General features: G+C 36.7%; 112 protein-coding genes (2 of these 112 only partly in view). 61 read left to right on the forward strand and 51 right to left on the reverse strand.

Annotated features, from left to right (window positions below):
- The 5 genes from AC3EA5_RS05275 to AC3EA5_RS05295 all read left to right on the forward strand — a co-directional run.
- Window positions 1-1474, forward strand: the 3' portion of a protein-coding gene (locus tag AC3EA5_RS05275) for a methylmalonyl-CoA mutase family protein (protein ID WP_488607361.1). It extends 167 nt beyond the left edge of the window; only the last 1474 of its 1641 coding nucleotides appear in the window; its start codon lies off the left edge, out of view; its stop codon occupies window positions 1472-1474.
- Window positions 1464-3617 carry a methylmalonyl-CoA mutase gene (gene scpA / locus AC3EA5_RS05280; protein ID WP_488607362.1) on the forward strand — a complete coding sequence of 718 codons (2154 nt, stop codon included), beginning with the start codon at window positions 1464-1466 and terminating at the stop codon, window positions 3615-3617. The genes AC3EA5_RS05275 and scpA overlap by 11 nt, the downstream gene beginning before the upstream one ends.
- Window positions 3617-4708, forward strand: coding sequence for a methylmalonyl Co-A mutase-associated GTPase MeaB (meaB, locus tag AC3EA5_RS05285; protein ID WP_488607363.1), 1092 nt, complete (start codon window positions 3617-3619; stop codon window positions 4706-4708). Before scpA ends, meaB begins: the two co-directional genes overlap by 1 nt.
- Before the next feature lie 62 nt (window positions 4709-4770).
- Window positions 4771-5211: a BrxA/BrxB family bacilliredoxin gene (locus AC3EA5_RS05290; RefSeq protein ID WP_488607364.1), complete on the forward strand. Its 441-nt coding sequence runs from the start codon at window positions 4771-4773 to the stop codon at window positions 5209-5211.
- A gap of 71 nt (window positions 5212-5282) precedes the next feature.
- Complete coding sequence (locus tag AC3EA5_RS05295) at window positions 5283-6272, forward strand: aromatic acid exporter family protein (RefSeq protein WP_488607365.1); 990 nt, start codon at window positions 5283-5285, stop codon at window positions 6270-6272.
- A 24-nt stretch (window positions 6273-6296) separates the two neighbouring features.
- Here the strand turns inward: AC3EA5_RS05295 and prli42 are convergent, their stop codons facing one another.
- Entirely contained in the window at window positions 6297-6392 is a 96-nt protein-coding gene (gene prli42 / locus AC3EA5_RS05300; protein ID WP_488607366.1) for a stressosome-associated protein Prli42, read from the reverse strand.
- A 127-nt stretch (window positions 6393-6519) separates the two neighbouring features.
- Here prli42 and mce point away from each other — a divergent pair, with 127 nt between their 5' ends.
- The 6 genes from mce (at window position 6520) to rnz (ending at window position 12412) form a co-directional block, all read left to right on the forward strand.
- Window positions 6520-6930, forward strand: coding sequence for a methylmalonyl-CoA epimerase (mce, locus tag AC3EA5_RS05305; protein WP_488607367.1), 411 nt, complete (start codon window positions 6520-6522; stop codon window positions 6928-6930).
- 4 nt (window positions 6931-6934) lie between these two features.
- Complete coding sequence (locus AC3EA5_RS05310; protein ID WP_488607368.1) at window positions 6935-8482, forward strand: acyl-CoA carboxylase subunit beta; 1548 nt, start codon at window positions 6935-6937, stop codon at window positions 8480-8482.
- Window positions 8483-8495: 13 nt separating this feature from the next.
- A complete protein-coding gene (locus AC3EA5_RS05315) occupies window positions 8496-9620 on the forward strand; it encodes a M20/M25/M40 family metallo-hydrolase (protein WP_488607369.1) in 1125 nt (374 codons plus the stop codon).
- A 20-nt stretch (window positions 9621-9640) separates the two neighbouring features.
- Window positions 9641-10111: a chemotaxis protein CheW gene (locus AC3EA5_RS05320; protein WP_488607370.1), complete on the forward strand. Its 471-nt coding sequence runs from the start codon at window positions 9641-9643 to the stop codon at window positions 10109-10111.
- An 89-nt stretch (window positions 10112-10200) separates the two neighbouring features.
- Window positions 10201-11466: a DNA polymerase IV gene (locus tag AC3EA5_RS05325; RefSeq protein ID WP_488607371.1), complete on the forward strand. Its 1266-nt coding sequence runs from the start codon at window positions 10201-10203 to the stop codon at window positions 11464-11466.
- Between the two features lies 1 nt (window position 11467).
- Window positions 11468-12412 carry a ribonuclease Z gene (rnz, locus tag AC3EA5_RS05330; RefSeq protein WP_488607372.1) on the forward strand — a complete coding sequence of 315 codons (945 nt, stop codon included), beginning with the start codon at window positions 11468-11470 and terminating at the stop codon, window positions 12410-12412.
- A gap of 36 nt (window positions 12413-12448) precedes the next feature.
- Here rnz and AC3EA5_RS05335 read toward each other — a convergent pair whose 3' ends face one another.
- The gene (locus tag AC3EA5_RS05335) at window positions 12449-13126 is read right to left on the reverse strand and encodes a YdeI/OmpD-associated family protein (RefSeq protein WP_488607373.1); all 678 of its coding nucleotides are present in this window, start codon (window positions 13124-13126) and stop codon (window positions 12449-12451) included.
- A gap of 304 nt (window positions 13127-13430) precedes the next feature.
- On the opposite strand from AC3EA5_RS05335, the gene AC3EA5_RS05340 reads away from it, so the two are divergent.
- A complete protein-coding gene (locus tag AC3EA5_RS05340) occupies window positions 13431-13865 on the forward strand; it encodes a YhfM domain-containing protein (RefSeq protein WP_488607374.1) in 435 nt (144 codons plus the stop codon).
- A 21-nt stretch (window positions 13866-13886) separates the two neighbouring features.
- The gene (locus AC3EA5_RS05345) at window positions 13887-14330 is read left to right on the forward strand and encodes a GNAT family N-acetyltransferase (RefSeq protein WP_488607375.1); all 444 of its coding nucleotides are present in this window, start codon (window positions 13887-13889) and stop codon (window positions 14328-14330) included.
- Window positions 14331-14817: 487 nt separating this feature from the next.
- On the opposite strand, the gene namA is transcribed toward AC3EA5_RS05345, so the two are convergent.
- On the reverse strand, window positions 14818-15834 hold the full coding sequence (namA, locus tag AC3EA5_RS05350; protein ID WP_488607376.1) for an NADPH dehydrogenase NamA: 1017 nt from the start codon (window positions 15832-15834) through the stop codon (window positions 14818-14820).
- A gap of 245 nt (window positions 15835-16079) precedes the next feature.
- Here namA and speD point away from each other — a divergent pair, with 245 nt between their 5' ends.
- The gene (speD, locus tag AC3EA5_RS05355) at window positions 16080-16886 is read left to right on the forward strand and encodes an adenosylmethionine decarboxylase (protein WP_394188092.1); all 807 of its coding nucleotides are present in this window, start codon (window positions 16080-16082) and stop codon (window positions 16884-16886) included.
- A 52-nt stretch (window positions 16887-16938) separates the two neighbouring features.
- On the opposite strand, the gene proC is transcribed toward speD, so the two are convergent.
- Window positions 16939-17751 carry a pyrroline-5-carboxylate reductase gene (gene proC / locus AC3EA5_RS05360; RefSeq protein WP_488607377.1) on the reverse strand — a complete coding sequence of 271 codons (813 nt, stop codon included), beginning with the start codon at window positions 17749-17751 and terminating at the stop codon, window positions 16939-16941.
- A gap of 382 nt (window positions 17752-18133) precedes the next feature.
- On the opposite strand from proC, the gene AC3EA5_RS05365 reads away from it, so the two are divergent.
- The 4 genes from AC3EA5_RS05365 to argH all read left to right on the forward strand — a co-directional run bounded on the left by AC3EA5_RS05365 (window position 18134) and on the right by argH (window position 23074).
- Window positions 18134-19078, forward strand: coding sequence for an MBL fold metallo-hydrolase (locus AC3EA5_RS05365; protein ID WP_488607378.1), 945 nt, complete (start codon window positions 18134-18136; stop codon window positions 19076-19078).
- Window positions 19065-19817 (forward strand): SDR family NAD(P)-dependent oxidoreductase, encoded by a 753-nt coding sequence (locus AC3EA5_RS05370; protein WP_488607379.1) that lies wholly within the window; start codon window positions 19065-19067, stop codon window positions 19815-19817. Before AC3EA5_RS05365 ends, AC3EA5_RS05370 begins: the two co-directional genes overlap by 14 nt.
- A gap of 681 nt (window positions 19818-20498) precedes the next feature.
- Window positions 20499-21707: an argininosuccinate synthase gene (locus AC3EA5_RS05375; protein WP_488607380.1), complete on the forward strand. Its 1209-nt coding sequence runs from the start codon at window positions 20499-20501 to the stop codon at window positions 21705-21707.
- A complete protein-coding gene (gene argH, locus AC3EA5_RS05380) occupies window positions 21704-23074 on the forward strand; it encodes an argininosuccinate lyase (RefSeq protein WP_488607381.1) in 1371 nt (456 codons plus the stop codon). Before AC3EA5_RS05375 ends, argH begins: the two co-directional genes overlap by 4 nt.
- A gap of 132 nt (window positions 23075-23206) precedes the next feature.
- On the opposite strand, the gene AC3EA5_RS05385 is transcribed toward argH, so the two are convergent.
- Together AC3EA5_RS05385 and AC3EA5_RS05390 are read right to left on the reverse strand one after the other, a co-directional pair.
- Window positions 23207-23311: a YjcZ family sporulation protein gene (locus AC3EA5_RS05385; RefSeq protein WP_488607382.1), complete on the reverse strand. Its 105-nt coding sequence runs from the start codon at window positions 23309-23311 to the stop codon at window positions 23207-23209.
- 317 nt (window positions 23312-23628) lie between these two features.
- Window positions 23629-24675 carry a TolB family protein gene (locus tag AC3EA5_RS05390; RefSeq protein WP_488607383.1) on the reverse strand — a complete coding sequence of 349 codons (1047 nt, stop codon included), beginning with the start codon at window positions 24673-24675 and terminating at the stop codon, window positions 23629-23631.
- A 201-nt stretch (window positions 24676-24876) separates the two neighbouring features.
- Here AC3EA5_RS05390 and AC3EA5_RS05395 point away from each other — a divergent pair, with 201 nt between their 5' ends.
- The 6 genes from AC3EA5_RS05395 (at window position 24877) to AC3EA5_RS05420 (ending at window position 31585) form a co-directional block, all read left to right on the forward strand.
- A complete protein-coding gene (locus AC3EA5_RS05395) occupies window positions 24877-26133 on the forward strand; it encodes a Y-family DNA polymerase (RefSeq protein ID WP_488607384.1) in 1257 nt (418 codons plus the stop codon).
- 127 nt (window positions 26134-26260) lie between these two features.
- Window positions 26261-28015, forward strand: a complete 1755-nt coding sequence (locus AC3EA5_RS05400) for an ABC transporter transmembrane domain-containing protein (protein WP_488607385.1) — start codon at window positions 26261-26263, stop codon at window positions 28013-28015.
- A complete protein-coding gene (locus AC3EA5_RS05405; protein WP_488607386.1) occupies window positions 28015-29793 on the forward strand; it encodes an ABC transporter ATP-binding protein in 1779 nt (592 codons plus the stop codon). The genes AC3EA5_RS05400 and AC3EA5_RS05405 overlap by 1 nt, the downstream gene beginning before the upstream one ends.
- A gap of 122 nt (window positions 29794-29915) precedes the next feature.
- Window positions 29916-30626 carry a cytochrome c biogenesis CcdA family protein gene (locus AC3EA5_RS05410; protein ID WP_394188081.1) on the forward strand — a complete coding sequence of 237 codons (711 nt, stop codon included), beginning with the start codon at window positions 29916-29918 and terminating at the stop codon, window positions 30624-30626.
- A 37-nt stretch (window positions 30627-30663) separates the two neighbouring features.
- Window positions 30664-31038: a response regulator gene (locus tag AC3EA5_RS05415; RefSeq protein WP_488607387.1), complete on the forward strand. Its 375-nt coding sequence runs from the start codon at window positions 30664-30666 to the stop codon at window positions 31036-31038.
- Between the two features lie 46 nt (window positions 31039-31084).
- The gene (locus tag AC3EA5_RS05420) at window positions 31085-31585 is read left to right on the forward strand and encodes a CcdC family protein (RefSeq protein WP_488607388.1); all 501 of its coding nucleotides are present in this window, start codon (window positions 31085-31087) and stop codon (window positions 31583-31585) included.
- Between the two features lie 38 nt (window positions 31586-31623).
- Here the strand turns inward: AC3EA5_RS05420 and AC3EA5_RS05425 are convergent, their stop codons facing one another.
- Window positions 31624-32055: a DUF2621 domain-containing protein gene (locus tag AC3EA5_RS05425; RefSeq protein WP_488607389.1), complete on the reverse strand. Its 432-nt coding sequence runs from the start codon at window positions 32053-32055 to the stop codon at window positions 31624-31626.
- 189 nt (window positions 32056-32244) lie between these two features.
- Here AC3EA5_RS05425 and AC3EA5_RS05430 point away from each other — a divergent pair, with 189 nt between their 5' ends.
- Window positions 32245-32841: an SCO family protein gene (locus AC3EA5_RS05430; protein WP_488607390.1), complete on the forward strand. Its 597-nt coding sequence runs from the start codon at window positions 32245-32247 to the stop codon at window positions 32839-32841.
- 32 nt (window positions 32842-32873) lie between these two features.
- Here AC3EA5_RS05430 and mscL read toward each other — a convergent pair whose 3' ends face one another.
- Window positions 32874-33251, reverse strand: coding sequence for a large conductance mechanosensitive channel protein MscL (gene mscL, locus AC3EA5_RS05435; protein ID WP_488607391.1), 378 nt, complete (start codon window positions 33249-33251; stop codon window positions 32874-32876).
- Between the two features lie 101 nt (window positions 33252-33352).
- On the opposite strand from mscL, the gene AC3EA5_RS05440 reads away from it, so the two are divergent.
- Window positions 33353-34855: a putative bifunctional diguanylate cyclase/phosphodiesterase gene (locus tag AC3EA5_RS05440; protein ID WP_488607392.1), complete on the forward strand. Its 1503-nt coding sequence runs from the start codon at window positions 33353-33355 to the stop codon at window positions 34853-34855.
- 30 nt (window positions 34856-34885) lie between these two features.
- Window positions 34886-35563: a lytic transglycosylase domain-containing protein gene (locus AC3EA5_RS05445; protein ID WP_488607393.1), complete on the forward strand. Its 678-nt coding sequence runs from the start codon at window positions 34886-34888 to the stop codon at window positions 35561-35563.
- 40 nt (window positions 35564-35603) lie between these two features.
- Here AC3EA5_RS05445 and AC3EA5_RS05450 read toward each other — a convergent pair whose 3' ends face one another.
- Window positions 35604-35852 carry a GlsB/YeaQ/YmgE family stress response membrane protein gene (locus AC3EA5_RS05450; protein WP_394188073.1) on the reverse strand — a complete coding sequence of 83 codons (249 nt, stop codon included), beginning with the start codon at window positions 35850-35852 and terminating at the stop codon, window positions 35604-35606.
- Window positions 35853-36302: 450 nt separating this feature from the next.
- On the opposite strand from AC3EA5_RS05450, the gene AC3EA5_RS05455 reads away from it, so the two are divergent.
- Entirely contained in the window at window positions 36303-36974 is a 672-nt protein-coding gene (locus AC3EA5_RS05455) for a DNA alkylation repair protein (RefSeq protein ID WP_488607394.1), read from the forward strand.
- Between the two features lie 31 nt (window positions 36975-37005).
- On the opposite strand, the gene yfkAB is transcribed toward AC3EA5_RS05455, so the two are convergent.
- On the reverse strand, window positions 37006-38121 hold the full coding sequence (gene yfkAB / locus AC3EA5_RS05460; RefSeq protein WP_488607395.1) for a radical SAM/CxCxxxxC motif protein YfkAB: 1116 nt from the start codon (window positions 38119-38121) through the stop codon (window positions 37006-37008).
- Window positions 38122-38243: 122 nt separating this feature from the next.
- On the opposite strand from yfkAB, the gene AC3EA5_RS05465 reads away from it, so the two are divergent.
- The 17 genes from AC3EA5_RS05465 to AC3EA5_RS05545 all read left to right on the forward strand — a co-directional run bounded on the left by AC3EA5_RS05465 (window position 38244) and on the right by AC3EA5_RS05545 (window position 57428).
- Window positions 38244-38645 (forward strand): thiol-disulfide oxidoreductase DCC family protein, encoded by a 402-nt coding sequence (locus AC3EA5_RS05465; protein ID WP_488607396.1) that lies wholly within the window; start codon window positions 38244-38246, stop codon window positions 38643-38645.
- 15 nt (window positions 38646-38660) lie between these two features.
- Window positions 38661-38909 carry a DinB family protein gene (locus AC3EA5_RS05470; protein WP_488607397.1) on the forward strand — a complete coding sequence of 83 codons (249 nt, stop codon included), beginning with the start codon at window positions 38661-38663 and terminating at the stop codon, window positions 38907-38909.
- 351 nt (window positions 38910-39260) lie between these two features.
- A complete protein-coding gene (acnA, locus tag AC3EA5_RS05475) occupies window positions 39261-41972 on the forward strand; it encodes an aconitate hydratase AcnA (RefSeq protein ID WP_488607398.1) in 2712 nt (903 codons plus the stop codon).
- A gap of 366 nt (window positions 41973-42338) precedes the next feature.
- Window positions 42339-45548 (forward strand): AfsR/SARP family transcriptional regulator, encoded by a 3210-nt coding sequence (locus AC3EA5_RS05480; protein ID WP_488607399.1) that lies wholly within the window; start codon window positions 42339-42341, stop codon window positions 45546-45548.
- A gap of 349 nt (window positions 45549-45897) precedes the next feature.
- Window positions 45898-47121, forward strand: coding sequence for a substrate-binding domain-containing protein (locus AC3EA5_RS05485; RefSeq protein WP_488607400.1), 1224 nt, complete (start codon window positions 45898-45900; stop codon window positions 47119-47121).
- Between the two features lie 96 nt (window positions 47122-47217).
- The gene (locus AC3EA5_RS05490; RefSeq protein WP_488607401.1) at window positions 47218-47991 is read left to right on the forward strand and encodes an ABC transporter ATP-binding protein; all 774 of its coding nucleotides are present in this window, start codon (window positions 47218-47220) and stop codon (window positions 47989-47991) included.
- Window positions 47969-48676: an ABC transporter ATP-binding protein gene (locus AC3EA5_RS05495; RefSeq protein ID WP_394188064.1), complete on the forward strand. Its 708-nt coding sequence runs from the start codon at window positions 47969-47971 to the stop codon at window positions 48674-48676. Before AC3EA5_RS05490 ends, AC3EA5_RS05495 begins: the two co-directional genes overlap by 23 nt.
- Before the next feature lie 12 nt (window positions 48677-48688).
- Window positions 48689-49549, forward strand: a complete 861-nt coding sequence (locus tag AC3EA5_RS05500; RefSeq protein ID WP_488607402.1) for a branched-chain amino acid ABC transporter permease — start codon at window positions 48689-48691, stop codon at window positions 49547-49549.
- A 4-nt stretch (window positions 49550-49553) separates the two neighbouring features.
- Window positions 49554-50552, forward strand: coding sequence for a branched-chain amino acid ABC transporter permease (locus AC3EA5_RS05505; RefSeq protein ID WP_488607403.1), 999 nt, complete (start codon window positions 49554-49556; stop codon window positions 50550-50552).
- A complete protein-coding gene (locus tag AC3EA5_RS05510) occupies window positions 50552-51562 on the forward strand; it encodes a 3-oxoacyl-ACP synthase (RefSeq protein ID WP_488607404.1) in 1011 nt (336 codons plus the stop codon). The genes AC3EA5_RS05505 and AC3EA5_RS05510 overlap by 1 nt, the downstream gene beginning before the upstream one ends.
- A gap of 15 nt (window positions 51563-51577) precedes the next feature.
- The gene (gene phaZ / locus AC3EA5_RS05515; protein ID WP_488607405.1) at window positions 51578-52456 is read left to right on the forward strand and encodes an intracellular short-chain-length polyhydroxyalkanoate depolymerase; all 879 of its coding nucleotides are present in this window, start codon (window positions 51578-51580) and stop codon (window positions 52454-52456) included.
- A gap of 11 nt (window positions 52457-52467) precedes the next feature.
- Window positions 52468-53208, forward strand: a complete 741-nt coding sequence (fabG, locus tag AC3EA5_RS05520; RefSeq protein WP_488607406.1) for a 3-oxoacyl-ACP reductase FabG — start codon at window positions 52468-52470, stop codon at window positions 53206-53208.
- A gap of 16 nt (window positions 53209-53224) precedes the next feature.
- The gene (locus AC3EA5_RS05525; RefSeq protein ID WP_488607407.1) at window positions 53225-54706 is read left to right on the forward strand and encodes a class I adenylate-forming enzyme family protein; all 1482 of its coding nucleotides are present in this window, start codon (window positions 53225-53227) and stop codon (window positions 54704-54706) included.
- A 204-nt stretch (window positions 54707-54910) separates the two neighbouring features.
- Complete coding sequence (locus AC3EA5_RS05530) at window positions 54911-55759, forward strand: methyl-accepting chemotaxis protein (RefSeq protein ID WP_488607408.1); 849 nt, start codon at window positions 54911-54913, stop codon at window positions 55757-55759.
- 146 nt (window positions 55760-55905) lie between these two features.
- On the forward strand, window positions 55906-56646 hold the full coding sequence (gene fabG / locus AC3EA5_RS05535; RefSeq protein WP_488607409.1) for a 3-oxoacyl-ACP reductase FabG: 741 nt from the start codon (window positions 55906-55908) through the stop codon (window positions 56644-56646).
- Window positions 56647-56706: 60 nt separating this feature from the next.
- Window positions 56707-57132 carry an acyl-CoA thioesterase gene (locus AC3EA5_RS05540; protein ID WP_488607410.1) on the forward strand — a complete coding sequence of 142 codons (426 nt, stop codon included), beginning with the start codon at window positions 56707-56709 and terminating at the stop codon, window positions 57130-57132.
- Window positions 57132-57428 carry a hypothetical protein gene (locus AC3EA5_RS05545; RefSeq protein ID WP_488607411.1) on the forward strand — a complete coding sequence of 99 codons (297 nt, stop codon included), beginning with the start codon at window positions 57132-57134 and terminating at the stop codon, window positions 57426-57428. Before AC3EA5_RS05540 ends, AC3EA5_RS05545 begins: the two co-directional genes overlap by 1 nt.
- Window positions 57429-57470: 42 nt before the next feature.
- Here the strand turns inward: AC3EA5_RS05545 and AC3EA5_RS05550 are convergent, their stop codons facing one another.
- On the reverse strand, window positions 57471-57761 hold the full coding sequence (locus AC3EA5_RS05550; protein WP_488607412.1) for a HesB/YadR/YfhF family protein: 291 nt from the start codon (window positions 57759-57761) through the stop codon (window positions 57471-57473).
- Window positions 57762-57791: 30 nt separating this feature from the next.
- A complete protein-coding gene (gene plsY, locus AC3EA5_RS05555) occupies window positions 57792-58397 on the reverse strand; it encodes a glycerol-3-phosphate 1-O-acyltransferase PlsY (protein ID WP_488607413.1) in 606 nt (201 codons plus the stop codon).
- A 204-nt stretch (window positions 58398-58601) separates the two neighbouring features.
- On the opposite strand from plsY, the gene parE reads away from it, so the two are divergent.
- The 13 genes from parE to AC3EA5_RS05620 all read left to right on the forward strand — a co-directional run bounded on the left by parE (window position 58602) and on the right by AC3EA5_RS05620 (window position 75239).
- Entirely contained in the window at window positions 58602-60575 is a 1974-nt protein-coding gene (gene parE / locus AC3EA5_RS05560) for a DNA topoisomerase IV subunit B (protein ID WP_488607414.1), read from the forward strand.
- Window positions 60572-63001 (forward strand): DNA topoisomerase IV subunit A, encoded by a 2430-nt coding sequence (gene parC / locus AC3EA5_RS05565; protein ID WP_488607415.1) that lies wholly within the window; start codon window positions 60572-60574, stop codon window positions 62999-63001. The genes parE and parC overlap by 4 nt, the downstream gene beginning before the upstream one ends.
- A 54-nt stretch (window positions 63002-63055) precedes the next feature.
- Window positions 63056-64273, forward strand: coding sequence for an MFS transporter (locus AC3EA5_RS05570; protein ID WP_488607416.1), 1218 nt, complete (start codon window positions 63056-63058; stop codon window positions 64271-64273).
- A 328-nt stretch (window positions 64274-64601) separates the two neighbouring features.
- Window positions 64602-65231: a sugar transferase gene (locus AC3EA5_RS05575; RefSeq protein WP_488607417.1), complete on the forward strand. Its 630-nt coding sequence runs from the start codon at window positions 64602-64604 to the stop codon at window positions 65229-65231.
- A gap of 5 nt (window positions 65232-65236) precedes the next feature.
- On the forward strand, window positions 65237-66547 hold the full coding sequence (locus AC3EA5_RS05580) for a tyrosine-protein kinase domain-containing protein (protein WP_488607418.1): 1311 nt from the start codon (window positions 65237-65239) through the stop codon (window positions 66545-66547).
- Between the two features lie 12 nt (window positions 66548-66559).
- A complete protein-coding gene (locus tag AC3EA5_RS05585) occupies window positions 66560-67315 on the forward strand; it encodes a tyrosine-protein phosphatase (RefSeq protein ID WP_488607419.1) in 756 nt (251 codons plus the stop codon).
- Window positions 67316-67360: 45 nt separating this feature from the next.
- Window positions 67361-68659: a lipopolysaccharide biosynthesis protein gene (locus AC3EA5_RS05590; protein WP_488607420.1), complete on the forward strand. Its 1299-nt coding sequence runs from the start codon at window positions 67361-67363 to the stop codon at window positions 68657-68659.
- Window positions 68652-69815: an O-antigen ligase family protein gene (locus AC3EA5_RS05595; RefSeq protein ID WP_488607421.1), complete on the forward strand. Its 1164-nt coding sequence runs from the start codon at window positions 68652-68654 to the stop codon at window positions 69813-69815. The genes AC3EA5_RS05590 and AC3EA5_RS05595 overlap by 8 nt, the downstream gene beginning before the upstream one ends.
- Window positions 69812-70930: a glycosyltransferase family 4 protein gene (locus AC3EA5_RS05600; RefSeq protein WP_488607422.1), complete on the forward strand. Its 1119-nt coding sequence runs from the start codon at window positions 69812-69814 to the stop codon at window positions 70928-70930. Before AC3EA5_RS05595 ends, AC3EA5_RS05600 begins: the two co-directional genes overlap by 4 nt.
- Entirely contained in the window at window positions 70927-71841 is a 915-nt protein-coding gene (locus AC3EA5_RS05605) for an NAD-dependent epimerase/dehydratase family protein (protein WP_488607423.1), read from the forward strand. The genes AC3EA5_RS05600 and AC3EA5_RS05605 overlap by 4 nt, the downstream gene beginning before the upstream one ends.
- Before the next feature lie 15 nt (window positions 71842-71856).
- Window positions 71857-73482 (forward strand): GNAT family N-acetyltransferase, encoded by a 1626-nt coding sequence (locus AC3EA5_RS05610; protein WP_488607424.1) that lies wholly within the window; start codon window positions 71857-71859, stop codon window positions 73480-73482.
- Window positions 73483-73524: 42 nt separating this feature from the next.
- Window positions 73525-74256, forward strand: a complete 732-nt coding sequence (locus tag AC3EA5_RS05615) for a hypothetical protein (RefSeq protein WP_488607425.1) — start codon at window positions 73525-73527, stop codon at window positions 74254-74256.
- Window positions 74211-75239, forward strand: a complete 1029-nt coding sequence (locus AC3EA5_RS05620; RefSeq protein WP_488607426.1) for a polysaccharide deacetylase family protein — start codon at window positions 74211-74213, stop codon at window positions 75237-75239. The genes AC3EA5_RS05615 and AC3EA5_RS05620 overlap by 46 nt, the downstream gene beginning before the upstream one ends.
- Before the next feature lie 323 nt (window positions 75240-75562).
- Here the strand turns inward: AC3EA5_RS05620 and AC3EA5_RS05625 are convergent, their stop codons facing one another.
- Together AC3EA5_RS05625 and AC3EA5_RS05630 are read right to left on the reverse strand one after the other, a co-directional pair.
- Window positions 75563-75940 carry an rRNA methyltransferase gene (locus tag AC3EA5_RS05625; protein WP_488607427.1) on the reverse strand — a complete coding sequence of 126 codons (378 nt, stop codon included), beginning with the start codon at window positions 75938-75940 and terminating at the stop codon, window positions 75563-75565.
- A complete protein-coding gene (locus AC3EA5_RS05630) occupies window positions 75918-76613 on the reverse strand; it encodes an LAGLIDADG family homing endonuclease (protein WP_488607428.1) in 696 nt (231 codons plus the stop codon). Before AC3EA5_RS05630 ends, AC3EA5_RS05625 begins: the two co-directional genes overlap by 23 nt.
- 477 nt (window positions 76614-77090) lie before the next feature.
- Here AC3EA5_RS05630 and AC3EA5_RS05635 point away from each other — a divergent pair, with 477 nt between their 5' ends.
- The gene (locus AC3EA5_RS05635; protein WP_488607429.1) at window positions 77091-77756 is read left to right on the forward strand and encodes an HAD family hydrolase; all 666 of its coding nucleotides are present in this window, start codon (window positions 77091-77093) and stop codon (window positions 77754-77756) included.
- A gap of 96 nt (window positions 77757-77852) precedes the next feature.
- Here AC3EA5_RS05635 and AC3EA5_RS05640 read toward each other — a convergent pair whose 3' ends face one another.
- From AC3EA5_RS05640 to AC3EA5_RS05735, 20 genes are all read right to left on the reverse strand, one after another.
- The gene (locus AC3EA5_RS05640) at window positions 77853-79988 is read right to left on the reverse strand and encodes a YhgE/Pip family protein (RefSeq protein WP_488607430.1); all 2136 of its coding nucleotides are present in this window, start codon (window positions 79986-79988) and stop codon (window positions 77853-77855) included.
- A 224-nt stretch (window positions 79989-80212) separates the two neighbouring features.
- Complete coding sequence (gene hpaD / locus AC3EA5_RS05645) at window positions 80213-81196, reverse strand: 3,4-dihydroxyphenylacetate 2,3-dioxygenase (RefSeq protein WP_488607431.1); 984 nt, start codon at window positions 81194-81196, stop codon at window positions 80213-80215.
- Window positions 81197-81217: 21 nt separating this feature from the next.
- The gene (gene hpaE / locus AC3EA5_RS05650; RefSeq protein ID WP_488607533.1) at window positions 81218-82726 is read right to left on the reverse strand and encodes a 5-carboxymethyl-2-hydroxymuconate semialdehyde dehydrogenase; all 1509 of its coding nucleotides are present in this window, start codon (window positions 82724-82726) and stop codon (window positions 81218-81220) included.
- Window positions 82727-82780: 54 nt separating this feature from the next.
- The gene (hpaI, locus tag AC3EA5_RS05655; protein ID WP_488607432.1) at window positions 82781-83704 is read right to left on the reverse strand and encodes a 2,4-dihydroxyhept-2-ene-1,7-dioic acid aldolase; all 924 of its coding nucleotides are present in this window, start codon (window positions 83702-83704) and stop codon (window positions 82781-82783) included.
- A 36-nt stretch (window positions 83705-83740) separates the two neighbouring features.
- The gene (locus AC3EA5_RS05660; RefSeq protein ID WP_488607433.1) at window positions 83741-84232 is read right to left on the reverse strand and encodes a flavin reductase family protein; all 492 of its coding nucleotides are present in this window, start codon (window positions 84230-84232) and stop codon (window positions 83741-83743) included.
- Between the two features lie 40 nt (window positions 84233-84272).
- Entirely contained in the window at window positions 84273-85757 is a 1485-nt protein-coding gene (gene hpaB, locus AC3EA5_RS05665; RefSeq protein WP_488607434.1) for a 4-hydroxyphenylacetate 3-monooxygenase, oxygenase component, read from the reverse strand.
- A 78-nt stretch (window positions 85758-85835) separates the two neighbouring features.
- A complete protein-coding gene (locus AC3EA5_RS05670; RefSeq protein WP_488607435.1) occupies window positions 85836-86225 on the reverse strand; it encodes a 5-carboxymethyl-2-hydroxymuconate Delta-isomerase in 390 nt (129 codons plus the stop codon).
- 20 nt (window positions 86226-86245) lie between these two features.
- Window positions 86246-87004: a fumarylacetoacetate hydrolase family protein gene (locus AC3EA5_RS05675; RefSeq protein WP_488607436.1), complete on the reverse strand. Its 759-nt coding sequence runs from the start codon at window positions 87002-87004 to the stop codon at window positions 86246-86248.
- Entirely contained in the window at window positions 87001-87792 is a 792-nt protein-coding gene (locus AC3EA5_RS05680) for a fumarylacetoacetate hydrolase family protein (RefSeq protein ID WP_488607437.1), read from the reverse strand. Before AC3EA5_RS05680 ends, AC3EA5_RS05675 begins: the two co-directional genes overlap by 4 nt.
- Window positions 87793-87962: 170 nt before the next feature.
- Window positions 87963-88760, reverse strand: a complete 798-nt coding sequence (locus AC3EA5_RS05685; RefSeq protein ID WP_488607438.1) for an ABC transporter ATP-binding protein — start codon at window positions 88758-88760, stop codon at window positions 87963-87965.
- Window positions 88738-89787 (reverse strand): ABC transporter permease, encoded by a 1050-nt coding sequence (locus AC3EA5_RS05690; RefSeq protein ID WP_488607439.1) that lies wholly within the window; start codon window positions 89785-89787, stop codon window positions 88738-88740. Before AC3EA5_RS05690 ends, AC3EA5_RS05685 begins: the two co-directional genes overlap by 23 nt.
- An 18-nt stretch (window positions 89788-89805) precedes the next feature.
- Window positions 89806-90786: an ABC transporter substrate-binding protein gene (locus AC3EA5_RS05695; protein ID WP_488607440.1), complete on the reverse strand. Its 981-nt coding sequence runs from the start codon at window positions 90784-90786 to the stop codon at window positions 89806-89808.
- Between the two features lie 125 nt (window positions 90787-90911).
- Window positions 90912-92351, reverse strand: coding sequence for a dihydrolipoyl dehydrogenase family protein (locus AC3EA5_RS05700; protein ID WP_488607441.1), 1440 nt, complete (start codon window positions 92349-92351; stop codon window positions 90912-90914).
- Window positions 92351-93586 carry a dihydrolipoamide acetyltransferase family protein gene (locus AC3EA5_RS05705; protein ID WP_488607442.1) on the reverse strand — a complete coding sequence of 412 codons (1236 nt, stop codon included), beginning with the start codon at window positions 93584-93586 and terminating at the stop codon, window positions 92351-92353. The genes AC3EA5_RS05700 and AC3EA5_RS05705 overlap by 1 nt, the downstream gene beginning before the upstream one ends.
- A gap of 12 nt (window positions 93587-93598) precedes the next feature.
- Entirely contained in the window at window positions 93599-94615 is a 1017-nt protein-coding gene (locus tag AC3EA5_RS05710) for an alpha-ketoacid dehydrogenase subunit beta (protein ID WP_488607443.1), read from the reverse strand.
- A gap of 4 nt (window positions 94616-94619) precedes the next feature.
- The gene (pdhA, locus tag AC3EA5_RS05715; RefSeq protein WP_488607444.1) at window positions 94620-95675 is read right to left on the reverse strand and encodes a pyruvate dehydrogenase (acetyl-transferring) E1 component subunit alpha; all 1056 of its coding nucleotides are present in this window, start codon (window positions 95673-95675) and stop codon (window positions 94620-94622) included.
- Between the two features lie 15 nt (window positions 95676-95690).
- Window positions 95691-96839 (reverse strand): Leu/Phe/Val dehydrogenase, encoded by a 1149-nt coding sequence (locus AC3EA5_RS05720; protein ID WP_488607445.1) that lies wholly within the window; start codon window positions 96837-96839, stop codon window positions 95691-95693.
- A gap of 41 nt (window positions 96840-96880) precedes the next feature.
- Window positions 96881-97276: a thioesterase family protein gene (locus AC3EA5_RS05725; protein ID WP_488607446.1), complete on the reverse strand. Its 396-nt coding sequence runs from the start codon at window positions 97274-97276 to the stop codon at window positions 96881-96883.
- 105 nt (window positions 97277-97381) lie between these two features.
- Window positions 97382-98524 carry a Glu/Leu/Phe/Val dehydrogenase dimerization domain-containing protein gene (locus AC3EA5_RS05730; RefSeq protein ID WP_488607447.1) on the reverse strand — a complete coding sequence of 381 codons (1143 nt, stop codon included), beginning with the start codon at window positions 98522-98524 and terminating at the stop codon, window positions 97382-97384.
- A 375-nt stretch (window positions 98525-98899) separates the two neighbouring features.
- The gene (locus AC3EA5_RS05735; protein ID WP_488607448.1) at window positions 98900-99871 is read right to left on the reverse strand and encodes an NAD(P)H-dependent flavin oxidoreductase; all 972 of its coding nucleotides are present in this window, start codon (window positions 99869-99871) and stop codon (window positions 98900-98902) included.
- 85 nt (window positions 99872-99956) lie between these two features.
- Between AC3EA5_RS05735 and AC3EA5_RS05740 the strand changes: the two genes are divergently transcribed.
- Window positions 99957-100487: a gamma carbonic anhydrase family protein gene (locus AC3EA5_RS05740; RefSeq protein ID WP_488607449.1), complete on the forward strand. Its 531-nt coding sequence runs from the start codon at window positions 99957-99959 to the stop codon at window positions 100485-100487.
- 426 nt (window positions 100488-100913) lie between these two features.
- On the opposite strand, the gene paaX is transcribed toward AC3EA5_RS05740, so the two are convergent.
- From paaX to AC3EA5_RS05810, 14 genes are all read right to left on the reverse strand, one after another.
- On the reverse strand, window positions 100914-101774 hold the full coding sequence (paaX, locus tag AC3EA5_RS05745) for a phenylacetic acid degradation operon negative regulatory protein PaaX (RefSeq protein WP_488607534.1): 861 nt from the start codon (window positions 101772-101774) through the stop codon (window positions 100914-100916).
- 107 nt (window positions 101775-101881) lie between these two features.
- Window positions 101882-102658 (reverse strand): enoyl-CoA hydratase-related protein, encoded by a 777-nt coding sequence (locus tag AC3EA5_RS05750; protein ID WP_488607450.1) that lies wholly within the window; start codon window positions 102656-102658, stop codon window positions 101882-101884.
- A gap of 155 nt (window positions 102659-102813) precedes the next feature.
- Window positions 102814-104019, reverse strand: a complete 1206-nt coding sequence (locus tag AC3EA5_RS05755; protein WP_488607451.1) for an acetyl-CoA C-acyltransferase — start codon at window positions 104017-104019, stop codon at window positions 102814-102816.
- On the reverse strand, window positions 104016-104888 hold the full coding sequence (locus AC3EA5_RS05760) for a 3-hydroxyacyl-CoA dehydrogenase (RefSeq protein ID WP_488607452.1): 873 nt from the start codon (window positions 104886-104888) through the stop codon (window positions 104016-104018). The genes AC3EA5_RS05755 and AC3EA5_RS05760 overlap by 4 nt, the downstream gene beginning before the upstream one ends.
- A 73-nt stretch (window positions 104889-104961) precedes the next feature.
- Complete coding sequence (locus tag AC3EA5_RS05765; RefSeq protein WP_488607453.1) at window positions 104962-106479, reverse strand: aldehyde dehydrogenase family protein; 1518 nt, start codon at window positions 106477-106479, stop codon at window positions 104962-104964.
- 14 nt (window positions 106480-106493) lie between these two features.
- Entirely contained in the window at window positions 106494-107267 is a 774-nt protein-coding gene (locus AC3EA5_RS05770; protein ID WP_488607454.1) for an enoyl-CoA hydratase-related protein, read from the reverse strand.
- 12 nt (window positions 107268-107279) lie between these two features.
- The gene (locus AC3EA5_RS05775; protein WP_488607455.1) at window positions 107280-108056 is read right to left on the reverse strand and encodes an enoyl-CoA hydratase/isomerase family protein; all 777 of its coding nucleotides are present in this window, start codon (window positions 108054-108056) and stop codon (window positions 107280-107282) included.
- The gene (locus tag AC3EA5_RS05780; RefSeq protein ID WP_394187984.1) at window positions 108056-108358 is read right to left on the reverse strand and encodes an EthD family reductase; all 303 of its coding nucleotides are present in this window, start codon (window positions 108356-108358) and stop codon (window positions 108056-108058) included. Before AC3EA5_RS05780 ends, AC3EA5_RS05775 begins: the two co-directional genes overlap by 1 nt.
- Before the next feature lie 18 nt (window positions 108359-108376).
- Window positions 108377-108877 carry a 1,2-phenylacetyl-CoA epoxidase subunit PaaD gene (gene paaD, locus AC3EA5_RS05785; RefSeq protein WP_488607456.1) on the reverse strand — a complete coding sequence of 167 codons (501 nt, stop codon included), beginning with the start codon at window positions 108875-108877 and terminating at the stop codon, window positions 108377-108379.
- 26 nt (window positions 108878-108903) lie between these two features.
- A complete protein-coding gene (gene paaC / locus AC3EA5_RS05790) occupies window positions 108904-109716 on the reverse strand; it encodes a 1,2-phenylacetyl-CoA epoxidase subunit PaaC (protein WP_488607457.1) in 813 nt (270 codons plus the stop codon).
- Entirely contained in the window at window positions 109713-110057 is a 345-nt protein-coding gene (gene paaB / locus AC3EA5_RS05795) for a 1,2-phenylacetyl-CoA epoxidase subunit PaaB (RefSeq protein WP_394187980.1), read from the reverse strand. The genes paaC and paaB overlap by 4 nt, the downstream gene beginning before the upstream one ends.
- Before the next feature lie 18 nt (window positions 110058-110075).
- A complete protein-coding gene (gene paaA / locus AC3EA5_RS05800; RefSeq protein WP_488607535.1) occupies window positions 110076-111020 on the reverse strand; it encodes a 1,2-phenylacetyl-CoA epoxidase subunit PaaA in 945 nt (314 codons plus the stop codon).
- Between the two features lie 464 nt (window positions 111021-111484).
- On the reverse strand, window positions 111485-112027 hold the full coding sequence (locus AC3EA5_RS05805) for an MFS transporter (protein ID WP_488607458.1): 543 nt from the start codon (window positions 112025-112027) through the stop codon (window positions 111485-111487).
- Complete coding sequence (locus AC3EA5_RS05810; RefSeq protein WP_488607459.1) at window positions 112027-113460, reverse strand: FAD-binding protein; 1434 nt, start codon at window positions 113458-113460, stop codon at window positions 112027-112029. The genes AC3EA5_RS05805 and AC3EA5_RS05810 overlap by 1 nt, the downstream gene beginning before the upstream one ends.
- A gap of 189 nt (window positions 113461-113649) precedes the next feature.
- Between AC3EA5_RS05810 and AC3EA5_RS05815 the strand changes: the two genes are divergently transcribed.
- Window positions 113650-113835: a Spo0E family sporulation regulatory protein-aspartic acid phosphatase gene (locus AC3EA5_RS05815; RefSeq protein ID WP_488607460.1), complete on the forward strand. Its 186-nt coding sequence runs from the start codon at window positions 113650-113652 to the stop codon at window positions 113833-113835.
- A gap of 18 nt (window positions 113836-113853) precedes the next feature.
- Here AC3EA5_RS05815 and AC3EA5_RS05820 read toward each other — a convergent pair whose 3' ends face one another.
- The 3 genes from AC3EA5_RS05820 to AC3EA5_RS05830 form a co-directional block, all read right to left on the reverse strand.
- A complete protein-coding gene (locus AC3EA5_RS05820) occupies window positions 113854-114414 on the reverse strand; it encodes an SLOG family protein (RefSeq protein WP_488607461.1) in 561 nt (186 codons plus the stop codon).
- Window positions 114415-114656: 242 nt separating this feature from the next.
- Window positions 114657-115061, reverse strand: a complete 405-nt coding sequence (locus AC3EA5_RS05825) for a sporulation protein (RefSeq protein WP_394187972.1) — start codon at window positions 115059-115061, stop codon at window positions 114657-114659.
- A 50-nt stretch (window positions 115062-115111) separates the two neighbouring features.
- Window positions 115112-115343 carry the end of an AI-2E family transporter gene (locus AC3EA5_RS05830; RefSeq protein WP_488607462.1) on the reverse strand. It continues 953 nt past the right edge of the window, so the window shows 232 of its 1185 coding nt (coding positions 954-1185); its start codon lies beyond the right edge, outside the window; its stop codon occupies window positions 115112-115114.

The following is a 115343-nucleotide window of genomic DNA, read 5'->3' on the forward strand; positions in this document are numbered from 1 at the left end:
TGAAATGATTTCTTCAGTAAAACAAGATTCGAAATGGATGATTGCACAACCGGCCGTTGCAACGTCAGCACATGAATTCTTACAAAAAACTGTCGATCAACTAAGCCGTGGCAATGATATGATTGTTTATTTGGCTTCAACATCATCCTTTGAATGGAGTTCTGAAGAACTAAATCAATTAAAGGACTTAATCAAAAAAAATCCGTTTTATTTTTCCGTTGAAAATGAAAATGATTCAATTTTAGGGGTCTTCTCACTTCTATCCAAGGAAGAGTTACAAGGAGTAACAGGTTATGTAAAAGGGATTTCCATTCCATCCGTAAATATGCTCGTTTCTACGAGTAAAATTCATTATGCGGGTGGGACAGCAATACATGAGTTAACAGGTGCCTTGCTTTCATTTGCAAAAATAGCTGAAAATACACCAGACTTTTCATCTTCTCTGGCTGTTCAATTTTCAGTAGATACGAATTTCTTTATGGAAATTGCAAAATTGAGAGCGTTCCGTGTGTTATGGAAAGCGTTTATCTCCGCATACGGAGTGGATGAGACAAATATTCCATTATTCGCTGATACTTCTTTGCGTTCCTATTCGAAACTCGATGATACGGTGAATTTACTGCGAGCTGGCAATGCTGCTTTTTCAGCAGTGCTTGGCGGTGCAGATGCTTTAATGGTTTATCCTCATGATGTATTAACAGGCAGCACGTTAACATCTGAGCGAATTGCTCGTAATGTTCAATTAGTTATTCGAGAAGAAACGATGATAAGCAAATTCATTGATCCATCTTCGGGATCTTACTATATCGAGTCACTAACGTCTGATTTAGTGCGTGAATCATGGGGGTTGTTTATTAAAATCCAGTCAATGGAAGAAACTTCGCGTGAAAATTATTTAATGGATCTTGTACATGAAGTTCATTCAAAGAGAAAAACGGCTCTTTCAACTCGCAAAGCATCGTTAATCGGGACAAATATGTATGCTAATCCAAGTGATATCGTAAGTCCATCAGTCATGAATGAAGACGTTGATCGACTAGCAGTGCCTTTTGAAAACCTTAGAGAAAAATTCCAAACTAACTCTTTGAAATCCGCGGTTGTCTCATTTGGTTTGTTAAAAGAAGTGAAACCAAGAGCTGATTTCGTTCAAGGATTTTTACAAGCAGGAGGATTGGATCCTTTAATGAGTCCAGTTTTTGAAAAGGTAGAAGATGCATGGCACTGGTTGAAAAAGAATGAGATTGCTTATGCAGTTGTTGCTGCTAAGGATGGTTTAACGAAGGAAATTATGCCATCTTTGCTAGAACTGAAATCTAATGAGATGTTCTTGGATGTTGCAGGTAAATTTGAAGAAGAAACAACTTGGAAAGACCTTGGACTAAATGGCAGTATTTATGCGGGACAAGACATAATTGCTAAAATGCAAGAACTTGTTCATTGGAATGAAGCAGGAGGTCACACAGATGAAACCTGATTTTAAATCGATTCAAATCGAAACTATTCTCTCTAATAACCAATTAAACAAAAATATTGCGGATCCATTTTTAACGAATGAAGGCATTCAAATACAACAAAGATATTCAAAGAATGATATCTCATCACTTGAACATACACAAGATCTGCCAGGGATAGCTCCAAATACAAGAGGGCCATATCCGTCTATGTATGTGTCACGTCCATGGACTGTGCGTCAATACGCTGGATTTTCTACTGCTGAAGAAAGTAACGCATTTTATCGTCGTAACCTTGCCATGGGGCAAAAGGGCTTGTCAGTCGCTTTTGACTTAGCTACACATAGAGGTTATGACTCAGACCATCCCCGTGTGACAGGTGACGTTGGGAAAGCTGGGGTGGCTATTGATTCTATTGAAGATATGAAAATTTTGTTCGATGGCATACCACTGGATCAAATGTCTGTTTCGATGACAATGAACGGAGCCGTTTTACCAATTCTCGCATTCTATATCGTGACTGCTGAAGAACAAGGCGTCTCACCTGAGCAACTTGCTGGAACCATTCAAAATGACATATTAAAAGAATATATGGTAAGAAATACATATATTTATCCACCTGAAATGTCGATGAAAATTATCGCCGATATTTTTGAATATACGTCGAAGTTAATGCCAAAGTTTAACTCCATTTCGATTTCTGGCTATCACATGCAAGAAGCGGGAGCAACAGCCGACATTGAATTAGCCTATACATTAGCTGATGGATTAGAGTATGTACGTACAGGACTTAAAGCTGGAATCGATATTGATTCATTTGCGCCACGATTGTCATTTTTCTGGGCGGTTGGAATGAATTATTTTATGGAAATCGCAAAAATGAGAGCCGCTCGACGTATTTGGGCTCAAATGATGAAAACGTTTGACCCGAAGAATCCAAAATCATTAGCACTGCGTACACATTCACAAACTTCTGGATGGAGTTTGACTGAACAAGACCCATTTAATAATGTCACTCGCACATTAGTCGAAGCAAATGCCGCTGCTATGGGTCATACGCAATCTCTTCATACGAATGCACTTGACGAAGCGATCGCATTACCGACAGATTTCTCTGCACGTATAGCTCGTAATACTCAGCTCTTCTTACAAGAAGAAACGATGATGACGAAGGTTATTGACCCTTGGGGCGGCTCTTATGCAGTTGAAAAACTGACGGATGAGTTAATGCAAAAAGCTTGGGCATTAATCGAGGAAATCGAAGAGCTTGGAGGTATGGCAAAAGCGATTGAGACAGGTTTACCAAAGATGAAGATTGAAGAGGCAGCTGCTAAAAAGCAAGCTCAAATCGATTCAGGTAAAGAAATTATTATTGGCGTTAATAAATTCCGTTTATCAGAAGAAGATCCTATTGAAATATTAAATATTGATAACACCGTGGTTCGTCAAAAACAAATTGACCGCATTGAAAAAATGAAACAAACGCGCAATGAAACAGAAGTAACAGCTGCATTAACTGCTCTAACTTCTGCAGCTCAAACAGGCACTGAAAATTTACTAGAATGTGCAGTTCAAGCAGCTAGAGTTCGAGCAACTCTTGGTGAAATTTCTGATGCCATAGAACTTGTATCAGGTAGACATAAGGCGGTGATTCGTTCAGTGAGTGGAGTTTATAGCTCGAACTTCTCAAATGAAGAAGAAATAAAAGCCGTTAAACATATGACCGATGAGTTTAAAGAAAACGAAGGCAGACGACCTCGAATTATGATCGCCAAAATGGGACAAGATGGACATGACCGAGGGGCAAAAGTAATTGCTACTGCCTTTGCAGACTTAGGCTTTGACGTAGATATGGGACCGTTATTCCAAACTCCTGCCGAAACGGCTCGACAAGCAGTAGAAAATGATGTTCATGTAATTGGTGTGAGTTCGTTAGCAGCTGGCCATATAACACTCGTTCCATCACTTCGTGATGAATTAAGCAAATTGGGTCGAGAAGACATTTTAATTGTCGTCGGTGGAGTTATTCCTGCCCAAGATTATGCTTTCCTTCGAGAAAATGGAGCTTCAGCGATATTTGGACCGGGAACTGTAATACCAGTAGCAGCTGGTAAAGTCATAGAAGAAATTTATAGAAGACTCGGGTATGAGGAAGTGATGGAATAATGGATGGTCAAGAGAACCAACAGAAAAATTCAATGCATGTTATGAGTGGCATTCATTCTACTCATGATGGAATGGGGCAAGCAACACGAAAGCAATTTCGAAAGTCTCAAAAAAATGAGATTTCTGTCGATGATTTTTCACGAGAAATTCGTCAAGGTTCTAGACTCCATTTGGCCAAAGCCATTACTTTACTAGAAAGTACTGTTTCTGCAGATAAACGTGCAGGGCAACGTTTACTTCAAGAGCTATTACCTCACACCGGCAACAGTATTCGTATAGGAATCACGGGAGTACCTGGTGCTGGTAAAAGTACTTTTATTGAAGCATTTGGCAAGTTTTTATGTGATGAAGGCTTTAAAGTGGCGGTGTTAGCGATAGATCCTAGCTCCACTATATCCGGTGGAAGCATATTAGGAGATAAGACGCGGATGGAAGAACTTGTGAGACATGAAAATGCCTTTATTCGTCCATCACCAACTGCTGGAACTTTAGGTGGCGTTCATAAAAAAACACGAGAAACGATGTTGCTATGCGAAGCGGCGGGCTACGATGTGATTTTGATCGAAACCGTTGGCGTCGGTCAGAGTGAAACGATTGTTCGGGGAATGGTTGATTTCTTTTTATTGTTAGTTTTAACCGGTGCTGGTGATGAACTGCAAGGGATGAAAAAAGGAATAATGGAATTGGCGGATTTATTAATCGTTCACAAAGCTGATGGCGACAATGCAAAAATGGCGAAGAAAACAGTCGCTGAGTACCAACAAATTTTGCATTTTTTGCAACCCGCTAGCCCAGGGTGGGCAACAAAAGCAATACCCGCTTCATCAAAAGATTATGTTGGAATTGAAGAAACATGGCAGATTATTTGTTCCTTTAAAAATACACTTATGAAATCAGGTTTCTACACCGAACGAAGGCAGTCGCAAACAAAAGATTGGTTCCATACAATGATTGTCGATCGCTTAATGGATCAATTCTATGAGCAACCTAATACGAAAACAACTGTTAAGAGCTTAGAAGCAGAGATACTAAAAGGCAATACAACCGTCTCACAAGCAATTGAACAACTTTTTCTAGACAATAAATCCTAGTTTTTGCGTGGGTATTCATGAACTGCTATTATTAATACAGAAGTTTGAGAGGAGTTTTAACAATGAATATGGATTTTAATTTATTAATGAACGATATAGTTCGTCAAGCACGTGGTGAAATGGAGGCAAGCGGGTATGAACAATTGACTTCTCCTGAAGAAGTAGAACAAGCGTTCTCTCGTAAAGGTACTTCATTGGTTATGATAAATTCAGTATGTGGTTGTGCTGGGGGAATAGCTCGTCCAGCAGCTGCAAATGCTGTTCATTATGATAAACGTCCCGATCATCTCGTAACAGTTTTCGCAGGGCAAGACAAAGAAGCTACTGCTCAAGCCCGTATGCTATTTGGAGATGAGCACTTGCCGTCATCCCCATCATTCGTTTTATTGAAAGATGGAGCACTTGTTGCTGAGATCGGTCGTCATGAAATTGAAGGTCACGATCCAATGTCCGTAATTACTCATATACAAGCATTATTTGAAGAACATTGTGATGAGCTATAAGATAGAAAACGAGAGCACTGTTATTCAGTGCTCTTTTGCTTACGTTATTTTGAGAAGGGGGTGATGGTGGAATGGATTTACATAAATTTCGTATAGGGTATCGAACGTTGAAAACAGCGGTTGGAGCGAGTATTGCGATGTTAATCGCGATGTATTTAGATTTAGATTACTACAGTTCAGCATTTATTTTGACGGTTTTATGTATTCAACCAACGAAGAGGAAATCTGTTCGTGCGGTATATGCTCGTATTATTTCCAGTGTCATTGGTGTTGGATTTGCTTTCATATTCTTTGAAGGGATATCCTATCATCCACTTGTGTTTGGTCTTATTTTATTGTTATTTATTCCGACATTAGTCTCGTTAAAATTTCAAGATGGTTTTGTATCGAGTGTGGTCATTCTCTTGCATTTATTTGATGCTAAATCGCTATCCTTGTCTTTACTATGGAACGAAACACAATTAATGGCCGTAGGTTTTGGTGTGGCTTTAGTGGTCAATATGTATATGCCAAGTATCGATAAAGATCTAAAAAAATATCGTTTAGATTTAGAAGCACTTTATTCCAAAATATTTCATGAAATTGCACTCTATTTACGTAATGGAGATTCAGACTGGGATGGAAAAGAACTTGTACAAGCAGCAGAAGTCATTGAAAAAGGTAAAGCACTTGCTTACCAAGATGTTGAAAACCATTTAAATCGAAGACAAAATCTCTATTATTTATATTTTGATATGAGAGAACAACAATTTGAAATCATTGAAAGAGTACTTCCAAAAATCACAGCTTTACCAGTCACTATTTCACATTCACATCACGTAGGTGAATTTATTGAGGATTTAGCTAATCATGTTCATTCAGGGAATACAGCGAATACCTTTATTTCCAAACTAGATGATGTGAAAGAAGAGTTCTCGAAAATGCCGCTTCCTAAAGATCATGACAACTTTTTGGCAATGGCTGCTCTTTATCAGTTTATCGAAGAAATGGAACAATATTTACGCATTAAACGAAAATTCGTTGGATTTAAAACGAAAAAAAAGACAGCTTCTAAGGAATAACAATTCCTCGGAAGCTGTTTTTTATTAAAAGAATAAGCTTAGACCAAACAAGGCACTAGATAAAACCATCATGATAATCATTAAATAGACGATGAACTTACGAAAATTTTCATTACGCATACGATACAACTCCTTTAACGAACGATAGTTTAAGTTTAGTAGAAACTGAAAAAATTCACAAGAGGTAGAGTTTTCAAAAAGAAATCGGTACAATAGAGAATGGAGAATACAGAAGGGTGTGGCTATTTTGAAAAAGGTTGATCATATTGGCATCGCCGTAAAAAATTTAGATGAAACAATCCCTTATTATACAGAAACACTCGGTTTATCTGTTTTAAAAATCGAGGAAGTAGCATCAGAATCCGTTCGCGTAGCATTTATTGATGCTGGCAACGTTAAATTAGAACTACTTGAACCAATGACTACACAAAGTGCCATCCATTCTTTTATTGAGAAAAAAGGTGAGGGTATACATCATATCGCTTTTGGAGTGGAAGGAATTGAAGAGCGAATGAAAGAACTTCGCGAAAAAGGAATACGTGTTTTAAATGAACAACCGAAAATTGGAGCGGGTGGTGCTCAGGTAGCGTTTTTACATCCGAAATCTTCATTCGGTGTCTTATATGAACTTTGTGACAAAACAGGTTTAAAGGAGTAAACACATGGACATTTATGAAAAAATTAGTGAATTATATGATCGGAAACGTGAAATAGAACTTGGTGGTGGAGACGAACGTATTGAACGTCAACATGCTAAAGGTAAATTAACCGCACGAGAGCGTATTGATTTACTTGTCGATCAAGGTACATTTGTAGAGTTGAATCCTTTTATTGAACATCGTACGGTTGATTTTGGGATGGACAAGCAAAAGGGACCAGGTGAAGGGGTTGTAACTGGATACGGAAAAGTTAATGGCCGCCCAATCTATTTATTTTCACAAGATTTTACGGTCTTCGGTGGTGCTTTAGGTGAAATGCATGCGATGAAAATTGCGAATGTAATGGATCTAGCAGCTAAAAATGGCGCGCCGTTTATTGGGTTAAACGATTCAGGTGGTGCACGTATTCAAGAAGGTGTCGTTTCTTTAGATGGATACGGTCAAATTTTCTATCGAAATTCAATTTATTCTGGAGTAATACCACAAATTTCTGTCATCCTTGGACCATGTGCTGGAGGTGCAGTTTATTCTCCGGCAATCACTGATTTTGTATTTATGGTGGATGAATCAAGCCAAATGTTTATTACTGGACCCAAAGTAATTGAAACCGTCACGGGTGAGAAAATATCAGCTGAGGATTTGGGTGGTTCAAAAGTACATAATGCAATTAGTGGAAATGCCCATTTCCGTGCGAAAACCGAACAAGAAATTTTACAACAAGTGAGAGATTTGTTAAGTTATCTCCCACAAAATAATGATGAAAAGCCACCTAGACTTGAAGCTGATATGAATGATGATTACCGACCAGAATTAACGGAAGTCATTCCATTTGATGCGATTCGTCCGTATGATATTCGTAAAGTAATCGAACAAGTAGTAGATCAGGATTCGTTTATGGAAGTACAAAAGGAATTCGCTCGTAATGTAGTAATTGGACTTGCGCGAATCAAAGGTGAAGTTGTTGGGTTAGTTTGTAATCAACCGAAAGTCATGGCAGGAGGATTAGACATCGATTCTTCTGATAAGGCTGCACGATTTATTCGTTTTTGTGATTCATTTAACATCCCAATCATTACGTTTGAAGATGTAACTGGTTTCTTCCCAGGTATTAAGCAAGAGCATGGCGGAATTATTCGTCATGGCGCGAAGATTTTGTATGCATACTCTGAAGCGACTGTTCCTAAAATGACCGTCATTTTAAGAAAGGCTTATGGTGGCGCATACGTTGCTTTAAACTCTAAATCAATTGGCGCAGACTTAGTGTTTTCTTGGCCGAATGCAGAGATTGCCGTGATGGGTCCTCAAGGCGCAGCTAACGTAATCTTTTCCCGGGAAATCGCGCAAAGCGACAATCCAGAACAAACGCGTGCGACAAAAATCGAGGAATATCGTGAAAAATTCGCAAATCCTTACGTAGCTGCCGCTCGTGGGATGGTGGATGATGTTATAGACCCTCGAGAAACTCGAATTAAGCTTATACAAGCACTTGATATGATGCGAAATAAGAAGGAATCACGACCAGCTAAGAAACACGGTAATATTCCACTATAAGGGAGTTTTTCATTTGACAAATCAACGTTTAATAGACGAATTTTTCGAGTTGGTACAGATCGACTCTGAAACAAAACATGAGCAAGTGATTGCACCTATCTTAAAATCAAAAATGGAAGCGTTAGGCTTTCAAGTTATTGAAGATGATTCTGCTACGAGAAGTGGCCATGGCGCAGGCAATCTCATTGCGACATTAAAGGGAAATAAAGCTGATGTTGATCCAATCTACTTTACTTGTCATATGGACACAGTAGTTCCTGGAAAAGGCATTAAGCCCGAATTACGTGAAGACGGATATATTTACTCAGATGGAACAACTATTTTGGGTGCAGATGATAAAGCAGGTATTGCAGCATTATTCGATATGGTTAAACGCTTAAAAGAAGAGTCAATTGATCATGGAGATATTCAATTTATCATTACTTCTGGCGAAGAGAGTGGCTTAGCTGGAGCTAAGGAACTTGATGCTTCACTTATCAATGCCAAATATGGTTTTGCTGTCGATTCAGATGGAAAAGTAGGCGGAATTGTTACTTCAGCACCATATCAAGCTAAAATTTGGGCTACGATTCGAGGGAAAACTGCTCACGCAGGTGTAGCTCCTGAAAAAGGTATATCAGCAATTAATATTGCAGCAAAAGCCATTTCGAAAATGTCTTTAGGACGAATTGATGAAGAAACTACAGCAAATATCGGTCGTTTTGAGGGCGGGGGAGCAACAAACATCGTTTGTGATGAAGTACATATTTTAGCTGAAGCTCGTTCAATTGTGGAAGACAAACTAAAGAAACAAACGGAGCATATGCAATCGGTCTTTGAAAAAGTTGCTACCGATATGGGTGGATCAGCTGAAGTGGATGTGAAGCTTATGTACCCTGGTTTCCGCTTTGGTCCTGAAGAGCATGTCACAAAGGTAGCGATACAAGCTGTTAAGAATGTAGGACGCACGCCTTTATTAGCAGCAAGTGGTGGAGGCAGTGATGCAAATATCATCGCTGGATTTGGGATCCCAACAGTCAATCTTTCTGTCGGTTATGAAGAAATCCATACAAAAAATGAACGTATGCCAGTTGAAGAGCTTGAAAAGTTATCAGATCTGTTAGTTGAGATTGTCAAAGTTTCTGCTATTAAATCATAAAACAACTGTGGGGGTAGAGTATGACAAGTGTCAAAGTGGTTGTGTTTCGTTGTGGAAATGAAGATTATGCTATTCCTGTCGAACATGTCGTATCAATTGAAAAATTAGAACAAGTTAACCCAATTCCACATTTACCAAACTATTTCTTGGGGTTAATGAAGATTCGCGGAGAACTTGTTCCAATCGTTGATTTTGAACAAATCCTATACGGACGTAGTGCCATTTCGGATGAACAAGTTCGTGTAATCGTTTTACAAACCGAAGAAATGTTTATAGGTCTTTTAGTGCTAGAAGCAAAAGAGATTTTAGATATTCCAAATGAAGATTTAAAACAAATTGGACTTGTGAATTATTCAAAAACACAGTATTTTTCTTCTGTGGCCAATTTAGAAAATCGTGTAATTACGATTATAGATCCAAGCATTTTAGTGCGCACTGTTGATGGCATAAAGGAAATTCAAACTTACTTGGAATCAGTCGAAGCTGAATAAACAAACAAGACGCTAGGATGCCCTTGCGTCTTGTTTTTTGTTACACTTATAAAAACACTAAATGATGAAAAACGGAGAGGCGAATGTCAATGAATATCGAAAAACAAACGACATCTCGAGTGATCCTCCATATTGATATGAATTCTTTTTATGCATCAGTTGAACAATCGTATGATCCATCTTTAAAAGGTAAAGCGATTGCTATTGCGGGAAATCCAAAAGAACGAAGAGGTATTTTGGTAACTTGTTCTTATGAAGCACGAGCAAGAGGCGTTTATACGACCATGAGTGTTTGGGAAGCGAAAAGAAAATGTCCGGAACTTATTTTATTGCCACCTAATTTTAAAAGATATCGGATTGCCTCAAAAGCGATGTTTGATTTACTGCGTACATACACACATCTAGTCGAACCTGTTTCCATAGATGAAGGATATGTTGATTTATCGGAAAATGAACGTCCTATGTCGGTAGTAGAAATCGCGAATGAGATTCAACAACGCCTATTAACAGAACTTGATTTGCCCTGTTCGATAGGAATTGCGCCAAATAAATTTTTGGCAAAAACGGCTTCAAATTTGAAGAAACCGATGGGTATAACCATCTTACGAAAGCGTGACATGGATAAATTGCTCTGGCCACTTCCTGTAATTGAGATGCATGGCGTAGGGGAAAGTACAGCAAAGAAGTTAAATAGTATAGGATTACAAACAATCGGTGATATTGCACATGCCGAAGAAGGATTATTAAAAGAAGCATTAGGGAAGAATGGATCTCGATTAAAAAACCGAGCTAATGGAATTGACCATCGATCTGTTGATCCGGATTCTGTATATGATACAAAAAGTGTGGGGAATTCTACTACATTACCAAGTGACGAAACAGATTTAAGAGAATTGAAAAAAGTGATCAAACGGTTAAGCTATAAAGTCGCTAGTCGGTTAGAATCGAAGAGACTTGCAGGACCAACTGTCTCGATTCAAATACGTGATGCTGATTGGCATAATTCTTCTCGCAGTCAATCGTTTCGAAATTTAGTATATGAAAAAGATCAACTCTTTGAAATTGCTTGGACTTTATTCTCAAAAAACTGGGATGGACAGCCGATTCGATTATTAGGTGTAACAGTTAGTAATGTGGTCGATCGAAACGATTTTACTGAACAATTATCCATATATAATTATGAAGAACATGCAAAGGAAGAGCCGATATTAAAGTTAGTTGAATCACTTCAAACGAAATTTGGTAAAGATATGATTACGAGAGGTAAAACTCAAGTAAAGAAACCAACATTTGAATCGAAAACAAGTTTCAGTAAAGACTTTTTAGATGATCATACAGATAGGGAGAAAAAGTGACATGGAGCTGCAATTTTTAGGAACTGGAGCAGGAATGCCTTCCAAACAACGAAATACAAGCGCTCTTGTATTAAAGCTCATGCAAGAGAGAGGAACTTTTTGGTTATTTGATTGTGGGGAAGCAACACAACATCAAATGCTTTATACCACGTTGAAACCAAGAAAGCTCGAGAAGATATTTATAACTCATATGCATGGAGATCATATATTTGGACTACCTGGCTTATTAGGTTCACGCTCCTTTTTGGATGGTAAGGAACCTCTTACGATTTACGGTCCAAAAGGAATTAAAGAATGGATTCAGACGACACTTCGTTTGTCACGTACTTATTTACAATATCCATTACACATTGAAGAAATAGATGAAGGAATTATTTTTGAAGATGACCTATTTCGTGTAGAGGCCAAAAATTTAGACCATGTAATTCCTTGTTTTGGCTATCGTATTCTTCAAAAACCTCTTCCGCCTATGTTATTGATTGATAAAGCGTTACAACTAGGTGTTCCTAAGGGTCCTTTATTAGCAAAATTAAAAAATGGACAAGATGTCATTTTAGATAATGGAGAAACGATATTTAGTCAAGATGTGACAACGGAACCGATTAAAGGTTTTTCGTTAGCTGTTTTAGGAGACACGAGATACTGTCAGAGCGCGATTGAATTAAGTCAAGATGTTGATGTCGTAATACACGAATCAACCTTTGATGCAGGTACTGAAGAGTTAGCGAAGCCATATGGCCACTCAACCGTAACCGAGGCTGCAAAAGTGGCGAAAGAGAGTAACGCCAAACATCTCATCATTAACCATATAAGTGCAAGGTTCTTACCTCATGAAGCCAATCAATTGCGAATTCAAGGTCTTCAGGAGTTTCCATCAATCTTTGTAGCTGAAGATTTGTTGGAATTTGAGATGAAAAATGGTGAGTTAAATCTAATTAAAAAATAGGCGTATCTCAAACAAATCGTTTGGATATGCCTTTTGTCATTTCTTTTTCCTTCTGTATAAATCCATCGATTTGTAACCTTCACCTAACACAATGCCCATTTCTTCGAATCTCTTCTCTTGGGTTTCTTTTCGTTTCGCACTGTATATGTATCGTGCCCAGTCTTTTTGATAGCCAAAGGTTAAATGATTATATGCATTAAGTAAATCCTCATTATTCACGAGTTGAATTTTAATTGTATCGACAAAATCTATGTAATCATCCACGCACTGACTGTTTTTCTGAGTAGTGGGCTTGTGCATATCTTTTTTCATAGATTTCAATCCGATAATCGTATACACGTCATTTAAGCTAACTATTTTAGAAAACTTTAAATTACTGTCTTGGACAAAACCTTCTTTTTTGGGATCAATATAGTCAAAAATGCGGTCCCTTTCAATATAATGGTCATATTTTGGGTTGTTCTTTTTCGGATAAGCAAAGTAGACAAAACCATTTTCCTGTACCAAATCTTTTTCGATTAACGTTTTTAAATAGCTAAGAAATTCCTCAATTGTATGAATGAAAATAAAAACGAATTGATACTGTTCTTTATTAATTTCTGTATCCATATTTACATTATTAAAATCTAAAATATCTTCAGGTGCTGCTAAAAGTAGTTTTGTAGAGAATTTCTCAATCTTTAATTTTTCCACGATGCTTCTTTCAGAATTCATACTTGTTTCGCCCCTTATTTTTTCTCTAATCATAATTAACTAAGCATACAATATCAATGAATATTGGAAGTAGGAAGGATTTTACTTTAATACTCTTGAATAGTATGGAAAGCAAAGTATGATTGGAGGTCTTTCATTTGGGATTGGTCATATTGGTTGTAGTCATGTACCTTCCAATTTTTTATCGAATTCATAAAAGATTGGACTATTTAGAGAAAGAAGTTGAACGCTTATCCAAATAATAAACATAATATTATTATGTAAACTAAAATAAAATGATAATTCATTTAAAAGGAGGGAACCAATGAGAGTTTTTATCGTTTGCATGTTATGTAGTATCATATTTCTAAGTGCATGTAGCATACCAAAAGAAGAAATCGAACAATTATCTCTAAATTATTGGAATAAAGATGTGTCATTCATGGTGTTATATCCAGAGGAGAACTCTAAAGATATACAATTATTTGTTGATGCTATAAACAACTCGGAGTTGTTACATGATAAAGTCATAATGACAGAACCATTATTATCCTTTAATCTCGATTTTACTGATGAAAAAGAGAAAAATTATCATCTCTGGATCTTAACGAATGGCAAGGGATATATTCAACAGTTGCACCCAGATGAAAATAAAACATTTCAAATGGATTCTTCAGTAGCACTTGCCTTACAAAATTATTTTAAAAAACAAGACGATGTAGAACTGATAAACACCGAAATTGAATTTGAAAAAGATTAAATGATTTTGGAAGGGACCATTATGAACATAACTTTACGTAATGATGAAACGGTATACATACGAGCATTTGAAGAAAAGGATTTTCTAGAAATCAATGAATTAAATAAAAAAGAGGGTTGGAATAACCTAGTGACAAAGCAGGAAGATACGAAACGCGCTTGGATGAATTCTACCGTGGCTTTTGTAGCAGTAGCGAATGAACGAATCGTCGGATATTGCCGTGGACTTACAGACGGTTCAATTAGCTTATACATATGTGAATTATTAATAGATGAAAGCTTCAGAGGAAAAGGGTTAGGACAAAAAATCACGTATTGGATTCATAGCATGTATCCCGCTACGCGAATGGAATTGCTGGCAAGTTCTACGTCTCATAGTTTTTATGAGAGTCAACAGTATCGACCTTTTTATGGCTTTAGGAAAACATTCGAAGAATATGAAGTAAACATGAAAAAGGAATGCTAATTCAGTGTGATTTGCATTCCTAAATAAAAAATGTTGATTTCCATTGCGGTGGTCGCTTTCCGCGGGCAAGACTTCAGCCGCTTCCTTCGCGAGGCTCAGTCCAGGGTCTTCAGTTCTTGCAGTTTCCGCTGGAGTCGCCAACTCCATTCCAATCAAAAGAATTTAAAGTAATTATAATAACGTGCTCTTGGATTAGTTCTTTTAATAACTTCAATGAACATATTTGCAACAAATTAAGTAGAAAAGTGGTTGGCTATTTCTGAAGACTCCTGCGGAAAAACGAAATGTGCTAGACCCCACAGACTCGTCTGTCAGAGACAGATGAGTCGAGGAGGCTAGCGTTTCGTCCGCGGAAAGCGAGAGAAATAGCCAACCACCAATATATTAATATAAAATTTTTATGTTGTTCTTAAAAATAATTTTTTCTTATATACAGTCTGAGGAATGCTAATTCAGTGTGAATTAGCATTCCTTTTCATGTTCTAATTTATAGCCAACCACGTTCATATTGAACTGGTGATTTAATTTCTGTACGTAACTCCTTAGCAGCGCGATATGGCCAATAAGGATCGCGTAGAAGTTCGCGAGCTAAAAAGATTAAATCTGCTCGGTCATTTTGTAAAATTTCTTCTGCATGAAGTGGTGAGGTAATGAGTCCTACTGCACCTGTTGGAATAGGAGTGTCATGTTTAATCGTTTCAGCAAAATTAACTTGATACCCAGGAAAGACATCAATTGGTGCCGGCACGTTTGCCCCAGAGCTAACATCTACTAAATCTACATCTTGTTCTTTCATCCATTTTGTCATCGTTACATATGAATCAGGAGTCATTCCACCTTCTGTATAATCATGTGCTGATATGCGAACAAAAAGTGGACCATTCCATACCGATCTTACGACATCAATCGTTTCTCGTAACAGTCTATATCGATTTTCGTCACTTCCACCATACTCATCTGTACGTTTGTTTGTTAAAGGAGAAAGAAACTCATTAATTAAATAACCATGAGCACCATGAAGTTCAATAACATCAAATCCGGCTGTTTTTGAGCGTATTGCCGCTTCTTTAAAAGCCATAACTGTGGTTTTGATATCTTTTATTGTCATTTCGTTTGGCGTTTTGTAGTGCTCGTTAAAGGCCAATGGAGATGGGGCATAGATATCACCGTCCACAGTTGCTTTTCTTCCTGCGTGAGCTAGTTGAATACCTGTTTTTGCGCCGTGAGATTTCATTAAATTGACTACTTCCGTTAACCCTTTTGTATGTTCATCACTCCAAATACCTAAATCTTGAGCAGAAATTCTTCCTTCGGGTTGAACAGCTGTAGCTTCAAGAATAATTAACCCAACTTGTCCTACAGCACGTGTTGCGTAATGAGTACGATGCCAATCTTCAATTTGCCCATCTTGGTTATGGCTTGAGTATTGACACATGGGAGCCATAACAATTCTATTTTTGAATGTCACATCTTTAATTTTATATTCTTGAAATAATTTTGCCATTTATGAAAACTCCTCCTCTTATGTATATAATAGAGTATAGCAAATTCACATTAATTTTAGTGTTTCTCCTGCTCATAGGTAATGGATGAAATATATCCGAGTAATTAAAAATGGAATTAAGTGCATTTATTTGGTATGTTTCACTACGTGGGTTTTGTGGAAAAATAGAAATATGTCGATATTTGTAGTAACATGTTATGCTAATAACAATAATATTTTTAGTAGATAAAGGGGATTTTTGAAAAATGAGTTTAACTCCTACGCAAAGAATTGAATTACATGGTTTTAATAACTTAACAAAGACATTAAGTTTTAATATGTACGATATTTGTTATACAAGAACAAAGGAAGAACGTGAAGCTTATATCAATTATATTGATGAGCAGTATAATGCTGAACGGTTAACCAAGATTTTAACGGATGTAACGGATATTATCGAAGCGAATGTCTTAAATATTGCAAAACAAGATTATGAGCCTCAAGGAGCAAGTGTAACGATTCTTGTTTCTGAAGGTCCAGTTGATCAGTCTCCAATGGAATCCTTTAAAGAATCACCAGGTCCTTTCCCAGAAACAGTCGTTGGACATTTAGATAAGAGTCATATTACGGTTCATACGTATCCTGAATATCACCCTGATGAAGGAATTAGTACATTTAGAGCAGATATCGACATATCAACTTGTGGAGAAATCTCTCCGCTAAAAGCACTGAATTTCTTGATTCATTCATTTGAAACAGACGTAATGGTTATTGACTATCGTGTTCGTGGATTTACAAGAGATGTTAAAGGTCACAAATTATTTATTGATCATGATATTGATTCGATCCAAAATTATATTCCAGATAGCTTACAAGAGGTTTATCAAATGATAGATGTGAACGTCTATCAAGAAAATATATTCCATACGAAATGTAAATTAAAAAAATTCGACTTAAATAATTACTTGTTTGGTTATTCGGCTGAAGAATTATCAGAAGATGAGCAAAAAGCCATTTCTAAAAAGTTGAAAAAAGAAATGGATGAAATTTTTTACGCTAAAAATATGTCTTAAGTTATGTTAGGAAGGTTGTTTACAGCCTTCCTATTTTCTTTGAGAAAATTTGTTAATCATATTGTTTTCCTAGTTCTCTTGAACGCAATTCAGCATCTTTTAAACAACTGCCGAGAATCTGAATAAAATTACTTTTCTGTAAGGCTGCAATTCCTGCTTCAGTTGTTCCGCCTTGGCTTGTTACTTGCTTGCGAAGGACTTCTGGTGATTTTGAAGACTGTTTCATCATCTCAGCTGAACCTGCTAGTGTTTCAATGAGTAAATTACGTGCCACTTTTGAAGAAAGTCCAAGTGACACAGCCGCTTCTTCAAAAGCCTCAACAAAATAATAGACATATGCTGGACCACTTCCGGATAATGCTGTAATAACATGTAATTCATCTTCTTCCACCTGTATCACGGTTCCAATTGCGTTTAATAAATTTATAATTTCTATTTTCGTTGAGTCTTCTACAAGGGAATTCCACGAAACTGCACTTGCTGACATGCCAATAGTAGCGGAGGTATTTGGCATGCAGCGAGCAATTGGACGATGACCAAGTCCTTTCTCGATTGTTGACATTGGGACACCGGCAACTACTGATAATACGACAGTAGAAGGTGAGAGGTAGGTGGAAATGCTTTTCATTGCTTCCTGAACGTCTTTAGGTTTAGTTGCCATGATAATCAAGTCTGCCATACGAATCTGTTCTTTATTCTCCATAATGATTTGTAAACCATATGTCTTCTTCAAATATTCTTGTTTAACGAGATCTGATTTATTCATCACATAAACGTTTTCAAAAGAAACCGTCTTTTCTTTTTCCCATCCATGAATAATCGCTTGTGCCATGGATCCCGCTCCAATAAAAACAATCTTTTTCATTTAAATGCCTCCCTAAAATCAGTGTATGAAAAAAACATGCGCTCCCGTCCTAATAAAAGGACGAAAACGCATGTTTCCGCGGTACCACCTAGTTTCACTCGAAAATGAGTACAACTTTTCTTCGTATCGTGAAGTTACGTCCATGTTTGCATGGAAGCTCCAAAGTAGGTTCATCGCAAGAGTGGGATTTGTACCTTTCAGCCGGTGGATACAATTTCTGTTTTCCGTCATCACAATTACTATTCTTTTTCAACGCTTGCCGTTTTTAAATTATTGAAAGTATATGCGTCCTTGTTTTGACTTGTCAAGTACAAAAGATGACGTCATCCTTAAAACCCTGTACAATGTAGTGAATAGTGATTCATTTTAAGGAGAATGCCATATGATACATAAACTAATTTTACCTACACCATTTGCTGTAGGAGATGTAAATGCTTATTTATTAAAAGGGGATGCACTTTCCTTAATAGATGCTGGACCAAAGACTCCTGAAGCATATGAAGCCTTGGAGCGGGGAATAAAAGAAGCAGGATATTCATTTAATGACGTGGAACAAGTCTTTTTAACTCATCACCATCCTGACCATGCAGGCTGGATTGATGCATTCCCGCAAGCTAAAGTATTTGGACATGTTTACAATGACCTTTGGTTAACACGCGACCCTGCTTTCTTTGCTTATCATGATGAATTTTATTTAGAAAGATTGATTGAAGAAGGGGTTCCTGAGAAATACCATTCGTGGGTTGAAAAGATGAAACGTCCTGTTTCATTCTTAGGGAACCGCCCACTTGATGTGACACTTGAAGAAAATGATTCTTTGCCAGGTCATCCAGGCTGGTCAGTCATTGAAACACTAGGTCATGCACAAAGTCATGTATCGTTTTGGCATGCTGAAAACAAAGAAATGATTGGTGGAGATCATATATTAGAGAAAATCTCTTCTAACCCATTAATCGAACCACCACTTGATCCAAGTGCCGGAAGACCTCAAGCAATGCTACAGTACAATGAATCATTGAAAAAAATCCTATCGATGCCTGTTGAAAAAATTTATAGCGGTCATGGCAATGAAGTCTTTCAAGTACATGCACTCATTACGCATCGCTTAGAGAAACAACATGAGCGAGCGATGAAAGTATTAAACATGCTTGCAAGCAAACCACTTACCATATTTGAAATTACACAAAAGCTTTTCTCAACGGTTTATGAAAAAGAACTTGGTTTAACTTTATCCGAGACAATTGGACAAGTGGATTACTTATTATCTGAAGGACTTGCCATCGAATCGAGAGATCAGAACGGAGTTTTCACCTATGCACAAGCATAGAATCGCTTTAGTTACTGGTGCGACAAGTGGTGTCGGGTTGCAAGTCGCAAAAGACTTGAAAGAAAAAGGATTCGATGTGTATGCTACAGGTCGTTCAAAAGAAGCCCTTCAAAAATTGAACGACCAAGGTATCCATACGATAGAAGCTGATTTGTTAATGGATGATGCAGTCGATTTGATAGCTAGTCAATGTCCATCTCCTGATATTGTTGTTTTCTCAGCAGGAATTGGAACTTTTGCGTTAGCTCACGATACAACGGATGAGCAAATTGAACAAATGATGCGTGTAAATGTGACGGCTCCAATGAAATTGACGAGTCGCTTACTGCCACATATGATTTCTCGAAAAACGGGTCATCTAATTTATGTAGCGTCACAAGCAGGTAAAGTCGCAACACCGAAGGCATCTGTTTATGCAGCTACTAAACATGCACTTCTTGGGTACGCAACAGCAACTCGTATGGAAGTCCAAGCACACAATATACATGTAACGACTATAAATCCTGGTCCGATTGATACACCGTTTATAGATCTTGCTGATGCGACAGGAACTTATAAGACATCGTTGAAAAAGTTTTTATTGTCTGTGGATGAAGTGGCTAATGCTATTATCAATGTAATTGATCGACCGAGAAGAGAAGTGGATTTACCCTGGTATATGGGCGTATCCAGTAAAATATACGGCATGGCACCAGGCGCGATGGAGAAAATTGGCAAAAACTTTTTTGATAAAAAATAAGAAAAGGAAAGGGTTGCCACTTAGGCAGCTCTTTCTTTCGTTTTTCTTGCAAAAATCGCTAGCCTTCTTAGCTAAGCTGTCTCTCTAACAACTAAGTCTGCGGGGGCTAGCTTGCTTCATTTTTCCGCAGGAGTCTTCAGAAATAGCCTACCACTGAATTCTATTTGAATTGAAGTCATGATAGCTTAGACTTATACCCATTACTTGATACGATTCTTTAATTCATAATTACTAAATGTTTTAAGTGTAATTTATTAAATCAAATGTATATGATATGAGCAAAACGAATTTTATTATATTCATATTAACAGCAATATCAGTTGAGTGGAATGAAGGAGGCGTAAAACAACTGCTCCTGCATCGCTGCGCTAGCTTCGTCGCAAAGATTAGAACTGTGGTTCTAATCTTTCCAGCGGAATTAGCAAGAACTGAAGACCCTGGACTGAGCTCGGCGAGGTAAGCGGCTGAAGTCTTGATCGCGGAAAGCGTCCGCCACAATGGAAATCAACATTATATGTATTTCTACAATCGTAAGAGTTGCCTTTAAGGCAACTCTTTTTTTGAATAGTTAAACTTTTAATAATGCATGATAATACACTTGTATACATTTTTATTCCATGTTAGTATTCATGTATATTAATTCATAAATAATGAATAAAAATACATCGGAGGAATGAGCATATGAATAAAAAAGTTGTATTAGCATATTCAGGAGGACTAGATACTTCAGTGGCAATACCTTGGTTAAAAGAACAAGGATACGATGTTATCGCTGTTTGTTTAGATGTAGGAGAGGGAAAAGATCTTGAATTTATTAAAAATAAAGCCATTCAAGTAGGTGCTGTAGAAAGTTATATGATTGATGCAAAAGATGAATTTGCGAATGAGTATGCAAAATTAGCTCTTCAAGCTCATACGTGGTATGAAGGAAAATATCCATTAGTCTCTGCTTTATCCCGTCCGCTGATTTCGAAAAAATTAGTAGAAATTGCTGAACAAACTGGTGCAAACGCAGTTGCTCATGGTTGTACAGGCAAAGGGAATGATCAAGTTCGTTTTGAAGTATCGATTAACGCCTTGAACCCTTCGTTAGAAGTAATTGCGCCAGTGCGTGAGTGGAGCTGGTCACGTGAAGAAGAAATTAATTACGCAAAAATGAATAACATTCCTATCCCTGTAAACTTAGACAGTCCTTTTTCAATTGACCAAAATCTTTGGGGACGTTCAAATGAATGTGGCGTATTAGAGAACCCTTGGGCTTCACCACCAGCAGATGCTTACGAATTGACCGTAGCTTTGGAAGATACTCCTGATGTTGCAGAAATTATTGAAATTACATTTGAACAAGGGGTTCCAGTTGCATTAGATGGGATACCGTATTCATTTTCTGATTTGATCTTACACTTAAATGAGGTTGCAGGAAAACATGGAGTTGGGCGTATTGATCATGTTGAAAATCGTCTAGTTGGAATTAAATCGCGTGAAGTGTATGAAGTACCAGGAGCTCATACACTATTGCTCGCACATAAAGAGTTAGAAGATATTACGCTCGTGAAAGAGTTAGCACATTTCAAACCAGTGATTGAAAAGAAATTGACCGAATTGATATATGAAGGATTATGGTTTTCACCGTTAAAGGTGGCACTAGAAGCATTCTTAAAAGAAACACAAGTGTATGTAAACGGTGTTGTTCGCGTGAAATTATTTAAAGGACATGCGATTGTTGAAGGGCGTAAATCACCTAATTCGCTTTATGACGAAAAACTAGCAACGTATACAACAGACGATGAATTTAATCATGCTTCTGCTGTTGGATTCATTGAATTATGGGGATTACCAACAAAAGTCCATGCTTTAGTTAATAAAGGAGAAAAGAAGGTGCTCTCATGACAAAATTATGGGGGGGACGTTTTCAAAAATCCGCAGAACAATGGGTAGATGATTTCGGAGCGTCTATCGAATTTGATCAACAACTCGTGATTGAAGATATTGATGGGAGTATGGCACATGTGTCCATGCTTGGTGATTGCAAAATCTTACCGCCTGAGGAAGTTCAGCTCATTCTATCTGGTCTTGGTCAATTAAAAGAGCAGGCTGAAAAGGGCGAATTGATTTATTCCGTCAAAAATGAAGACATTCATTTGAATTTGGAGAAAATGTTGATTGATTTAATTGGACCAATTGGTGGAAAACTTCATACGGGACGTAGTAGAAATGACCAAGTGGCTACTGATATGCATTTATATTTAAAAAAACGGGTCGGTGAAATCATTGAACTCATCTCTATTTTTCAGCAAACAATCTTATTAAAGGCTGAAGAGCATGTGGAGACAATTGCTCCTGGTTATACACATTTGCAACGAGCACAGCCGATCTCATTTGCTCATCATTTGATGGCTTATTTTTGGATGCTTGAGCGTGATAAAAATCGATTTAGTGAATCTTTGAAGCGTGTGGATGTATCTCCTCTAGGAGCTGGAGCTCTTGCAGGAACAACTTTTCCGATTGACCGGGCGTTAGCCGCTGCTCATCTAAATTTCGGTGATATTTATGCAAATAGCATGGACGCAGTTAGTGATCGTGATTTTATTGTTGAGTTTTTGAGTGACTCTTCTTTAGTCATGATGCATTTGTCTCGTTTCGCGGAAGAAATCATTTTATGGTCAAGTCAAGAATTCCAATTCATTGAACTCGATGATGCTTTTGCAACTGGTTCAAGTATCATGCCCCAAAAGAAAAACCCGGATATGGCCGAACTAATTCGCGGCAAAACGGGTCGCGTATATGGCAATCTATTTAGCTTGCTGACTACGCTAAAAGGTTTACCCCTTACGTATAACAAAGATATGCAAGAAGACAAAGAGGGAATGTTTGATACGGTTCAAACGCTCCTTGGTTCTTTAAAGATTTTTGAAGGAATGGTCCGGACGATGACTGTTCATACAGGAAAGTTGCATGCCGCTGTTCATCAAGATTTTTCAAATGCAACCGAACTGGCTGATTATTTAGCAACGAAAGGGATGCCTTTTAGAGAAGCACATGAAGTTACCGGCAAGCTTGTGTTTCTATGTATTCAGAGAGGTATCTATTTACTTGATTTGCCACTTTCGGACCTTGTAGATGCAAGCCACTTAATTGAAGAGGATGTTTACGACGTGCTTTCACCAATGGCTGCTGTAAAACGTCGTAATTCTGAAGGTGGAACAGGGTTTGACCAAGTACGAATTCAAATCGAAAAAGGAAAGAAATTGATGTAAAGATTGTCCCACTAAGTTAGTGTGTGCTAACTGGTGGGATTTTTTCGCCTATAAAACAGAAATAGAGTGCCAGGGGAAGCACTCTATTTTTTACTCATGTTGCTAGAAAGGGGCTAACCTATGAGCTGCTTATTATAAAAATGTTGCACCGACAATAATCAACAAGATAAACAATACAACAATCAAAACGAATGTATTACTGTTGTCATTGTTGTAACATCCGCCATAACCTCCCATGACTTTCCCTCCTTTCAGTTCGAACTTATTGTTAGATTATGAAAGGAATACTGGAGGGCATGGGAGATTAGCGGATAAAAGTGAAAATAAACTTAAATAATAAATTTAATTGGACGGAAAGAAAGCATAAGACTCTACGTTACGAATCCATATTTCTGCGTGTTCACCAGTTATATCTGCTTTCCATAAATCTTGATTACTCGCCATACGAGTGTTTGTTCTAACCCAAGTGATTTTATTTATTGCTGGTAAATAAATCGGATTGTAGTCACCTTGATCTTTTGGGGGTGTGGTTATTTGAAGTTGCTTTTGATTGTTTAAAGTAACGAAAAATAAAGAGGATTTGGGCGTTTTTCAGGATCGTTAGACCATTCACTTTCTTTGACCCTTGAAACTATGAGCGATTTATCATCGACCCACGTAAAACCCATTTCAGCATAATTTTCTGGTGTGAGTTTAAATGCCTCGTACCCAGGGATTTCTGCTACTTTAAGTTTCTTATTTTTGAATCCATTAACAATTCTTCCTCCACCAGCGATATAACCTAGCAGATCTTTTTTAAAAGACCACTTAGGTGTGAATTCGTAGAGAATTACTTCGTCCATGATGGTAAATTCCTTTCCATCAACAGAAATGACACATAACATGTTGCTGTCCATTGACCACGAAGCCGTAGGAGAAACAATAAAAGATAACCATTTCTTGCTTGGTGAAAAAGCAAATGAATTAGCGATTATCGAAGGGATTTCCACATCTTCTTTACCTATTTCTTTTGGAATTACAAATAACGTTTTCACATTTTTGGTCAAACTGCTGAGATTCTGATAGCCTTCCTCGATTGAAATAGTGAATAGAATAGGGTGAGTCCATCCATCTGGTCTTAGGTCCGCGTTAGAAGATACAATAAATTCTTTTCCGTTTGGCTGCCATTCATAACTACTAACACCTAAAGCAATATTGTAGAAACTCTTTAAGTCAGAGATGTTTAATACACCTCCAGATTGAAAAGCAACAATGTTTTCAGTAGGCGACCACTTAGGGTTATAACCATCATAAAATATTTTCCGGTGTGTTTTTGTCTTTACGTCATACACCCACAATTCATTTTGAGTTTCCGTCTGTTCATTAATGGGTTCGATCGCTTCTTTTTGATACAGAAGCATTCTCCCGTCAAAAGACCATTGTGGCGAATCTGTGTAAGTAGCTTTTTTAGTCGTTATTTTTTCTGTTTTACCATTCGACTGAATCCATAAGTAGTCATCCCTAACAAATGCTACTTTTACACTTTCAGCCATCTCTTCTGCAGAGGCAATGGCTGGAAAAATTAAAGACAACATTAACATCAACTGAACCAATTTTTTCATAAGCACAAACACCTCTTTTACATAGCTTTTCCTTTAATCGCAATCATACACATGTTTCATTGTCCTAATTTCTTAATGAGTCAATTTGATAAATCTTAATTCTGATTCCGATGTGAAATATTATCCATGTATTGATTAAGAACGTGCGTTCGGGGTATACTTTCGAAAAAGAACATTCGTTCTATGCAGGAGGAGAACATCATGTATGAGCAATATCCAGATCGAAAAATCGTCTGTTTAGATATGCGTAGTTTTTACGCTAGTTGTGCGGCAGCGGATGAAGGTCTAGATGTGATGAACACACCTATTGCGATTATTGGGAATCAAGAACAGAAAGGAAGTGTCGTACTTGCTGCGTCACCACCATTAAAAAAAGAATTTGGTGTAAAAACAGGAACACGACTGTTTGAAATTCCTGATCATCCAGATATTCGAATAATTGAACCTAAAATGGGTTTTTTCGTAGATGTCTCCATGGAAATCACGCGTTTACTTAGTGAATATGTACCAAAAGAAGCGATTCATGTGTATTCGGTAGACGAAAGCTTTATTGACTTAAGTGGAACAGAGCGATTGTGGGGACCGATTGAAGAGACTATCCAACGTATACAAGATGATTTATTAGATATGTTTCAGTTACCATCTGCGATGGGCATGGGACCCAATATGTTGATGTCAAAATTAGCACTTGATATAGAAGCGAAAAAAACAGGGTTTGCAAGATGGACCTATGAAGATGTTCCAAAGAAACTGTGGCCCGTTTCACCGCTACGCGAAATGTGGGGGATAGGACCGCGAATGGAGAAAAACCTCAACGGAATGGGTATTTTTTCTGTCGGTGATTTAGCCAATTCGAGTTTAGCTGAGTTGGAGTCGAAATTCGGGGTTATGGGCAACCAATTGTATCATCATGCTTGGGGAATCGATTTATCCGATTTAGGCTCATCGATTATAGAAGGGCAAGTTAGTTATGGAAAAGGTCAAATATTATTTCGTGATTACAGAAAACCTGAAGACATACTCGCTGTGGTTTTAGAAATGACGGAGGATGTTGCTAGAAGAGCACGTGAGGCGGGCAAAGTTGGTCGAACGGTTCATCTCGGAGTTGGCTATAGCAAGGACGCATTTGGAGGAGGATTTCACCGCTCTCGTTCAATGGAAGAGGGAACGAATGACACGATGAAGATTTATAATATGTGCGTGAAATTACTAGCGGAACATTTTGAGGAACTTCCCGTCAGACGTTTATCTGTTACCTTATCTAATCTTGAGCCTGAACATTCAATGCAACTGAGTTTATTTGATGTGCAGAAATGGCGCAACAGGAAATTGGGCGCTGCCATGGATCAGATTCGTAGCAAATATGGATCAGCCTCTCTTTTACGTGCTGTGTCTTACACAGATGCGGGGACTGCACGTACACGTGCCAAACTTATCGGTGGGCATAAGGCTGAATAAAGAAGAGATGCCCGAGGAAATAGAAATTACTTCATAAACCGAATAATTTCTATTTCCTATCTTCTCTAAATTCCGAACATTTGCTAAACTAATCTAGTCTGCAAAAAAGAAGCGGGGGAAATGGAACGTGAAAGTATTTTTAGAATTAGGGTGGTTTTTTAAAGAGAGAAAGAAACAGTACATCATCGGTATCCTCATGCTGATGGTCGTTGCGTTTTTGCAACTACTGCCACCTAAAATAATTGGCTATGTTGTTGATGAAATCCGACTAAATACTCTTACAGGAGAAGTGCTACTCAAATGGATTTTGGTTTTAGCAGCGGCAGCTATTGCTATGTATGTAATCCGCTATTACTGGCGAATGATGATTTTCGGTTCAGCTATCTTGCTCGCACGCCAATTGAGAGAAAGATTATTTCGTCACTTTACACGCATGTCACCACAGTTTTATCAAAAACGTCGAGTTGGAGATTTAATGGCACATGCAACGAATGATTTGTCCGCAGTTCAACAAACTGCTGGAGCGGGTGTTCTAACACTCGTTGACTCTCTAACTACTGGTGGGTTTGTCATTGCTGCAATGGCGATAACAATCAACTGGAAACTGACACTCATTGCTCTTATTCCAATGCCTATTATGGCTTATTTAACAAATTACTATGGGAAATTGTTGCATAGTCGTTTTCATTTTGCCCAAGAAGCTTTTTCGAATTTAAATGATAAAGCACAAGAAAGTATATCAGGCATCAAAGTAATTAAAACATTCGGTCAAGAAAAAGAAGATATTCAAGATTTTGTTCAATTATCAGATGATGTAGTTCAAAAAAATGTTCATGTTGCTAAGGTGGATTCTCTATTTGATCCGACCATTTCAGCTATTGTAGGGGTTTCTTTCTTTTTATCTATCTTTTTTGGTGCGAGATTTATAGTAGCTGGTGAAATGACGATAGGTGATTTAATCGCCTTCACCGCATATCTTGGATTATTAGTGTGGCCGATGCTTGCATTTGGTTGGTTGTTTAATATCGTGGAAAGAGGACGTGCTTCTTACGATCGAATCCGTACGCTACTAGCAGAACCAGCCGATATAGATGACGCAGAACATGCTTTAGATGAAAAAGCACAAGGTGACTTAGACGTAAATATCAGAGAATTCAAATTCCCAGACGACGATCGAGCAGCTCTGAAAGATGTCCACTTTACCCTTAAACGCGGAGAGACACTTGGTATTGTCGGGAAAACGGGTTCTGGAAAAACAGCTATTTTGAAGTTATTACTACGTGAATTTGAAGGGTACAATGGGGCAATTACATATGGCGGCCATTCAATCAATGTTTATAAAAAAGAACGCCTTCGTTCAGCAATAGGATATGTGCCGCAAGATCATTTCTTATTCTCAACAACAGTAGCAGGAAATATTGCATTTTCGAATACAAGTGCTCCAATTGAAGAGGTATACGAAGCAGCGAAATTAGCCCATATTCATGAAGATATTTTAAAATTCACAAATGGTTATGAAACGATCGTTGGAGAAAGAGGCGTGTCTTTATCAGGCGGACAAAAGCAACGTATTTCCATCGCTCGTGCCTTAATGATGAAACCGGAATTACTTATTTTAGATGATTCCTTATCAGCTGTAGATGCTAAAACGGAAGAAGCCATTTTAGAATCTTTAAAAGCAACACGTACAGACGAAACGACGATTATTACCGCACATCGATTAAGTGCCATTCAACATGCACATCAAATTATCGTGATGCATGAAGGAACGATTGTCGAAAAAGGCTCTCACGCTGAACTAATGAAACAACAAGGACGATATTACGAGATGTATCAACTGCAGCAATTAGAAGCGCTCGTGGAAATGGGGGGTGAGGTTTGATGGAACAACAGCCTAAACTCACTGGAAAAGATCAAAGTATTATATTGAAACGACTGATCTCCTATTTGAAACCACATAAAAAAGTAATTATTTTTGCTTTGTTTTTATTAGGATTAACAGTTGTTGGTGACGTACTCGGTCCAATACTCATTAAAACGTTTATTGACGATTATTTGACTGTTCGAAATTTCCCAACAGGACCTCTTGTTGGACTAGCTGCTGCCTATATATTTATTCAAATAAGTAATGTTTTTATAAGCTATTTTCAATTGCTAAAGTTCCAAGAAATTGCCTTAAAAATTATTCAACAAATGCGTATCGATGTCTTTACAAAGGTACAAAACCTTGGGATGCGTTATTTTGATCAAACTCCAGCAGGTAGCATAGTGTCTCGTGTAACGAATGACACGGAAGCCATTAAGGATATGTTCGTCAGCGTATTAGTAGGATTTGTTCAAAGTGCATTCTTAGTCGTTGGCGTCTACATTGCCATGTTTATCTTGAATGTTAAATTGGCACTTGTAACGTTATTACTGTTACCTATCTTGTTTTTCATTATTGTCACGTATCGTCGATATAGTTCGGTCTTTTATCAAGACTTACGCGAACGATTAAGTCAATTAAATGCCAAATTAGCAGAATCTCTACAAGGAATGTCGATGATTCAAGCATTTCGACAAGAGCCAAGGCTAAAAGATGAATTCAATGATATTAATGAACAACATTGGAAAGCTGGCAAACGTAATATAAAAATGGATAGTCTATTACTACGCCCTGCAATTGATTTGGTGTATGCATTAGCCTTGATCATGTTACTAAGCTACTTCGGGATTACGTCATTTACGAATACGATTGAAGTAGGGGTTATCTATGCATTCGTTACGTATATTGATCGCTTCTTTGAACCTATTAATCAAGTGATGCAACGTCTATCTATTTTCCAACAAGCGATTGTTGCTGGTTCACGCGTTTTCAAATTATTAGATGAAGAAGAGTTATCGCCTGCACAAGGCAATACAAACGCTCAAATAAACTCAGGCAAAATCGAGTTTAAAAATGTGACATTTTCTTATGATGGTCAAACAGATGTCTTGAAAAACATTTCATTTACAGCTCAACCAGGAGAAACCGTGGCACTAGTTGGTCATACTGGGAGCGGGAAAAGCTCCATCATCAATTTATTGATGCGTTTTTATGAATACGAACATGGTGAGATTTTAATAGACGGTCACTCCATAAAAGACTTTAAAACATTAGAAATGCGCGAAAAAATGGGATTAGTGTTGCAAGATCCATTTTTATTCTTTGGGGATATAGAAAGCAATATTCGTTTGCATAAACAAAGCATGACCGATGCAGAGGTACGTGCTGCCGCTGAATTCGTTCAAGCAGATACTTTCATTAACGCACTGCCTGACGGATACAAACAAAAAGTAACGGAAAGAGGTTCCACATTTTCTAGTGGTCAACGTCAACTCGTCGCATTTGCACGTACAATGGCGACCGATCCTAAGATTTTAGTGCTTGATGAAGCGACAGCTAATATTGATACGGAAACAGAAGTTGCCATTCAGTCGAGTTTGGAAAAAATGCGACTAGGTCGAACAACTATCGCAATCGCCCATCGTTTAAGTACCATTCAAGATGCAGAATTAATTTTAGTTCTCCATCAAGGTGAAATCGTAGAGCGGGGAAGTCACCAAGAATTATTAGCAAGCAAAGGCTTGTACCACAAGATGTATTTATTACAAAATGGCATTGTTGAAGAAAAAGTATAAGCGAACAGGACATCTAAATGGTGTCCTGTTTTTTTGGACAAAGAAATGTCATAAGCGTTTTTGACGTTTTTCCTCGTATAATTTGTTACGATATGAACAGAAACGAAAAGGAGCGACCTAACATGAGTACCGATCTTAATTTATTTTTAGCATTTGGAGCGGGTTTCTTAAGCTTCATATCGCCTTGTACATTGCCTTTGTATCCAGCATTTTTGTCATATATTACGGGTATGACATTAGATGAATTGAAAACTGATCGAGGAATTTTGCAAAAACGAGGAATCTTGCATACATTATTTTTCCTTCTAGGTTTTTCATTTATTTTCATCGCACTCGGATTTGGAACTAATTTTGTTAATACTGCTTATATTCAGTATCAAGATTTAATTAGACAAATTGGCGCTATTTTTATTGTCATATTCGGATTAATTATTGTGGGTGTTTTCAAACCCGAATTTTTAATGAAGGATCGGAAAGTTCAATTTAAAAACAGACCATCTGGTTATTTAGGGACAATTTTAATTGGTATGGCCTTTGCAGCAGGCTGGACACCATGTACTGGACCTATTCTAGGATCTGTATTTTTACTTGGTGCAGCTAACCCAGGATCTGGCGTATGGTACATGCTTTCTTATGTACTTGGTTTTGCCATCCCGTTCTTTGTACTTTCTTTCTTCATTACACGTATGAATTGGATTCGAAAACACAATATGAAAATCGTTAAAATTGGTGGATATATAATGATTGCCGTAGGCATTTTGTTGTTCTTTGATGGAATGACATACCTAATTACTTTATTAGGACCATTTTTTGGTGGTTTTCAAGGCTTTTAACACGTAAACTATAGATATATAGTTTGGAGTGATAAGAATGCGTAGAGTTTTAGTTGTTGATGATGCGTTATTTATGCGCGTCACTATTGGAAATATGCTCAAAGAATTGCAATTTGAAGTTGTTGGTGAAGCGGAAAATGGGAAAATAGCGGTGGAAAAATATCGGGAATTGCAACCTGATATTGTGACAATGGATATTACCATGCCCGTAATGTCTGGTATTGAAGCAGTTAAATCGATTACGACCGAATATCCAGAAGCAAAAATTGTCATGATTTCTGCGCTTGGCCAACAACGTCTATTAAAAGAAGCACTTGAAAATGGTGCGAAAGATTTTATTACCAAGCCATTCCACCCAGTTCAATTAGAACAGGTAATGAATAATGTAACGATGGACTTTGATGTAAAATAAATCAAAAGAATTTGTTATCGATGAACGGCAATAGAGGAGAAAAAACATGTTTTTTGAACAAATACCGTCGCAATGGCTCATCATTGGGTCTACCGTAATTGCAGTTGTAATGGGTTCCATTGTCATGACAGTTCGAATGAAAGCAGCGAAAAAGCCAGCAACTGCAAAGAAAATTATTTTGCCACCACTTTTTATGTCTACAGGTGCACTTATGTTTGTTTTTGAATATTTTCGAGTGCCGCCAATGCAAATTATTGAAGCAGTAGGGGTAGGATTACTATTTTCTACAGTTCTCATTTGGACTTCTAAGTTCGAAATAAAAGATGGAGACATCTATTTAAAACAATCAAAAGCTTTTATCTTCATCCTTATCGGCTTATTAATTCTTCGTCTAATTGCAAAGATGATATTAAGTTCGACTATTGATATAGGTGAATTAAGCGGTATGTTTTGGTTGTTAGCATTTGGAATGATTGTTCCATGGCGTATTGCGATGTTGCTTCAGTTCAATAAGTTGAAAAAGACAAAGCTTCATCAAGCACAATAAAAACCGACCTTCTGATTTTGAAGGTCGGCTTTTATTTTTCAATCAAATAGATGTTCGTAAGGAGTCATATCCACTTGCATTTCTTTTAGTTTTTTTCGTAAAAATTTGTGGTCACGCTTTGGTGTTGCTTGAATATATCCTCGGATAATGTGGTCTTGTTCAATCGTTTTAGCGTTTTCTTCAAGAGCAATTTGTCCAACTTTTCCTGCTATTTTCTGTTTTGCAACAGGGCGGAACAGATCTGGAACAGGAGTTACGAGCTCATTTAACAAAGCTTTGGCTTGATCTCCCCATAAATGAAGCGATTTTTCAACATAGTATTCTTCCCAATCCAAAACCGATTTTCCATCGTCTTTTGGAAGAACCTTTAAAAATTTTCGAAACATAAAGTATCCACCAATGGCAAATAATCCACCGAGAACGAATACCCAAAATATGATAAACCATAAAAACCAACCATCTAATGCCATTTATTTTCACCTCAAATTATCTCTATTTCCATTATAGAAGGTAAATGATAAAAATTCACGCTCGATATTCTTTTAACGAAATTAAATAAAAGCTTACGACACAAATTCGTTAGAAAAGAAGAAACCTCACTCCTTGTATTCTTAAAAATCATTCGATAAGATGAGAAAGAATGAAAGTGAGGCGAAATGATGACTCGATTTACAAAATTTCTTACATGGACCATTCTTAGTGCCATCATACTAACTGGTTGTAACTCAAATAGTTTTAAAGCAGAAACAGAATGGGAAATTGACTCTTTTGAACATGACTCCCATAGAGGCGAAGAAGTATCATTGGATACATTAAAGGGACAAGTTTGGCTAGCAACCTTCATTTTCACGAATTGTGAGACAGTATGTCCACCAATGACTATGAATATGACTGAAGTGCAAGAAGAATTAATTGCACAAGGTGTTGAAGATTATCAAATTGTGGCATTTAGTGTAGATCCAGAAGTAGATACGCCAGAAGTTTTAGCTGATTACATTTCGAAGTATAATGTGCCAGATGAATCGAAATGGCAATTACTAACTGGATACGCACAAGATTATATGAGTCAATTTGCGCGAGACTCTTTCAAAGTTATCGTTCAAGATGATCCTAATACAAATCAAGTTACTCATGGTACAAGTTTTTATTTGGTAAATCAAGAAGGTTATGTGGTTAAAAGCTATTCAGGTGTAAGCGATGTTCCTACTGAAGAAATTGTGACTGATATGAAAGCATTAATTGAAGATGGAAAGTAAAAGAACTGGCAAAAGCCAGTTCTTTTTTTAACCTATTTTTGCTGCTTTAATAAATCACGAATCTCAACTAACAAAGCTTCTTTCGCATCAATGGTAGGTCCTTCTTCAATAACATCCTCTTTTTTACGTTGGAATTTCATCAGTAATCTTACAAACATAAAAATAGCAAAGGCTATAATCAAAAAATCAAAAACAGATTGGATAAAATTCCCGATCAATACTTCAGATTTTCCAACAGTCCAAATAATACTTGTGAAATCAATCCCGCCTAATACAATGCCTAGTAATGGAGTAATGATATCCGAAACGAGAGAAGAAATGATTTTCCCGAATGCTGCCCCTATGACAACTGCGATTGCTAGATCCATGACATTCCCTTTTAATGCAAATTTCTTAAAATCCTGCCACATTTTTCTTCACCCCCCTAAAGAATAGTCTACTGAATGTCGATACTATTGTATAGAGAAGGTTTTATACCTAGTATAGGTTTTTAAATAGGAGGAATTGGTTCGTGACCTATCAGTCTATATACAAGTTTCATGCGTTTCGAATCGTCTTTATTTATGCGATTTTTGGAACGATATGGATTTTATTTTCGGATTCATTCATGTTTCACTATGTACCTGAATTTAAATCTTTTTCTTTAATGAAAGGGTTATTTTACATTATCTTCACATCTTTTTTACTCCTCTATTTATTAAAATACTCTTGGGGAGAAATTGATGAAGCTCAAAAGAAGTTACATACATTTTTACATACGGATCCCCTTACAAAATTACATAACCGAATTGCTTTACAAAGTAAATTAGAATTTTTAGTACAAGAAGATCAAACATTTTGTTTGTTATTTATCAATGCTGATCGATTTAAAACATTCAATGAACAATATGGTCACCTTTTTGGGGATGAATTATTAAGACAAATGGCAAATCGTATGACAGATATTGCACCAAAGAAAAATGCTGCATATTTAGCTAGATGGGGAGCAGACGAATTCATCCTAGTATTAAAGGGAATCGACAAAAATACAGTGAAAGAACATACACTAAATTTACAAATGCAATTGCAAGAGCCGATGATGATTTTCAATCAAAAAGTAAGCTTAACTTTTAGTTTAGGATGCTCTTTTTACCCAGAAGATGCCCAAGTACCAAGTGATTGCATCCGTTTTTCTGAATTAGCACTTCATGAAGCTAAATCAGAAGGAGGGAGAACCATTGTTTACTATCATAATGATTTATCAGCAAAGGCATTAAATCGCTTTGAATTAGAAAACGGCTTAAAAATGGCTATCCCTAATAATGAATTATTTGTTGTCTATCAGCCACAAATTTCCGCTTTAAGTGGAGAGTTAATTGGGTACGAAGCTTTATTAAGGTGGAAATATAAAGAGAAGTTAATTTCACCTGCTGAATTTATTCCAATAGCAGAAGAATCAGGGTTAATTGTTCCAATTGGAGAATTTGTCATACAATCTTCGTGCAGACAACTCTTGCATCTAAATAAACAAGGTTACAAAGATATAGTTATGAGTGTAAATGTGTCTTCTCGACAGTTTTATCAATTAGAATTTGTAAACCGACTACTTGAAATTGTGATAAACGAAAAAGTAAATCCGAATCAAATAATGATCGAAATCACGGAGTCTATCATCATGGAATCCACAAGTTTTGTAATGGAATCGTTGAATAAGTTACGTGAAGCAGGCTTTCAAATTGCAATTGACGATTTTGGTACAGGCTATTCCTCATTTAAATATTTGGAAGAGTTGCCACTAGATTTAATTAAAATCGATCAAAGTTTTACTCAATCTCTACATAAAACGAGAACAAGAGCCATTGTACAATCCATCGTATCTTTAGCACATAATCTTCAGCTTGAAGTATTAGCTGAAGGAGTTGAAACGCTAGAGCAATCATCTATTCTTCAAGAAATGGAATGTCATTATTTACAGGGCTATTATTATGGTCGACCAGCCGTAATTAATGAAGTGACACCCTTTTTGAAAATATGATAAACTGATGAAAAACTAGGATGCGACTTCATGAAAAAGAAAAAGAAGACTAAAGGAATGTCTGCAGGAACTAAAGGGTGGATCATACTCCTCCTATTACCAGTGACTATTACCATTTATGTGATGGCGATTTTGCTATGGCATGAAATGCAAGAGATTCCGTTTGTCCAATCCCTTACAAAAACAGTTCAAGAAGTTCCTTTAACTTTAGTCGAGATGGAGATTCCTGAAGAATATATTTCAGTTTACAAAGATGCCGCGGAGGCCTATGGAATTCCTTGGACTTTATTAGCCGCACATCACCGAATCGAAACACGTTTTTCCACGATGGATCCCTTATTATCTCCAGTTGGAGCAGAGGGTCATATGCAGTTTATGCCTTGCACGTTCGTTGGGTGGCAGCATCCCAGTTGCGGAGGGCTAGGTAAAGGGAATATTCCTAAAGACGAAAAAACCAATCCAACCATCATTGCACAATACGGTGGGTACGGAATTGATGCCAATAAAGATGGAAAAGCAGACCCATATCAAATTGAAGATGCTATGTTTAGTGCCGCTCATTATTTGTCTAGTAATGGCGCTGCAAATGGGGAAATTGAAAAAGCAGTTTTCATGTATAACAGAAGTGATGAGTATGTGGAAGATGTCATGTACTACTACAAAAAGTACGAAGAACAGAGAGAGGTAAATGGGGAAGGGAACTCATAAGAAAAGAGTCGATCAAATGATCGACTCTTTTTAAATCAAATTATTTACGAAGTGCACGCATGATTAAGCTTACGATTAACACTAATAGGATAGCTCCGATGAAAGCTGGAATAATTGACATTCCCCAAACTTCTGGTCCAAAGCTTCCGAATAATGATCCACCAATCCAAGCACCAATAATACCTGCAATAATGTTACCAATAATTCCGCCTGGTAAATCTTTACCTAAAATAAGTCCTGCTAACCAACCAATGATCCCACCAATAATAAGATATAAAATGAATCCCATGTTCGTCATCTCCTGTTCTGTATAAGTATTTTGTCTTGCTAGTAATTAAATAACCTAAAATCACAATGTTCAAACCTTGTTCAAAAAAAAAATTTGTTTTGCATATAAAATACAAGTGTTACTTATGAAAAGGTTTCATTATAATGTGCAGTCTTAAAAGAAATATACAAAAAAGAATTGTACTTAAAATACTCATAGTTCAAGCTATGAAATCCATAAACTATAATTGTTAAAATATTTTGCAAATTAACGATTTTAGGCTTATAATTTTAAAAAAGGAGTGACTTATTATGAACGACATAATGAGTAACAAATTAAACAAGCAAGCTGCATGGTTTGTCATGTTTCACACCTTATTTATTTTTAATTTAGCTTTTGATATTTTAGAATTTATGTAAAACGGGTAGCTAGTCTATCCGTTTTTTTATTGGAAAAAAGGAGAATAACTATATGAAGAAACTTTGGAATCGTGAACAATATATTGCTTCATTTAATGAAATGAAAAATAAAGATAAAGCAATACCAATGGAAGCTTATATGAAAAACATGTTTCCTTTTCTCGGAATAAAAAGTCCGGAGCGAAAAGAAATCGTAAAGGAATATTTTTCAGCTTATCAATTGCCAAGCCAGGATGTTTTATTAGAAGAAATCTGGGCAATTTATCAATTACCTGAAAGGGAATTTCAATATGCAGCTATTACGTTGCTAAGTAAAAAAATAAAGACACTTCAAATTAATGACTTGCCTTTTATCGAAAAATTAATAATCGAAAAATCATGGTGGGATAGTGTTGATTCTATAGCTCCTACAATTGTCGGTTCAATTGTAAAGGACAATAGAGCTAAAGGGGAAGAAATAATGAAACAGTGGTCTAGCTCAGAGAATATGTGGTTAAACCGTTCAGCCATTTTGCATCAATTAAAGTACAAGAAAGATACAAATGAAGATTTACTCAAGGATATTATACTTAGACACAATCAATCGCCAGAATTTTTCATTCAAAAATCAATTGGTTGGCTTTTGCGTGAATATGCGAAAACGAATCCGGAATTCGTAAAGAATTTTGTTTTAACCATAGAATTAAAACCTTTAAGTAAGCGGGAAGCTCTTAAACATTTATAAGGAAAAAGCAGCCGATTCAGCTGCTGTTTTTCTACTTTACACTTCCACTGACAAACGTTTGATCTTGATAATACATATTTTTCACTAATACATTAGGTCCAAGACACTTTACAGCTGGACAGTGGCAATTGAGACCTTTAGCTAATGGTGATGTGAGCCACTGCTCAAAAATCTTGGGTAACGAATCACCTTTTAAGTTACCTAGAACTGGAGCATCGCCAAAATCCGTCACAATGACGTCACCAGTGAAAATGTTAATGTTTAAACGGGAACGTCCATCAGGATCATTTCGAACTGAAACATTCGGCTCGGATTTTAATCTGTTTTGAAGAATTTGATCTTCTTCGTTTGAACTACAAGGATAAAAAGGTAATGTACCAAAGAGCATCCATGTTTTTGGATCTCGAATATCCAATAAGTGAAGAATGGCTTGTCGCGTTTCTTCAAGTGTTAAGGATGTTAAGCTGCTTGCAAAATCTGATGGATACATAGGGTGAATCTCATGTCTCGAACATTGCATTTCACCCACTACTTGACGGTGGATATGCTCTAAATAAGGCAAGGTGTTTTTATTTAACATGGTTTCTGCTGAAACCATTACACCATGCTCTGAAAGCATTTTGCTGTTTTCAATCATGCGATTAAACAATTTAGCTCGTTGTTCAATAGTTGGTTTACGTTTCATGTTTACAAAACCTGTTTCAATAAACTCTTCAAGAGTTCCCCAGTTATGAGAAATATGTAAGACATCTAAATAAGGGGCAATCATCAAATATCGTTCTGGGTCGAGGGTTAAATTTGAGTTAATCTGTGTCCGTACACCGCGTTCACGTGCATATTTTAATAGGGGTAAAACATAATTTTTAACTGATTTTTTAGACAACATTGGCTCTCCACCGGTAATACTAAGCGTTTGTAGATATGGGATCTCATCTAATCGCATCTTTAGAAGCTCAAAAGGTAAGGCTACCGGATCTTTCGGCTGCAAAGTGTACCCAACAGCACAGTGCGCGCAACGCATATTACAGAGTGTAGTCGTTGTAAATTCAATATTGGATAAAGTAAGTTTTCCATGTCTCTCTATATCCAAATATGCTTCCCATGGATCATGAGAAGGTGAGATTTTATTAGATAATAAATTATTCATTTTAAAGTCTTCCTTTCTACCATGAACTATTGTCGCATAAGAAGCGTTTTAAGAACATGTAAAATTGTTTATTCTCATATTTTTCACGTATGATAAAAAGAAACGAAAAGAGGAGAATCACGATGAAGCTTCCATCACCGATTTTGTTTTACGACGGAAACTGTGGGTTTTGCCAACAGTCTGTCCAATTTGTTCTCAAAAATGAAAAAAGTGACGTTGTGTTTTTTGCACCTCTTCAGAGCGATATAGCTGATGAAATGAAAAAAGAATACCCAGAACTTCACAACATTGATTCAATTGTGTTTTATGAGGGAAAGGAATTGTTAGTTGAGTCTGATGCTGTATTAGCTTTAGCCACTTATTTAAAAAATCCGTTTCCAGTTGCTAAACATGGTCTTGTATTTCCAAGATTTTTACGAGATGGATTGTACCGGGTAATTGCTAAACATCGTCATCGATTAGTTGATTCTAATGAATCGTGTATATTGCCAACTGCTGAACAAAAGAAACGGTTTTTAAGTTAACAGAAGGAGAGAGAGATGTTTTTAGAAAAGAATAATGAGATTCGTAAGAAATTATTTCAAACGATAGAAGGATTAACGGATGAACAGTTTAATAAAACACCTTCTAGTGGAGGATGGTCTCCGAAACAAATTTTCGAACATCTTGTTCGAATGGAAACAGTAATAGGTACGAATATTGCAAGAGAGTTAAAAAATCCATTTTCAACTTACGACATCTCGTCTTATAAAAGTGGAAGCCCCTGGTTACACCGAACCTTCAAATGAATTCAAGTCAAAACAAGAAATGAAAAAAGAGATTCATGATTCAAGACTCTTCTTATTAGATGTGTACGAATCCAGCAACAAAGAAATATTCAAAAGCAAATCATTTAAACACCCTATCTTTGGACAAGTCCCACTTATTCAATGGTTTCCATTTGTCGGTTTACACGAAAAAAGACATTTGAAGCAATTGGAAAATACGATTAAAAATCTGTAAGGTCATAAAGATATCTTATGACAACCTATAATTTTAATGTAATTTACTTATAAAGTAGACTACGTTATGATAGGAACTGGAGAAAAGTCGCTATTATTAGATGAGAGCCTTTTCATAAGACTAAAGGAGGAAAAGACATGGCAAAAAGTAATTTACACAATAGCCGTACTTCTTTCGATTTAAACGGAAAAACGTATAATTATTACCGTTTAGCAGCGTTAGAAGAGGCAGGGATCGCAAATGTTTCCCGACTTCCTTATTCAATTAAAGTATTATTAGAGTCCGTTTTACGACAACACGACGGATATGTCATCAAAGATGATCATGTTGAAAAATTAGCTAAATGGGGCAAAGATGTTGACCCTGAAGCTGAAGTACCATTTAAACCATCACGTGTTATTCTTCAAGATTTCACTGGTGTACCTGTGGTTGTTGACTTAGCTGCGCTACGTTCAGCAATGGCTGAAATGGGTGGAGATCCAGACAAAATCAATCCTGCAATTCCAGTGGACTTAGTAATTGACCACTCTGTGCAAGTTGATAAATATGGTACAAGTGATGCACTTCGCGTGAATATGGAGCTTGAATTTGAGCGTAATGCAGAGCGTTATCAGTTCCTTAGCTGGGCTCAAAAAGCATATGACAACTACCGTGCAGTACCACCAGCAACAGGTATCGTTCACCAAGTAAACTTAGAGTATTTAGCGAATGTTGTTCATGCTGTTCAAAATGAAGATGGTTCGTACGAAACGTATCCAGATACATTAGTAGGTACTGATTCACATACAACAATGATTAATGGTATTGGCGTTCTTGGTTGGGGTGTAGGTGGTATTGAAGCTGAAGCAGGTATGCTTGGTCAACCTTCATACTTCCCAATTCCTGAAGTTATCGGTGTTAAATTGACTGGCGATCTTCCAAATGGAACAACTGCTACTGACTTAGCACTTAAAGTAACTGAAGTACTACGTAAAAAAGGTGTAGTAGGTAAATTTGTTGAGTTCTTCGGAGCTGGCGTAACAAAACTTCCACTTGCTGACCGTGCAACAATTGCTAACATGGCACCAGAGTATGGTGCAACTTGTGGTTTCTTCCCAGTTGATGAAGAAGCACTAGATTATATGCGTTTAACTAGCCGTGACGCTGATCATATCCAAGTAGTTAAAGAATACTTAACTGCAAACGGAATGTTCTTCACTGCTGAAAATGAAGATCCTACTTACACTGATGTTGTTGAGTTAGATTTATCTACAATTGAGCCAAATATGTCTGGACCAAAACGTCCACAAGACTTAATTCCTTTGTCTCAAATGAAAACTGAATTCAACAAAGCAGTAGTTGCTCCACAAGGTAACCAAGGTTTTGGTTTATCTAAAAAAGAATTTGCTAAAACTGCTAAAGTAACAATGGCAGATGGTTCTGAAGTAACAATTCCTACAGGTGCTATTGGTATTGCTGCCATTACATCATGTACAAATACTTCAAATCCATTCGTTATGATTGGTGCGGGTCTTGTTGCTAAAAAAGCAGCAGAAAAAGGCTTGCGTCCACCAGCATATGTGAAAACTTCTCTTGCTCCAGGTTCTAAAGTAGTAACTGGTTACTTGCGTGATGCAGATTTACTTGCACCTTTAGCTGAAGTTGGTTTTGACTTAGTAGGTTACGGTTGTACGACTTGTATCGGTAACTCAGGTCCAATGCTTCCTGAAATCGAAAAAGGAATCATCGAAAACGACTTACTAGTAACTTCAGTTCTTTCTGGTAACCGTAACTTTGAAGGTCGTATCCATCCATTAGTAAAAGCTAACTACTTAGCATCTCCACCACTAGTTGTTGCTTATGCATTAGCTGGTACAGTTGATATCGATCTTCAAAACGAAGCTCTTGGTAAAGACAAAGATGGCAATGATGTATTCTTCGCAGATATCTGGCCATCAACAGAAGAAGTAAAAGAAGTTCTTTTACGTACTGTAACACCTGAATTATTCCGTGCTGAATATGCTCGTGTATTTGATGAAAACGAACGATGGAATGCAATTGAAACTTCTAATGATTCATTGTATACATTCGATGAAGATTCAACATACATTCAAAATCCTCCATACTTTGAAGGTTTATCTGTAGAGCCTAATGATATTCAAACGCTTGCAGGTCTTCGAGTAGTTGCGAAATTTGGAGATTCAATTACGACTGACCATATTTCACCAGCTGGTGCAATTGGTAAAGACACGCCAGCAGGTAAGTACTTACGTGAGCGTGGAGTAGAAGTTCGTAACTTCAATTCTTATGGTTCACGTCGCGGTAGTCATGAAGTTATGATGCGTGGTACTTTCGCTAACATTCGTATCCGTAACCAAATCGCAGCAGGCACAGAAGGTGGATATACAACTTACTGGCCAAACGGCGAAATCATGGCAATTTATGACGCTGCGATGAAATATCAAGAAGACGGAACTGGATTAGTTGTTTTAGCAGGTAAAGATTACGGAATGGGATCTTCACGTGACTGGGCAGCTAAAGGAACAAACCTTCTTGGTATTAAAACAGTAATTGCTGAAAGCTATGAACGTATTCACCGTTCTAACCTAGTAATGATGGGTGTTTTACCACTTCAATACTTACCAGGTCAAAACGCAGAATCACTTGGCTTAACAGGTAAAGAAGAAATCAGCGTAAATATTGCTGAAGGCGTAAAACCTCGTGATATTCTAAAAGTAACGGCTAAATCAGCTGACGGTTCTGTTACAGAATTCGATGTATTAGCTCGTTTCGATTCAGAAGTAGAAGTTGATTACTACCGTCATGGTGGTATTTTACCAATGGTACTTCGCGACAAATTAAAAAACTAAAACATATATAAAAAGAAGACTGTAGATAAACTTGAGTAATTCAAGTTTGTCTGCAGTTTTTTAATTTTAAAATACACATGTTAGATGAAGCAGTTTTGATAGATTTTGGGTTCTAGTAGAGGATTTAAACATTTGGGCCAGCGCAAATTAAGGCAGTAACACTCCATCAGTCACTACATTAAAAAGATTTATCCTATAAACAGAAATAAGTAGGTATTTTCTTCACTTGTAAAACATGTAATGAAATAAGAGTTTATACGTCAATTTTGATTCCGAATAGAATTTCTTTTATTTGGAATACTCATTCAATTTAGAACATTGCTATGATACACTTTTAGGAAGAAAGTATGTTAGCGAGGGAAGTATATGGACCTACCTTTACTCAAATCTAAACTCCTTCCACCCGTGGCAAGTGAAACCTTTATGAGACGGGCTTCTTTAACGCGAACATTCAAACAAATAACATTAAAAAAATGTACACTAATTTCTGGCGGGGCCGGGTACGGTAAAAGCTCTGCTGTAGCACAATATCTAACAGATAGCCGAATTCATTGTTCGTGGTACACCGTTTCTAAAGAAGATGATGATTTAGCACCGTTCTTACGTTATTTAATTGGTAGTATACAAAGGATTGTTCCTAGTTTCGGTCAGAAGTTTAATAAAGATTGGTCGTTTCAACCAGCATTTCCAAGTGAGAAAGAATTAATTGCCTGGCATGCTTGGTTTGTAAATGAGCTAGATCATATTGCCGAACCTTTTGTGATTGTCATTGATGACTATCATTTAATTGATCATGTCTTCTCAATAAACTTTATGATGGAACGGATATTAGAACATTGTCCACCTTATATTCATATTGTTCTAATTTCAAGGACAAAACCAAGATGGGCCCAACTACTAAAATTGAAAATGAATGGGCAATTACTTGAGGTCAATGAACATGACCTCGTTTTTACTGAAGAAGAAATACTCGTGTATTTTGAAGATTATTTCCATCGAAGTCTTACTGAAAACGAGACCAAGAGAATATTAGAAATAACAGAAGGTTGGGCAATTGCCATCCAATTAATTGCGATGCAATCCGCGAGTGAAAACAGTACATTTGATGTTTCACTTAAACCCGCATTAGAAGATTTATTTCACTATCTTTCAGAAGAAGTATTTACGAGATACAAAGAGGTGGAGCAGAAGTGGCTCTTACAATTCTCGATTTTCCCAACATTCTCTCAAGAATTTATCCAGACATTTTATGGTGAAGAGGCTGGAGTATTCTTGCAACGCTTCCGTAGCCATCATGGTTTCATTCAACAACTAGGGGAAGATTCGGTCTATCGTTATCATGCATTATTTCAACAATACTTAATGACCAAATGGAAACAGACAAACTATCAAGAATATCAACAAGCACATCAAATAGCCGCTACTCATTTCTGGGAAAATGGCGACTCTATTCACTCCATATATCAGGCACTCCAAAGTGAAGATTCCCATTTTATTAGCCAAATTGTAATGAAAACTGCACCCAGATTATTGAAACTTGGACAATTCGATTTAATTATGGAAAGTTTAAAAGAAATCCCGATCAGTTATTTTGAGGAGTATCCTGCGTTATATTATTTTGAAGGAGAAGCTAATCGTTATCGCGCTTATTATGAAAAATCAAAACAAGCGTATCAAAAATGTTTACATCTCGCGACTTCTAAAGAAGATTCTTATTATATGAGTTACGCACATGCAGGGCTAGCACATATTTATTTAGACACAATTCAACCGGGTCTTGCAGATCCACATTTAGCTAACGCAATAGCCTTTGCTAATCAAACGACTAACATGTCTAATACAGATATGTATAATTTAAAGCGGCAATTTGCAGAAAACCTCGTTAATTTAGGTAAAACAAGAGAAGCAAAAGCTTTTATTGAAGTTGAACAATTACCGAAGGATTTATTAACAGATGGAAATTTAGATGCACGAATATTATTAAGAATGGGAAAACTATCGGCTTCATTACAATTATTAGAAAACCGCATTCGAGAAGAAGATCTAGTACCCGATTCTCATAGAGAAACTGCAGTATTGCTAGCACTTCTAAACGCAATGGTCGGGGAATTATCCCATGCCAGTTATTATGCAACAAAAGGAATTGAAAGTGGAATCCGTGAAAAATCTGGCTTCGTAGAAGCAGTCGGATTGATTCGTAAAGGTCATGCGGAAAGTGTGGATGGTGATCATTTTTGGGATTCTCCTGAGCGTATGTACCTTCAAGCTATTGAAAAAATGGACCAAATGAATGTTTCTCGAGGAAAAGCAGAACCTTATTTAGGACTTGCTCTTTTAAAAGCGAAGCAAGGCTATTATTACGATGCACAAGTCCTAGCGGAAAAAGGATTGAGAGAAACGGAAATTGTGCACGATTCTTGGTTTTCTGCTTATATAAAAATTGGTCTTGCGATTATTTATTGTTCATCGAACGAGTTTGAAAAAGCCATACCATTTGCTAGACAAGCACAACATGATTTTTCTTTATGCGGCGATTCTTTTGGGTTAATGGTGTCGTCATTTTGGTTAAGTGTTTGCACTTATAATAGCAGTGATGAAAATATCTTCATTGAAGAGATTAAGATATTCGCTAGATTAATAGTCGAAGAGCAGTATACATTTTTCATTGAAAAATTAACGCTTTATGGCCCATTTGATTTGCAACAGTTTTATCCATTAATCCAGCGTGCAGTAAAAGTTGATCATGAGGATGAAATGCTTAGACAAATTAGCCAACATTTACAGATAGTACACACTGTTTCGTATCCAGGTTATACGTTACACATCAACTTATTAGGTCCAATTTCTATTAAACTGGGTTTAAATGAAGTGGATGATCGTAAGTGGCAAAGAGAAAAGGCTAAAGATTTATTTGTCTATTTGTTTATACACAGAGAGCGATTTGTACCAAAAGATGAACTTATCCGTGAATTATTTGAAAACCAAGATGAAAAGACAGCCAATCGGGATTTTAAAGTAGCACTGAACGCCCTATTCAATGTATTGGAACCTGAACGGCCGCCTCGAGCTGAATCCTACTTCATAATACGAAAGCAGACGATGTACAGAATTCACCCAAAGGCAGCTATGGTTAGTGATGTTCAGAAGTTTCAACAATTGGCATCACAGGGTTTAGAGGAACGGAATCCTCAGCAAGCTATCGAGTTATTAAAATCAGCTGTCTCGCTATATAAAGGTGCTTTCTATCTTGATCAATCACTTTGCGATTGGTTTCAGTTTGAAAGAGATCATTTTCATCACACCTATCTACAAATCATTGAAAAGTTAGCGCAAAATTCTACTCGCCTTCAGCAATTCGATCAAACGATATACTGGTCTGAAAAGTTACTCAGAATTGACAATACATGGGAAGAAGCATACCGATTGTTAATGTATGCACACGATCAGAAACATAATCGGTCATTGGCTATTATGTGGTATGAGAGGTGTGTGAAAATGTTGATGGAAGAGTTTGAATTATCTCCGATGGAAACAACTGAACAAATGTATGAACTTATAACGATGGGCTATTCATAACTCTGTTTCGAGAAAGATCGAAGCAGAGTTATTGTTCTTTAACAGCTAAAAAAACTTATTCCTTTTTTTATAAGACTAGAAAGTAAAGAGTGCTCCAATCGCAAGCTCGCACCTAAGCTTGGGCTCGCACGATGCGAGTCATGAAGGCGTTGGGACACGATGTCCCGCACTTCGCCTTCCTCCCCATCTTGCGAAAGCAAGATTTCGAATCGATCTTTCCAGCGTCGGTGTCGGTTTAGAAGGCACTTTGCGCTTTTCTCGTCGTGTAACTCTTTTGTAACTACTATTCTATAAAATAAACACTAGCAAGAAAACGCTTACAAAAGCGAAATAGGGGAAGGGGATTTTCATGAAAAGAAAGTCATGGTTATTTTTAGCATTAATTTTTGTCCTGGTTTTTAGTACCGCTTGTAGTAACACGGATACAACTAAAGTTCCAGTAAGTGGAGACAATAAAACAGAAGAAGGCGGAACAATTAAAATTGGGGTCTTAGCATCGTTAACTGGTGCACTTGAATCTTATGGTAAACAAACACAGCAAGGTTTTGAATTAGGTATTGAATATGCTACTGAAGGCACGATGGAGGTAGCTGGGAAAAAGATCGAAATCATTTATGAAGATACAGAAACAAAACCAGAAGTTGCTGTACAAAAAGCAACAAAATTACTCGAAGAAGATGAAGTGGATTTCCTAGTAGGGTCTTCTAGTTCAGGTGATACACTCGCTGTCCTACCATTAGCAGAAGAATATGAAAAAATTATGGTTGTTGAACCTGCAGTTGCAGACAGTATTACAGGTGCTGAGTTTAACAAATACATTTTCCGTACTTCACGTAACTCGTCTCAGGATGCTGTAGCAGGTGCAGCAGCAATTGCTAAGCCTGGCGTTAAAATTGCCACGTTTGCTCCAGACTATTCATTTGGAAGAGACGGGATTGCAGCATTTAAGAAAGCAGCAGAAGAGTTAGGTGCTGAAATCGTTTTAGAAGAATATGCAGATCCAGCAGCAACAGACTTCACTTCAAACTTACAAAAAGTTATTGAAGCGAAACCGGATTACTTGTTCGTTGTATGGGCGGGTGCAAACTCACCTTGGAATCAAATTGCAGATTTGAAACTTCAAGACAAAGGTATCAAAATCTCAACTGGTGCTCCTGATATTCCAGCTTTAACTACTATGGAGGCTTTAGTGGGAATGGAAGGCTTCTCAGTTTACTATCACACATTACCAGATAATGATGTGAATGATTGGTTAGTAGAGAAGCATAAAGAAAAATATGGCGGGGAAGTGCCTGACTTATTCACACCAGGAGGCATGACAGCTGCCATTTCGATCATAGAAGCATTGAAAAAATCAGAAGGAAATGCAGATGGTAATGAATTAATCGGAGTTATGGAAGGTATGTCATTTGAAACACCAAAAGGAAAAATGACATTCCGTGCCGAAGATCATCAAGCTTTACAAACTATGTACTCTGTTAAATTAGAAAAATTAGCTGGTTTTGATTATCCTGTTCCCGTGCTAATTCGAGAATTATCACCTTCAGAAACAGAACCGCCAATCCAAAACTAATAAAGAGTGAGACGGCCTGTGAAAACAGGTCTGTCTCTCTCCATGCTTAAGAACGTTTCTTGAATGTGGAGAGAGACAGAAGAAAGGGTGAAATCGATGACTCCAATTTTAAGAACTGAAAACTTATCCATCAAATTTGGTGGCCATACAGCAGTTAATCAAATGAATTTTGAAATGCCAAAAAACCATTTCAAATCGATTATAGGTCCAAATGGAGCAGGAAAGACAACATTTTTTAATTTAATTAGTGGAGAATTAAAACCTTCTGAAGGAAAAGTTTATTTTAAAAATGAAGATATGTCCCGCTTATCACCTGTTGAACGAACAAGAAGAGGATTAGGCCGCTCATTTCAAATTACCAACGTATTTCCAAATCTAACAGTATTAGAAAACGTTCGTTTAGCTGTCCAATCCAAAGAGAAAATTCGTTATCAAATGATTCATCACGTACTGAAGTATCCAAACCTCATTCATAAAGCAGAGGAACTGCTTGAACTGGTTTTATTAGTTTCCAAAAAACATATTGCCGCTAGTCAGTTATCACACGGTGAAAAACGAAAATTAGAAATTGCGATGTTATTAGCTTTAGATACGGATGTCCTGTTATTAGATGAACCTACTGCTGGTATGTCACTAGAAGAAGTGCCAGCTATATTAGCCGTAATCAAAAGGATTAAAGAAGAAGGTAATAAAACGATTCTACTAATCGAACACAAGATGGATATGATATTAGATTTGTCAGACTCTATTATGGTTATGTTCAACGGAGAGCTATTGGCAGATGGAACCCCAGAAGAAATCATGCAAAACGAAACCGTTCAAAATGCTTATTTAGGAGGTTCTTATGATGACCACACTGTTAAAAGTTGAAGGGGTCCATACGTTTATCAATCAATATCATATTTTACAGGGGATAACATTCGAAGCAAAAGAGGGAGAAGTTAGTGTGCTTCTCGGGCGTAATGGTGCTGGAAAAACAACCACACTTAAAACTATTTTAGGATTAACTCCAGCTTCAAAAGGTAGTGTTCTGTTTAAAGGAGAAGACATTACGAAAAAACCTACTTATGGAATTGCCAACAAAGGAATTGGCTATGTTCCTGAGGACCAGGGGATTTTTGGTTCATTAACCGTAGAAGAAAACATGAAAGTGGCGATGCGAAAAGACGATGAAGAAACTTTAGCTAAGCAAGATTACGTACTTAATTTGTTTCCTGATCTCAAAAAGTTTTGGAAAAAAGATGGTGGTCATCTTTCAGGGGGACAAAAACAAATGCTAGCGATGGCTCGAGCATTCGTCGGAAATAGTCAGCTGTTATTAATTGATGAACCTTCAAAAGGGCTTGCACCTATTGTCATTGAAAAAGTAATGGAAGCCATTGTTGATATGAAAAAACATACGACAATCGTATTGGTCGAACAGAACTTTATGATGGCAAGTCGAATTGGAGATACATACACACTTATAGATGATGGTGAAACAGTTCAAGCAGGACGGATGCAAGAATTAATTCACGATGAACAATTGAAACGAAAATATTTAGGAATTGGATAAGGAGGGACAGTCATGGAACTACTCATGAATTTAACGATAAATGGGCTAGCAACTGGCATGTTAATCTTCCTTTTAGCAGCTGGTTTAACGTTAATCTTTGGTTTGATGGACGTTCTTAATTTCGCGCATGGTGGTTTATTTGCTTGGGGTGCCTATGCTTCTGTTTGGTTTTATGCACTAACGGATAGCTTTGTACTCGCGATTTTAGGAGCTATTTTAACAGGGATAATCTTAGGGTTTATTACGGAGAAATTAATTATCACACCCGTATATGGTAACCATGTCCAACAGATTTTAATTACACTCGGATTTATGCTTGTCCTAACTGAAATGTTGAAAGTGGTATTTGGTCCCAATCAGATAGCTGCTAGGACACCCGAGTTTTTATCTGGTAGTTGGGAAGTCGGAGACGTCATTATCATTAAGTACCGAGTTTTCATTATCATTATGGGCTTTCTTGTATTTGGAATTTTTCAATATATCCTTAAGAAAACTAAAATTGGTTTAATTGTACGTGCAGGAGTTATGAATAAAGAAATGGTTCAAGCACTTGGGATTAATATTAAAAACGTTTTCCTATATGTGTTTATCGCAGGTGCGGCACTGGCAGCACTCGGAGGCGCATTAATGGCACCTTATTCAGGAGTCATTTACGCAGAGATGGGAATGGAGTTTGCGATTCTAGGTTTCATTGTTGTTGTAATTGGCGGAATGGGCAGTTTTCCAGGATCCTTGTTAGCCGCTATTATTGTAGGGATAACAGGTAGTTATATGGCTTACTATGTACCATCCTTATCGTTAGCAGTAAATATGATGATCATGGCAATTGTACTCGTTTTCCGTCCGCAAGGTTTATTTAGAGTAAAGGGGTGAAGAGATGACTACTAAATATCAATGGAACAATATCTTTCTCACAATCATTGTCATTGCGTTGTTCATCTTCCCTTTTGTTATAAACTCAAGGAGTTGGACGATTCTTTTAACACAAATTTTTATTTTTTCAATATTAGCAATGAGTTATGATATTTTACTAGGATATACAGGTATTGTATCGTTTGGTCACGCAATGTTTTTCGGTATTGGCGCGTATACGACAGCAGTTATGTTAGATCGTATGGACCCTACAATTAGTGTATTTATTTTATCTATAGCTACAGGGATGATCATTGCAGGAATAATTAGCTTCCTTGTTGGGCTTATGACTTTACGTTTGAAGAGTCACTTCTTCGCCATGCTAACACTAGCTCTATCCGGGCTATTTTTAGTACTTGCTGAAAAATGGCGTAGTTTGACATCAGGTAATGATGGGTTTACGTTCCGTGCTCCAGAGTTTTTTAAAGATCGAATCATGTTTTATTTGGTTGTACTTGTCTGTTTGATTGTGGTTTACATTTTACTAAGAAGATTTGTACAATCACCACTTGGTCACGTCTTAGTAGCAGTAAGAGAAAATGAACAACGAACCAAATCATTAGGATACAATACGCTTCATTACAAAGTAATTGCATCTGTTGTGGCAGGTGTTGTTGCTAGTTTAGCAGGAGCATTTTATGCCATAAGCTTACGGTTTGTTAATACCAGTGTCTTGACGATGGATATCACACTGGACGCCTTACTTATGACCATTATTGGAGGCGTGGGTACGTTGATTGGTCCTATAATAGGGGCTGGCGTTATCGAGTTGTCTCAGCATTACTTATCAGGACTTGCGAAGGATTACCCGATTTTTGAACGCTGGATTATCTTCTTTGGTATCATCTACATTTTGGCCGTTATTTTCTTCCCTTCTGGTATTGTTGGGACTTTTAGAAAATGGTTTAGCAAAAAGAAAAAAACAAACGGTAAAGAGAATAACTCAAGATCGGCGGGGTTATGATGCCTATTGGAATTGTCAGTACCGGTGTGTACATACCCTCCCACTCAATGTCAGCAGAAGAAATTGCTGCTGCATCTAACGTTCCCTTACATGTTGTAAAAGATAAAATGGGCATTACAAAAAAGCCAATCCCAGGTCCAAATGATCACACTGTCCAAATGGGTATATGGGCAGCTCAAGATGCATTGAAACGAGGTCAGGTTGATCCCAAATCAATTGATTGTGTGATTTATATCGGAGAAGAGCATAAAGAATATCCATTATGGACCGCTGCCATTAAAACACAAGAAGAGATTGGTGCTTATCATGCTTGGGGATTTGATATAGCCCTTCGTTGTGGCACCACAATTTTAGCTTTAAAACTTGCTAAAAGCTTAATGCTATCGGACGACTCGATTGAAACTGTACTTTTAGCAGGTGGGTATCGAAACAGTGATTTTATCGATTATAAAAATGAACGTACTCGTTTCATGTTTAACCTTGGAGCGGGTGGTGCTGCTATGATTTTGAAAAAAAACCATGATGTCAACGCTCTTCTAGAATCGGACCTCATGACAGACGGCTCATTTTCTGAAGATGTAGTGGTCCCGGTAGGAGGAACTAAAACTCCTTTAACACAAGAATTATTAATGTCTGGAGCATATAAATTAGATGTGTTAGATCCTGAGGGAATGAAAAAAAGACTGGAACAAAAATCTATGCAAAACTTTTTAAAAGTCATTCGACATTCTTTGTCGAAAAGTGGATATACAGAACATGATATTTCATTCTTGGCGATTCTTCATATGAAAAAATCAGCACATGACTATGTATTAAATGAACTCGGATTATCTGAAGAACAGTCTATTTATTTACATGAATATGGACATATCGGTCAAATGGATCAAATCATTTCTTTACAACTTGCAGAGCAACAAGGCAAATTGAAAAAAGGGGACATTGTTGTCTTAGTAAGTGCTGGTATTGGATATGCATGGGGTGCTACGACCATTAAATGGGGTTCTGAATAGGAGGCTTTCAATAGTATGCAAAAAATATTACTTGATAACGGTGAAACAATATCATATCGCGAACGTTACGGTGGTGACCAAGTTATTGTACTTGTCCATGGGAATATGACATCTTCTAAACACTGGGACGTTTTAATCGAACAATTAGATTCAAAATACAAAATATATGCACTTGATTTAAGAGGATTCGGAGGATCGAGTTATCATAATCGCGTACAAGGAATTTCTGATTTCTCTAATGACTTAAGAGGATTTGTTGATGCACTAGGCTTAGAGACATTCCATTTAGTGGGTTGGTCTACTGGTGGTGCAGTTTGCATGCAATTTGTTGCTGATTACCCTAATCGCTGTGAAAAGTTGGTACTTCTAGCGTCAGCTTCTACACGAGGTTACCCTTTCTACGGAACAAATGCAGATGGGACACCAGATTTACAAACACGACTACAAACCATTGAACAAGTAGAAGAAGATTCGGGCAAAACGAAAGCTATCCAAAGCTTATATGATTCGAAAAACCGTGAAGGCCTAAAAGCAGTATGGAACGCGTTGATTTATACACACAATCAACCAAAAGAAGATCAATACGAAAAGTATGTTACAGATATGTTAACACAACGAAATCTAGCTGACGTTTACTACTCTTTAAATAGTTTCAATATGAGTGGAACGCATAATGGCGTCACTAAGGGGACGAACCAAGCAAAAGACATTTCAATCCCAGTACTCATTTTACGAGGTGATCGGGATTATGTCGTTTCAGAACAAATGACACAAGAAATCGTAGAGGATCTTGGAGATAATGCGACGTATTTACCTTTATTAAATAGTGGTCATTCACCATTAATAGATGATCTTCCACAATTAACAAAACATATAGAAGAATTTTTAGGATAGGAGACAAAACCATGCGTTTACACAATCAAGTTGCCATCATTACAGGGGGCGCTAATGGAATAGGTTATGCGGCTGTTGAGCGTTTTGCAGAAGAAGGAGCAAAAGTCGTTCTAGCTGATTATGATGAAGCTACGGGAATAGATGCAGCTAGCAAACTTAGAGATTCAGGCTACGACGTAACATTTATTCATGTGGATGTTGCAAATCGAGAGAGTGTCCAGCAATTAATTGATCGTACGGTTGAAACCTATGGTGGAATTGACATTTTAATTAATAATGCGGGCATTACACGAGATGCAATGTTAGCTAAAATGGAACCTTCAAACTTCCAACAAGTATTAGATGTCAACCTGACGGGTGTCTTTAACTGTACGCAAAGCGCTCTTCCCCATTTGATTTCTAAAGGAAAAGGGAAGATTATCAACACTTCTTCAGTTAGTGGTGTTTACGGGAATGTGGGGCAAACAAATTATGCAGCTTCTAAAGCTGCAGTTATCGGAATGACTAAATCATGGGCGAAAGAATTAGGTCGTAAAGGGATAAATGTCAATGCAGTGGCACCTGGCTTTACAAGGACAGCAATGGTGGAGAAAATGCCAGAGAATATTATTGAACAAATGAAGTCCATTGTTGCCTTACAACGATTAGGTGTGCCAAAAGATATTGCGAATGCTTATTTATTTTTAGCATCATCTGAATCTGATTACGTAAATGGCCATGTTCTTCATGTTGACGGGGGAATCATGATGTAAGAAAGGAAGCGTACGAATGTATAACGATCAAACCTGGTTTCTAAAACGTGCACAAATGGCGCCGGCAAAACTTGCTTGTGTTGATATCGATAGTGGTCAACAATGGTCGTATGCGCAATTTGCTGTTCTAATTAATGAATGGGTAATTCGGTTGTCAAATAAAAAACTGCAAAAGGGTGACAGAGTTGCCATTCTAGCAGCTAACCATCCAGAATTGATAGCCATTTTATTTGCATGCGGGTTAAAAGGTTATATATATGTACCTTTAAATTTCAGGTTAACTACGAACGAACTCACAGAAATTATAAGCAATTGTGAACCAACACTTTTAATAACGGATAATACATATACACATATAGCACACGCATTATTAGTTGAAGAGAATGTCCTTAATCGACAAACTTCTTTGACGAAAAACAAATTATCTGCTGCTCTGCAATACGACTCGTCTATTTCAGTTGATTCGCCATGGATGATTATTTACACTGGCGGAACGACGGGTAAGTCAAAGGGAGTACAGCTCTCTTATAACAATGTGAATTGGAATGCCTTAAATACAATTGTAAGTTGGGGCCTTTCTGATTCTGATTGCACAGTTACCTATATGCCGCTATTTCATACGGGCGGCCTTAATGCCTTGTCAATTCCTATATTAATGGCAGGTGGAACAGTAGTTGTTGGGCATCGTTTTGATGCAGAACAAGCTCTTAGAGAAATAATAGAATGGAAAGCGACGATTTCATTATTTGTCCCTACTATGTACCAAGAAATGATTCAAACTAAGACATTTAATACTAGTGAATTTCCTAATGTTCGTGCATTTCTCTCGGGGGGTGCACCTTGTCCCATTAAGATATATGAAAAGTTTTTGTCAAGAGGGTTACCATTTAAAGAAGGTTATGGACTTTCCGAAGCGGGACCAAACAATTTTTTCATAGATGTAGAATTAGCAAAAATAAAAAAAGGTTCTGTAGGTAAGAGTATGCAGTTTGTGGACGTGGTAATCGTATCAGATACCGGTCTTCCATGTGCGATTAATGAAGTAGGAGAACTTTGGATTCGCGGAAACCATGTTTTCACTGGCTATTGGAGAAATGATGAAGAAACTAATGCAGCCATGCACAGAGAATGGTTAAAGACAGGTGATCTTGCAAAGATGGATGTTGATGGCGACTATTATATTGTAGGAAGAAAAAAAGACATGATTTTAACAGGTGGGGAAAATGTATACCCACTGGAAGTCGAGCATTGCTTAATTGAGAGTAATATGATTAAAGAAGTAGCTGTTATCGGATTAAAGGATACAAAATGGGGTGAAATGGTTACAGCTTTTATTGCTCTAAAACATCCAAATTCTTATGATGAAAAACAGTTGATTGAACATTGTCGGCAGTATATAGCAGGTTATAAAATACCAAAGAGATTTGTTGTTGTGGCCGAACTACCTAAAACACATGTTGGAAAAATTGATAAAAAAAGATTGATTGATTTTTTATAGGGAATTTGAAAGGAATAAATTAAAGAATTAAAGCTTGGAGTCGGTTGTCCTAATGGGCAGCCTTTTTCTATGCAAATAATAAACTGAGTTAAATAAACAGTAGATTTATAGAACTTTCAACACATCTGCTTATATACATAGATTGTCCTATACTGATAATATAGAATTATAAAAGTTTTCTTACTAGGAAGAGGTCACCTTATTATGTTAGATAATCATCTAAGTACTGTTGAACAAAAACTTGAAACGAAATTAGAGTCTTTTTTACAAGTAATACCGGTTATTCACAAGATGTTGCCTGACATTGGAATCGGTATTACCAATACCGAGGAATGGTTAGCTTATTATCCAGGTAAAAAAATTGATATTGGGGCAATAAAAGGTTTGAAAATTAATCCGCTTGAGCCTTTAGCTGAATGCATTTCAGAAAATAAAGTAATAGAAGCACAAGTACCGGCTGAATTCTTTGGTATTCCCTTTACAGGATTAGCAACTCCAATTACAGATGGCAACATGGTTATTGGCGCAATCGCAATTCAACTTCAAAAACAAAACGAACAGGAATTACGTAGGATTTCTGATCAAATTGTTGAATTTATTGAAAAAGCAAACGAACGTGTAACGGATATTGCCAAAGGGGCAGAAGGTCTAAGTGCCATTACCTCAAATCTTCTTGAGCAATCAAATAATACTTCATCAGAAATGAAACAAACAGATGAAGTTATTAGTTTTATTAAAAATATAGCTAATCAAACGAATCTATTAGGTCTTAATGCAGCAATTGAAGCTGCAAGAGCAGGAGATATGGGACGTGGATTCGGTATCGTTGCTGATGAAATACGAAAACTGTCGAAAGAAACTGTCTCTTCAACTGAAAAAATTCAAACTACGCTTGAAAACATCAAACGATCTATGACTGAAATTACATTGTCAGTGGAAAAAGTTGTTTCCGTTGGACGTGAACAAGCTGTTTCTACAGAAGAAATTTCTGTCTTTATTGATCAAATCGAAGAAATGAGTAAAGAACTGAACAAATACGCTGCAGAACTATAAAGCTACCTTGAAAACCATCTCCTGATAGATGGTTTTTTGATTTTTTTTAATAAAGTTAAATTAAATGAATAGTCATTCAATTAGCATTCTTCCTATGATACACTTTAGTTAAATCAAAGATTTTTAATAAATTAGGGGTGTATGAGATGAGATTAAAAGATAAGGTAGCCATCATTACTGGTGGCGCAAATGGTATTGGATTTGCGGCTTGCAAAAAATTCGTTGCTGAAGGTGCCAAAGTTATCATGGCAGACTTTGATGAACAGACTGGCAAAATACAAGAGAAATCGTTGAGAGAATTAGGGTATGAAGTTACGTTTTTAAAAGTTGACGTTGCTGATCGAATGAGTGTAGATTTACTTGTTTCTAACACAATAAAAACATATGGCACAATTGATATTCTCATTAATAATGCTGGCATTACGAGAGATTCCATGCTACTTAAAATGGAACCGTCTGATTTCCAACGTGTATTAGACGTAAATATTAATGGTGTATTTAATTGTACCCAGGCTGTTGTTCCTCATTTCATTGAAAAATCTAGCGGTAAAATTATAAATACATCATCGGTGACAGGTGTTTATGGAAACGTGGGTCAAACAAACTATGCTGCATCTAAGGCGGCTGTAATTGGGATGACTAAATCGTGGGCAAAAGAGTTTGGTCGAAAAGGAATCCAAGTAAATGCGGTTGCACCAGGATTCATTTCAACAAGTATGGTTGCAAAGATTCCTCAAGCGATGCTTGAGAAGATGGCTACCGCTGTTTCGCTACAACGACTTGGGCAACCTGAAGATGTCGCAAATGCTTATTTGTTTTTAGCTTCAAATGAAGCTGATTATATCACAGGTCATGTTCTTCATATAGACGGCGGTATTATGATGTAAATCACCGGTAACGCTATTTCTATTTAGTTTTTGTATAATAGACATTGAGGTGACTTATTTATGTTTATAAGCGAAAAAGAAGTAGAAGTTCGTTATGCAGAAACAGATCAGATGGGCGTAGTGTATCATGCAAATTATTTAGTTTGGATGGAAATTGGTCGTACCAATCTGATAGAAGATTTAGGTTATACGTATGCAGGACTCGAAAGTAAAGGCTATTTATCACCAGTAATTGATTTAAGTATCCAGTATAAGGCATCCTTAAAGTATGGACAGACGGCCATTGTTCGTACTTGGGTTGAATCACATGGAAAATTGCGAACAAGTTATGGTTATGAGATTTTACATAAAGATGGAACAGTAGCAGCAACAGCTAAGTCAGAACATGTCTTAGTGAAAAAAGAATCATTTAGACCCGTTCCGCTTAAAAAAGTAGATCCCTCTTGGGACGTAAAATATTGTGAAATTGCAAGGGTGAAAAATTAATGGCTTTTGGAATCAAACGTCAAGAGTTAATGTCATGGAAGGAATCAGTTAGTCGAGGGGAAATTTCATTTCTTACTCATTATTGGTTAGATGAGCGATTTCCAGGCTGTAAAACTGTAACAAAAGTTGGTTGCTCAGATGTTGACAGGTTGATTCAGTGGGGTAAACAATATGGATTAAAGCCAGAGTGGATTGATTTTAAAGAAGGCTATCCACATTATGATTTATTTGGACATTATCAAGAGAGTATTTTGAGTAATGAAGGCATGTTAAATCAACTTAAACGTTTTGCGTGAAGAAGAAAACCACTATGTATCAAAACATAGTGGTTTTTGGATTCATTTTTTATATGAGTAGGTAAGTTCTTTTGACTTAGGATCGATATCCACATGAAGATCGTGACCGTCAAAATACCATTCATCATGTTCTTCGATATAAAAGTGGATGTCGTCTTCCATTAGCTCGACTGAAATCTCCATTGGTTCTTCTTTCGTAACACCTAAGGAGAATCCAGCGTGCAATGAACTTGAACCACCATAGCGTGCGTAAAAACGAATATGTTCGCCTTTTTTTGTTTCCATTTCTTCTTTAAACCAACTCATAGCATCGTCTGAAATGATGATTTTCATTTGAACACCAGCCTTTCATGGTCTATTGTATTATATCCACTTCACTTTTGGCTCGGTTCCTGCTTTAATCCTTGTCATATTTGCTCGATGACGATACAAGATAAACGTCGCTAATAAAATAATAACAATTAGCAGGGGTATATCCACTCTATAAAAAATGTTGTATAAAATTGTATAAAGTAGGCCAAGCATAGCGAGAATCATAGAAGTCAAAGAAACCATTTTTGTTAGTTTTAATACGATAAAGAATCCTGCCAACATTATGACAAATAACGGCCAGTGATATGCAAGAAGAACACCACCAGAAGTCGCGACAGCTTTTCCACCTTTAAATTGTGCAAAGATCGGAAACATATGCCCTATAACTGCTAACACACCTAGTATAAGAGGGTGTACATCTGTATTCGAAAAGAATGGCAGAAGAGGTAAAAGAGTAGCTGCTGTCCCTTTTAGGATGTCTAAAATGGAAACGATTAAACCGGCTTTGACTCCTAACGTACGAAACGTATTTGTTCCGCCTAAGTTCCCACTTCCATGTTCTCGAATATCTGTTTTATAAATAAGTTTTCCAACCCATAAAGCTGATGGAATTGATCCTAATAAGTACGCGATAACTAATATAATTACAGTATTCATAAAATGCCCCTTTAAAATTAGTACTTACTCTTAATACTTACAACTAGTTTATCATTTGTACTGTCTTGTCACAACGCTTTATCTTATATTAATATTCTATTAGATTCAACTTACTATTCTTGTAATATACTGCTAGAGTCATTGCAAATACGGCATTCATTCTATACAATGAAAACATCTGTTTGTTTTTTGGAGGAGAACCATTTGACGAAAAATCAATCAATATCAGCTTATAATGACGATGCAATTCAAGTGCTCGAAGGCCTTGAAGCCGTTAGAAAACGTCCAGGAATGTATATTGGCTCTACTGATGCACGAGGTTTACACCATTTAGTGTATGAAATTGTAGACAATTCAGTGGATGAAACACTAGCTGGCTACGGTCACCACATTATTGTCAATATTCACGAAGATCAAAGTATCAGTGTTCGTGATTTTGGACGTGGTATGCCTACAGGAATGCATAAAACCGGAAAACCAACACCAGAAGTAATTTTCACTGTACTTCATGCTGGTGGTAAATTTGGACAAGGTGGTTACAAAACGAGTGGAGGCTTACACGGAGTAGGTGCTTCAGTCGTAAATGCACTATCTACATATTTAGAAGTAACGATTCATCGCGATGGAAAAAAATATCGTCAACGTTTTGAAAATGGTGGTCACCCAGTGACAACACTTGAACATATAGGTTCAACTAAAGAAACGGGTACTTCCATTCATTTTTTACCGGATCCAACGATTTTTTCGGTAACAAAATATAATTACGATACTATTTGCGAGCGTTTACGCGAGTCAGCTTTCTTACTTAAAGGACTAAAAATTGAACTAAATGATTTACGTAACGGAACTCAAGATATCTTCTTCTATGAAACGGGAATTGAAGCTTTTGTTGGTTATTTAAACGAAGAAAAAGATGTTTTGCACCCCGTGGCTTATGTGGAAGGTGTTCAAGATGATATTGAAGTTGAGTTCGCATTCCAGTTTAACGATGGGTATTCAGAGACTATTCTTTCATTCGTAAACAATGTTCGTACAAGAGATGGCGGAACACATGAAACCGGGGCCAAAGCTGCTTTAACACGTGTTTTTAATGAATATGCTCGTAAAACGAGTTTATTAAAAGAAAAAGATAAAAACCTCGAAGGTGCAGATATCCGCGAAGGAGTTGCAGCCATTGTTTCTGTGCGCATTCCTGAAGGGATTCTACAATTTGAAGGACAAACAAAAGGGAAGCTTGGAACAAGTGAAGCTCGTGCAGCTGTAGATGCTGTCGTATCTGAAAAACTTCTTTATGTTTTAGAAGAGAATGCAGAATTAAGTGCTTCTTTAGTACGAAAAGCTATTCGCGCTCAACAAGCTCGTGAAGCTGCTAGAAGAGCTCGAGAAGACGCGCGTAATGGAAAGAAATCAAAGAAATCTGCTTCTATACTTTCAGGGAAATTAACGCCGGCTCAATCGCGAAATGCTGCCAAGAATGAATTATATCTAGTAGAAGGAGACTCTGCTGGTGGTTCAGCTAAACAAGGTAGAGATCGTAGTTTCCAAGCTATTTTGCCTTTACGAGGCAAAGTAATTAATACCGAAAAAGCGAAGCTTGCAGATATTATGAAAAACGAAGAAATTTCAACTATCATCCATGCAATCGGTGGAGGGGTTGGGGCAGATTTTTCTGTGCCTGATATCGCATACGACAAGATCGTGATTATGACCGATGCAGATACTGATGGTGCTCATATACAAGTATTATTACTGACATTCTTTTACCGTTACATGAAGCCTTTAATTGAAGCTGGCAAGGTTTATATCGCCTTACCGCCTTTATATAAGGTTTACCGTGGAGTAGGTAAGAAGGAAGTTCTTCAATATGCGTGGACTGAAGCAGAATTAGATGCAGCCATACGTAAGATTGGAAAAGGATATATGATTCAGCGTTACAAAGGTTTAGGTGAAATGAACGCCGTTCAATTATGGGAAACCACAATGAATCCTGAAACACGTACATTAATTCGTGTTGAAATAGACGATGATGCACGCGCTGAAAGAAGAATTACGACCTTAATGGGCGATAAAGTAGAACCGAGACGTAGATGGATTGAAAGCAATGTTAATTTTGGCTTAGATGAGGAAAGCAATATTTTAGAGAATGAACTCATTCATGCTGAGGAGGATACAGAATGACACAAACCGAACGTTATCAAGATTTACCATTAGAAGAAGTCATCGGCGACCGGTTTGGCCGTTATAGTAAGTACATCATTCAAGACCGTGCATTACCAGATGCTCGTGATGGGTTAAAACCAGTACAACGTCGTATTTTATATGCAATGTTCCATGAAGGAAATACGAACGAAAAACCATTCCGTAAATCAGCTAAAACGGTTGGTAACGTAATTGGTAATTATCATCCTCATGGTGATACATCTGTTTACGAAGCAATGGTACGTATGAGCCAAGATTGGAAAGTTCGTCACATGTTAATTGAAATGCATGGTAACAACGGTTCTGTTGATGGAGATCCACCTGCAGCTATGCGTTATACAGAAGCTCGTTTATCTGCTATCGCTGGAGAAATGCTTCGCGATATTCAAAAACAAACTGTAGATCTTGTCCAAAATTTCGACGACTCAGAACTTGAACCGACTGTTTTGCCAGCTCGTTTCCCGAATTTATTAGTCAATGGTGCATCTGGGATTTCTGCTGGGTATGCGACGGATATGCCACCACATGCTTTACATGAAGTTTTAGATGCAGTTTTAATGCGAATGAACAATCCTGAAGCAACAGTTGACGAACTTATGACTGTTTTAAAAGGTCCAGATTTCCCAACAGGTGGTACAATTCAAGGCATTGATGGAATTAAAAAAGCATATGAAACAGGTAAAGGCAAAATCATTATCCGTTCGAAAGCTGAAATTGAACCTTTAAAAGGCGGAAAAGAACAAATTGTCATTACTGAAATACCTTATGAAGTGAATAAAGCGATGCTCATTAAAAAAATTGATGAACAACGTTTGGATAAACGATTAGATGGTATCGCAGATGTTCGTGACGAGTCAGATCGAACTGGTTTGCGCATTGTCATTGAATTGAAAAAAGAAATAGATGCTAGAGGTATCCTTCAATTCCTATTTAAAAACACAGATTTACAAATTGCTTATAACTTCAATATGATCGCTATTCATAATAGACGTCCAACGATGATGACTTTGCCATTATTATTAGATGCCTATATTGGTCATCAAAAAGAAGTTGTAACAAGAAGATCAGCATTTGATTTACAAAAAGCAAAAGATCGCATTCATATCGTTGAAGGGTTAATGAAAGCTTTATCCATTTTAGATGAAGTGATTAAAACCATTCGTGCATCTCAAGACAAACGTGATGCTAAAAACAATTTAATACAGAAGTTCACATTTACTGAAACACAAGCTGAAGCAATTGTATCTCTTCAACTTTACCGTTTAACAAACACAGATATAACGGATTTAAGAAACGAAGAAGCAGAATTAAAAAATACGATTAGTGAATTAATGTCTATTTTGAATAATGAAGCAAAATTAGCAAAAGTCATTCAAAAAGAATTACAAGCAATTCGTAAACAATTTGCAGAACCGAGAAGATCGATTATTGAAGATCAAATCGAAGAAATCAAACTAACATTAGATGTATTGATACCAAGCGAAGAGGTAGTCGTGACTGTAACGAAAGATGGTTACGTTAAGCGCACAAGCTCTCGTTCTTACAGTGCATCAAATGGAAAAGACTTTGCAATGAAAGATTCAGATTATCTATTATTCGAGTCAACGATGAATACACAACATCAATTATTATTGTTTACTAGTTTGGGTAACTATATTTATCAACCCGTTCATGAGCTACCAGATATACGTTGGAAGGACCTCGGTCAGCATATATCAAGTATTATTTCTCTTGATTCGAATGAGACAATTATAAAAGCGATTCCAATTGTTGATTTCACGGAAGATTTATATATTTTAGCTGTTTCGAAACAAGGTCAAATCAAACGATCAATCCTTGCTGACTATCAAGTGCAACGTTATTCACGTGCATTAAACACGATGAATTTGAAAAAAGGTGACGAAGTCGTCTATATCAACTTAGTAACCCCTATGGATGATGTCTTTATTGTGACTCATAATGCTTATGCTGTTCGTTTTAATATGCAAGAGGTTCCAGTCACCGGTATTAAAACAGGTGGCGTAAAAGGAATTAACCTTAAAGATGGCGACGTAGTGGTGAATGCGGCAACAATCCCAGCTGAAGCATCAGGAGACATTTTCCTGGTAACACATCGTGGAGCAGTCAAAAAAATGTCACTAAAAGAATTCGAACCAGGATCACGTGCAAAACGTGGAATTGTGGTTTTACGTGAATTAAAATCAAATGCACACCGAGTAAGCGGCGTATATTATGTAGAAAATCAAGATCAAATCATCATTGAAACGACTAAAGGATCACGCGAATTTGTAGATACAAAACCAATTCGTGTATCAGATCGTTATTCGAACGGATCATTTATTATCGACACAGATAAAGATGGCGATGTAGTTCGCGTTTGGAAAGTAAATAAGCAAGAATCTTGAAAGGGTACAACTAGGGAGCTATAATAGCTCCCTTTGTTGTATAAAGGAGTAATTATGTGGAAAAATCGTAACGTATGGATTATTTTAGTTGGAGAAATGATTGCAGGGCTTGGGTTATGGACTGGAATCATTGGAAACTTGGAGTTCATGCAAGAACGTATTCCTTCTGATTTCTTAAAATCAGTTATTATGGCAATTGGATTATTAGCTGGAATCCTAGTTGGACCATTAGCCGGTAAAATCATTGATCAAACTAAGAAGAAGAACGTTTTATTAATTTCAGGATTTGGACGGATGGTAAGCGTTAGTTTTATGTTAATTGCTATTTGGACTGGTTCTATTTGGTGGATGGTTGCATTTATGATCAGCATTCAACTTTCCGCTGCTTTTTATTTCCCGGCTCTACAAGCAACCATTCCTTTGGTCGTCAAAGATGATCAATTATTACAAATGAATGGTTGGCATATGAATGTAGCTACAATGGCTCGAGTTATTGGAACTGCGTTAGCTGGTGTGGTGTTGGTTTATTGGTCACTTCAGTCACTTTATTTCATGTCCATCATCGCTTATGCAGGATTGTTGATCTTCACGTTTATGCTCCGTATTGAAGAGGAGGAGGGAAGAGAGGCTCAAGTAAAAGTCGCTGCCCCTGGTAAAGGTGGATTCATGGAAGTGTTTCCAATCTTAAAATCCTATCCAGCTGTCATGATGACCTTAATCATGACATTAATTCCACTGCTCTTCATCGGATCATTTAACTTATTGGTTATAAACATAAGTGAAATGCAAGATTCATCTTCCATTAAAGGTGCAATTTATGCAGCTGAAGGTATTGCTTTTATGCTCGGAACAGTAGCAGTAAAATATATTGGCATGAAATGGAGAACAAGTACGATTTTATTCGTATTCGCCTTTATCATAGGTTTTGCGGAGTTAATATTAATATTTGCTAATATTCCAGTGTTATCAGTGGTTGCCTTTGCCGTATTTGGATTTTCAGTCGGATGCTTTTTCCCAACAGCTATGACTATTTTCCAGAAACAAATGCCAAAAGCGTTTCATGGACGATTTTTCTCGTTCAGAAATATGTTAGAACGAGTGATCTTCCAAGTTGTTTTATTAGCAACTGGTGCATTATTAGATTTAATCGGCTTACAATGGATGGTTGTCGTATTTGGTGTATTAAGTTTAAGCTTAACTACGATATTCTTGGTACAAATGAAACGTAGGGATATACATTTGGATACAAATGATCGAACCGCTGAGATTTAAATCAGCGGTTTTTCTTTTTAAATACATATTGGGAGAGACTAATTTTATAGATAAAAGTATGAGACAATTTTACTAATACATATACGATAGTTAACCTAGATCCATTACCTTATTTTATTAGGATTACTGTTTTAAATTTGTTTAAATGAGCATTGGACTTTGCATATAATCTCTAATTCTATATTTCATCAAACAACAAAAGTAGACAGTTCTTTTGACCGATGTGAAGGAATATAATCAGTAGAAATGAACGAATACAAAAGTTAAATCAAAGAAGATATTAAAAAAATTATAGGGAGGACAGAATCTGGAAAGAATTCGAACTTTATTGATTAATACATATGATTCGATCTTATATGAGCGGTTTGGTAAACGTTTATTTGATGTGATAATATCGTTACTTTTACTTGTTCTGTTTTTACCATTTTATCCATTCATAGTGATTCTCTTACTCATATTTTCGGGAACGCCTCTGTTATTTAAACAAACAAGAACAGGACATTTAAATCAACCATTTCAAATTATTAAGTTTAGAACCATGAAAAATACCGACAAAAAGATGGTTAAAATTTATACATGGACATATGGTGTTCCAGATGATTTTTTATTTAAGTCTCCTCAAAATACAGAAGTAACAAAGATTGGAGCCTTCTTAAGAAAAACAAGTATCGATGAACTTCCACAAATCATCAATGTATTGCGTGGGGAAATGAGTTTGATTGGACCCCGACCTGAAATTCCTGAGATTACAAATTGTTACAGTGAATTACAGAAAAAACGTTTAATGATGAAGCCGGGAATGACAGGTTGGGCACAAGTCAATGGACGTGCTGACATTTCACACGGTAATAAAATCGAGTTTGATTTGTATTATATCAAAAACGTTACATTTTTTATGGATTTGAAAATTCTCTTGCGTACTATATTGATCATTTTAAAATGCAAGGGGGCATATTAGCCAATATGAAGCAATCCTTTGAAATTAAAGATTTTATTAGTTTATTCAAAAAGAGAAAAAAGATAATCATTTTAACAACTATATATTTATCTCTTATTGGTGGTTTTAGCAGTTTTGCAATTCCCTCAAAGTACGAAGCGAAGACAGATATTCTTGTTAATTTCACAACGGCTAACATAGTTTCTACAGGAGAAATAGACGCCAACTTACGTCTTATTGAAACATACAAATATTTAATGACTAGTAATAGAATATTAAATAAAGTGAATGTTTCTATGGAAGAAACTTATGAGATAGAGGAGTTAAATAAAAAAGTAAAGATTGAATCTAAAATTGATTCTCAAATATTAACTGTATTAGCTGAGGAAAGAACTCCTGAGAAGGCAGCTGAATTAGCAAATACATTAGCAACAACTTTTCAAGAAGAAGTAAAATCTCTAATGAATCTTGAAAATGTCAATATCTTAAGTCAAGCAGTAGTCGGTGAAGATACTAGATCCATAAAACCAATGCCAACTTTATTTTTTATCATTTTTGCAATTATAGGGTTCTTGATAAGCTATTTATTTATACTAATCCAAGAAATGTTTTTCACAGTAATAGATTCAAAAGAAAAAGCCGAGAAAGCTCTATCACTACCAGTTATTGGAGTAATACCTTCAGGCGAAGGAAAACTTATTTCTAAACTAGCTTCACAAGATATTTTTACAGAAACATTTCGTTCAATACGGGCCAATTTAATGTTCATGCTTTCAAAACAACAGGCAAAAACTCTTCTTATTACCAGCGCAGAGTCTGGGGATGGTAAATCATTTGTCAGTGCAAATTTAAGTATTATTTTTGCAATGGATCAGAAAAAAACCATTTATGTGGATGCTGATTTACGAAGAGCGAATGGAAGAAAATTATTTCAGTTGCCTAAGAGAATAGGTGTCACTTCATATATCGAAGGAATCTCTAGTATTGAAGATATCATTCAAACAACTGGAATTTCTAACTTGTCTTTTATTAGTGCAGGACCCGCACCACCAAACCCATCGGAATTATTATCTTCTTCGAAATTCACACATATGTTAGAGGTACTAAAACAAAGGTTTGACATAATAATTGTTGATACTCCTCCATTACTAGTAGCGGATACATTGAATATATCTGCAAATATTGATGGTTGTTTATATGTTATTAATTCAGAGTCATCAAAGATGGATAAGACACTTTATTCTATTGAACAGTTGAAACAAGTACAAGCACCACTTCTCGGAACAATTTTAAATAAAGCAAAAGGTTCCTTCCAAGATAATTCCTATTATTACTAAGGAGTGAAGATTATGCTAATTGATATTCACAATCATATATTACCTGGAATTGATGATGGGCCAACTACCGAATTGGATGCAATTCTTTTACTTCAAAATGCAGTAAAAAACGGGATTACACATATTATTGCTACACCCCATCATCAGAACGGGGTCTTTACCCAAAATGTTAAAGAGGTTAAAAAGTCTATACAAATATTAAACGACTTAATGGAAGAAAAAGAAATACCTGTGGTTATTTTACCCGGTATGGAAGTTCACCTTCACGGAGAAATAATGGATGAATTATATACTAACATATTAACGTTAGCTGATAGTGGTAAATATATTTTGATTGAATTTCCCACACATCAGATTCCCAATTTTACAGAGTCTATATTTTACGAATTACAGTTAAAAGGATATATACCTGTTATTGCACATGCTGAGAAAAACTATGAATTTCGACGGGATCCAAAAAAATTATTTGACTTAATTAATAAAGGTGCCCTTATCCAACTAACTGCTGGCAGCATTACAGGTGCAAATGGTAGGAGGTTGCAAAAGTTCTCACTGAAATTATGTCACTATAAGATGGTTCATTTTATAGCATCAGATTCTCATGATGTGAAACATCGTCCGTTTTTATTAAAACAGGCATATAATATTATTCGCCGAAAAATCGGCAAGCAAATGGTTACATATTTACAACAAAACGCTAAACATGTGTTAGAGGGTGAAGAATTCCAGCCATTCACTCCAACCATCAAAAAGAAATTAAACTTTTAATTAATCGTATGAATTCAGAGTGAAAGAGAGTGAGGCTATAACGAGTTGACAATACTGTATTATTGGAGAAAAAAACTCTTAAACAATACATTTACTCGTAATTTATCTGTTTTAATGGCAGGAACAGCTTTGTCAAATCTCTTAATTATATTGACAACACCACTGTTAACAAGATTGTACACGCCAGAAGAATTCGGGGTATATTCTGTTTTTTTATCACTTTTATTCATGGGTACCATTCTTGTGTCATTAAGGTATGAAACAGCTATTCCACTTCCAGAAGATGATGATGATGCATTTCATTTACTCCTTTTATCAATTGGCATTGCATTTATTGTAAGTGGAATGTTATTTATACTTCTTGTTTTTATCCCTTTAGCTGCTTTCTTAAATGTTCCGACACTCGATGGTTATATGTGGATGCTATCAATAAGCTTGCTTGGCATTGGGACCTTTCATGCATTAAACTCTTTGGCCATCAGAGAGGATCAATATATGGTTATATCCAAAGCTAAAATGAGTATGAACTCTGGACAAATTTCATCTCAATTGGTTCTTGGATTTGTGAATTTGGGTTTGTTAGGGTTACTAATTGGCGAGGTAATTGGTAGAGTGGTGGGTTCACTTGATTATATACGGATGTTTAAAAAAAATAAGTTATTCAAATCTAGATTCAGTTCAAAGACTTTAATAAAGGTTTTAGTTGAGTATAAGTCCTATCCAATCGTTTCAAGTTGGGCAGCTCTAATAAATAGCCTAGGTACACAGCTTCCAATATTTTATTTAGCCGCCCATTTTGATGCTAAAACTGCAGGCTTGTTTTTCCTTGCTCAAAAAATATTAACAGTACCAGAAGGATTAATTGGTTTTTCAGCTGCCCAAGTCTATTTGTCACACGCTGCTCAGACTGCTAGAACTTCGGTAGATCAATTCAAAAAGTTTTTTTGGGACACTGTTATAAAGATGTTTATTATCGGATTTGTAACAGTAGGTCTCGTGGCTCTATTTGCCCCTCTTCTTATTAAACTTGTTTTTGGGGAACAGTGGATACAAGTAGCAGAATTTATACAGATTCTGTCAGTTTTATACTTGATGAAAATTGTGATAAACCCAATTTCGGCAAACTTTTATGTGTTTCATGCACTTGGAAAACAGTTCTTAAGTGAATTAATTCGATTCTTTTTAATATGTCTTTCTTTATTTCTTGCACTAAAACACTTTGAAAGCCCTTCTGCTTCGCTTTTATGTATTAGTTTTATAAGCGCTTCGGGCTATTTAATCCATGGTGTTTTTGCTTGGAGTACCATAAAAATGCAACATTCGGAGGAGTTAAATCTTGATTGAAAGAACACCGTCGTGGATCTCAAAGTTAATATTTTTCATGATGCTCTCAAGTTCTTTCGTCTTAATTGAACCTTCTCCATATGATTTTTTAATGTTACTAGTCGTAGGAAGTAGCCTGATTTTCGGTTTTATGCATTTTGAACGCGAAGTATTTACCCCACTTATTGTTTTGCTATTACTGTTAATTTTTCAATTAATTTCAGTGTTATTTGCAAAAGATATATATATTTCAATTTCCTATTTGGTAATCACCATTTATTTAATGGTTTCATGGGTGGCAATGGTTGGAATTAGTCAAAGGTTTAAAACCTCTTTTTTAAGTATCATATTAAATGGTTATCTTGTATCAGCAGTGTTATCTGCTTTGATCGGAATTTCAGCTTATTTTGGTTTCTTGCCTGAAAACAATATGTTATTAATGTACGGTCGTGCAAAAGCATTTTTTAAAGATCCAAATGTTTTTGGACCCTTTCTTGTCCTTCCGTCTTTATTCGCACTCATTTTATATGAAAAAGAACAGACATTCAGGATAAAAAAAGTTATTTTTGCTCTGCTATTTATAATTCTATTGACTGGAGTATTTGTAAGTTTTTCTCGAGCAGCATGGGGAAATTGGATTTTGTCGTTTAGTATTTATTTTGTTCTAACAAAACAAGAGATATTAATCAAAAGAATAACAACAATAATAAGTTTAGGATTAATTAGTATTCCTATTATGATGTGGCTAGCAAATAGTGCTTTTGTAGAGGAACTGTTTAAGTCAAGATTGAGTTTCCAAGGATATGACGATTCCAGGTTTTCAATACAAAAGGAAGCTTTCATAACTGGCTTGAAAAATCCAATGGGGATTGGTCCTGGACAGTCAGAATTAACGTTTCAAATTGCACCTCATAGTTTGTATGCTCGATTAATTACTGAGAATGGAATTATAAGTCTCTTATTATTTTTGTTTTTTATATTTATTAGTATTCATCAATCCTATAAATCCTACAAACTATCTATTGATCAATATTCTTTGTACTTTTCAGTAATCTGTGCAAGTCTGATTGGTCTTTCTTTTAATAGTTTTTTCATCGACACATTACATTGGAGACACTTTTGGTTATTGTTGGTAGTTGCTTGGTGTGTACCACGACAAAGAGGTGAATACGGTTGAAAATAGCTCAAGTAATTACGACCATTGACACCTTAGGGGGGGCGCAAAATCATGTTCGTGATTTATCCAAGTATTTAGTTGAAAACGGAATCGATGTAACTATCATTTCGGGTTTTGGTAAATATGATGTACCTAAGATGAAGGAGGTGAACTATAATTATTGTCCTTCATTAAAAAGAGAAATAAATCTTATTAATGATATAAAGGCTTTTTTAGAAGTTCGTCGATTACTTAAAGAAATAAAGCCCGATATAGTTGCAACTCATTCTTCTAAAGCAGGGTTAATCGGTCGTCTCGCTGCTTGGTCACTTCGGATTCCAAATGTATTTACAGCACATGGTTGGTCATTTACTGAGGGGGTTTCTTCAAAAAAAAGAAAAATTTATTTAGTCCTTGAAAAAGTAATGGCTAAAATTACTGACTGTATTATTACAGTATCAAATTACGATAAAGACTTAGCCATTAAAAATCGTGTTTTACACCTAAGTAAGGTAGTAACCATTCATAACGGCGTCATACCGTTCCATGATGTGATGATAAGAAGAGATGAAAGTTCATTCGTGGATATTTTGATGGTTGCACGGTTTGATGTCCCTAAAAAACAACTTGCTTTGATAAAAGCTTGTGAAAAACTTGTACATTTACCTTGGCATCTGTCCTTTGTTGGTGAAGGATCTAAGTTAAGTGAAGTTAAGCAATATGTTAAATCCAAAGACATTGATTCGAGGGTGTACTTCTATGGTTCGATGAATTCAGTCGAAGAACCATTAAAGAAAGCAAGTATTTTCGCATTACTTTCTGATTATGAAGGATTGCCATTAAGTATTCTTGAAGCAATGCAAGCCGGATTACCAGTTGTAGCATCAGATGTTGGAGGTGTGCGTGAGGCTGTAATTAATTCGAAAAATGGATTTTTAATTCCAAAGCAAGATCAAAGATTACTTATGTATAGATTATGTCAGTTAATAACTGATGCTAGACTTAGGGAAGAAATGGGTTTAAATGGGAAGGCACTATTTGCAGAGAAGTTTACATTTGAAAGAATGTTTACACAGACATTTAACATATATAAGGAAGTAGTTGACAACTATACAAAAAAGGGGAAGACTCGTTGAAAGTTCTAATCTCAGGTGGTGCAGGATTTATTGGGTCACATGTTGTTGAGGAATGCTTAGCTAAGCAATATGAAATAGTAGTTCTAGATAATTTTAGTTCTGGAAAAAGAGAAAATCTTCCGTTAGATTGCAAAATTTTTAATATGGATATTAACGATGATGGGCTAAAAAATGTATTCGAAGAAGAAAAACCCGATTATGTCATTCACTTAGCTGCACAAGCATCAGTTATGAAATCTCTTGAAGATCCAATAAATGATGGTGTTACAAATATACTTGGAACATTGAGATTGTTAGAGTATTCAAGAATTCATCATGTAAAAAAAGTGGTAATCGCTTCAACCGCAGCTGTTTATGGAAATCCAGAAACATTACCAGTTCATGAAAAATCACCAATCAATCCTTTGTCGTTTTATTCACTATCAAAATGGTCAAGCGAACGTTATGCACAACTTTATGAGACGATACATGGTTTATCTAGTTGCATATTACGGTTTTCAAATGTTTATGGACCTCGTCAAAATGCCTTAGGAGAAGCTGGTGTTGTTTCAATATTTATTAACCAGTTATTTAATAGACATGAGATGTTTATATTTGGTGGTAAACAAACACGTGATTTTATTTATGTGAAAGACGTCGCAAAAGCTTGCCGTATTGCAATGACAAGTGAAAAGACAGGCATTTTTAATATAAGTACTTCTTCAGAAACGTCGATAGATGAGCTTTTTACAATGACATCTCATCTAACAAAAATTAATATCCAACCAAAAAAATATGCATTGAGAAATGGCGAAATAGAGAAAAGTTCTCTAGACAATCAAAAAGCGATAAATATCCTTGGATGGAAAACTACAATGTCTCTAGATGAAGGTTTGAAAGAAACGATTGCTTCATATGATACAAATATGTAATCAGAGGGGGACATGATGAAACTTTATCGTATTGATGAAATCGAACTCTTAGGATCATATAAAAATACCTGGAATCACATATTAGAGGTAAATCAAAATACCAATCCATTTATCGAATTTCAATGGATTGAAAATTGGTGGAGATATTTAGGTAAAACTCTGAATGTGGAAATCTTAATAGTTGAAAAAGATGAAGCGATTATAGCATTTTGCCCTTTTATATTTAATCGGATGAGGAATACCACACTAATTGAGTTTTTAGGACATGGCGAAGCTAATTATATGGATTTTATTGTCTATGATAAAGAACGAGAAGTATCCATTCAGTTTGTATTTGAAGAAATGATGAAATTAGAACCTAAATGTGTTTTTAATCTACATGGTTTATTATCAAGTAGTCCTTCAATGAATATAATTAGTTCGGTTTTAGCAAAAAAAGGGATTGAACCAAGTATATTTCCGGTTATTACCCCGTATATCAATCTGGAAAATATTAATCTAAGTGCTTATTTGAAGAAGAGACGAAAGATTCATGGTCTTGATCGTCGAGAAAAACGTCTTAGTAATTTGGGTAAAGTGAAAGTAAGAATAATTGATCCAAGAGAAATTGAGTATGTTTTTACTTTGCACGATAAGCATTGGAGTCGAAAACAGGATACAAGTCAATTTACGAGTAAAGATCATAAGAAATTTTATACTTCTTTATTAAATACACATGACGTACCTTTGCAAGCAATAGTAGAAGGATTGTATTTAGATGACCAAATGATTGCATTTTCCTATGGTTTTGTATGTAGAGGACGATTCCTTGGATATATTATAGGTCATGATGATGATTTTGGTCTCTATGGTCCAGGTACTATATTGGATAAAGAGTTAATTGCAAATAGTGAGAGTAAATCTATCACTATTTTTGATTTAAGCATCGGTTATGAACCTTATAAGTTTGAATGGAATACAGATGTTGATTACACGAATAATATAGTGTTTTCCACAAATGATTGGCAAACAAAATTCTTTTTTAATGTGTTGAAATATAAAAAACGTTTTAAAGAAATTTTGAAAATGAATTATAAAATTGTTTTATTTAAACGTGAGTTCCTTGGGCAAATAGTATACTTCATAAAAACCGCAAGTCTTATAGACTGGGTGGAATCATTAATCAGATTATGCAGTAGGTTATATTCAAATAGAACTATTTATATCTTTAAACAAAGTGTTAATTTACACGAAGGTTCGGAATATTATCCTCAAAATTTTTATCAAGTTAGGAAGATCCAATCTAACTTGCCACAAATTAATAAGCGATTCTATAACGGATTTTTACCGTATAGCGATACAAGTAACTCATTATTTTGGGTTCAATCTAAAATAATCCGTGTGGATGAAGTTGGTTATTTAAAGCCTTTAGCTAAACAAAGTGTATTTATTTTAGAATGGAAAATACACAAACTTTCCAAAATATCTTCTTATCTACGTCAAAATAATGAAATAAAAGATATTTTTATTCATTTAGATGCTCGAGATAAACATTTAATAAAGCCTTTAAAACAATTAGGTTTCATACATGCAAACAGCATTAGCAAAACATGTTTTCTTTTTAAAACAAGTACAAATGTTATTAACTTAGTCAAATTATAAGGAGTGAACTAAATACTTACACTTATAAGAAATAGCTGGAAAATGAACCTTTTACAAGTATACTATGCATCTAATTTAAAAATTGATAAGACTCAACCTTCTATAATTAGCTATATTAATGCGTTACAGCCAATAACAAATTTGACTGAGCAAGAAACATATCAAATTGATTTGACTTTAACAGAGGAAGAACTGTTCAAAAACATTAATAAATCAAACCGAAGCCAAATCAAAATAGCTGCTACTAAAAAATTTACTCATATAGTTGATACAAATCCAAGCTATCATGACTTAGTTGAATTCCAACAATTCTATAATACTTTCGCTAAAAAAAAGCAAACCCACCTCTGTAATTCCTTTCATCTAAAAACACTACAATTATTACGTGATCAACATGCTCTCGTACTCACAAAGATTTTAGGAGTGCAAAAAGAAATCCTATATTATCGGATTTACTTAACTGATCATATTCATGCATTAACCTTGTATTCAGCTTCTCATTTTAGAATAAATGAATTACCTGAGACAAAAAGACTATATAGTATGGCTAGTCGATATTTATTGTGGAAAAACATCTTGTGGTTTAAGGAATCAGGACATAAAATATATGATTTTGGAAGTTTAACAACCGATAAAAATATTAGGCATTTTAAATTAGGTTTTGGAGGAGAAATAGTTTTGGTGTATTCTGGATACCTATCAACGAATCTAAAAGGTAGCTTTATTCTATGGGCACGAAAAATGAAAATGATTTCACGGTGGAAATATCAATGACTCAACCGGGAAGCTTAATTGTTTCTCTGGATTTCGAACTGAACTGGGGAGTACATGATGTATTTTCAATAAAGGAGTATGGTGAAAATTTACGTGGTGTAAGATTAGCGCTCCCTGAAATCTTGAATTTGTTTCAAACGTATAAAATACACGCAACATGGGGAGTTGTAGGTTTACTTTGCTTTGAAAATAAGGAACAATTGCTTGCAAATTTACCAGATATAAAACCATCCTATAACCAAGCGTCTTTTTCTCCATATGGCAAGCTAGATATGGTAGGGGATAGTGAAGATAATGATCCTCTACATTATGGCGCATCGTTAGTTCGTAGAATTGCTAGAACTCCACATCAAGAAATCGGTACTCACACTTTTTCTCATTATTATTGTTTAGAAGAAGGACAAACACCTGAACAATTCGAAGAGGACCTTAAGGCTTCAATAAAGATATTGCACCAACATGGTTTTGACACTCTATCCTTTATATTTCCACGAAATCAAACCCAAAATAGTTATTTGGAAATTTGTAAGAGATATGGAGTTATGAGTTATCGTGGTAATGAAAAAAACTGGATATATGAGGCAAGTAATTTTAAATCTCAACATCCTGTAAAACGAGTAGTAAGAATACTTGATCACTATGTTAATGTGACGGGACATCATACTTTTAAGTTTAATGAGATAGAAAAGGATCCAATCATTAATCTTCCTTCAAGTCGTTTTCTTCGTCCTTATAATAAGAAATTAAGAGGCTTCGAACCTTATCGTTTGGAGAGGATTAAGAAAAGTCTTACACATGCAGCCAAAAAGGGAGAAATATATCATCTTTGGTGGCATCCCCATAATTTCGGTGTCAATATAGAAGAAAACATGGCATTTTTAAGTAAAATTTTAGAGCACGTTGAGATTTTAAAAAAACAGTGTAAATTTGAAAGTTTAAACATGAAGGAAGCTGTAGAAAAATTGAAGCTTATAGATCCATAACAATTCAAAGTTTGAAACATTGGATTATTTATAGACGTCGTAAGTATTTGAGACACTTTATAAGATCAAACAAACCTTTAAAAGTTTTAGATAAGTTTTTAAAGACCTAAAACGAATAAATAACGAGACTCAATAAGAAGGGTACTAAAGAAATTAACTGTACCTAATGCAGTAATTATAGAAACAATTATAATTTATAGTTTTTATAAAAAATCCAGATTACGTCTCACTGTTTCAAGTATACTTGTCTAATGATACGGAACTTCCCATAATAGATATTATGACCGGGGCGTAGTTTGAAGTTGCTTTATTTATTGATTCATCTATCCTTTCTCTACTCTGTAGCGATAATTCATATTCTTACTTTCCTTAACATCAATAAACTTAACACTGTACTCGATAACATCATTTATAAACAAATCATGATTTTTTGCAAAATCTTTAACTTGCTTTAAAAGTTCGGCGTCATATGTTGTTTTATACTGGACACGATCTTTTGGTCGACTTTCTTTATTAAAAGAAATTGAGTCCTCAACTAACAACGCTTTTAATCCGCTCTCCAGCAAATAATTTACATGTGTATCATTATGTTCGGAAATTTCTTTTAAAGATTCTATAATGGCTTTGCTAATATTTGTACGGAATTTCACTCTGGAATTATCTGTTGTTTGAATTAGTCTACCGTTCATTAATTTCCACATTATTAATCACTCCTTGATTTTTTTGTTTCATTTCATTTAGACGTTGAGTCATTCGTTCTCTTTTATGAGTAATGGTGTTTTCTTTCGCATTTTTATAAATTATTTCTGCAAGCTTTGGAATATCATATTTACCTTTTACCCATATACGATATACACTTCTATTAAGTTTTGTGTATTCTACTGTAATTTCTGATCTTAAGTTCCAGTAAGTAAATACTTTCAAGAGTTCTTTAGCAAATAATTCACTAGCTGATGTGACATTCATAACATATCCGTTTTTTTGCACCCACCCATCACCATCGATAACTCCTCTAACAAATGATGAAAGATATTGTTCAGGAACTTTTGGAAAAGGAACAGTTAATGATTTACATGGAGTAATCCCTAAAAGTTCAAGATCTTGTTTCATTTTCTTTGAATGAATGATTAAAGTTGGCGTTTTTTTCGTTATTCCAAATGAGGTTAGTACATAATCCGCTGCCATATAATTCGCTATTATACGGAGAATGCGCTCATCTTTTTGAGGGAAACAAATGCTATGGTTTTCTTTGACTATATGACCATCAGTAACTAAAATACCTAAAACCCATGCCATTTCATGAGACCAAACTCTAAAAAAGTCTTCATTTACTATGTTTTTTCTTGGTTGACCTGAAGATTGTGCTCGATTCATAGGAACTCCATGCTTATACATAACATTTCGAATAGCTCTGTCTGAAAGACCGGTAACACTCATCATTTCTTTAAATGGAACGTTGCCTTTGTACATTGCAATAATGTCTTCATCTTTGATAGTTGAGTGTCTCGGCATGACCTATCATCATCTCAATCTTAAAAAAGGTTATATCTTAATTATACAAACAGGCGTTCTATTTTGTCCAATTTTTACCCAGTTTATTTCACTCTTAAATTAGTAAATCACACTGTACAATATATTCAGCAAATACAAACTCTTATTTTGGCAGTACACTGTGTTTGAAATTCATAAGATATTGATAGTATCACTTCATTTTTTTCATTTATTAACTACTATCCCCAACCAGTCACTTCAAATAGAAAGAGGAGAAAATCACTCCCCCTCCCTTCTATCTAGTGGCTGGTATATTTTATTCATGGTAAAATAAAGCAATAGAACAGGAGTGAATAATCCATGCGCGTAGCAATATTCGACTTTGACGGTACACTGTATCCTCAAGAAACATACACATTGATGATGAACTACTTAAAGGAACATCCAGTCCATTCCTCTAAATATAAAAAATTTTATAAAGCATTAATGAAACCATACTTAGCATACAAGATGAAGCTTTATCCTGAAGGTAAAATGAAGGCGAAATCAATGCAAATCTATTTAAATGCCTTAAAAGATTTGTCTCAAGAAGAATTAGAAGCTTATTTCATTGAAATGTCACATGGAATGAGCAAAGATCTTAATCAAACGGTTGTTGAACGTTTAAAGAAACACCTAATAGATGGTGATCATGTCCTAGTCGTATCTGGTGCTTTCACAACCATGCTAAATGAAGTGACAAAAGAATATGCCGTTCATCAAGTAATCGGTACAGAAATACCTTATTCTAATGGTAGCCTAGATACAGCTAATGAAATCTTCCACATTCAAGGTATTAGAAAAAATATGATGATTGATCAAGCACTTGATGGGTATGATATTGATTGGGAAAACAGCACAGCTTATGGTGATAGCATTTCAGATATTAGTGTTTTAGAGTTAGTTGGCAATCCAGTTGCAGTTCGCCCTGAAAATCGGTTAAGAACGATTGCTGAAGAACGTAAATGGGAAATTCTTTGGGACTAATATATGTTAGCGCGTAATAAGTTCTTCATTTCCATATAATTAAAAAATCCCCGTTGGAAAGCTATATTCCAGCGGGAATTTCATTTTAATTGTTATTTATACTGCAACAGCAACTTGTGCGTGTCCTTTTTTGTAGAAGAACAGGAATGCTACTAATGTTAAAAGGGCAAACCCTACTAAGAACATGAATAAGACGAATACATTTGCTAATAAGAAGCTCGTATCGCCTAAAGAAATGATGGATTTGAAGCCTGCATTCGAATACGTCAAAGGTAAGAATTTACTTAGTGCTTGTAAGTTTTCAGGCAACATTGGAATTGGAAGATTTGAACCTGTCGTCGACAGTTGTAACACTAAGAATGCTAATGCAACAAAGCGACCCACGTTTCCACCCACTACAACTAGGAAGAAAACAATCGCCATAAAAGTCAAACTTGTAAAGACAGAGAATAAAACAAATGTAACCACACTATCTACTTGTAGCTGTAAGAAGAGCAAGGCAAATAATGAAACGAGTAAGCCTTGTGCGATTGCAAAAATTGACAAGTTCATCAATTTACTTGCATACCAGCTATAAGCTGAACCAGGAGTTACGACTGGCTTTTTGAAATCAATAACAAAAGATAAGATGAGAATACCTACGAATAAAGCAAGTGAAAGGATATATGGTGCAGTAGAATCACGGTAATAATTCAACCCATTTACTGTTTCACCACTTAAGCCTACTGGATTAGAAAACATCGCAATATTCGCATCTGTTACTTGAATTTGAGCAATTTCATCTGCTCCACCAGCAAGTCCAGTAGAAAGTTCTTTACTACCAGATTGTAATTGTTTTGCACCGTTATCTAAAGTTGTTACACCAAGTGTCATCGCTTCCCATCCTGTAGCAACAGTAGAGTTACCTGTGCTAATTTGAGAAAGTCCACTTTGAAGACTAGAGACACCGTTGTTTAATTTTGTCCAAGAGGATGCTACGGAAGCGTTTCCATTTGCTACTTGATTTGCTCCTGCTTGTAACTTGTCTATACCTGCTGCTGCAGCAGTCTGACCTGCTACTAATTGAGCTAGACCATTGCTTACTTGTTTAGAACCAGCAGCAGCTTGAGTAAGGCCACCAGCTAACTGTTCAGCACCCGCTTTTAATGGTTGTACCTCTTGGTCAAACTGAACCAAACCTTTTGTGATCGCATCACTAGTTCCAACCAATGTCATAAACTCTACATCAGTCGCTAGTTCGGGATGCTTAGCAAGAAAAGCTTTCATTCCGGCAGTCAAACCTTGTGAACCAGCAGCTAATTGTTTCGTCGTTTCTGTTACTTTAATCATTCCATTTTGTATTTGCATACTGCCAGGAACTAATTTAGATTCTAATCCTGATGTTAAACCATTGCTACCTTCATTTGCAGCTTTTAATCCACCAAGGATTTGTGCGGAACCTGTTTTTAGTTCGTCAACACCTTGAGCTAAGCTTTTAGAACCAGCAGCAAGTTTATTGATATCTCCAGTACCGCCTCGTATAGAACTAAGTAATTGACCCGCTCCACTTTCAGCAGTCTGTGCCCCATTTGCAAGTTTTTGAATGTCTTCAGATTTATCTGTAAGAGATTTTAATAAAAGACTTGTCCCATCAGATAATGATGTTGTACCCTCGAATATCTTTTGAGAACCATCTGCTCCTGAAGCAAAACCTGTGTTAATTTCACCAAATTTCGAAAAAAGAGTGCGAGTATATGTTTCTGTGATTTTATTACCTAATTGTTCTCTAATTTTTTCAGTTGCACTTCTAGTTACTTGTGCAGCCATGAAGTTAAGCCCTTCATTTTGAATATATTTCAATTCAGGAACTTGAGGATTTGCATCCAAAACGGTTGTTACTTTTTGTGAAAAGTCTTTTGGAATTTCAATTACCATATAATAATCTTGTGTTTCTAACCCTTTTTGAGCTTCTTCAGAAGAAACAAAAGCCCATCCGAGTGTATTACTTTTCTTTAAGTCCGCTACTAAATCATCGCCAACGTTGATTGGATTAACCCCAGAAGTTGCTCCTTCATCATTGTTAACTAACGCAACAGGTAGATTATTTAAATAATCATATGGTCCCCATGTAGAAGACAATAAGACTGCCACGTAAACGATCGGAATTAATAACACCCCAATCAAGCTAAACAATACCCCTTTTTGAGCTTTTAATTTAGAAAGCTCCATTCCTAACAAACGAAAACCGTTCATACATTACCCCCGTAATCAAAATGTGTGTTCTCTCTACCCTATAAACTGAATAACTATTCATTTTATAAGTATTATGTATATTCTGAATACAGTGATAAAACTCCTGCAAGATTTCCTTTGTTTTGAAAATATTTATTCAAAAATGTCATTCAACTAGTTAAAAAGTTTTATTAAACACGAAAATACCCTCTGAACATTCAACTGTTCAAAGGGTATTTGTATTTTCAAACCATGATTTCAGGTTTTCTTTGCGCTAAAACAGGCTGATTATATTCAACAACTTCGCCTGTTTCAATATCTATGAAAGTACTTGCTTCATTAAACCAACGATCCGGTGCTTCATGCCCCCAGAACGTTTGGCGCAATGGATCATTTAAATCCCATTTCTTTGGTTTTAAATCGGGATCCGTTGTTAAATAATCGCCGGTGTAAAGCTCAATGCGATGTCCATCTGGATCTCGTAAATATAAGAAAAAGGCATTAGATAATCCGTGTCGTCCTGGACCACGTTCAATGGATTGAGCGTAACCCATACTCGCTAAAACATCGCAACAATCTAGAATGCTCAGTCGGTCCGATAATGAATATGCAAAATGATGAAGTTTTGGTCCTGGACCACTCATAAAGGCGTGATCATGTACGGTCGGTTTACGGAATAACCATGCTGCCCATAAGTCTCCATTTTCCGTTTCCGTATACTCAGAACAAGAGAAACCTAGTTGCTGTGTATAGAAATCATATGCTTTTTGAACATCTGGTACGGCACAATTCACATGATCTATTCGTTGTATTTTTGCTCCCTTATACAAATCGTATCGTTGAAGCATACGGTCAACTATTTCCATTTCGGCATAAAATTCGAGCGGAATACCCGAATTATCATGAACACGAAGTGCTCTTCCAACAGCATGCTGTTGACCTTTAGGTAACCATTTCGTTTTTAATCCTTGAGATAAAAATAGCTTCTCAAGTTCATCTAAATCTTGCTCTTTTTGAACTTTGTAACTAAGTACTTCCACATGGGCAGCATTTGCTTTCTTTAATAACAAACTGTGATGGGAATGCTCTTCTAAGCCTCTTAAATAAACATGATTTTCATCACTTTCTGTTTCAATCATGCCTAAACCATTCACGTAAAATTCACGAGATGCCTGTAGATTCGTAACATGGAGTACGGTTCTCGCGATACGGATAATTGAAAAATCCATTAAGTTCACCACACATTCTTTTTATTTTCCGAATTGCTGTATATGATGCTCTGCAATTGATACATGGATAATCTTTTGTTCTGTATAGAACTCGAATCCGTAATGTCCACCTTCACGACCGATTCCTGAGTATTTAGATCCCCCAAAAGGTGTTCTCAAGTCACGAACGTTTTGTGCGTTTACCCACAACATGCCCGCTTCAACTTTATGAGCAACACGATGGCCTCGTTTTATATCGTTTGTCCATACATAACCAGCTAGACCATATTTAATATCATTCGCAAGCTTAATCGCTTCTTCCTCGTCTTTAAACGTCATGACAGTTAATACTGGACCGAAGATTTCTTCTTGAGCTACGCGCATATGATTTTTTGCATTTAGAATAATTGTTGGTGCTACAAAGTTCCCTTTAGCAATCTCTTCTGGAATATCAGCTGTAATCACTTCAGTTCCTTCATCACTAGCAATATCTAAGTAACCCCGCACCTTATTAAAATGTCCTCTATCAATAAGGGGTCCCACTTCAACGGCTGAATCTAAAGGGTCACCAATTTTAATTTTTGCCACACGTTTCTTAAGAGCTGCGATAAACTCATCTTTAATTCCTTCTTGAATAAACAATCTAGAGTTCGCCGTACAGCGCTCACCATTAAAGGAGTAAACCCCCCACACACAGGCATCTAACGCACGTTCAAAATCTGCATCATCAAAGACGATAATCGGTGATTTACCACCGAGCTCCATTGAACAACTTTTCAATGTATCTGCACTATTTTTAATGATTGTAGACCCTGTTTTAGTTTCGCCTGTGAATGAAATAAGTTGAACATCAGGATGTTTAACGAGTGCATCACCAGCTGTTTCTCCATAGCCATGTACCACATTGAATACACCTTTCGGCAATTCTGCTTTATGAATGACTTCAGCCAATAGATTAGCTGAAAGTGGAGAAAGTTCTGCGGGTTTTAATACCACAGTGTTTCCTGTTGCAAGAGCTGGTGCAACTTTCCACGTTTCTAACATGAATGGGGCATTCCAAGGCGTGATTAATCCTGCAACACCAACTGGAGCGTTAATTGTATAATTGATAAACTCATCGTCTACTTGGTACGCATCACCGACAAGACGGCTTTCAACCATGCGTGCATAAAATCTAAAGTTTTCAGAAGCTCGACTAACCATTTTTCTTGTTTGACTAATGGGTAGGCCAGTGTCAAGAGATTCTAGATAAGCAATTTTCTCGACTTCTTCATCGATTAAGTCTGCAATACGGTAAATGTAAGCCATTCTTTTAGTCAGTTTCATCGTTTTCCATGGACCATTATCGAAAGCTTCACGAGCAGCTGCTACAGCTTTATGAATATCTTCAACCTGCCCTTCAGCCACTTCGTTAATTTGTTCATTTGTAAACGGGTTCATATTCTTAATCGTTGCTCCATTAGAAGCAGGTGTAAATTCCCCGTTAATATATAACAAGATATTGCTTTGTGTTTCATGTTTATATGAAACTTTTTCACGAGAAGATACCATATGAATCACCTATATCCTTCATTTATTGTCACGATTCAGATCTGTAAATCTTGACTATTTAACAGCTGCTTCTTTTGGCAATTTCCCTAGATCAATCAGAGTGTCACGAACTTCAGTAACTAATTGTTCAGATGGGAATCCTAATGGCAATCGAAGTTTTGGGTTAATTTTACCCATCATGCCAAGTGCAACTTTAACTGGGCCAGGATTTGTGTCTTTAAATAACACATCATTTAAATTCATTAATTCAAAATGAAGATCCTGTGATCGAGCCACGTCACCCGCTTCCCAGGCATTATAAAGTTCAGCTACTTTTACAGGCTCAACATTCGCTGTGGCACTAATAAAGCCAGCACCGCCAATTGCGAGCATCGGATAGCAGAGAAGTTCAATGCCTGAATAGAGAAGGAAATCTCTTCCGCAATTCAGCAATACACGATTAACATGTTCGAAATCCTTATTTGCTTCTTTTACACCAACGATATTTGGACAATCTTCCGCTAATCTCTTCATCGTTTTCACTTCCATATTGACAGCAGAACGACCTGGAATGTTATAAATAATGATGGGTGTTTCAACTGAATCTGCAACTGTTTTAAAATGCTGATACAGAGCTTCTTGATTTGGTTTATTGTAATAAGGAACGATAACCATCGCTGCGTCTGCACCGATTTCTTCCGCATATTTCGTTAGCTCCATCGTTTCATCGTGGTTTGTCGAACCAGTTCCTGGAGCGAAGAACACGCGACCATTAATGGTCTTTTTAGCTAAATCCATTACATGTTTTCTCTCAGCGAGTGTTAGCGAGCTTGGCTCACCACTCGTTCCTGTCACAGATATACCGTGACTACCACTTTCAATTTGCCAATTAATTAACTCAACAAATGCTTTTTCATCTATTTCACCGTTCTCTGTAAACGGGGTAATAACTGGACAAATTGAACCTCTTAATTTCTTCTTAGCTTCTTCGTATGCCAATAATATCTACTCCTTTCATATTGAATCCAGCGTATGTTAGATTTCTAGTTCTTTTAATTCGCGGTATTTACCTTGGCTATAGATTAATGGATCTTTTTCTTCTAATTGAATGCCTGTTACTTGGCCAATAAATACGGTGTGATCTCCGACAACATACTCGCTATGCAGGTCACACGTTATGACAGCTAATGAGTCGGCAAGAGTTGGAACGCCCATATAAGTAACAAATTGAACTTCATGCTCTAAGTTCAGTTGACCAGAAAATTGTTTCGACTCATTTTGTTGAGCCGACGATAGAACATTTACTGCGAATTGCTTTGAATCTTTAATAAATCCTAGCATTCTAGCATTTTCTCCCACACTAATTGCGATAAGTTTCGGCTTTAAGGAGATAGACATAAATGCATTCGCTGTCATACCATGAACCTCGCCTGAGACTTCAGTTGTGATAACTGTTACTCCTGTTGCGAAACTTCCCATCGCATTTCGAAATAATCGATCATCTATTTCTTGCTCTTTTAAATGCATCTTTAAATCTCCTCTCTTCATGTAAGAAATGAAATCGGTGTTATGAGAAAATACCTGCTTCTTTCTTCGTTCGATTTAAGAAGTCATTGACCATGTTTTTGTAGGGTTCTTTATCGAACTGATCATAATATGCATTTGACATTCGCACGGGGTCACCGAAGAAATAGTACTCATACAATGCTTGACGATTTCCGAACGCACTGATTGAAATATCCCAGGCTAAGCGGAATAGTTGTACTTTTTCCTCGCCATTGATATTAGCCCCTTGTGTATATCGATGAATTAGAGCACCAACTTCTGCATTGCTAAAGTCAGCTTCTGTAGGAAGTGCCATTAAACCGGATGCGCCGAAAATCTTAATGATTTCGTTCATTCGTTGATACATTTTCGGATACCAGTTGCGAGCTGCATTTAAAGGTTCAAAGTCAGGCGTCATATTGCCGTACTGATCGATTTTCGCATTATGTTCAGCACGGTATAAATGAGAACGCATCACTTCTAAAATAATCATGATTTCACTTGCTTTTTCTTTCACATGCATGAATTGATTAATACCGATTGCTTCCATCATATTAATCACAACACCAAGTACAAACTCGGTTTTAACGATATGTTTTGCGATAACTTGATGCGTCATATGAATAACGGCATTTGTTTCTGTATATGTGCGGTTACAAATATCGGTACTTTCGCTTACGAAAACGCGTTCCCATGGTACAAACACATCTTCAAACGAAATAATGGCATCACTTTCATCAAAACGAGCACCTAGCGGGTGATCCCACTTGCTCTTTCCATAATCGAATGATTCACGAGACAAGAATTTTAAGCCGGGTGTATTATTTGGAATGGCAAAAGCAAAGGCAAAAGGATCATCTGTTGTCCCTGGTGTTTTATTAATCGTAGATGGGAATACAACAAGCTCATCTGTAATTCCACCGAGAGTAGCTAAAAGACGACATCCATTCACAATGATTCCATCAGCTGTCTTTTTCGTAATACGAGCAGATAAGAACGGATCTTTTTGTTCAGATTGAGTTAGCATGGATCTGTTTACTTGAGGATGAATTAACGTGTGCGTTAAGCTGATGTCATTTTCACGCGCATATTCATAATAATCACGTGCGTTTTTAGCAAATTGAGCACTTCCGCCACCTTCTTGTGCGAAAAACTCACTTGCTGTACCAAAAGCCATGATACTTGCATTTAAATAGTCAGGAGAACGACCCATCATTCCTCCTGAGAATGCTGCCCACTCCGAGTTCATTTCGCGACGTCTAAACAAGTCTTCCTTTGTTTTTGGTGCAATAAAAGATAGCCCGACTTTGTTCCCAGTTGTTGGAGAAGTATATAACATCTTATCTGCTTTCTCATGCTGTAAATCATAAAGACCTGCTACACTTTCAACGACATTTTTAAATGCTGGATGAGTGGTAACGTCCTCTACTTTTTCCCCATGAATCCATACTTCTGTCTTTCTATTCTTAACGCCTTCAATATATTCTTTCCCTGTACGTGCGCCCATTCTTTTCCCTCCTCAATAAAATCAATCAGCAATTCTAGTTAATTTATAGTTTAAATATTCCGAAATCTAAAATCGTAGTTATTCCTTTTTAAATCTTGTATGAATATTATTTTGTTTATAAGTCCCGGCTTCACTGAATTCGATTAATTCCATTGATAACGCTAAGTAACGTGTAGACATGAGACAGGCAAAATGGTCTTTCATTACTTCAAACATTGCATCACAAGCTTCTTTTTTTACCTCTTCAGTCCGTCCTGCTCCTATTTTAAATACGGCATGGACGAATGCATCGTCTTCTTCCCCATCTGCGACTCGGTAATCATGTATTTCAATTGCTCGAGAACGTATGCCACCTATCGGGAAATGGCTGCCTCTGTCGATTAGCACTTGATGAATTTTTTCGAAAAGGAATGGTAAATTCGCTTCTTTTTTAATGTTATCCGTGTATTCAACAATAAAGTGTGGCAAATAGAGAACCTCCTTTCACCTTAACGATTTGTAAAGGCTTCATCTCCGATAATGGTATTTACTAGTCTGCCAATGCCCGCTATTTCAGTTACTATGACATCTCCAACTGCGGTATCAACTGAACCTTTCGGTGTACCAGTTAAAATGACATCATTTTCACTTAGCGTCATAAAACCGCTTAAATACTCAATAAGAGTTGGAATGTCAAAAATCATATCTGCAGTAGTTCCTTCTTGAACAAGCTGATCGTTGACATGTGTCGTTAATTTCAAGTTCATAGGATTCTCAATTTCACTTGCATCAACTAACCAAGGACCAAATGGCGTACATCCATCTCGATTTTTAACGCGCAAATTTGGACGGTAATAGTTTTCTAAGTAATCTCTAATCGCATAGTCATTCGCCACGCTATATCCTTTTACATACTGATACGCGTCTTCTTTTTTTACATGCCTGGCTGTTTTCCCAATAATAACTGCAAGTTCACACTCATAATGCATATACTCAACGTCTGATGGTCTGCGTGTCTGTGCATTATGGCCAATAAATGTGTTTGGTCCTTTTAAAAACACCAATGGTTCGGTCGGTGCATCAAATGCCAATTCTGCTGCATGATCCGCGTAATTTAGACCTAATGCAAAGACAGTCCGTGGTTCAACGGGAGTCAGCCATACAACTTCACTTTGATCAACAATCCGTCCATCATCTAATTGAAGTCGACCTTCCCATTCATTTGCTTCGTGGATGGAGCCATTATATGAAATTCGTGCTTTTTTCATTGAGCACCCCTCCAAATGAATGATTGTTCTTCCACAATGACATTTTCTAAACCGCCTAAACCTTCTATTTCGATTCTAACTTTATCTCCAATTTTAGCTAGTGGTGCATTTTCGGGAACCCCTGTAAGTAATACATCTCCAGGATTTAATGACATGAATTCCGTGACATCTACAAGTAACTGAGATACTGTACGAATTAAATTTTTTGTGGAGTTCTCTTGTTTTAACTCATCATTTATGTAGACACGAATGGTCAAATTATCAGGGTCATGTAGCTGGTTTTTTTCCACAATCCATGGACCGATTGGGCAGAACCCATCGCGAGCTTTGTATGAAACAGCCGGTCGGAACAAGCTTTCATGTGGAATGCTAATATCGTTTCCAATGGTATAACCAGCAATATAGTTCAGTGCTGTTTCTTCATTCAATGCAACGGCTTTCATTCCAATAACAATACCAAGAGAGGCGCCAATCTCAAGATGCGTCATACCTGGTGGCATTGGAATTCCATTACCTTGTCGATTAAAGGTATTAGCCGGTTTAATGTAAAGAATGGGTGCTTTTGGCGGCGAGGCATATGGTTTTTCATGCACTTGATTTCCTAACTGCTCAAGCGCACCTTTATAGTTTAATAATGTGCCGTAAACAGTTCCGTTTATTGGGGTATCTAGTTGAACGTCATTTATATGGAACGATTGATCCCCTATGGTGAATGTATTATTTTTCGGGTCAACCTCAATTGATTCGAAATGATTTGAACCTAAAAGTTTCATCTTTGCTTTGATCACGTATTCCACTCCTCTAGTTATCAGTCGTTCGATAACTATCGTTTTGCGTTTCTTAAGTTGGCAATTAAAAAGAACGACCTTCATGTAGGTTGGAGTTTTCAGGCTACAATCTATGAAGAGTCGTCCTCCCGTAAGTAAGAAACTATACTCTTAGCATTCTAGTAATGAATTTAAATAGAAAGTAATGCTTTATCACTCGTAAGCTTTTCTCCACGAATTCGTTGGAATTCATCCATTAACTTAGGAATGGTTAATTTCTTTTTCTCTTCAGCATCAAACTCTAAAATAATTTGCCCTTTGTCCATCATAATGAGCCTGTTCCCTAAATCGAGGGCTTGTTGCATATTGTGAGTAATCATCAACGTAGTTAGTTCATCTTTTTCCACCAATTGTTTTGTTAAATTCGTAATTAATTCTGCTCTAGCTGGGTCGAGTGCTGCTGTATGTTCATCCAGTAATAAAATAGACGGTTGAGTGAACGTTGCCATTAACAATGAAAGTGCTTGTCTTTCACCGCCTGAGAGCATGCCTACTTTTGCATTTAACCGATTTTCTAAGTTCAAATGAAGTGTTTCAAGAGATGTGCGGAATAATTCCCGTCGTTTCTTATCCACTCCTATTCGCAAACGTCTTTTCTTGTTGCGTGAATAAGCCATTGCCAAGTTTTCTTCGATCGTCATCGTAGGAGCGGTTCCAGCCATTGGATCTTGGAAAACACGACCAATCATTTGGGATCGTTTATACTCAGGCAATTTTGTTACTTCATTTCCAGCAATTTCAATCGTACCAAAATCCGGATATAAGGCACCTGAAATCATATTTAACATCGTCGATTTACCGGCACCATTACTACCAATCACCGTCATAAAATCTCCAGGGTTTAAATTAAGATTGATTTGATCAAGCGCGATTTTTTCATCCGGCGTAGCTTCATTAAATAATTTATTAATCTGGATGAGTTTCAGCAATCTTAGATCCCCCCTTAGTTAGTGACTGTTGGTATTCTAATAGGCGTTCAGCGTGTCGTTTGGCTTTTCTATTTTTTTCTCGTTTTTTATCAAAGTATTGCGGCAGTATAAGCGCCACTATAACAATGACAGCAGTAATTAATTTCATATCTCCTGTATCAAGGAAATCCACTCTCAGTGCAAGTCCGAGGACAATGCGGTAAATGATAGCTCCTGCAATAACAGCCATCGTGGTTCGAACAATCGTTTTTGTACCAAAGATCGCTTCACCAATAATGACAGAAGCGAGACCGATAATAATCATCCCGATACCCATACCAATATCAGCGAACTTCGCATATTGAGCGATTAAGGCACCTGAGAACGCAACGAGAGCATTCGAGAATCCTAGACCCACAATAATCAGGTTATCTGTATTAGCCGATAAGCTACGAATCATTTTCTTATTATCACCAGTCGCTCTAATAGCAAGACCAACTTCCGTTTTTAAGAACCAATCGACCACTAGTTTGATAATTAAGACAATAATCATCATGACCAATAACGTTCCCCATGTTTTGGGTAAATACTCCACACCTAACATGCCGAAAAATCGATTAATCATGGCATCGATTCCGAAAAGACTCCAAAAAGCTTGGAATTGATTAAACATCGTTTCTGCATTGAGAAGCGGGATATTAGGTCTCCCAATCGAATTCTCAGAAGTGAGACCCATAATCCTCAAATTTATCGAATACAAAGCAATCATCATTAAGATCCCTGCGAGTAATGCATTAATCTTGCCTTTTGTATGAAGAAGACCCGTCATGCAACCAGCTAAGAAGCCAAGTATGACTGCAACTAATGTTGCGAGTATCGGGTGGTACCCCAATACAATCATTGTTGCCGCTACACCTGCACCAGTAACAAAACTGCCATCAACCGTTAAATCCGGAAAATCTAATACACGGAATGAAATATAAACACCTAACGCCATGATTGCATAGATGATTCCTTGCTCTACAGAGCCAAATACAGCTGAAAACATGTAGAATCACCTCCTGTTTTATTCGCTAAATTCTGCTTCCCACTCATCCTTAATTTCAAGATTTAGTGCAGATGCTGTGTCTTTATTCATAGTGAAAATTAATTTTTGTGGAATTTGAACTGGTAAGTCAGCAGGTTTGCTTTCACCTTTAAGGATTTTAACTGCCATTTCACCAGCTTCGTAACCGATGTCATAGTACTCAAATCCATAAGCTGCTAATCCACCACGTTTTACAGAGTCAAACTCTGCAACCATCATAGGAATCTTATTTTCATTTGCAACGGATACAACTGATTCAAGAGCAGAAACAACTGTGTTGTCTGTGATAATGTATAAAGAATCCACTTTGCCTATTAAAGATTCTGTTGCCTGTTTAACATCTGCAGATGTAGCGACTGATGCTTCAACAACTGTCATATCCATCTCTTTTAACATTTCTTTTACTGCATCAACTTGTGCACGAGAATTTTGTTCTCCTGAGTTAAATACCATACCAACTTTTTTAGCGCCTAATTCATCTTTTAAGAATTTCATCGTGTTTGAAATTGCGTCTGGATGACTGTCGATTGTACCAGTTACGTTACCACCTGGCTTTTCCATCGATTCAACAAGCTCAGCTCCCACTGCATCTGTTACTGAAGTAAAGACAATAGGAATATCTGAAGTAGCACTTGCCGCTGTCTGTGCACTTGGAGTTGAGTTAGCAAAGATTAGATCTACATTTGAACTCACTAAGTTAGAGGCAATTGTGGTACTAGCGCTAGGATCACCTTGAGCAATTTGCACATTATACTCTGCATCAATACCAGCGTCTTCTAATGCCTGTTTAAATCCATCGTATGCAGCGTTTAAAGATGGATGTTCTACAATTTGAGTTACCCCAATCTTATAGGTCTTTTTTTCTCCATCTGATGACGTTCCACCATCATCTCCGCATGCCCCTAAAAGTAACGCTGAACCTAAAATTGCTACACCGACTTTTTTCCAACTTTTCAACATGATATTTCCCCCTCTTAACTTAGTTATATGGTAAATAATTGAAACCAAAGGTAGAAATTGAATCAAAATATTCAGGCAACTAAAATCGTGGTGATGTAATCATAGATGCTCAGTTGATCGTTGAATTAAACTGTCTGCAAGTCTTTCTTCTTAACAGGGGCTGAATGAATAGCTTGTCCGATTAATCCTTCAACGGCTTCAAGTAAACCTTCAGAAAATCCTGGATGAGCATACAAAGGGAATTTGATATCCTCTTCTTTCGCTGCCATCTCAAGTAATTGGACAAAGGAACCTGACATTTCGACGGCGCCTTCACCAATCATATGTATCCCATTGATGATTTCTGTTTCAGCGTCAGAAATAACTTTTATAAAGCCATCCTTTTTCCCGGTTATAGAGGCGTACCCATTTCCGCCTAAAGAAAATTGACTGATACGAACGTTTAAACCATTTTCCTTAGCCATTTGTTCAGTAAGTCCCACTGTCACAGCTGGTGGTATAATATGAGCAATGTGCGGTATAAACGTTAGGTCAACTTCCGGTTTAAGACCGGAGATTGATTCGATCGCAACTTTCCCTTGCTTAATCGCTTTTACAGCTAATAATGGTCCTTCTGTAACATCTCCTATAGCGTAAATAGAGTGAATGTTTGATTGCATTTTTTCATTTACTGAAATAAAACCTTCATCTGACTGAACAAGTCCAATTCGACTGATTCCAAGAGACTCTAAATTAGGTTCCCTCGAGCCAGAAACAAACAGATAAGATCCCTCTACAACATTTTCGGAATCCTTGTTCGTTTTAAATGTAACTGTAACATTTAAGTCCGTTTCATTTGTCGTAATGTTTTGAATATCTTTAAAAATAGTTATTTTACGACGTTTAAATAAGCGATTGAGTTCTTTAAAGATAGATTCATCTAAGACTTGTTCTTTTTCCTGATCAAACAAGATCGTTACTTTTGAACCTAAAGCTGCAAAACTTGAGGCTACCTCAAGTGCAATATAATCTTGTCCATAGACGATCAAATGTTCCGGTATTTCTTCAAGTGTAAATATGTTGTGAGCTAATAGCACTCTTTTCCCTTTATCCGTTACCCATTTCGGCAGAACGGGTGTACTACCAGTTGCAAGAATGACTTGGTCAAATTCGAAAATGTCAAATTGATGGCCATTTTCTACACCGATTTTATTTACTGCTAAAAACGTTGCTTTACCTTGAATAACTTCTATTTTATTGGCTTTACATAAATTTTCTACACCAGAGCGTAAACCTTTAATAACCTCATCTTTATATGATAGAAGCTTAGATATATTAAAAATATCATCCCCACTACCAATTCCTAGATCAGATAAATGAGAGATTTCAGCTCGTTTTGATGCTGCGTGAGTAAAGACTTTTGACGGGATACATCCTTTATTTAAACAAAGCCCACCTAAATCAGCCTGTTCAATAAGCGTGACGGAAAGTCCGAGTTGTGCACCGCGAATGGCGGCAGAATAGCCCCCTGGTCCACCCCCGATGATGATAAGATTTCTTTGCTGTGTAATTTCGCCAACAACCATTAAATCATCTCCATCATAAGTTTATGGGGTTGTTCTATCAGACTAGCTAATCTGTTCGTAAATGCTACCGCAGTTGCGCCATCGGCTACTCGATGATCGAACGCCATTGAAAGTGTCATAATATGACCGATTACAATTTCATTTTGGTCATTTACAATCGGCTGTTTCTTTGTTTTGTGAAAGGCAATTAAAGCAGTTTCTGGATAATTAATGATTGGGGTTGCCCCGGTGCTTCCAAGAGGACCAACATTACTCACTGTAAACGTACTATTTTGCATCTCAAAAGGTTGTAGTTTGCCTGAAATTGCTTTTTCAGTTAAGCCTTTTACTTCTTTGTGAATGTCCTTAATCGACTTTTTGTCTGCATCATGAATGACAGGAACTATCAAGCCGGCTTCAGTGTTTGTGGCCATTCCAATATGGTAATTCTTCTTTAAAAGAATTCGGCTATTTTCTTCATCAAGTTCTGCGTTAAAAATCGGGAAATCTTTCAAACAAATAACAAGGGCTTTTACTAGAAATGCCGAAACACTAACTGATTCTCCAGTCGCTTTCATTTCTTCGCGCATTTTAAACAAGTTTGTCATATTGATTTCATCAAAATGAGTGACGTGTGGAATGGTAAATAAAGATTTCGTCATTTTCTCTGCAATTTTTTTACGGATTCCCTTAAATGGAATCTCATCAGGTATAACTTTACTGACATCTGTAGTCTCTGACTTTTGATTTGAAACAACTTCAGTTTGCTCTGAGGATTGATTGCCTTTAATAAAGCGATATACATCCTCTTCAGTTACTCTCCCAGAAGGGTCAGATGCTTTTACATCTTCAATATTAATATCATGTTCTCGAGCGATTTTTCGAGTATATGGTGCAGCTAGTACTCGATTAAACGACGAGATCGAAGTAGGAGTAGATTCATTTTTTGGTTGTACGCTTTGTTTTAGTGTCTCTTTTGCAACTTTAGGTTGTACTGCATGCTCTTTGTTAGAGGATTTGTCGTCTGCTTCTATGTAGATAAGGCTAGTTCCTACATGAACTGTTTCGCCTGCTTCAATAATAATTTCCTTAATGACACCAGAGCAGGGTGAAGTAAGTTCCGCCACCATCTTATCGGTTTGTACTTCTACAAGTGGTTGATCCGTTTTCACGGTATCACCAACTTTAACAAGGTAATGGATGATTTCTCCTTCCGTCATCCCTTCTCCGATATCATGTAATTTCACTTCGAGCATGTCATTTCCCCCTTAAAAATGAACCACTTTTTCTATCGCTTCTTGTACACGTGCTGGTGTAGGAAGATAATGTTCTTCTAATGAGAAAAATGGTACCGGTACATCAAATCCCGTCACTCTTTCGATTGGAGCACGCAAATATAAAAATGCAGTATCGTTGATGATCGAAACGATATCATTACCTAGCCCGCTCGTATGATGAGCTTCGTGTATAATAACGGCTCTAGTTGTCTTTTGAACAGACTCAGAAATAATGTCTCGATCAATCGGATACAGTGTACGTAAATCAATGATTTCACACTGAATTCCATTTTTCTCAGCTAGTTGTGCTGCCTTTTCTGCAACCGTAATCATGGCACCCCATGCAATTAGTGTTACGTCTGTTCCTTCACGAACTATTTTTCCTTTACCAATTTCAACTGTGTATTTTCCAACAGGTACTTCTTCTCGCATCGATCGATAGTTTTTCATCGTTTCTAATACGAGTACAGGATCCGGATCTTCCACTGCTGCTATGAGTAAACCTTTAGCATCATAAGGATTTGAAGGACAAACTACTTTGATACCTGGCATATGTGTAAAGAGAGTTTCTGTACTATCTGAATGGATCTCTGGTGCGCGAATACCTGCTCCATAAGGTGCACGGATAACCATTGGTACGGTAAATCGAGACATTGAACGCATACGAAGACGTGAAACATGCGTCATAATTTGCTCATAAGCAGGATAAATAAAACCTAGGAATTGGATTTCGGCAATTGGTTTAAATCCATTCACGGCTAACCCTACTGAGGTACCGATAATTCCCGCTTCTGATAGAGGTGTATCTACAACACGTTCTGCACCAAATTGTTCTTGTAGACCTTCAGTTGCTCGGAAAACACCACCGTTTTTTCCGATATCCTCACCTAATATAATCGTTCTCTCATCTTCCTCAAGTAAAACACGCATACCGTCATTAATTGCTTGAATCATGGTCATCTGAGTTGTCTTAACATCTTTTTGGTTAGACTCTACGATTTGGGTCATTAGGTCACCGCCTTTCTAAGTGTGCAAGATAAGATTCTTTCTGTTCAGCTAGTTGGGGAGGCATTTCTGCGAATACATGATCAAATACATCTTCCACGTTTGACGCAGGGTATTTTTCCATTTCTTCAACAGCTAAATCGATTTCATTCGCCGTTTTCTCCTTCACTTCTTCAATCCATTGCTCGTCCCAGTAACCATAATTTTTCATAAATAGTTCTAAACGTGTCATTGGATCAACAATATCTTTCCCTTGTGTTTCAGGACGATATTTAGAAGGGTCATCAGCAGTCGTATGAGCACCTTTTCTCCAAGTCACCGCTTCGATTAATGTTGGACCATGCCCAGCTCTCGCATGATTAAAAGCTTGCTTCGTTTCAAAATACACTGCGAAGCAATCATTGCCATCAATTCGGACACCTGGTATACCATAAGCCACTGCTTTTTGAGCCACCGTTTTAGAATTCATTTGTTTTTCAATTGGAACTGAAATGGCATAGCCGTTGTTTTGATTAAAAAATACGACTGGTACTTTAAAGACACTTGCGAAGTTTATTCCTTCATGGAAATCTCCTTCAGAAGTAGCTCCATCCCCAAAATAAGCAATCGAAGCATTTTGTGTTCCTTTTAATTTCTCAGCCCATGCAGCTCCTGCAGCATGTGGTAGCTGAGTAGCAATCGGAACTGCTGGTGGGAAGATATTACGATCCGGTGGTGCCACACATCCTTCTACACGACCGTTCCAATATAAGAATGTTCTTGTCATACTCTTGCCGAATGTAATGGTCGCACCATGATCACGATAAGTTGGGAAAACCCAATCATCCGGTTGTAGGGCAAGTGCACTCCCCACTTGAGCAGCTTCTTGCCCTTCAAATGGAGCATAAGTGCCAAGACGTCCTTGTCGTTGTAAGTTAATCGCTTTTCTATCAAACGTGCGGACACGTAACATGTGATAATACAATTCTTTCACTAATTTTTCGTCGATTTCATTTTCGAACGTTGAATCTACAAAATGACCACGATCATCTATGATTCTCTTTATTGGATAATTTTCTTCCAATTCATACGCCTCCAATCAAGATAAGTTGCGAATAGACCATTTTGGCTTCGCCGCTGAAGTATAAAAGCTATTTCTGTTTGATCGATCAGCAATTCGTTTTTCACACATTTCGTTTGCAGCTTCTTCTGTCGTTTTTCCACTCACTCTTGCTTCTTGGAAAACACCTAAAACCGCATCGTAAATATGTTTTGTTTTAGCTAGAACACGTTCGTGGTTAATCCCATATAATTCGTCAGCTACTTGAATAAGTCCTCCAGAATTAACGATATAATCAGGCGCATATAAAATCCCTTTATCGTGTAGCATTCTCCCGTGAACATCATTTAACAATTGGTTATTTGCAGCACCGACAATCGCTTTTACTTTAAATTGAGAGATTGTGTTTTCATTAATAATTCCACCAAATGCACACGGAATGAAAATATCTGCTTCTTGTGAATAAATATCTTCTTTTGAAATAACAGTGACCGTACCAGTAGTGTTTGTCGCTAATTCTTTTATGGCTTGCAAATTTTCTGTACTAATATCTGTAACGAATAAATCAGCGCCAGCTTGAAGTAAACCTGTTGCCACTTTAAATCCAACTTTACCAAGGCCTTGAATCGCATATTTATGGCCACCTAATTCGTCACTGCCGAAAAGGATTTGATTCGTTGCTTGTAAACTATAAAGGACACCAGCTGCAGTCGGAATAGAGGAATCGCCGCCACCACCATATACTTCTGGTAGTCCGTTAATAAAGTTAGTTTCTTTTGAAGCATGTATGAAATCTTCCATTGAGGTTCCCATATCCGTTCCTGTGTAAAAACGACCACCTAATGAATTAACAAATTGACCGAAAGCACGAAATAGCTCAGGTGTTTTATCTGTTTTTGGATCCCCGATAATGACTGCTTTTCCTCCACCAAAATCTACGTCTGCAGCGGCACACTTATAGGTCATCCCTTTTGAAAGTCGTAGAACATCTTCGAGTGCTTCATCCATGCTGTTGTAGGGTTGCATCCGACATCCACCTAATGCAGGACCTAATGTTGTATTGTGAATGGCAATAATTGCTCTTAACCCGGTTGTGGGATCGTTACAAAAAACAACTTGTTCATGTTTGCTCATTTTATCGAAGAGTTCGAATTCTTTAGCCATTGATGTTCTTTCTGCCACTTTCATTTTGAATGCCTCCTTAAAATCGATCAGTAGAAAATTATGCTTTAAATGGATGCTTCTATTAATTTATTTTCGATAGTTTCTTTTGGCAAAATGACTTGCACTACTTCACCCTTACCAATAACCCCTAAATGATTTGTTGCAATTACATTAGTTTTGACTAAGTTATCTCGTAATTCGATTACAGTAGCCTTTAAAGTTACAAAAGTACCTAATGGTGAAGCGGCTATATGTCGTAACTGAACAGAAGCCCCCATCCCTTCTTCGTGACTTTCTAAAAATGGTAAAATAATTTTTCGTGAAACCCATTCCATATGATATGTCATAGCAACAGTGGAATAAACGGGATGAACGACTTCGCCCTCAAAAGAAGCAAACATATCTTCTGTAACAATCACTTCAATACTTTCTTCTTTACCTAATTTAAGTCCCGGTTTCATTCCTAATCCCCTACTAACTTTTAGTATATGAATCTACTATTGAATTTTAGTTGTTCGTGAAAACGCTTACAAATAAACCAAAAAATATAATTTTTCAAATATGACTTACTTTCCAAATGCCCATTTAGGTTTTAAAGATGTTGTGAAGAATCCATTGCGTTTAGCCTTATTGACGATTCTCTGCTCACACATTTTATTGGCAGCTTCTACTGTAGAAATGCCGTTTATGGAAGTCATTTTATATACTTCTAGAATGGAATCGTATATATGTTTGGTTTTTGCAAGTACTCGCTCATGATTGATACCATATAGTTCGTCAGCAACTTGTATCAGACCACCAGAGTTGATTATATAATCTGGTGCATAAAGTATTCCTTTTTCTTGAAGGAGTTTTCCGTGATGTTCAGTCAAAAGCTGATTGTTGGCAGAACCCGCAATGGCTTTGACCTTAAACTTTTCAATCGTTTGATCGTTAACAATCCCACCAAATGCACATGGAATAAATACATCTGCTTCCTGTGAATAAATTTCTTCACTGGTAACAACTTTCATTGTTCCTGGCGTTGTTAGCGCTATTTCTTCCATTCGTTTTATACTTTCCTCACTAATGTCAGTTACGTAAAGATGTGCACCTGCTTCTAATAAACCTATAGCTACTTTTGATCCAACTTTACCTAGACCTTGTATGGCGTATGATACCCCACCTAAGTTCTCACTACCAAACAAAGTTTGATTGGTTGCTTTAATTCCATAAAGAACGCCAGCTGCTGTTGGAATTGATGAATCGCCTCCACCTCCGTAGGCTGCAGGTAAGCCGACAATACAATTTGTTTCTTTACTTGCATGAATGAAATCTTCCATTGTCGTTCCCATATCTGTTCCTGTGTAAAAACGACCGTTTAATGAATTTACAAATTGACCGAATGCACGGAACAATTCTGGTGATTTATCTGTCTGTGGATCACCAATAATAACTGCTTTACCACCACCAAAATCTACATCAGTCGCTGCACACTTATAGGTCATCCCTTTAGAAAGACGAAGTGCATCTTCCATCGCATCATCAAAACTTTTATACGGATACATGCGACATCCACCTAGAGCTGGGCCATTTGTTGTATTATGAATCGCTATTATAGCTCGTAAGCCAGTTGAAGGATCGTGACATAATACGACTTGTTCATGTTCAGCCATTCTTTCAAAAAGCTCAAAATTTTTAACTATTGGCATTCTCTGTGCTGTTTCCATCAACTGAATCCCCCTCAGGATTTACACATGTTCTAGAAGTTTAGGGTATGCCTATCAATAATCTTTCATGTTTTTATGTATAACGAACACTGCTTGACTTCAAGGAAGCATCTGTAGAAATTTAATGTTATTAATATATGAAAAAATTTATCGTATAACACTATTTCAACGTAATATTATCAAATTGTAATATACTAGTCAATACAATAATCGGAAAACTCTCTATTTTTAGAATTAAAAGAAATCATAATTATGCATAAAAAAACCTCTCAAGCAATTGTTCTTAAGAGGAATGGTAAATGCTATCGATACCTATGAAATGTAAGAGAGTTTAATTCTTTAAATTTGTCTACACCACCAAGTTGAATTAAATATTTAATCTTTCTTATAAGAAAGACCTCTTAAATCATTCGAAGTCTGTTCAATTTGGTTAAGTGCTTCATCCATCATGCTTTCAAACAACTCTTCTACTGAAGGTATATGGTTGATCAATCCTGCAATCTGTCCACTGTTAATAAAACCATTTTCTAAATCGCCCTCAATGGCTCCCTTTACATGATTTACTTCAGAAGTTAGTTCTCGATATTGTTCTGGAGTTAGTCCTGCCTGTTCCAGCTCTTCTAACTTATTTGAATAAGGAGTTTTCAGTATTCGCCTTAATTGACCAAAACTTCTACCTATAATAGTTGTATCCGTATCACTTGCATTCACTAAACTATTTTTATATTGATCATGAAATGGTGCATCTTGTGTAGCAATTAATCGTGTTCCTATTTGAACACCAGATGCACCAAGCATTAGGGCTGCGGCCAACCCTTTTCCATCTCCAATACCACCAGCTGCAATTACTGGAACTTTTACACTTTTCACGATTTGTGGAATGAGTGTAAAAGTAGTTAACTCAAGATTCGAGTTGATACCAGCCGCTTCAAAACCTTCAGCAACTAGAATATCAGCCCCAGCCGCTTCAGCTTTTTGCGCATGCTTCACAGACGCAACGAGCACAATGACTTTTACGTCATATTCATGTAATTTCGCAATATATGGAACTGGATTTCCTGCAGATAACGATACAATAGGGATCTCATGTTTAATAATTAATTGAATTAGTTCATCCGTATACGGCGACACATTTATCGCTATATTTAATGCAAAATTTCTTGATGTGCGTTTCTTTGTCTGAATAATAATTTCTTCAACTTGTGTAGGAGTCATCGTTCCACAACCGATTGTACCTAACCCTCCCGCTTCAGAAACAGCAGACGTTAGTTGTGCATTACTTATATTTCCCATTCCACCTTGGAATATTGGAATATCTATTTGAAGCATATCGCAAACGTATTTCATTAATTATCCACCTCTACTCAAATATGTTATAGTAAAATGAATAGAAAGACAATTATGTAAATTCAAATTTACTTGGGGGTATACGATGATTATTCCATTCAAAGGGAAGACACCTAGATTAGATGCAACAGTTTTTGTGGCACCAGGATCCAAAATTATTGGTGATGTTCAAGTAGGGAAAGAATCGACCATTTGGTTTAATACAGTATTGCGAGGAGACGAAGGGTTAATTTCAATTGGAGAAAGGTGCAGCATACAAGATAATTCAACGATCCACTTATATGAAGACGCACCTGTACTTGTGGAAGATGAAGTTACAGTTGGTCATAACGTGATTTTGCATGGCTGTAAAGTGGGTAAACGTTCGATTATCGGCATGGGCTCAACGATTTTAGATCATGCTGAAATCGGAGAAGAATGTATTATTGGAGCTAACACATTAATTCCTCCCGGAAAGAAGATTCCGCCTCGCTCTTTAGTTGTTGGATCTCCAGGTAAGGTCGTAAGAGAATTAAATGATAAAGATTTTGAAATCATCCAGCTTTCAATCGATACTTATGTTCAAAAAGGATATGACTATCGTGAAATTTTAGCTGAACTAGAAAACAATAAATAACCTTTTCAGTTTAACGAGTTTTTTTAATAAAAAATAGGCTAATTCCTTCGGAAACTCATACTAAAATTAACAGGAAGAGAGTGTCTCAAAAGTCATCTAAAATTGACTTTTGAGACACTCTCTTTATTTATAAAAACGGCTCTGTTAAGCTATTGATTTCCGTTTCAGGCGTTCGCTTTCCGCGGGCGGTCCGTGAGCCTCCTCATCGCAAGCTCTTGCGGGGTCTCACCTGGACACGCTATTCCCGCTAGAGTCGCCGCCTTCCACTTCAATCATTAAGCAATTAGTGAAAAACGGTCCGCGCGAAGTGGGAAACAACTTTATTCGGACTAAATTTTTAATCTATTCTCTTTGTTGACTAACTTAAAAAATAAAAAGGAGACTGACCAACGTCATTTTCATGACATTTATGACAGCCCCGCTTATTTATTCATTGATTAAAGGATGATTGTCAGCATCGTACGCTTTGTCTTTCCAACTCATATCATTATCTTCTTCAAATACCTTTTCGAAAAATTGGCTGGCAGACTGAGCTAGCAATTTGTAATATTGTTCAAATAAAAGTGCAGCATGATGACCATTCCATACTTTAGGAAGAAGTTCACGCGGTAATCCAGGATCAGTAAATAGAAATTTTCGATATTCATGAACAAGCTTTGTTCGCTCAACGAAACACTCCGCATCCGTTAATTGTCCTTGAGCAATCATACTTTGGTGCACGATATATTGTTCGCTATAGGTTGAAATGAACTCTTGATATTTCGCCTCAATCTCTTGAAGTGGCCAGCTTTTCTCAACAAGTGATTTATCTGCTTGCGGACCTTTATAATCCGATACAAAAAAGTCTACATACTGTTGAACTTCATACTTTTCAATCAGCACATTTACTTCTTTTTCAAGGTTGTTCGGCGAAATCCAGCAACTATTTGAAAAACTACCAAAACCGCTCCACAAAAGCTCTTTTCGAAGTTCGTCGCGGATTTGTCTCTTATCCTCTGGAATAGAATACATAAGCATTCGCCATTTTCCGTCCCATTCATTCGGCATCAATTTAAAAATCCGAACTGCAGCTTCTTCCATACGGGCCAAACCACGGGGCGTTAAAAAATAGTAACTTTTATTGCCCTTCTTCTCTGAATCAATCCAACCCTGCTTCATCATACGAGAAACTGATACCCGAACAGATTGTTCATTATGACCAAATTCTTTTAATAAACGGATTAAACTTCCAATCCAAATTTTATTTCCATAGTGTCTTATATAGTCACCGTAAATGGTGAAAATCATGGATTGTGTATTTGCCACTTGTATTCACTCTTTCTAGTATTCGCTTTTAATCTTATAACACAACGATCTCCAATTAATAGTATATCGTTATATTGAAAAAATGAAACTTAATTTCCCGTAAATACGGGTTTTCTCTTTTCGCTAAAAGCTAATAGCGCTTCCGTTCGATCGGTAGTAGGTATTGTTAGTTCATATGCTTTTGATTCGATAGCTAGGCCAGTTTGTAAGTCAGTGTTCATCCCTTGTGAAATAGCATACTTCGCTTGCTTTAATGCCACAGGACCATTTCTCATCATGTTAATCGCTAAGTCTTCACAGCTAGATAGCAGATGATCTTTGTCGACTACTTTTAATACAACGCCAAGTTCTAAACCTTCTTCTGCTGTAAACTTTCTTGCGGTAAAAATCAATTCCTTTGCTTTCATTTCGCCAATTAGACGAGGTAAGCGTTGAGTTCCGCCAGCACCAGGAATGATTGCCCAACTTGTTTCTGTTAAGCCCATAAGTACACCTTTAGCAGCAATTGTGAAATCACAAGCAATCATTAATTCAAAACCTCCACCAAATGAATACCCATTAACGGCAGCAATTGTGGGTTGCGGTAAGCTTGCAATACTCGAAAAGGTATCTCGAATTGCTTTTACATTTCTTAGAACTTGAGACTCTGAGAGCGTTCGTCTTTCTTTTAAATCAGCACCCGCACTAAACGCTTTATCACCTGCTCCTGTGAAAATTACTGCACGAACTTCAGAATCTAGTGATATGGAGTCTGTCAAAGCTTTTAGCTCCTGAAGCGTGTCATAATTAAAGCAATTCATCGATTCTTCCCGATTAATTGTCACATAGCCGATATTATTTTGCTTGGAATATAATACATTTGCCATTTCTGATCTCCTATACAAACATATTTTTGAAATGAAACTATTGATTCGGGCTGCAGACTATATGATACTTGCATAGCAATCCAAACAGATCCAAAAAGTCCGTATTCTGCTGTAACAATTACTTTTTCTTTTGTCATTTGTCTGGTTTGAATCTACTACTCTTCAACATTCTCTACAATAGCAGCAATGCCTTGTCCAACGCCGATACACATCGTTGCAAGTCCATATTGAACTTTTTGTTTTTTCATTTCATATAGAAGTGTCGTTAATATTCTCGCTCCACTTGCTCCAAGTGGGTGTCCAAAAGCGATTGCCCCTCCATTTACATTGACGATTTTCTCATCTAATCCTAATTGTCGAATACAAGCAATTGATTGAGATGCAAAAGCTTCGTTTAGTTCGACTAATCCAATATCCTCAATACTTAACTGAGTTCGTTCTAACAATTTGATTGTCGCAAAAATAGGACCTAGCCCCATTACTTCTGGTTCTAACCCTGCAGTTGCCCCGGCTACATATTTAGCAAGGGGTTTTAAATTCAATTCTTTCGCTTTATCTGCACTCATAAGAAGCAGCGCGGAAGCGCCGTCGTTTACGCCTGATGCATTACCAGCTGTTACACTGCCCCCTTGGAAAATTGGTTTTAGTTTAGTGAGTTTATCGATTGTAGTATCTGGGCGTGGATGTTCATCTTGATCCACGGTAATTGTGTTCCCTTTTCGATCAGTATAAATAACAGGAACTATTTCATCAGCGAATCGATTCTCGTCTATCGCTTGTTTAGCTCTTTGTTGACTTTGAAAAGCGAATAAATCTTGGTCTTCTCTAGATATGTTACTTCTCTGCGCAACCGTCTCAGCTGTTTGTGGCATTGAGTCTGCCCCAAACATTTCTTTTAGTTTCAGATTGGTAAAACGCCAACCGATTGTCGTATCTTGTAATTCCATATTGCCCCGAGGAAATGCTTGATCCGGTTTAGCCATGACAAGTGGCGCTCGAGTCATACTTTCAGTTCCACCTGCAAGATAAATATCACCATCACCTACTGCAATAGCACGAGCCGCATACATAACAGCATCGAGTCCTGAACCACATAGCCGATTGATTGTCGTACCTGCTACTTCAACCGGTAGACCTGCAAGCAAACCGGACATACGGGCGACATTCCGATTGTCTTCTCCTGCTTGATTTGCATTACCGAACACAACCTCTTCTATTTCATTAACATTTAAGCTTGAGTTTCGCTCAATTAACGCCTTAATTACGACTGCACCTAGGTCATCTGGACGTACATCTTTCAAGGATCCGTTATATCTACCAATTGGTGTTCTTACTGCATCTACTATGACGACTTCTCTCATTTTGTAATCAACTCATCTTCTATTGTATAGTCGTATACGCCTTTACCACTTTTTCGTCCAAGCCTTCCTGCTTTAACGTATTGTTCAAGCAAAGGAGCTGGTCGGTATTTTTCTCCGAGTTTTTCGTGTAAATACTTGAGATTATTTAAGCGGGTATCTAGTCCTACTAGATCTCCTAATTCAAAGGGTCCCATTGGATAATTCAGACCTAATTTTATCGCTTTATCTATTTCCTCTGGCGTTCCTAGTCCCTCTTGAAGCATATAAAAAGCTTCATTTCCAACAAGTGCACTGATTCGACTTGTGACAAAGCCAGGGAATTCATTAATCACAACGGTTTCTTTGCCCATTTTTGAAGCTACTTCTTTAATAAGCTCAACTGTCTCATTATTTGTTTCTAAACCTCTGACAATTTCTACGAGAGGCATTTTATGTACAGGATTAAAAAAGTGCATCGCAATTGTTTTATCTGGTCGTTTTGCATACGAAGCAATTTCAGTCGGGCTCATCGTTGACGTATTGGTTGCAAAGAAACATTCTGATGAAGCATGTTCTTCAATGACTTCAAAGACTTCTTTTTTAATTGAAGCGATTTCAGGAACAGCTTCAATGATTAGATCTGCGGTTTTAGCAGCTACTATTAAATTGGTTTCAAATTGTAATTTACTTTGAGCTAATTCAACTTGTTCCGCTGTAATTTTCCCGCGATTAAGCCCTTTGTGGAATATGCTATCCAATTCCATTTCCGCATTTTTTAATGCCGCTTCATTTGTATCAACTAAAGTCACTTCATATCCGCCAACTGCAGCTACGTAAGCAATTCCTCTCCCCATAACACCTGAACCAACTACTACTATACGATGGATCATACCTACGTTCCTCCCTATAAGTGAAAGAATACGGACAGGGGATTTATTCCCTGTCCGTAAGTTCACTTCATTTTTAAAGACCGAATGGATTCAACGGACGACTTCCGTAATAAGATAAAATACTCTTCGTTTCCGTATAAAGGTCTAAGGTTTCGATACAAAGCTCACGACCAAAACCTGATTGCTTATACCCTCCAAATGGTGTTCCAGGGAAAGCAGAGAATGGGCAGTTAACCATAACGATTCCTGCTTGAATTTGATTTGCTACACGAGTTGCTCGAGCACCATCTTTTGACCAAACAGCTGAACCTAATCCGAAATCAGTGTCGTTCGCTAATCGAATTGCTTCTTTTTCATCTTTAAATTTAGATACAACGACAACTGGTCCAAAGATTTCGTCTCGAACAACCTTCATATCTTGAGTAACATTTGAGATAATCGTTGGCTCATACCAGAAGCCATTTTCATATCCTTCAGGTTTAGCCACCATACCTCCAGCAAGAATGTCAGCACCATCTTCTTTTGCAGATTGTACATAACCTTCTATTGTATCGAGTTGCCCTTGATCAATAATTGCACCCATATGAGTGGTTTTATCAAAAGGATTTCCGAGTTGTAATTTTTTCGTTTTCTCAACAAACTTGTTCATAAATTCTTCGTAAATATCTTCATGAACATATAAACGAGATCGTGCCTCACAGGATTGACCTGAATTGTAAAAAATACCGAATAACGAGCCATCTACTGCAGCGTCAATGTCCGCATCTTCGAATACAATACTCGGAGACTTCCCACCAAGCTCTAAAGTCACTCGTTTTAATGTCTGAGAAGCTTTCCCCATAATATCTTTACCGATCGGTGTAGAACCAGTGAAAGCTACTTTATCGACTTGTGGGTGTTCTACTAAGAAGTTTCCAACATCCGATCCTGATCCTGGTAGGACATTAACCACACCAGCAGGTACTCCAGCTTCAAGGCAAATTTCTCCTAAAATAATTGCTGTTAAAGGAGTAAGTGAAGCGGGTTTAACAATAACAGTACATCCTACAGCAATTGCGGGTGCAATTTTCCAAGCAGCCATCATAAGTGGATAATTCCAAGGAATGATTTGTGCACAAACGCCTACTGGCTCTTTTTCGGTATAGTTATGGAATTGACCCGGAACGTTATTTACTGTTCCACGATGACCGACAATAGCACCTGCATAAAATTCAAAATCTTCAATGGCTTGCGTCACTTGACCTTGAGCTGCATGTAGAGATTTGCCTGTATCAAGAATCTCTAATTCTACTAATTCATTAAATCGACTACGCATAATAGCAGCGATTTTATTCAAAACCTGAGCACGTTTTCCTACCGGGAACAGTTTCCACTTTCCTTTATCAAATGCATTACGGGCAGCTTCGATTGCTTTTTCTGCATCTTCCTTCGATGCTTTAGCAACTTCAGCAATTAGTTCACCATTTGCAGGGTTATATGTCTTTAATACTTCACCAGTGCTACTTTTAACTTTTTCACCGTTTATTATCATATGATAAAATTCACGTTTCATCGATTCTTGTTCAATTTCATTTTCACGAATGGTTGTCATAAAATTTACTCCCCCTATTTTCCTGAAAATACAGGTTTTCTTTTTTCCATAAATGCTTGTATTCCTTCACGATGATCGGTTGTAAGACCCGCAACTCTTTGACCTTGGGCTTCTAATTCCAAATAGTCTTCAAACGAAAGGTTCGACACTGCTTTTAATGATTTCTTTATTAAGCCAATAGCTATGGTTGGCAGTTCAGCTAGTCTAGTTGCATAAGCTGTAACGTCATCTGGCCATGTTTCTTCAGATATAAGTAGGTTTGCTAAACCCATTTCAACTGCAGCGGCAGCTGGTACTTTTTCACCAAAAACCGAAAGCTCGAGTGCTTTTGAATGTCCAACAAGTTGTGTTAAATATAAAAGGTTGCCCGAATCCGGTATGAGACCAACATGTATAAATGCATTTAAAAAACTAGCACGTTCAGAAACAATTCTAAAATCACACGCAAGCGCTAAACTGAATCCTGCTCCTGCCGCTACTCCATTAACTGCTGCAACTATTGGTTTTTCGCATTTAATAATTTGCTTGAGCATAGGACCATAATGATCTCTTAATACTTGCCCATGGTCCATCTGTTCGTCTACTTCAGACAAATCTTGTCCTGAACAAAAAGCTCGTCCTTCTCCAGTAATAACAATACAGCGAACTTGTTCGTCAAAACTGGCAGACTTAATCGCTTCTTTCACTTCATGATTCATCTTCGCCACGAAAGCATTTAATTTGTCAGGTCTATTTAAATAAAGCCATGCAATGTTGTCTTTAACGACATATCGAATCGTTTCAAACATAGAACACTCTCCTTAATAGCCACGATAATCTGGTTTGCGTTTTTCGATAAAGGCGTTCATGCCCTCTTTTTGATCTTGTGTCGCAAACAATAAATAGAAGTTTTTACGTTCATACTGCATACCTTCATATAACGAAGAATCTACCGCTTTATTCACAGAGTCTTTTATGAGACGAACAGACAATGGCGGTTGTTTAGAAAGTCGTTCAGCAAATTTCATTGTTTCTTCCATTAATAATTCTGGTGCAACCATTCGATTGATAATCCCATGTGCAAGTGCAACTTCTGCTGAAATTCGTTCCCCTGACCAAAGCCACTGTAAAGCTTTTGTACGTCCAACTAGTTTCGTTAACCGTTGTGTACCACCTGCTCCAGGCATGACGCCAAGTCCTACTTCAGGAAAAGCAAATTCTGTTTCGGTTGAAGAAATAAGTAAATCGCAACAAAGAGCTAACTCAAATCCACCACCAAAGACAAAGCCTTTAACTGCACCAATAATTGGCTTTTTCACTTGGGCTATTCGATCCCAATCCGTAAATTGATTGAGTAATTCAAGAGAAATTGGATTGGCATCTGTCATTTCATCAATATCTGCACCTGCAGAAAAAGCTCGACCCTTACCAGTTAGAACAATTACACGAACTGCATCATTACGATCAAAATCTTCCATCGCCAGCAAGATTTCACGTATCATTTTTGTATTCAAAGAATTCAACTGACGTGGGCGATTAAGTTCGATTAGAGCTGTACTTCCCATTAAGGTAGTTTCGATGAATTCAAAGTCTGACATTATGCATCTTCACCAATCATTAATGTCACTAAATTTGATGCGAAACTCATTAAATCTTTACCAGAAGCTTTACCTTCTGCTGATCTCATTCCATTGTTTAAAGCTTCCATGTCATCATAAATCATTTCACACATTAGGTAGTATTTTGCTTCTCCACCCATTGGTGAACCTGTAAATTTCGTTACTTTCATTTCGCGAAGACCTGGAATTTTTTCTGTCAAAGGTCCGTGAACATTAAAGTAATGATTGTCGAACTCCTCTTTGTTTTCTGGGTGCTTATATAGCGCGATTAATTTAGCCATTTGTTTTTCTCCTCACTTTTACATTAGTGTCGATATCGGTTTCATTGCTTCAAATACATTTTTACAACTCTTACAATACAAAATGCTTCTACAAGCAGTAGGTCCAAAAATATTCTCCATCGTTACATAAGTAGATCCACAATAAGCACAATCTACATGCCAGGTGCCATCCTCTTCAAAATGACGCGGAGGGGGAGAAATTCCAAATGCTCTTAATCCTATATGTCCCTTTTCTGTAATACGATCGGACGTCCATGGAGGATTAAATATGAATTCTACTTTCACATTTTCAACTTCCGGCAGTTTTTTTATCGCTTTTACAGTATTCTCTTTAATAATTTCAAGTGCAGGACAACCTAAAAATGTAGGGAGCAAAGTAACTTTTACATCATTTTCTTCTGTAACAACATCACCGACCATACCGAGGTCAACAATACTAATAGAATCGATTTCTGGATCTTTCACATTCATCAACACTTCAAATACACGTTCCACCGTTAGGCTAGCATAAGCATTCATGATGAATTCCTCCTTCCCCATTTCATTCACCAGACCGCAGCAGAATCTACTTTGTTAACTTCAGAAAGTGTTGCAAGACCCTTTTCTAGATCACTTGTATGTTTTCCATTTCTGCCATTTTTGTCAGATGGTTCAGGAATAATTGGAGTAGTCATTTGTACACTTTGAAAAAGAGGTGCTATGAGTTTACTCCATTTGTCCTTCAGCTCTTCTTCACTGGCAATAAGACCATTTTTTTCGATGGATTGCTTATGACTTCCAAAGGAAAAAACGTCTCCAAAGTCCGCTAATACGAGTTGAATTGCGTCATTCATTTTCTTTTTAGCGACATCTGTGGAATTCAATAATTGTTTAAACCATATGTCCCAATGCATTTTGTGATAATAAAGTTCCATTCTAACTTTCACCGCCATATCAGCTAAAGGCGAGTAAGCGCTTTCACATAGGGAATCAAGTTTCACTTTTTTTGCATACGTGTAAAATACGCTTCGCACGACAGCATATGCCCAGTCATAATGAGGCGTTTCCATATAATAGCCTTCACCATTCACTCTTTCTAACAAAATACTGTTTTTACGTTCTTCAGATGGACGAAAATGAGCGAGATGATCTGCGTTTCCTGCTCCTAAATCTTCTAATAGCTGATAGTACATAGCTGCATGCCCCATCGTATCTTGACTGATTGATGAAAAAGCTATATCAGCCTCAATATGTGGAGCAAGTCCTAACCATTCAGAACCCCGGTAAGCATACATGAAGTCGTCATCCGCTAATTGAAACAATAAACTTTCAAGAGCATCTTTGAATTCCGGACTCATTGCAGACTCCGCGTTTGTCATTTACGTACACCTCCCCACGACAATATTTCTTTCTCATCTAGCATTTCTTGTTCATATTGACGCCATTTCTTCTTTAAGTAGCCATAACCTTTAGTCGTACGATAATCCTTATTCTCTAATCGATTTAATGTCATTTTTTCTTCATCATTCATTTTTTTAATATGTTTGCGGTTCACAATCCATATATCAGCAACTGGCTCCCTCCGCATAAAGTTTTCTTGCGCCATAATGAAGGCCATATCTTCATTAGGAGCCAGTAGACTGAACTGGTGTTGGAACGCGGAACTTGGTGTACGCTTGCTGAAAATTTCATACTCTTGGTAAAATTTTTCTTCACCCATCATTTCTGACTCCTTCCTTTAACTAATTGTGGCACTAAGGGCATCTCTAACCCATGAATTATATTCATAGGAATGACGTCTTAGATTAAGACGCGCTTCCGAACGAGGACCTTGGTTTTTAATGATTTTCTTAAACTCATTCCAATCCGGTTGCTGATATGACCACATATTACTTTCTTTGTCGTAATGTAAGGTTGGATCAGGAATCGTCAACCCAAGAGAAAGGATTCTCGGAATATATTTATCAAAGAAGATTTGACGAAACTCTTCGTTCGTCTTTGTTCGAATTTTATATTTAATCGTTAAATCTTGTTTAGAAGAACCAGTGGTTTCCTTACTTGCAGGACCAAAGAACATGAGCAATGCTTCCCACCAACGATTTAACGCTTCTTGAACCATTGCTTTTTGATTCTCTGTTCCTTCGGCTAATGCTAAGATTATTGATTCCCCATGTTGGGCGTGAAACACTTCTTCAGCACAAATTCGTTGTAAAGCACGTGAATATGGTCCATACGATGCTTTAAGCATATCCGTCTGGGTAATAATCGCTGCACCATCCACAAGCCATCCGATAATTCCGGCGTCTGCCCACGTTTTTGTTTCCATATGAAAAACATTATGGAATTTTAAATCGCCGTTGAATAAATCTTGCATTAAATCCCCACGATTTTTGTTATATGGCATCAACAAATCTTCAGTAACTCGAAGCAATAACTGACCATGACCCATTTCATCTTGAACTTTAGCCATAATTCCTAATTTACGATATAGAGATGGAGCACGAGGTACCCACTCTTTTTCAGGTAAAGCCCCCATAATTTCACTCATACCATGCATTGAAATTAATTTAATCAATGTCATTCTATACTCGTCTGGCATCCAATCATCTGCTTCTATTTTATCTCCTGACTCAATACGCTCCATAAATTTTTCCAGCTTTGCCTCTTCAGTTTCAACGCTCATGTATGTCACTATAAACCCTCCCCTTTTAAGGTATGCTAGCAAGATGTTCAACATAACGAATTAGTACCCTCATCATCAGACGTTGTTACATTAAACAAGTGAAGAATAAATTAAACAACATCTTTAGATAATGGTTTAACCGGTACTTGTTAAAAGATTTTCCTAGTTGTAATATGTAGCGAATTATATATAACAGTTTAATTACGTTTATCTATTAAACTGTAATGCTTATATTTAGATTAATAGTGACGACATAAGATGTCAATCATAATTTCTGAAAATTCCAAATGAATTGCTTTTATCTTCAATATCTATAGCACCAAAAAATTTGCATCAAAAAAAGCAACCTTAATCGATTAAGGCTGCTCTAAACTAGTCTATAATTTCCGTTGCCTCAATCAAGTTTCCAAATGAATTGGTTACGTTGACATTGAGGTGGTAGGTGATGATTTGTAAAATAAAGTTTATTTATTTTCATTTCTAAATTTCATAACATAAAAGCCGCTCCACGCAAAAGCAATGGACGCGATATAAAATAAACTTCCAATCGTTAAAAAGTCAACTAAATATCCTGTTGCAATGACTGCAATTGCGGCACCAATTGACGTCCATACATGATATCTTCCAATTTCAACGCCAGCCGTTTCTTTATTTACAGCTCTAGCAAGGAACGCTTTTTCTGAATTTTTTTGAATAGCTCCAAGAAGCCCCATTACGATTTGTAATACATACACATGCCAAATTTCATAAGCTAGTGGAAATACTAATAGGATTACAGCCATCCCCCATGAATAGATTGCTAAAAGTAGATGATCACCTAATTTGTCTGCCATCTTTCCTATGAATGGATAACTCAAGGCAGCGGTTAATGCAAATAATCCATATGCCCACCCAAATTGAGAATAACTACTCCCCACGTTTTTTAAGAATAAAATATAAAAAGGGAAAATTATGCTCGCAGCAATTCCAACCGTACTTTGATAAATAATAAAATTATGAGTATTCATTAATGGTACTCCTCATAGAAAAGATTCATGAATAGATGTTCTGGGTCATATTTGTCTTTCAACTCAAAAAACTCTTCTGCTCGAGGATATGCTTTTCTTAACTGATCCTTCGAAGCATAATGATAATAAGGGAGATAGTAACTTCCCTCATGATCTAAGGTGATATCAATCATTTTTCTTATAACTTCTTGATTCATTTTCATACTATCTTGATCCATGTCTTGGTTAATTAACAACACCAAGGCGAACATGTCCTGCTTAGCATAAGACATTACGGCTTTTTCATTTTTTTCAACATAACGGACGGTAATATTCAATAAATTAAAATCCGGTTGCTTAAGTAACATAGCTTTTAAGTCTTTAATGTACGATTCATAATTATCTACAGGTACAAAGTATTCTTGTAATATCTCTGTTTTCCTCGCATGGTCATAATCCATAAAGGTTGAATCTGACCTCATAACGTTATTTCTTGTAATATGCGCTCCATTTAACCGCTTGTTATAAGTCTCCTGAGTTTCCCAAAACAAATCCTTCCCCAAATCACTTTGACGTGAAAGACCAAGAAAGAGTTTAGGAATGGCAATAATTGAATCTCGCTTTAGATTCATATGTTCCGGGATTAATTCTTGATTATCGGAAAGTAAATAATTGGTTACGTACATATCCTCTAGAAACGTTTCTGGTGCAACGGATATACGAGCAAGATGCATCTTAACCACTTCATTTTGAATGACTTCTCTTTGAAAATATTCGCTATATTCATCAAAAGCTAAAGAATGAGTTTCGATTTGATATAATTCATCATCCGTTAATTGCAAGGTAATATCTAAAATAACGCCAAATAATCCATATCCCCCAATAACCAATTCAAATAGTTCTTCATTTTCCGCTCGACTAACATTGATAATTTTGCCTTCAGCAGTTAATAGTCGGAATGAATCAACCGTTTCAATTAATCCTTGATGTCGTATATCGCGTCCGTGAACATTCACACTTAATGATCCACCCACAGTAAAAATGTTTTGAGACTGACTAACTTTCAACGCTAATCCTTTTGGGTTAATAAAGCGTTGAATATCATCCCATGTCGCGCCACTTTGAACGGTAATCAATTTTCTAGCCTCATCTAATTCTAAAATTTTATTGTAAGACTTCATATTAAGTAATACGCCATCAGGATATAATGTTTGGCCACCCTGGCTATGTTGAATACCCGCTATAGAAATTGTTTCATTCTGACGCTTTGCAGAATCTACTATCTTAATAAGATCCTTTTCATCTTTTCCAGAAGTTAGCGTCTTCATTTTAACGGACACTAATCTACCTCGATCTTCAAAAACAGGATTTGATTGTTGTATATGAAACAGCTGAACGGAACTAAAAAAGAATAATACATAAACTGCAAGCAATATAATTCTATTTTTTCTCATGTTTTCTCCTATAATTAGAACGAATTTAAATACGTTCGTGAAAAATCTAAAAATATTTTTAAATAGAGGTTTAAACATCTTAAATTGGTGAAAAAGATACTATAGACATCCATTATTAGACATTACATGAAACGCATTACTAAATAAACAATTAGTTATTAAAATTTTAATAATTGGAGGAGTAACTTGATGAATTCATTAGCTATTGAGAAGAAAGTCAATTTGAAAAATCAGATTCAAAAGAAGCAGAAGGATATGTATAATAAAGCAAAAGATCATGGATTAACACATCCGTTAGTTGTGTCAATTAGTCAAGAGTTAGATACGTTGCTAAATCGATATCAAGAGATTCATCGGTTCAATCAAGTTAGTTAAATTGATTGAACTGTTTTTTTATTCAGACCAATAATTGATTTGATCTTCTTCTGCTGCTAACTGCAGATCATCTGCAGTTATGTTAAAAAGCTGATAGTCATTTCGTTGACTGTAGCGCAACGCTTCTTCTTTAATGAATTTTGGTGAGCCTTCATTTTCTTCATCATATACGAGTAAAATACCATCCGTATTTCGAATGATGAACTTATTTTTTTCAATGAATTGCCAACCGCCCTCGTATTGTTTTTTCGAGACACTAATTTGAAAGTCGGCATTCGTACAAATCATTCTATATTTCTCTTTTTTTAAATCATTCCAGTTTTTTTCTTGCTCCAAAAAAGGTGTGATAACAGCATACTTCAACTGGTTATAGGTTTTTTTCAATTCTAATACAACTTCAGCAGCCCACGTTTCAACTCCTAATTGTCCGCTAATAATCACCCACTCGAGTCCCTCATCAATTTGTGCAACCAATTGAGATTCCAGTGCTTTTTTAATGATGACAACACCTGGATGTTTATCATCAAAAATTCCGAGCTCATGAGGTTTATATCCTGTCACAATTAAACGTTTAACCATTTCCACACCTCTTTCTAATTACAACATTTTTCACCGGTAACGCCCATGAGAATCAGTATAGACCTTCTAATACAACGGGTCAAAAATCAATTTACCCAACACTTGTATTTCACAACTTTTATTTTATCTTTTATTTGCATTATACAAATATCCGATATAAAAAGTATTTGTATAATGCAATTACAGCAATAAAATACAGCCATTCCAACAAGTTATGGAATGAGTGTATTGGATTGCTCTATTTAGTTGTATCTTATCTCATCTTCATCTTGAACATCCACAGCACCCGTAATGTGGACGGATGTTCTCAAAAATAGCTTAGCTTGGTCTTTATCATATTCCCAGCGCTCGTCCGGCATTATTTCAAAAGGAACCATTCTTGTTTCCTTCGATTTAACGGAGCCAATCGTTTCAATCATGTATTTTGCTACAACATCATTCGTAACATCAAAGTCACTGTCTTCTCTATGCCCTTCAGAACGTTTAATTACTTCTAGTTTAATAAAATCTATCATTTGTTCGCTTTGTCCCCCATCAATATAAATCTTTCCTGATAGAGACTCACCATGTGCTAAATCTGGTTGATCAACAATCGTATCCACTTTCATTGATCCAATTCCAATTGTTGATAAAAACTTTTTCAACATGTAAATTCCTCCTGATTTCTTTAAACAGTCACATACAAAAAATCAATTAATTATTCAATCGTTTCGGTTTGTTCGTAGTGAAGCTGTAAGTTTGTTTCATGTCGATTATATCGACGCTTGAAAAGTTTATACATATGAGTCACTAACACTTTTAATAAAGCATAACCGGGTATACCTAAAATCACACCAGGTACCCCAAATAATGAGCCTGCGGTTAATAAAACAAAAATGATTGTGATTGGATGTATATGTAATGATTTACCCATAATTTGTGGAGATATA

This window comes from Paenisporosarcina sp. (genome assembly GCF_057785155.1).

What these genes read in the sequence shown, in the direction of transcription:
- scpA (WP_488607362.1), top strand. Translation starts at nt 1,464, where the DNA reads ATGAAACCTGATTTTAAATCGATTCAAATCGAAACTATTCTCTCTAAT.
- meaB (WP_488607363.1), top strand. Translation starts at nt 3,617, where the DNA reads ATGGATGGTCAAGAGAACCAACAGAAAAATTCAATGCATGTTATGAGT.
- AC3EA5_RS05290 (WP_488607364.1), top strand. Translation starts at nt 4,771, where the DNA reads ATGAATATGGATTTTAATTTATTAATGAACGATATAGTTCGTCAAGCA.
- AC3EA5_RS05295 (WP_488607365.1), top strand. Translation starts at nt 5,283, where the DNA reads ATGGATTTACATAAATTTCGTATAGGGTATCGAACGTTGAAAACAGCG.
- prli42 (WP_488607366.1), bottom strand. Translation starts at nt 6,392, where the DNA reads ATGCGTAATGAAAATTTTCGTAAGTTCATCGTCTATTTAATGATTATC.
- AC3EA5_RS05310 (WP_488607368.1), top strand. Translation starts at nt 6,935, where the DNA reads ATGGACATTTATGAAAAAATTAGTGAATTATATGATCGGAAACGTGAA.
- AC3EA5_RS05320 (WP_488607370.1), top strand. Translation starts at nt 9,641, where the DNA reads ATGACAAGTGTCAAAGTGGTTGTGTTTCGTTGTGGAAATGAAGATTAT.
- AC3EA5_RS05325 (WP_488607371.1), top strand. Translation starts at nt 10,201, where the DNA reads ATGAATATCGAAAAACAAACGACATCTCGAGTGATCCTCCATATTGAT.
- rnz (WP_488607372.1), top strand. Translation starts at nt 11,468, where the DNA reads ATGGAGCTGCAATTTTTAGGAACTGGAGCAGGAATGCCTTCCAAACAA.
- AC3EA5_RS05335 (WP_488607373.1), bottom strand. Translation starts at nt 13,126, where the DNA reads ATGAATTCTGAAAGAAGCATCGTGGAAAAATTAAAGATTGAGAAATTC.
- AC3EA5_RS05340 (WP_488607374.1), top strand. Translation starts at nt 13,431, where the DNA reads ATGAGAGTTTTTATCGTTTGCATGTTATGTAGTATCATATTTCTAAGT.
- AC3EA5_RS05345 (WP_488607375.1), top strand. Translation starts at nt 13,887, where the DNA reads ATGAACATAACTTTACGTAATGATGAAACGGTATACATACGAGCATTT.
- namA (WP_488607376.1), bottom strand. Translation starts at nt 15,834, where the DNA reads ATGGCAAAATTATTTCAAGAATATAAAATTAAAGATGTGACATTCAAA.
- speD (WP_394188092.1), top strand. Translation starts at nt 16,080, where the DNA reads ATGAGTTTAACTCCTACGCAAAGAATTGAATTACATGGTTTTAATAAC.
- proC (WP_488607377.1), bottom strand. Translation starts at nt 17,751, where the DNA reads ATGAAAAAGATTGTTTTTATTGGAGCGGGATCCATGGCACAAGCGATT.
- AC3EA5_RS05365 (WP_488607378.1), top strand. Translation starts at nt 18,134, where the DNA reads ATGATACATAAACTAATTTTACCTACACCATTTGCTGTAGGAGATGTA.
- AC3EA5_RS05370 (WP_488607379.1), top strand. Translation starts at nt 19,065, where the DNA reads ATGCACAAGCATAGAATCGCTTTAGTTACTGGTGCGACAAGTGGTGTC.
- AC3EA5_RS05375 (WP_488607380.1), top strand. Translation starts at nt 20,499, where the DNA reads ATGAATAAAAAAGTTGTATTAGCATATTCAGGAGGACTAGATACTTCA.
- argH (WP_488607381.1), top strand. Translation starts at nt 21,704, where the DNA reads ATGACAAAATTATGGGGGGGACGTTTTCAAAAATCCGCAGAACAATGG.
- AC3EA5_RS05385 (WP_488607382.1), bottom strand. Translation starts at nt 23,311, where the DNA reads ATGGGAGGTTATGGCGGATGTTACAACAATGACAACAGTAATACATTC.
- AC3EA5_RS05390 (WP_488607383.1), bottom strand. Translation starts at nt 24,675, where the DNA reads ATGAAAAAATTGGTTCAGTTGATGTTAATGTTGTCTTTAATTTTTCCA.
- AC3EA5_RS05395 (WP_488607384.1), top strand. Translation starts at nt 24,877, where the DNA reads ATGTATGAGCAATATCCAGATCGAAAAATCGTCTGTTTAGATATGCGT.
- AC3EA5_RS05405 (WP_488607386.1), top strand. Translation starts at nt 28,015, where the DNA reads ATGGAACAACAGCCTAAACTCACTGGAAAAGATCAAAGTATTATATTG.
- AC3EA5_RS05410 (WP_394188081.1), top strand. Translation starts at nt 29,916, where the DNA reads ATGAGTACCGATCTTAATTTATTTTTAGCATTTGGAGCGGGTTTCTTA.
- AC3EA5_RS05415 (WP_488607387.1), top strand. Translation starts at nt 30,664, where the DNA reads ATGCGTAGAGTTTTAGTTGTTGATGATGCGTTATTTATGCGCGTCACT.
- AC3EA5_RS05420 (WP_488607388.1), top strand. Translation starts at nt 31,085, where the DNA reads ATGTTTTTTGAACAAATACCGTCGCAATGGCTCATCATTGGGTCTACC.
- AC3EA5_RS05425 (WP_488607389.1), bottom strand. Translation starts at nt 32,055, where the DNA reads ATGGCATTAGATGGTTGGTTTTTATGGTTTATCATATTTTGGGTATTC.
- AC3EA5_RS05430 (WP_488607390.1), top strand. Translation starts at nt 32,245, where the DNA reads ATGACTCGATTTACAAAATTTCTTACATGGACCATTCTTAGTGCCATC.
- mscL (WP_488607391.1), bottom strand. Translation starts at nt 33,251, where the DNA reads ATGTGGCAGGATTTTAAGAAATTTGCATTAAAAGGGAATGTCATGGAT.
- AC3EA5_RS05445 (WP_488607393.1), top strand. Translation starts at nt 34,886, where the DNA reads ATGAAAAAGAAAAAGAAGACTAAAGGAATGTCTGCAGGAACTAAAGGG.
- AC3EA5_RS05450 (WP_394188073.1), bottom strand. Translation starts at nt 35,852, where the DNA reads ATGGGATTCATTTTATATCTTATTATTGGTGGGATCATTGGTTGGTTA.
- AC3EA5_RS05455 (WP_488607394.1), top strand. Translation starts at nt 36,303, where the DNA reads ATGAAGAAACTTTGGAATCGTGAACAATATATTGCTTCATTTAATGAA.
- yfkAB (WP_488607395.1), bottom strand. Translation starts at nt 38,121, where the DNA reads ATGAATAATTTATTATCTAATAAAATCTCACCTTCTCATGATCCATGG.
- AC3EA5_RS05465 (WP_488607396.1), top strand. Translation starts at nt 38,244, where the DNA reads ATGAAGCTTCCATCACCGATTTTGTTTTACGACGGAAACTGTGGGTTT.
- AC3EA5_RS05470 (WP_488607397.1), top strand. Translation starts at nt 38,661, where the DNA reads ATGTTTTTAGAAAAGAATAATGAGATTCGTAAGAAATTATTTCAAACG.
- acnA (WP_488607398.1), top strand. Translation starts at nt 39,261, where the DNA reads ATGGCAAAAAGTAATTTACACAATAGCCGTACTTCTTTCGATTTAAAC.
- AC3EA5_RS05480 (WP_488607399.1), top strand. Translation starts at nt 42,339, where the DNA reads ATGGACCTACCTTTACTCAAATCTAAACTCCTTCCACCCGTGGCAAGT.
- AC3EA5_RS05485 (WP_488607400.1), top strand. Translation starts at nt 45,898, where the DNA reads ATGAAAAGAAAGTCATGGTTATTTTTAGCATTAATTTTTGTCCTGGTT.
- AC3EA5_RS05490 (WP_488607401.1), top strand. Translation starts at nt 47,218, where the DNA reads ATGACTCCAATTTTAAGAACTGAAAACTTATCCATCAAATTTGGTGGC.
- AC3EA5_RS05495 (WP_394188064.1), top strand. Translation starts at nt 47,969, where the DNA reads ATGACCACACTGTTAAAAGTTGAAGGGGTCCATACGTTTATCAATCAA.
- AC3EA5_RS05500 (WP_488607402.1), top strand. Translation starts at nt 48,689, where the DNA reads ATGGAACTACTCATGAATTTAACGATAAATGGGCTAGCAACTGGCATG.
- AC3EA5_RS05505 (WP_488607403.1), top strand. Translation starts at nt 49,554, where the DNA reads ATGACTACTAAATATCAATGGAACAATATCTTTCTCACAATCATTGTC.
- AC3EA5_RS05510 (WP_488607404.1), top strand. Translation starts at nt 50,552, where the DNA reads ATGCCTATTGGAATTGTCAGTACCGGTGTGTACATACCCTCCCACTCA.
- phaZ (WP_488607405.1), top strand. Translation starts at nt 51,578, where the DNA reads ATGCAAAAAATATTACTTGATAACGGTGAAACAATATCATATCGCGAA.
- fabG (WP_488607406.1), top strand. Translation starts at nt 52,468, where the DNA reads ATGCGTTTACACAATCAAGTTGCCATCATTACAGGGGGCGCTAATGGA.
- AC3EA5_RS05525 (WP_488607407.1), top strand. Translation starts at nt 53,225, where the DNA reads ATGTATAACGATCAAACCTGGTTTCTAAAACGTGCACAAATGGCGCCG.
- AC3EA5_RS05530 (WP_488607408.1), top strand. Translation starts at nt 54,911, where the DNA reads ATGTTAGATAATCATCTAAGTACTGTTGAACAAAAACTTGAAACGAAA.
- fabG (WP_488607409.1), top strand. Translation starts at nt 55,906, where the DNA reads ATGAGATTAAAAGATAAGGTAGCCATCATTACTGGTGGCGCAAATGGT.
- AC3EA5_RS05540 (WP_488607410.1), top strand. Translation starts at nt 56,707, where the DNA reads ATGTTTATAAGCGAAAAAGAAGTAGAAGTTCGTTATGCAGAAACAGAT.
- AC3EA5_RS05545 (WP_488607411.1), top strand. Translation starts at nt 57,132, where the DNA reads ATGGCTTTTGGAATCAAACGTCAAGAGTTAATGTCATGGAAGGAATCA.
- AC3EA5_RS05550 (WP_488607412.1), bottom strand. Translation starts at nt 57,761, where the DNA reads ATGAAAATCATCATTTCAGACGATGCTATGAGTTGGTTTAAAGAAGAA.
- plsY (WP_488607413.1), bottom strand. Translation starts at nt 58,397, where the DNA reads ATGAATACTGTAATTATATTAGTTATCGCGTACTTATTAGGATCAATT.
- parC (WP_488607415.1), top strand. Translation starts at nt 60,572, where the DNA reads ATGACACAAACCGAACGTTATCAAGATTTACCATTAGAAGAAGTCATC.
- AC3EA5_RS05570 (WP_488607416.1), top strand. Translation starts at nt 63,056, where the DNA reads ATGTGGAAAAATCGTAACGTATGGATTATTTTAGTTGGAGAAATGATT.
- AC3EA5_RS05580 (WP_488607418.1), top strand. Translation starts at nt 65,237, where the DNA reads ATGAAGCAATCCTTTGAAATTAAAGATTTTATTAGTTTATTCAAAAAG.
- AC3EA5_RS05585 (WP_488607419.1), top strand. Translation starts at nt 66,560, where the DNA reads ATGCTAATTGATATTCACAATCATATATTACCTGGAATTGATGATGGG.
- AC3EA5_RS05610 (WP_488607424.1), top strand. Translation starts at nt 71,857, where the DNA reads ATGAAACTTTATCGTATTGATGAAATCGAACTCTTAGGATCATATAAA.
- AC3EA5_RS05615 (WP_488607425.1), top strand. Translation starts at nt 73,525, where the DNA reads ATGAACCTTTTACAAGTATACTATGCATCTAATTTAAAAATTGATAAG.
- AC3EA5_RS05620 (WP_488607426.1), top strand. Translation starts at nt 74,211, where the DNA reads ATGGGCACGAAAAATGAAAATGATTTCACGGTGGAAATATCAATGACT.
- AC3EA5_RS05625 (WP_488607427.1), bottom strand. Translation starts at nt 75,940, where the DNA reads ATGTGGAAATTAATGAACGGTAGACTAATTCAAACAACAGATAATTCC.
- AC3EA5_RS05630 (WP_488607428.1), bottom strand. Translation starts at nt 76,613, where the DNA reads ATGAATCGAGCACAATCTTCAGGTCAACCAAGAAAAAACATAGTAAAT.
- AC3EA5_RS05635 (WP_488607429.1), top strand. Translation starts at nt 77,091, where the DNA reads ATGCGCGTAGCAATATTCGACTTTGACGGTACACTGTATCCTCAAGAA.
- AC3EA5_RS05640 (WP_488607430.1), bottom strand. Translation starts at nt 79,988, where the DNA reads ATGAACGGTTTTCGTTTGTTAGGAATGGAGCTTTCTAAATTAAAAGCT.
- hpaD (WP_488607431.1), bottom strand. Translation starts at nt 81,196, where the DNA reads ATGGATTTTTCAATTATCCGTATCGCGAGAACCGTACTCCATGTTACG.
- hpaE (WP_488607533.1), bottom strand. Translation starts at nt 82,726, where the DNA reads ATGGTATCTTCTCGTGAAAAAGTTTCATATAAACATGAAACACAAAGC.
- AC3EA5_RS05660 (WP_488607433.1), bottom strand. Translation starts at nt 84,232, where the DNA reads ATGCATTTAAAAGAGCAAGAAATAGATGATCGATTATTTCGAAATGCG.
- hpaB (WP_488607434.1), bottom strand. Translation starts at nt 85,757, where the DNA reads ATGGGCGCACGTACAGGGAAAGAATATATTGAAGGCGTTAAGAATAGA.
- AC3EA5_RS05675 (WP_488607436.1), bottom strand. Translation starts at nt 87,004, where the DNA reads ATGAAAAAAGCACGAATTTCATATAATGGCTCCATCCACGAAGCAAAT.
- AC3EA5_RS05690 (WP_488607439.1), bottom strand. Translation starts at nt 89,787, where the DNA reads ATGTTTTCAGCTGTATTTGGCTCTGTAGAGCAAGGAATCATCTATGCA.
- AC3EA5_RS05695 (WP_488607440.1), bottom strand. Translation starts at nt 90,786, where the DNA reads ATGTTGAAAAGTTGGAAAAAAGTCGGTGTAGCAATTTTAGGTTCAGCG.
- AC3EA5_RS05700 (WP_488607441.1), bottom strand. Translation starts at nt 92,351, where the DNA reads ATGGTTGTTGGCGAAATTACACAGCAAAGAAATCTTATCATCATCGGG.
- AC3EA5_RS05705 (WP_488607442.1), bottom strand. Translation starts at nt 93,586, where the DNA reads ATGCTCGAAGTGAAATTACATGATATCGGAGAAGGGATGACGGAAGGA.
- AC3EA5_RS05710 (WP_488607443.1), bottom strand. Translation starts at nt 94,615, where the DNA reads ATGACCCAAATCGTAGAGTCTAACCAAAAAGATGTTAAGACAACTCAG.
- AC3EA5_RS05720 (WP_488607445.1), bottom strand. Translation starts at nt 96,839, where the DNA reads ATGAAAGTGGCAGAAAGAACATCAATGGCTAAAGAATTCGAACTCTTC.
- AC3EA5_RS05725 (WP_488607446.1), bottom strand. Translation starts at nt 97,276, where the DNA reads ATGAAACCGGGACTTAAATTAGGTAAAGAAGAAAGTATTGAAGTGATT.
- AC3EA5_RS05730 (WP_488607447.1), bottom strand. Translation starts at nt 98,524, where the DNA reads ATGGAAACAGCACAGAGAATGCCAATAGTTAAAAATTTTGAGCTTTTT.
- AC3EA5_RS05735 (WP_488607448.1), bottom strand. Translation starts at nt 99,871, where the DNA reads ATGAAATACGTTTGCGATATGCTTCAAATAGATATTCCAATATTCCAA.
- AC3EA5_RS05740 (WP_488607449.1), top strand. Translation starts at nt 99,957, where the DNA reads ATGATTATTCCATTCAAAGGGAAGACACCTAGATTAGATGCAACAGTT.
- paaX (WP_488607534.1), bottom strand. Translation starts at nt 101,774, where the DNA reads ATGATTTTCACCATTTACGGTGACTATATAAGACACTATGGAAATAAA.
- AC3EA5_RS05750 (WP_488607450.1), bottom strand. Translation starts at nt 102,658, where the DNA reads ATGGCAAATGTATTATATTCCAAGCAAAATAATATCGGCTATGTGACA.
- AC3EA5_RS05755 (WP_488607451.1), bottom strand. Translation starts at nt 104,019, where the DNA reads ATGAGAGAAGTCGTCATAGTAGATGCAGTAAGAACACCAATTGGTAGA.
- AC3EA5_RS05760 (WP_488607452.1), bottom strand. Translation starts at nt 104,888, where the DNA reads ATGATCCATCGTATAGTAGTAGTTGGTTCAGGTGTTATGGGGAGAGGA.
- AC3EA5_RS05765 (WP_488607453.1), bottom strand. Translation starts at nt 106,479, where the DNA reads ATGACAACCATTCGTGAAAATGAAATTGAACAAGAATCGATGAAACGT.
- AC3EA5_RS05770 (WP_488607454.1), bottom strand. Translation starts at nt 107,267, where the DNA reads ATGTTTGAAACGATTCGATATGTCGTTAAAGACAACATTGCATGGCTT.
- AC3EA5_RS05775 (WP_488607455.1), bottom strand. Translation starts at nt 108,056, where the DNA reads ATGTCAGACTTTGAATTCATCGAAACTACCTTAATGGGAAGTACAGCT.
- AC3EA5_RS05780 (WP_394187984.1), bottom strand. Translation starts at nt 108,358, where the DNA reads ATGGCTAAATTAATCGCGCTATATAAGCACCCAGAAAACAAAGAGGAG.
- paaD (WP_488607456.1), bottom strand. Translation starts at nt 108,877, where the DNA reads ATGAATGCTTATGCTAGCCTAACGGTGGAACGTGTATTTGAAGTGTTG.
- paaC (WP_488607457.1), bottom strand. Translation starts at nt 109,716, where the DNA reads ATGACAAACGCGGAGTCTGCAATGAGTCCGGAATTCAAAGATGCTCTT.
- paaB (WP_394187980.1), bottom strand. Translation starts at nt 110,057, where the DNA reads ATGGGTGAAGAAAAATTTTACCAAGAGTATGAAATTTTCAGCAAGCGT.
- paaA (WP_488607535.1), bottom strand. Translation starts at nt 111,020, where the DNA reads ATGAGCGTTGAAACTGAAGAGGCAAAGCTGGAAAAATTTATGGAGCGT.
- AC3EA5_RS05805 (WP_488607458.1), bottom strand. Translation starts at nt 112,027, where the DNA reads ATGAATACTCATAATTTTATTATTTATCAAAGTACGGTTGGAATTGCT.
- AC3EA5_RS05810 (WP_488607459.1), bottom strand. Translation starts at nt 113,460, where the DNA reads ATGAGAAAAAATAGAATTATATTGCTTGCAGTTTATGTATTATTCTTT.
- AC3EA5_RS05815 (WP_488607460.1), top strand. Translation starts at nt 113,650, where the DNA reads ATGAATTCATTAGCTATTGAGAAGAAAGTCAATTTGAAAAATCAGATT.
- AC3EA5_RS05820 (WP_488607461.1), bottom strand. Translation starts at nt 114,414, where the DNA reads ATGGTTAAACGTTTAATTGTGACAGGATATAAACCTCATGAGCTCGGA.
- AC3EA5_RS05825 (WP_394187972.1), bottom strand. Translation starts at nt 115,061, where the DNA reads ATGTTGAAAAAGTTTTTATCAACAATTGGAATTGGATCAATGAAAGTG.